We start from the raw sequence: 92456 nt of genomic DNA on the forward strand, positions 1-92456 counted from the left end.
AGAGCAATTGCTCTGTTATCTTTTCGGCGTGCCTCGCCCCCGGATCCACGACCGTGACACGGTCCTGGACGCAGCCGAGTCGCTCGCCGTCCGGACCGGCCCGGCGGGTGTCACCACCCGAGCGGTCGCCGCCACCGCGGGCACGTCCAACGGCGCGATCTACCACAGCTTTCGGTCCAGGGGCGACCTGCTCGCGCAGACCTGGCTCCGCGCCGCCCGCGCCTTCCTCGACGTCCAAAACCAGTTGGTGGAGTCGGCTCTCGCCGAGGACGGCGCCGATCCGGTGTCGGCCGTCGTAGCAGCGGCCGACGCACCCGCGGTGTTCTTCGGTCTCCATCCGCAGTCCTCGCGCCTGCTCCTACGGGTCGACCGCGACCAACTGCTCGGCGACGACCTGCCCGACGACGTGGTCGCCGACCTTGCCGAGTTGGACCGCGCCCTGATCGGGTTGATGATTCGTCTTTCGACGCACCTGTGGAACCGCAAGGACGCCAAGGCCGTCGACGCGATCACGCTGTGCATCGTCGACCTGCCCACCGCGATTCTGCTGTCTCGCAACAGGATCGAAGATCCGTGGGCCCGCAACCAACTCACGTCGGCGGTACGCGCAGTGCTCGCCGACGGCCCGCCGCCCCCACCAACGAGGAGCAATCCATGCCCATCACCGTGACCTACACCGACGCGATCGCCGTCCTCGATCTCGGCGACGACGAGAACCGGTTCTCGCTCGGCGCGCTCGACGACATCGAGGGCCTGCTCGACGACGTCGTCTCCTCCGGGGCCGGCGGCCTGGTCACCACGGGCACCGGCAAGTTCTACTCCAACGGCCTCGACCTCGACTGGCTGCTGTCGCACGGCGACCAGATGCAGTCCTACGTCGGACGCGTGCACGCCCTCTTCGCCCGTGTGCTGACGTGCCCGATGCCGACCGCCGCCGCACTCAACGGGCACGCCTTCGGCGCAGGCGCCATGCTCGCGATGGCCCACGACTTCCGCGTCATGCGCGCCGATCGAGGCTTCTTCTGCTTTCCCGAGGTCGACATCCGCATCCCGTTCACCCCGGGCATGGCCGCGTTGATCCAGGCCAAGCTCACCCCCGCGGCCGCCGTGGCGTCGATGACCACCGGGCGCCGGTTCGGCGGCGGCGACGCACTGCACTTCGGCATCGTCGACGCGACCGCCGCCGAGGGTTCCGTCGTCGACGACGCGGTCGCCTCGCTCGGGCCGCTTGGCGGCAAGGACCCGGGCACCCTCGGCTCCATCAAGCAGACGATGTACGGCCCCGCCATCGCGGCGCTGGCATCCTGAGTTACAGCATCGTCGGCCTGCCGAAGCTCGCCAGCACCCCCGGCGAATACAGCCCGCGTAGACGCTCCCCCGTGGGCTCCACCCCGGCGGCGGCGACCAAGTCGTCGGTCAGCTCGACGATCCTGGCCGAGTGAAGTGGAAACGGCACGTGCTCGTTGGGAACCCACCACGTGCGGCCGCCCTTGCGGGTGTGCGCGCCCCATCGGGCGGTCAACCACGTCTCCAGCGGCGTCGGCTCGACGACGGGCCCCACCTCAATGCCGACCCTGCAGCGCAATCCGCGGTGCGGCAGCAGGCGCACGCTGTCGTAGGTGATGCGGCGACCGTCGCGGGTCAACCGCATCTTCGCCCACGTGTACGGCGTGCCTAGCGCCGTGCGGGTAACCGGCACGACGGCCAGCCGCGCGGTCTCCAATGAACGGAAGAGCACGCCGCGCCTGCCGTTGTCGTCGACGGAGTAGAGCCGCACATTGGTCTCGAGGAAGCGGCCGAAGTACGGAATGGCACGCGGAAAGCCCAGCGACAGTTGGCTCATCGCAAACGGCACCAAACCCACGCACGTCTGCCCGTCGCCGAAGACGTCGGGCCGGGCGCCGTCGGGAAACATGTGCGCGACGGCGCCCGGGTCGACCGGCCAGTGCACGAAGGTCAGGTCACCCCAGAACTGGCGCGTGAACACCGGCCGCGGCAGAGCGGGCGCGGTGACGGCGAATCCCTCGGGCAACGATTCCGGCACACTGCCAATCGTGTCACTAACTGCTGGCGCCGCGGCCGGTCTGTTGCTGCAGTTCGTCGATCATGTCCGACGCGGCCGCCTTGGTCAGGTCGTCGGGCACCTCCCGCCCGGCTTCCTGGGCCAACGTGTTCAGATAACTGCGCTGCGGACCGGTCATCGGCTCGTCACCGGTAACCCATTCCGACGTGTCCTTCTCAGCGGTTTCGTTCGGCGCCTGTTGCGCATCGTCGCTCACTGACATCACCTCCACGCTGGGAATATCCGTCGCACGTCTGTTCGAAACCTGCCGCGAGCAGTTTCCCGTGCCTCGCACAGGGGCATCCCCGAACAGTGCCGACCGACGAGGAACCCGCCACCCCCGACAAGGACGTCAGGCTCGTCCGCCTGACGGCGGGCGGTCCCATGATGGTGCAGGGTCCGGTACGCGTCGAGACGCCCGACGGGTCGGCCGTCGAATCCGATCGGTTCATGGTGGCGATCTGCACCTGTCGACGCAGCAAGACCTATCCGCTGTGCGACACCAGTCACCGCAAGAAACGCCGTCCGACCCCCTGAGACCTGGCCCACAATGCCGCGTCGAGGCGATTACCAGATCGTGCGACGGGTACGCAACTTGGGTAGGTGCACCCCGCGCCGAGACACATCAACGCCGAAGGGGCGAACCCAATATGACCATCACCACCAATACCTTGATCGCACAGTTGCGTGCGCTGCTCGACCTGACCAACACCGAGATTCAGGTTGCCGAGACCCGCGTTGCCCAGGCCCGCACCGAGGCCGTCCGACGCGAACTGACTCAGAATGCCCAGAACGGTCGCGACCGCGCCGAGGCCATCGAGAAGGCGATCCGCCAGCTTGGCGGCCGTCCCGACGTCATCGGTCCGTTCCTGGGCCGTGCCGCCGCCGCCGTCAAGGCCCTCACCGAGCAGGCGCAGCCGTTCGACGAGGCGCTGCTCGGCGATCTCGCGCTCGAGCACCAGCTGTTCGATCGCGCGCGCTACGTGAAGGCGCTCGCCGTCGCCGCCCAGGAGTCCGACGTCGAGGCGCTCGCGTCACGGCTCATCACCGCCCACGCGGCGACCGTCGACTGGCTGACCACCGTTCTCGCCGAAGACGCCCTCGGCGGACCGGCCGCTCTGCGCCGGACCCCGCTGCAGGCCGCCGCCGGAACCGCCATCCAACTGGTGAACGTGCCGGTCAACTGGTCGGTTCGCAGCTTGGACAAGGCCGTGGACACCGTGCGTGCCACGCCGCTGGCCGTCAGCGAATTGATCAACCGCGGCAAGCGCGTTGGCGACGTCGCCAGCAAGACCGTGTCGGCGTCGCGGGACGCCGCACTCGAGACCGCGGAAGCCGTCATCCGCGAGGGCGGCGCGGAGCGTGCCGCCGACGTCCTGCACTCCGCGCGCACCGCCACGGGCTCGCTCGACTCGAGCGAACTGCCGGTCGACGGCTACGACGAGCTGAACGTATCCGAGGCCGTCAGCGAGATCAAGGCGTTGACCAACCCCGCCGACGTCCGCGCGATCCTCGCCTACGAAGAGGCTCACAAGGCCCGTCAGGGTGTCGTGTCGGCAGCCCAGACCCGCATCGCCGGCATCGCTCAGGAAGTCGTCGGCATCAGCTGACCCATGCACGTGCGAAGCCCCGTGGTCCGTCGGATCGCGGGGCTTCGTCGTACGTCATGTGTTGTCCGGCAACCAGTTTCGGATGGCAGGTCGATAGCCTGCCGGCTGGTCGCCGACCTTGACACCCGGACTGATCAGTTGACCCTGGTATTCGGGAGTGAACATCCGGTACACCGACTCGGGCGCCACGGCGCTTGCCTCGTCGAGTTTCGCCCGCAGCTCGGCAGGCAGTTCGAAGTCAAGTGCCGCCATGGTGGACCCGAGCTGATCGGAACTGCTCGCCCCGACGATCGCCGAGGAGATGCCGGGCTGGGTGGCCACCCAGTTGACGGCGACCTGCGCCATCGTCACACCCAACTCGTCGGCCACCGTCTCCAGCGGTTCGAGCAGTTGCCAATCCCTTTCCGTCAGTGGAAGACCCGACCCGCCAGGAGTACTCAACCGGCCGTCGCCGGTGATTCCATGCGTGGAGTCGTGGCGGTACTTGCCGCTGAGGAAGCCACCACCGAGCGGGCTCCACGCCGTGAGTCCTAGGCCGAGCGTCTGCGCCATCGGGACGTGTTCCACCTCGATCTGACGTTCCACCAGCGAGTACGGCAATTGCAAGTTGATCATCGGCGGCGACGATTGCGCCCTCGCCAACGTCTGCGCCTGCGCCGCATACCAACTCGGCACGTCCGACAAGCCGGCGTAGCGAATCTTGCCCGCCCGCACCAGATCGTCGAACGTGCGCAGGACCTCCTCGACCGGTGTCAGCCGATCCCAGGTGTGCAGCAGGAACAGGTCTACGTAGTCAGTTCGCAAGCGGCGCAACGAGTCCTCGAGGGCACGGATCATGTGCTTGCGGCCGTTGCCACCCGCATTCGGGTCACCGGGGGCCACGCTGTTGGTGAACTTGGTGGTCAGCACCACCCGGTCGCGCACCTTGGCCTCGGCGATGAGCGTGCCCAGGATCGTCTCGCTCTCACCGGCGGTGTAGAAGTCCGCGGTGTCGACGAAGTTCCCGCCGTCCTCGAGGTAGCGACGGAAGATGGGCCGACTCTCGTCGAGGGACTTGCCGTAGGCGGCGTGATAGCCGCCGGTGCCGAAGTTCATGGTGCCCAACGCCAGGCGGCTCACGCGAAGGCCCGACGTGCCGAGAAGGTAGTACTGATCGAGTGCCATGACGTCAGCCTGCCCATCCAAAAATGGACCCGCAAGTCCACAATTACCAGGCGTTTTAATGCGTGGCGCCGCGCACGACGCGATCACTAGCATTCCCGACATGTCGGCACGCGATCTCGGGCTCTTGGTGTTCGTCGGACCCACCGGTGACCACAACGACCGCGGCATGGCGGGTGCGCCGATCGTCGGCCAAGAGCTGAGCCGGCGCCTCGGTCTCGAGCCGACCGTAATCGGCGAACCACGACCGGCGACCTCGGCCCCGTGGGAGCAGGCCCTGCCCGCCGCCCTTCCCGGGCTCACCGAGTTACGAGATGCCCACGGCCACATGCTGTCTCGGGGCCACGTGCCGGTGCTGGCGGCGTCGCGATGTGCCGCGTCCCTGGCGACGTTGCCAAACGTCGCCACGCTGCGCCCGGATGCCGTCGTGGTGTGGTTCGACGCCCACGCCGATCTCAACACCCCGGCCGGCTCGACGACCGGTTACCTCGGCGGGCTGGTCCTCAGCGCGGCCGTCGGCTGGTGGGACTCCGGTCTGGGGTCAGGGCTAGTGCCCGACCGCATCGTGCTTGGCGGGACTCGTGATCTGGACCCTCCCGAGCAGGCCCTCGTCGACGAGGGAACCGTCAAGCTCGCCGCAGGCCCGCACCTGATGGACCGGCTCGACCACTACGTCGGCGACGCACCCGTCTACTTCCACCTCGACTGCGACGTCCTCGAACCGGGCACGGTGCCCACCGACTACCGCGTGCCGGGCGGGCTCGACCTCGACGCCCTGGCCGCCGTCGCCCGTCGCCTGGGCCGCAATGACGTCGTCGGCGTCGAGATCGCCGAGTTCGAAGCCGCCGACCCCGACGACCACACCGACTACGTCCGACCACTGGTGGACGCCCTGATGCCGCTATGGGCGCCGGCGAACACGCCCCTCTGATAGAAAGCAGAGATGGCAGTCACCAGCAGGTCCCGCAAGAGACGTCACCGGCTAGTGCTGCCCGCCGTTGCCCTCGCGTGCCTGGCGGCACCGAGCGGCGTCGCGCACGCCTCGCCCGTCTTCGACGTGGACGCCTACGCCCAATGCACCACGACGGCGCCCCCTCCTGACCAGGACGTCGACGGTTTCGTCAGCGCGTGCTGCCTCCAATATGCGGGCGTTCCAGCCCCCACCAGGTTCGGCATGGGCTGCGCCGCACCGATGAGAGCCGACGCGGGCCCCGACGAGCGGCCGCTGATCGTGCTCCCGTCGCGAGCCCTTCCCGACGAGCAGGCCGACGCCGACCTCAACGGTCTGATCGACATGCCCGTCCCCGAGCCGCGGCCCTAACCCGCAGGCGGCGGGGGCGGAGGCGGCAGGATGAGGCCGGGAGGCGGCGTCGGACCGTCCGCCGGGTCCGGCAGGAACTGCACCAATCCCGGTGGGATGACGGTCCCTGGCGGGGGTGCGGTACCCGGCAGCGGCTCACCGAGCTGCTGCTGCGGGGCCTGCCCGAGCCCGCCGTAGGTTCTGCCGTCGCGCTGCAAGTCGATCCACCGGCCAAACCAGATCCCCTTGCGGACGTCAGCGTTCTCGTCGCCCGGCGCGACCCCAAACTGAGTCCCCTGCCCCGGCGCCGACGGCACGTCGTTGAGTTGCTGAGCACCGTAGCCGTTGTTGAACACGTTGAGGTTCGGCACGGCGCCCGTGCCGCCGTTGGGTGCCTCGGGGACCGGGTTCTGGCCCAGCAGGCTGTTCTGGTCGAGGCCCACGACCGACGGGGCGCCGAGTGCACCGGGCACCGCAGGCGCGTTGTTCTGCGCCAGCACGTCGAGCCCCGTCGGACCCAGCGCCCCAAGCCCTGGCACCGTTGGCCCAGGAGGCGGTGGGAGGGCGGGGTCCCCGGGAACCGGAAGCGGTTCGGGGGGAAGGTCGTCGGCCACGGCGGTCGCCGGGAAGGCGACCGCCGCTCCGACGGCAGCCAGGCCACACACCGTGGCGACGATGCGATGTCGGTCAATCATTGCCATGTGCCTCGTCCTTGGTGTGGTAGCCGGAAGGTGTTGCGTCAGACGGACTTCGTGATGCCGTAGTAGGCCACCACGTCGTCGGTGTCCGTCGTCGAGCTCGTCAGCGTGGCGTAGGACCGCAGGAACGACTGTCCGACACACCCGTCGACCTTGACGTGGGTGTCCTTCAGCGTCACGCGCACCGGGGCTGCCTTGAACGTCTTCTTGTCCACGGCCACCGTCGACACCGTGCCCGGCTTGGGGTGGATCTCGATGGTGCCCGACAGCGGGAACGACACGCTACCGAGGCCGACGCCGTTGAGGGCGCCGCCTGCGGTGTTGAGTCCCACGCCGACGTTGATGCCGGCCTGGCCGATGAGGCGGACCTGGCCCAGCTCGATGCCGCAGCCGATCTGGTAGCCCGCCTCCAGCGTGCCACCGGCCAGCGTGGTCTTGCCCTTGCCGGTGACGGTGCCGGTGAACGTGCCGCCAACCAGGTATTCACGGGACGACAGCGCCGTGGTCAGCGGTGCGACGGGAAGTTCGGACTCGTTGGTCGCGGCGACGGTCAGGGTCCAGCCGTCCGGGGTGGTGACGACACCAGGCTCGGACGAGCCGACGATCCCGTTGTCCGGCAACGGACCTGGGTCACCGACCGGGGCGACGGCGGGGTCCGGCGGTGGCGGGTCGGCCAGGGCGACGGGCGCGGCGCCCATCGAGAACAGCATGCAAGCCGTAGCCAGCAGGGCAACACGATTCAACATGGCAAAGCCTTTCGAGTTCGGGGAGGGCGGCTGGCTGCTAGACGGACTTGGTGACGCCGAGGTAGGTGATGACGTCGTCGGTGTTGTCGGTCGAGCTGGTCAGCGTGGCGTAGGAGCGGATGAACGACTGTCCCGCGCACTGGTCGGTCTTGACGCGCACCCCGGTGAGGGTGATGCGGGTCGAGGTTCCCTTGAAGGACTTCTTGTCCAGCGCCACGGTGGTGACGGTGCCCGGCTTCAGATACACCTTGCCCTGCAGGCTGATTCCCGCGCTGAACGAGGGGGCACCCAATGCTCCGAAACCGGGCGTGATGCTCGCGCCCGGGTTGATCTCGGTCTCGTCGGAGATGATGCCGCAGCCGATCTGCTCGCCGGCTTCCATCGTGCCGCCGGCCAGCTTCGTCTTGCCGCCACCGGTGATCGTTCCGGTGAACGTTCCCGAGATGAGGTACTCGCGAGACGAGATGGCGGTAGTCAGCGGGGCCACCGGCAGCTGCGTCTCGTTGCTTCCGACGACGTTGAGCGTCCAGCCGTCGGGGGTGGTCAGGATTCCCGGGGCTGCCGACGGAACGCCGCCGTTGTCCGGTGGGGGGACGGGGGCGCCAACGGGCTGCACGGCGGGGTCCGGTGCCGGCGGATCGGCGAGCGCTACGGGCGCCGTCCCGACCGGGATGGCAATGCAAATAGCTGCCAGCGTCGCAAAACGGTTCAACATGAGTGAATCGGCGCCTCTCGTGGTCGAAATCTCAAGCAGATAACGGATCTGTCGCGGCGAAGCATCCAATGGTCGGGTTTCCACGCGGTGAACGGAAGGCCAACGGTTGCCGCCGCGTTTCCGTCCAGCGTGCGCCGTCACGAAGGCCCCGAAAGCGTTGAGTCACAGGCAATTACGTTCCCGGGAATCTCACAGCCCGGGTTGGTCGGATGGATCGGCGTTGGACGGCGGGCGTTGGTCGGCCGTTCACCAGCTGGACGCTTGACTGGCCAACGGTGGCCGTTGGCACCCGAAAGACGGGATCGTCGGCCTTCCCTGGTTCGACTGCGACACCGACCACCTTGGAGGAAGCCTTGACGTCATCCAGCGCATGGACGCGAGCCGCAGCGGCATCGGCGATCTGCCTCGGCATGGGATTCGCCCCTGCACCAACCGCTTTCGCCGACGACACCGCGCCTCCGGACCCCGGAGTGCAGGTCGACGCCGCTCCGGTGTCGGACGACGCCGCCCCGGCCGCCGTCGTGGCATGCGGGAACTTCGCTCAGGCACTCGACGGCGCGGCTACCTACTACGGCGAGTTCTCCGACTCGTTCGAGGGCTCCAACTACAACGACCCGGCCGTGCAGAGCAGCAACGAGGTCGGCAGGACCGCCCTGCGCCAAGCCGCCGGTGTCGCGATGGACTCAGCGGGCACGCCCGGACTGGACCCCAACGTGGCCAACCCGATGCGCGCCTGGTCAGCCGACGCCACCAAGCTCCTCCTCAAGATGGCACTGCGCATTCCCGGCGACAGCTTGAACACGACGGCGACCGAGATGAACAACGACGCCACCGCCGCCCAGGAGGCCTGCGCTGCGGCAGGCACACATGCCTGACGTCCGTTGATGCGTTTCATCGCAACGGTTTTCGCATTCGCCACGACATTGACCCTAGCGGCGTGCGCGAATCAGACCACGTCGCCACCCAAGCTGCCGGAACTGGTACCCGCCAACGCACTCGACGCGGCGTTGCTCACCGTCGGCGAGGTCGACTCCGCAATGGGGACAACGGGAATGGTCGCGCACCCACGCGTCGACGCGATGAGCGACCACCGCAATCTGCTCCCCAATTTGAATTGCCTTGGCATCTGGCAGGTCAACGAAGCCGGTGTCTACGGCAAGGACGGCTGGATCGCTCTGCGCCAGGAGCTGTTGCGATCACCGGACACCGACAACTGGCAGAACCTGGTCGTGCAGTCGGTCGTCAACTACCCCTCCACCGACGCCGCCCGCGACTTCTTCACCCAGTCGGCGGACCGCTGGTCGAAGTGCACCGACCACAACGTCAACATCACCCTCAACGACCAGCCGTTGCCCAGGTGGCGAAGCGGTGCGCTCACCAAGACCGACACCGAACTCGCCATCCCGTTCACCAGGGGTGACGCCATCGGGGTCGCGTCTTGCCAGCGCGTGCTGAAGGTCGAGAACAACGTGATCGTCGACGTCCAGGCGTGCACCAGAGACGCCTCCACCGGTTCCAAGGCCGCCACCGTGGCCGACCAGATCGCGGCGAAGCTGCCCCGGTAGGCGACTAGCCGAGCCCCGCCCCGAACCTGAATCCACCGTCGTCCCCGTTGGGGCACGCGACGTCGACGTAGACGGTGGTGAAGGTGCCGTCGGTCGGTGCGATGTCACCGGGGTTGTTCACCCCCGTCACCCGGCAGTCCGACAACGGCTTGGTGTCGAACCCGGTGACCCAGTTGATCGACACGTTGTACCCCTGAGCCTGCAAGTCGGCGACGACGGTGTCGGCGGCACGACCACTGTATGACGACGGGTCGGCGGCCGCGGCCGGCGCACAGCCGAGCGCCCCCGCCACAGCAAAGGCCGCCCACACGCCGTACCGCGGCAAATCGACCATGTTTCGACGGTACGCCGCGCACCTGGATACGCGCAGCTCAAGCATCCAGGTGCGCCGACAAGGCGAGTTGTATAAGATTCCTAAGAGCCGCGTGGCGCTGTCGGATCCAATCCCAGCCCGGCGTGCCGCGGAGCATTCCGCAGGTCCAGCAGAGGGCCAGCCACTCGTGTACTTCATCGTGGGGGTCTCTCTCGTGTCGACGTCAGTCAACTCGTCCCAAGTCGCCGGTCTGAGCACCGGAAACGGTCTTCCAAACGTCGTCGTCACCGGTATCGCCATGACGACCTCGGTCGCCGCAGGCGCCGACGACACCTGGAAGGCCCTGCTCGACGGGCAGAGCGGCATCCGCCTGCTCGACGACCCCTACGTGGAGGAGTTCAACCTTCCCGTTCGCATCGGCGGTCACCTCCACGAGGACTTCGAGGCCGATCTGACCCGGATCGAGAAGCGGCGTCTGGGATACGTCCAGCGGATGTCCACCGTGCTGGGCCGACGGGTGTGGGAGAACGCCGGCAACCCCGAGGTCGACACCAACCGCCTGGCGGTGTCCATCGGAACGGGCATGGGTGCCACCGAGGCGCTGGTCTTCGCCTGGGACGACATGCGCGAGCGCGGCATGGCCGCCGTCTCGCCGCTGGCGGTCCAGATGTACATGCCCAACGGTCCCGCGGCCGCCGTCGGCCTGGACCGCCACGCCAAGGCGGGCGTCATCACGCCGGTGTCGGCGTGCGCGTCCGGCTCCGAGGGCATCGCCCAGGCGTGGCGGCAGATCGTCCTCGGTGAGGCCGACATCGCGGTGTGCGGTGGCGTCGAGAACCGGATCGAGGCGGTGCCGATCGCCGCGTTCGCGCAGATGCGCATCGTGTTGTCGAACACCAATGACGACCCTGCCGGCGCCTGCCGCCCCTTCGACGTCGACCGCAACGGCTTCGTCTTCGGCGAGGGCGGTGCCCTGATGGTCATCGAGACCGAGGAGCACGCGAAAGCCCGCGGCGCCAACATCATTGGCCGGCTGATGGGCGCCAGCATCACCTCCGACGGCTTCCACATCGTGGCGCCGGACCCCAACGGCGAACGCGCCGCCCACGCGATGACCCGCGCCGTCCAGCTGGCCGGACTCACACCGGGCGACATCGACCACGTCAACGCCCACGCCACCGGCACCAAGGTCGGCGACGTGGCCGAGGCGGCTGCCATCAACCGCGCCATCGGCAACTCCGCGGCGATCTATGCCCCCAAGTCGGCGCTAGGCCACTCGGTCGGTGCCGCGGGTGCCGTCGAATCGGTCCTCACCGTGATGGCACTGCGCGACGGCGTCGTCCCGCCCACCCTGAACCTTCAGAACCTGGACCCCGAGATCGACCTCGACGTCGTCGCGGGCGAACCCCGCCCCGGCAACTACGAGTACGCCATCAGCAACTCGTTCGGCTTCGGCGGACACAACGTGGCGCTCGCCTTCGGAAAGTACTGACCACCCCGGACGACCCAGAACCCCGTCGCGAGAGGCAGATTCGTAGTTCATGGCATTGAAGACCGACATCCGCGGGATGCATTACGAATACCCCGACTACTTCGAGGTGGGCCGCGAGAAGATCCGTGAGTTCGCCGCCGCCATCAAGTGCGACGATCCCGTCAGCCTCGACGAGAAGGCCGCCGCCGAACTGGGGTATCCCGGGCTGGTGGCTCCGGCGACGTTCATGACGCTGTTCGCCATCCTCGCGCAGAAGGGCTTCTTCCGGACCGTCGACGTGGGCCTGGAGTCGATGCAGATCGTGCAGGTCGACCAAAAGTTCGTCTACAAGCGGCCGGTGGTGGCGGGCGACCGGCTGTGGTGTCACTTCGACATCGTGTCCGTGCAGGAGCGGTTCGGCGCCGACATCGTCGTCAGCAAGAACACCTGCATCCACGACGACGGTGAGATCGTGATGGAGGCCTACACCACCCTGATGGGCCAACAGGGCGAGAACTCCGCGAAGATCGACTTCCTCTAAGCGGCGTTCGGGTTCTCCAGCACCAGTGCGACACCCTGGCCGGACCCGATGCAGACGCCGACGACGCCGTACCTCGCGTTGCGCTCGCGCAGTTCGGTGGCCAACGTCAAGACGTAACGCGTCCCGGTCGCCCCGAACGGATGTCCGATGGCGACCGCTCCCCCGTTGGGAGTCAGCTTCTCGTCGGGAACGACGAAGCCGTCCAACTGATTCGGCAGTTCCCGCAGTACGCCAAGCGCCTGGGCGCTGAACGCCTCGTGCACCTCCCACACGTCGATCTGATCGGGCGTCAGCCCGGCCCTCTTGATCGCGAGCGGAATCGCCCAGGCCGGCGCCAACCCCATGACGAGGGGGTCGATGCCGTACACGGCCGAGGAGACCACGCGCGCAAGCGGTTCCACGCCGAGTTCCGCGGCACGTTCCCCTGACGCGATCACGATCGCGCTGGCACCGTCGGTCAGCGGCGTCGAATTGGCTGCGGTCATCTGGGTGGTGCCCGGCTGAGCGGGCAGCTTCGCCAACGACTCGGCGGTGGTGTCGTCGCGGATGAACTCGTCGTGGGAGAAGACCACTTCCGGCGTCTTGCGGGTCGCCGCGATCGTCACCGGCATGATCTCCTTGGCCAACCGACCGGAATCACGGGCCGCCTTGGCATTTCGTTGCGACCGCAACGCGAACGCGTCGATCTCCTCGCGGGTCAACCCGTACCGGTCGGCGACGTTCTGGGCGGTCTCGATCATCGCGATGTAGGCGTTGCGGGCGAGCAGCGCGGGGTTGGGTGGCCCACCGGCGCCTGCCCACATCGTGTCCAGCATGAAGACCGGTCCCCTCGGGCTGAAGGCGGCGTCCCCCTTCATCAACGCCCACCCGGAGCGCGACATCGACTCGACGCCGCACGCCATGCCGACACCGAGATCACCCGCCTTGATCGCGTGGCTGACGTTGACCGTGGCGCTCAGCGACGACCCGCAGAAGCGGTTGATCGTCGACCCGGCGACGCTGTCGGGAAAGCCGGCCGCCAACGCCGCCCACCGGCCGACGTCGCCCATCCCCTCGTGGGCCGGGTTCACACACCCGGCGACGACGTCCTCGATCGCTCCCAGTTCGACACCCACCCGCTCGCAGGCGCCCTTCATCGTCATCCCGAGAAGGTCGTCGGTGCGGATGTGCGACAACGAACTTCCATAGCGCGCGAAGGGCGTCCGCACGCCACCGAGGATGAATGCGTCAGCCATTGGTTTAGCCTGGACCGATCTCGCGGCGGTGTCAACGGCGTCGACGCTCTCCCCAACCGCTACGGAAGGCTACCCATGACCGACGGTCAAAGCACCACGCACGCACAGCTTTTCGACCTCACCGGCAAGCGGGCCCTAGTGACGGGTGGCACCAGGGGAATCGGACTGATGATCGCCCGCGGCCTGCTGCAGGCGGGAGCCCGCGTCGTCGTCAGCTCACGCAAGCCCGACGCCTGCGCCCAGGCAACCGAGGAACTCTCGGAGTTCGGGGACGTGGCGGCCATTCCCGCCGACCTCTCCACCCACGACGAATGTCGGCGCCTGGCCAGCCTGGTCACCGCTGATCTCGGCGGCCTCGACATCCTCGTCAACAACGCGGGGGCGACGTGGGGCGAGCCGCTGGAGACGTTCCCGGACGCCGCGTGGGACAAGGTGCTCGACCTCAACCTCAAGTCTCCCTTCTGGCTCGTCCAAGCGCTGCTGCCGGCACTCCGGGAGGCCGGGACCGCCGACGATCCCGCGCGCATCGTCAACGTCGGAAGCATCGACGGCATCCGCGTCAGCCAACTGCCCGTGTACTCCTACGCCAGCAGCAAGGCCGCGCTGCACCAGCTGACGCGCGTGCTCGCTCGCGAGCTCGGACCGCAACACATCACCGTCAACGCCGTGGCGCCAGGGCCGTTTCCGTCCAAGATGATGGCGGCGACGCTCGACGCGTTCGGCGACGCGATCGCGGCGTCGGCCCCACTCCGCCGCATCGGCAGGGCCGACGACATGGCCGGCGTCGCGGTGTTCCTGGCCAGCCGGGCCGGGTCGTATCTGACCGGGACGGTCATCCCAGTCGACGGCGGAATCGCGACGACGGCGTAGACACTCTTCCGCCCACTGCACGCATGTTTGCGGGGCTACTCGCGATTCGTGTTCGACATGCGTGCGGTCGACGACTCGCGGGGCTTCTTCTGCCACGGCCACCGACCGGTGATCTCGAGTTCGAGCGAGAAGCTGAGGAACGTCCGGATCGCCACGATGCCGGCGAGAACGGCCACGCTCTGCGCGTTCGGCGTGACTGCCACGGTGCGGATGATGTCGGCGGCGACCAGGAATTCCAGGCCAAGCAGGATCGTCCGCCCGAGCGTCTCCCGGAAGAAGCGGTAGGTGTCCGGCGACCTGCGGACGAGCCGGCCGACGGCAATGCCGCCCGCCACCACCGCACCGATGGCGATGATCGCCACCCCGACACCGTCGATGACCTTGCCGACCAGTTCGACGCTTTCGATGAACTCCACGACACCGACGCTAACCCTCGGGCAGCATGGCGGAGGTGGGAACCAGTGAGCAGCGCGACGGCGTGGACCTGACCAACCTCGACCAACCGCTGACCCCCGAAGCCAACGCCACCAAGCGCGACCTGGTCGACTACCTCGACGCCGTCGCGGACCGGCTGCTGCCCGGGCTGGTCGACCGCCCGCTCACCGTGTTGCGGGTGCTACGCGGCCGCGCACCGTTCATGCAGAAGAACGTGCCCAAGTACACCCCGGACTGGGTACGGACCACGTCGATCTGGGCGGAGGCGTCCCACCGCGAAGTGCACTACGCGCTGTGCGACGACCGCCGAACCCTGCTGTGGCTGGCCAACCAGCGCGCCGTCGAATATCACCCGACGCTGGGTCTCGCCGAGAACATCTACCGCCCAACACATTTGATCCTCGACCTCGACCCGCCGGCTGACGACGACTTCCCGGCGGTGGTCGCCGTGGCGCACTTGGTGCGCCAGGCGCTGGCCGACAGCGGGCTCTCCGGAGCGGTGAAGACCAGCGGCGCCAAGGGCATTCACGTCTTCGTCCCGGTCGACGACACCGCCCCGGTCGAGGACGTCGCCGCCGCGACCCGCGCCCTGGCCGCTCGCGCGGAGGCCCTCGACCCGACCATCGCCACCACCGCGTTCATCGTCGAGGACCGCGCAGGCAAGGTGTTCGTGGACTCGACGAGGGCCGGCGGCGCAACCGTCGCGGCGGCCTACAGCCCGCGCCTGCGGCCGGGGACACCGGTGTCGTTCCCGCTGGCCTGGTCCGACCTTGACCGCGTCTCTCCCACCGACTTCACCGTCCACACCGCGCTGGCCGCTCTCGACGGTAACGACCCGTGGGCCGAGTCGATGCCTGCGCCGCAACGACTTCCAACCGATCTCGTCGAGCAGGGGCGGACCATCCCCGTCGCGCGGGTCGCCGCCATGCACGAGGGCAAGCGCCGCGCGAAGGCCCGCCGCACCACGGCCGACTAGGAACGCCGCTCACAGGCCCCTGCCGTTGGCACCCGTAGCGCCAGGCTGACCGGCCGTTCCGGTGTCGCCCGTCTGCCCGGGGTTGCCAGCGGGACCGTCGGGTCCCGGCGTTCCGGTCTTGCCGTTGGAACCGTTCGCGCCCGCCGAACCGGCGTTCCCCGTCGTTCCGTTGGCGCCGGTCTTCCCGTCAGCGCCCGCCGAGCCGTTGGCGCCAGCCGTGCCGTTGCCTCCATGGGTTCCGGTATGACCGGGGACGCTGAACAGTCCACCCGCCCCTCCTGCGCCAGCCGCGCCACCGTCGCCAGCCGCGCCACCACTACCGGCCGCCCCACCCTGGCCGCCAGTGCCTCCCGCACCGCCACCGCCCGGTTGTCCTGCGGCCCCGCCACGGCTGCCGACGCCTGCGTCGCCAGCCACTCCGCCCGGGCCGCCCGTCCCGGCCAACCCCCCGGAGCCGCCGGCACCCCCTGCCCCCGCCAGGCCCGCCGCTCCGCCGTGCCCGCCGTGGCCGTCGGTGATCGCGAGATCGCGTCCGTCTCCGCCAGCGCCACCGTTTCCGCCGTTGCCACCGTCGGCTCCGGTACCGCCCTTGCCGCCGTTGCCACCCGCTCCCCCTGCGCCGCCATCGCCTGCGTCTCCCCCGTTGGCTCCGTTGCCACCGTTGCCCGCGTTGCCACCCGCGCCGCCGGTTCCGCCGTCCCCACCGCTGCCGCCGTTTCCACCGGTACCTCCGTCGGCGCCCACTCCACCGCTGCCGCCGCGACCTCCCACCCCGAAGCCCAGCCAGCTGGCCACGCCGCCCCGTCCGCCTGCTCCCGCCGCGATGCCAGGCGTGCCCGCGACGCCCGCCATGCCCGCGGTGCCCGCCTGTCCCGCGGTCCCTGACATGCCGTCGGTGCCCGAACCGGCAGGCGTCGCGTTCGTTCCGTCGCCGCCCCTCCCACCGGGGCCACCCGTGAGTCCGGCACCGCCCGGCCCTCCCGACACACCGGTGCTGCCGCGACCACCGTCGCCGCCGTCGCCTCCGGTGGCACGGAACGCAACTCCTGGCGCGGTGGCGTCACCGCCGTCACCACCATTTCCGCCGTTGCCGCCACCGGTACCGATGCCACCGCGACCACCGTTGCCGCCGTGCGCATTTCCGTTGCCGAAGCTGATGTCGAGGAATCCGTCGCCGCCGTCACCACCGGGGTTTCCGTCGAAGCCGTCCTGCCCGTTGAGGTGCCCGGGAATCACGACGCCCGGCGGGGTCGGGAAACCGGGCAGACCGTCCCAGCCCGCATCACCACCCTCGTTCACGCCGTTGGGACCATCGGGGCCGTTGCCGCCAGGACCACCCTGAACACCGTCGTCGCCGTTGCGGCCGGGGTTGCCGTCCGACCCGTTCCGACCGTCGGCTCCCTTCACGCCATCCGTCCCCTTCACGCCGTCGACGCCGTCGTCACCGTCGACGCCGCGGATCCCGTCGCCACCTCTTCCGCCTGCGCCACCGTTGCCGACCAACGCGAACGTTCCCGCGGCACCGCCGTCGCCTCCGCTGGCGCCCGCGCCGCCGTTGCCACCCGCACCACCGGTGCCGAAGAACAACCCCGCATTCCCGCCGACGCCGCCGGCAACACCCAATGTGGTTGAGTCACCGCCCCTTCCGCCGTCGCCCCACAGGCCTGCGTGGCCGCCACGGCCACCGTTCGCGCCGTCGCCACCGCTGCCGAACAGGATGCCGCCGTTGCCGCCGTTGCACTCATCACCGATGCAATCGGCCGCCGCGTCGGCACCGTTGCTGATGAAGACGCCGATGATCGACAGGATCGGATCGAATGGAGACATGCCGGCTCGCAGCGTCGCCACGCCGGGTCCTACGAGCGACCTCGACCGCTTGTTGGACGGAACGTCCTTGTCGGCCAACGTCTTCGAGACCGTGCCGATGCGACCTGATGCCGTGCGGACGACGATGATCTGGGTACGCACGGAGCCGACGCGAACCCGGGGAAGTGAGCTCGGGCCTCGCAGCCCGAGCGCTGGCGAAGACAGGCGACCAGTCAACGGCGACACCACGGCGGTCAGAACCGTGCCGCGGTCCGCGACGGGCTCGGGAATCAGAGCAGGGGGTACGCCGCCGAGCTCGACCGACTCTCGTTCCCCGACGATCTCGATCTCGATCCCGGTGCCGCCTGCCGCACTGGCGATGATCGCGCTCGCGGCGACGGCGGCCGCCAGCAGGGTGCGCCGGGTGTCCTTGCCACCGTGGGTGGTCTGGTGCCGAATGCTCATGTAACTGCCTCTGTTCGACGATCGCCGTGATTGGGTCACGACGATCGTCGAACGGGCACTAACCGCTCACTAGAGTGGCGGACTACTCGATTGGCCGGGGGGGACTACGCGTGCCCGGGCACGCGCACCGTCACTCGGCGACGAAGTACATCCGCTTGTTGACGAATTCGTCCATGCCGAGCGGACCGAGCTCGCGGCCGAAACCGCTGCGCTTCACCCCGCCGAACGGAACCTCCTGGCCCTCGTTGGCCGGCGTGTTGACGTTGGCCATGCCCGACTCGAGGCGCTGGGCGATCTTCTCCGCACGCTCGGTGTCGGTGCTGAACACCGCGCCACCGAGGCCGTAGTCGGAGTCGTTGGCCAGCTTGAGGGCCTCGTCGTCGCTGGACACCGAGTACACCACCGCCACGGGGCCGAACAGTTCCTCACGGTAGGCGCGCATCTCCGGGGTGATGCCGGTGAGCACCGCCGGGGAGTAGTAGGCCGCGGGGCCCTCGCCGAGCACGCCGCCGGCATGCAGCGTCGCCCCCTTGGAGACGGCGTCCCGTACCTGCTCGTCCAGGATCTCGGCGGCCTTGCGCGAGGACAGTGGGGCAAAGGTGCCGTCCGCCGACTCGGCCGGATCGCCGGGCTTGAGGTCCTTGGCCCGCTCGACGAGCTGCGCGACGAAGGGTTCGAAGATGTCCTCGGTGACGATCATGCGCTTGTTGGAGTTACAGGCCTGGCCGGTGTTGCCAATCCTGGTGTCCCACGCGAGGTCTGCCGACGCCTTGACGTCGTCGGAGTCCAGCACGACGTAGGCGTCGGAGCCACCGAGTTCGAGGACGCACTTCTTCAGATTCTTGCCGGCGATCGCCGCGACGACCGAGCCGGCACGCTCCGAGCCGGTGAGCGAGACGCCGACGACGCGACGGTCGCCGATGATCTTCTCGATCTGGTCGTAGGACGCAAAGATGTTGGTGTACACCCCCTTCGGGATTCCTGCTTCATCCATGATCTCCTGCACGGCGAGCGCCGACTTGGGCACCGACTCGGCGTGCTTGAGGATGATCGTGTTGCCCAGCACCAGGTTTGGGGCTGCGAACCGGGCGATCTGATAGAACGGGTAGTTCCACGGCATGATGCCCAGCAATGGCCCGATGGGCAGCCGCTGCACGTACGCCTTGCCCTTGGCGAAGGTCTTGATCTCCTGGTCGGCGGCCAGGTTCGGCCCCTCCGATGCGAAGTACTCGAAGATGTCGCCGCAGAAGTCGGCCTCGTCGACCGATTCCTGCAGTGGCTTGCCCATCTCCTCGGTGGCGATGGCGCCGAGGCGCGCGGAGTGCTCCTTGAACAGCTCGGCAACCCGGGTCACGATGCGGGCTCGCTCGGTGATCGGCAGGTCGCGCCAGGAGCGGAACGCCGCGTCGGACGCCGCCAGTGTGGACTCGATCTCGGCCTCGGTGGCGAAGTCGAACGACTCACCAACGTCGCCGGTGGCGGGATTGACCACCCGGTAGGTGGGCTGAGTCGAAACGGTCGCGGTCATGGTGGGAACTCCCTTGGTCGTGAGTAACTACACCAATCTAGTCACCGCGGCAGTGCGGTGCCGTCGGATCCGCTACACGCGTCTGGCCGACGCCGGTCCCGCCCCAACATGAATGCGAGGCAGGCGATCGAGACGGCGACCAGCATCACCGCGGCCAGCGGCGCGGCGGTGTGTTCACCGCCGATCCCCACCAACGGCGACACCAGTGCGCCGAGGCCGAACTGCAGCGCCCCCAGCACCGCGGAGGCCGATCCGGCGGCCCCGGCGACGCCGCCCAGGGCCAACGCGGTGGCGTTGCCGAACACCAGGCCCAGGCTCGCCACCGCAACCCAGAGCGGAAAGACCAGCAACCACACCGGCGCTCCAATGGCCACGATGCCGACGATGGCGATCACGGCGGCCAGACACAGCGCGAGACCGGTTCCCGCCAGTCTGCGGACGGGGTGGGTAGCGACCAGTCGCGCCGAAACGGCGCTGACCACCGCGAGCCCAATCGCGTTGGTGCCGAATGCGATTCCGTACTGCACTTCGCTGAATCCCATCATCACCTGGTAGACGAACGGCGACGCGGAGATGTAGGCCATCATGGTCGCGAAGGCGAAGGCGAAGGCCAGGGCATTGCCGAGGTAGACGCGCGAGCCCAGCGCGCGCAGCGCCGAAGGCGACCCGGCACGGTCGGTCCGCACCTTCGCGCGACGCTCGGCGGTGTGGGTTTCCCTGACCACGGCGACGACGCCGACGAACATCGCCGCGACGATGGCGAAGACCACCCACAGCACCCCTCGCCACCCGAGGGGGTCGACGAGGACGCTGCCCAGCACCGGCGCCACGACGGGCGCGATGCCGCCGACGAGCATCATCAGACTGAAGGCCCTCGCGGCGGCCGCCCCGACGGCGAGGTCGGAGATGATCGCCCTGCCGATCACCATGCCAGCCGCGCCGGTGACGCCCTGGGCGAACCTGGCCGCCACCAGCGCCTCCACCGTCGGCGCCAGCGCCGTCGCGGCACTGGCGGCGAGGCACAGCAGCGACCCGACGACGAGGGGCGCCATCCGGCCGAATCGGTCCGACAGGGGCCCGAAGACCAACTGGCCCAGCGCAATTCCGATGAGGAACGCGGTCAGGGTCAACTGGACCGATGTCGCGGTGGTGCCCAGGTCGGCCGTCATCGACGGAAACGCCGAGAGGTACAGGTCGGTGGCGAACGGGGCCACCGCCGACAGCAACGCCAGCACGAGGAGAAGCGGCCCGGGGATCGGGCGAGACTTCTCGGGTGCGAGCAGTCGTTCCATCTGTTCGGCGTTGCCTGCCGTCGTCGTCATGTCACGTCCTCAAAGTAGCTATGTTGGCGTAACTATACATACATAGCTTTCTGTGCGTAAAGTCGGCCTCATGAGCCGCGCCGTAGCCCCAGCTCCCGCCACTGATCACGAGTCGGCCCTCGCCGATCTGGCCGACGCGATCATGCACGCAGCCCGCCTCATCCGGTCTTGGGATCAGTCCGCCGAGACCGTCGTCCCGTTGTCGACCGTCGAGGCGGCGGTCCTGGAGTACGTCGACCGCCACCCGGGCTGCCGGCCCAGCGACGTGGCTCGCGAACTCCGGATGCGCACCAGCAACTTCAGCGCGGCGCTGCGCGTCCTGGAGAAGCAGGGATTCGTCGAGCGGCGTGACGACCCGTCCGACGGACGCACCGCCAATCTCGCCGTCACCGCGCTCGCCAAACGCAACATCGACGTCATCCGATCCCGGCGGGCCGCGTTGCTCGCCGCCGCGCTCGGCGACGACCGGTCTCGGATCGACGGTGCCCGCGAGCTCCTCGACCAACTGCGAATCCGCGAGTGAACCGACGTCAGTCCGGCATGGCCGCGACGATCCGCTCTGCGGTGAACGGCATGCTGCGCACCCGGACACCGATCGCGTCATGGATCGCGTTGGCGATGGCGGCGCCGGTGGGACCCTGCGCGGTCTCGCCGACCCCCAACGACGGATTGCCGTTGTCGGGCAACAACTCCACGTCGACCGCCGGAACCTCGGAGAACGTCAGGATCGGGTAGGTCTCCCACGTGTCGCTGGTGACGGACCGGTCGTCGAAGCGGACCCGCTCCCGCAGCGCCCAACTGGTCGCCTGGATGGCGCCACCCTCGATCTGGTTCTCCGCCCCGTCGGGGTTGACCACCAGCCCGGCGTCCACCGCCAGAGTCAGTCGACGGACCCGCACCTCGCTGGTGGCCTCCACCTCGGCGACCACCGCGCAGTAGGCGCTGGTGTTCTTGTACCGGGCATAGGCGACGCCGTGACCGAGCGACTCCGTAGGCGTCCAGTCTGCCCAGTCCGACCGTCGGACGACCGCCTCCACCACCGCGCGTCCGCGCGGATCGGCCAGCTGGGCCAGGCGGTACTCGACCGGATCGCGCCCGGCGGCGATGGCAAGCTCGTCCATGAACGACTCGATCGCGAAGACGTTGACGAAAGCGCCAAGCGCACGCAGCGCCGAGGTACGCAACGGCATCACCGACAGCAGGTGGTTGACCACTCTTTGATGGGGAAAGTCGTAGCCGGGCACGGCGTTTCGGGCAGCGCCACCCCCGTTCGCCAGCGGCGGCTCGTCTGCCGCGCCGATCGGCACACCACCCTCGCGGTGGCTCGCCGCCAGCAGACCGACAGTCCGGACGAAGCCCGGCCGGGTCACGTGCCCGTTGCCCCAGACGTCGTGCCGCCACGTCCGCACGGCCCCGTCGCCGTCGACCTCGGCGGCGATCCGCACGACCGCCGCCGGACCGAAGGGCGCCCAACCGAGTTCATCCGGACGCGACCACACCACCTGCACGGGACGACCGGGCACGGAGAGCGCCAGCAGTGCCGCATCCAGCGCGACGTCGTCGGCGCCGTTGTGCCCGTAGCACCCCGCCCCCGCGACGTGTTGCACCCGGATCTGCTCCTCGGTCAGGGCCAGCGCCCTGGCGAGTTCCCGGCGCAGGAGGTAGACGCCCTGACTGTGCGTCCACACCTCGAGGATCTGCTCGTCACCGTCGTCGGTGACCCGCGCGGTGGCGGTGGACGGTCCCATCGACGCGTGGGCCAGATAGGGTCGGTCGTAGCGAGCTTCGTGAAAGACGTTGCCCCGAGCGGGATTCGGATCTCGGCCACCTGTGTCGGCCACGACCGTGCTGACCGCGGGCGCCGCCGTCAGGAACGTCGGCAGATCCGATTCGTCGGGCAGCGTCGCCCGTTCCTCCCACGTCGCGTCGGCGCGGAGTCGGTCCGCCGCCGCCAGCGCGACCTCCTCCCGTTCGGCGACCACACCGAGGAAGTCGCCGTCGCGGACGACGGTCACCACACCCGGCAACGCCAACGTCCTCGTGGCGTCGACCGATTGCAGCGCGGCGGCCCGCGAGGGCGGTCTGACGACGCGGCCGTAGACCAACCCCGGCAGCGCCAGGTCGTGGGCGAACCGCGGCCGCCCGACCAGCTTGTCGGGCAGGTCGAGCCGGGGGACCCGAGTCCCCACGATCCGGCGGTCGGCCGCCGCCTTGGTCGGCGCCGCGCCGGTCACCCGGCGGTGCAGCAGGCCCTCACACGTCAGCTCCCAGTAGGTCGCCGACCGACCGTCGGGTGCGGTGACGACGCCGTCGGTCACCGTCAGCAGATCGGCGGACACCTGCCACCGCTGCGCCGCGGCGTCGAGATGGACGGCCCTGGCCTCGGCCGCGGCCATCCGCAGCGCGGCACCCGAGTGCTGAATGGACAGGCTGCCTGCGGTGTACCCCTCGTTGGGGCTGACCCCCGTCGCCGCCGCCGTCATGCGCACCCTCGCCAGGTCGACGTCCAACTCCTCGGCCACGATCTGCGCCAGCGCGGTCAGCACGCCCTGCCCGAGTTCGACCTTGCCGGAACGCACCTCGACGACTCCGCCGGGCAGGAGACGCACCCAGTCGTCGACCATCGGGTTGGCCAGGATCGACGCCGGGAGGTCAGCGGCCGCGACGTCGGTCACCGGTCCCCCGCCCGCAGTTCGGCGGCTGCGGCCAGCACCGCGCGCACGATCCGGTTGTGGACGCCACACCGACACAGGTTGCCGTCCAGCGCCAGGCGCACGTCGTCGGCCGACGGGTCGGCCGTGCGCTCGAGAAGGGCGACGGCGGAGATCACGATCCCGGAGATGCAGTAGCCGCACTGCGCGGCCTGTCCGTCGATCATCGCCGTGACAACCGGGTGCGGATTCTCGGGTGTGCTCAGCCCCTCGACGGTGGTGATCTCGCGACCCTCGAGGCTCCCGACGGGGACGTCACAGGAGTAGCTGGGCCGGCCGTCGACCAGGACCATGCACGACCCGCACAGCGCCAGACCGCAGCCGAATCGGGTTCCCTTCAATCCCAAGTGGTTCCGCAGGACGTACAGCAGCGCGGTGTCGGGCTCGGTCGTGACGTGCTCGAGCTTGCCGTTGACCGACACCGAGGTCATGGTTGCCTCCACATCGCTCCATGGTCCTCCCGTTGGGCGTTGTCGGCGAACGCCCAGACTCGCGCCCCTCGCTCACCGACTGGGAGACTGACGGGATGGTCGACACCCTTCACGACACCGGCTACCGGGGCTTCGCGAGCGACAACTACGCAGGCGTCCACCCCGAGGTGCTGGAAGCCCTCGCCAAGGCCAACGGCGGTCATCAGGCCGCCTACGGCGGAGACGCGTACACGCAGCGTTTGCAAGAGGTGGTGCGGGCCGAGTTCGGCGGCGCCGCCGAAGTCTTCCCCGTCTTCAACGGCACCGGTGCGAACGTCGTCGGACTCACGGCCATGATGCCGCGCTGGGGCGCCGTCGTCTCCAGCGCGACCGCGCACATCAACACCGACGAGGGCGGCGCCCCCGAACGTGTCAGCGGCCTCAAGCTGCTCACCGTGCCGACGCCCGACGGCAAGCTGACGCCCGAGCTGATCGCCACCGAAGCCTGGGGCTGGGGCGACGAACACCGCGCGCAACCACTCGCCGTCAGCATCACCCAAACCACCGAGTTGGGAACGCTGTACACGCCCGACGAGGTGCACGCGATCGCCGAGTTAGCGCACGGTCACGGCATGGCCCTGCACATGGACGGGGCCCGAATCTGGAACGCGGCCGCCGCACTCGGCGTGCCGTTCCGGGAGTTCACCACCGACGCGGGCGTGGACGTCGTCAGCCTCGGGGGAACCAAGAACGGACTGCTCGGGGCCGAGGCGGTCGTCGTCGTCGACCCGGCCCGCGTCGAGGGCATGCCGTATCTGCGGAAGCTGAGCATGCAGCTGGCCAGCAAGATGCGCTTCACCAGCGCGCAGCTGCTCGCACTGTTCGACGACGAGCTTGGGTTGCGGTCGGCCGCGCATGCCAACGCCATGGCCGCCCGGCTCCGCGATGCGCTCGACGACGATCCGGTCGCAGGCCTGTCCTTCAGCCAGGCGACCGACGCCAACGCGGTCTTCGCGGTGCTGCCCAACGACGCGGCCGACCGCATCCGCGAGCGCGTGCGGTTCTACGACTGGGATCGCGCCGCGGGGCAGGTGCGCTGGATGTGCTCGTGGGACACCACCGAGGCCGACGTCGACGGCTTCGTTGCCGCCATCCGCGAAGAGCTCGGCGGTTAAGTTGAAGACATGACGGTCAAGACGGTGTTGTGCTTCGGAGATTCCCTGACGTGGGGCTGGGTGCCTGCAGACGAGACCGCGCCCACCACGCGGTTCCCCCGCGACGTGCGCTGGACGGGGGTGCTCGCCGAGACCCTTGGCGACGACTACGCGGTGATCGAGGAAGGCCTCAGTGCGCGCACCACCAACGTCGACGACCCAACCGACCCACGGCTCAACGGCGCTGCGCACCTTCCCATTACGCTCGCCAGCCACCTGCCGCTTGATCTGGTCATCCTGATGCTGGGCACCAACGACACCAAGGCGTACTTCCACCGCACCCCGTTCGACATCGCGACCGGCATGTCGCTGCTCGCGGCGCAGGTACTCGGCTCCGCGGGCGGAGTCGGCACCGTCTATCCGGCGCCGAAGGTTCTGGTCGTCGCTCCGCCGCCGCTTGCCCCGATGCCCGACCCATGGTTCCAGATGACCTTCGACGGCGGGCACGAGAAGTCCGAACAGCTGGCCGAGGCCTACCGCGCGCTGTGTGCGTTCATGAAGATTCCGTTCGTCGACGCGGGTTCGGTGATCAGCACCGACGGCAGCGACGGCGTGCACTTCACCGAGGGCAACAACCGCGACCTCGGCACCGCGCTAGCCGACGAGGTACGTCGAATCTTGCAGTGAGGCAACGGGTGACGGCCCGGACTCAACGCCCCGCGGCAGGGACACGGTGAACGTGGTCCCTTGGCCCAGCCCCTGGCTGTCGGCCTTGATGCTGCCGCCGTGACCGTCGACGAGCGCCTTGGCGATGGCCAGGCCGATGCCTGCACCGCCGTGCACCCGGTCGCGGGCCGCGTCCACCCGGTAGAAGCGGTCGAAGAGATGGGGCAGGTGCTCGGGTAGGACGCCGTCGCCGGTGTCCGACACCACGACCGTCACGCCGTTGTGGGTCGCCCGGGCGCCGATCACGACGGTGCCTCCGCTCGGAGTGTGTCGCAGGCCGTTCTCCAGCAGGTTGGCGAGCACCTGCCCGAGACGTTCCGGATCCGCCCACACGTCGGGAAGGTCGGCGGCCGCCGTCGAGGTGAGCGTCACGCCCTTGGCGCGGTAGCGCGGTTCCCACACCGTCGTCGCCGTGGCGACCAGACGCGCAATCGAGGTCCAACGCGCGTCGATCGTGCGCGCCCGATGCTCGGCGTCGGACAACGCGGCGACGTCCTTGCTGAGTCGCGTCAGTCGGCGTGACTGGTCACGCAGAACGGCGATGGCGTCGTCGTCGAGCGACTTCACGCCGTCTTCGAGCGCCTCCAGATAGGCCTCGACGATCGCGACCGGGGTTCGCATCTCGTGGGCGAGGTCCGCGAGCATCTGACGGCGGCTGTGCTCGACGCGCCCGAGACTGTCCGCCATGGTGTTGAAGGCGAGGGCGATTTCGTCGAACTCCCTGCCCAATCTCGGTGCGCTGACCCGAAAGTCGTAGTGGCCGTCGGCGATCACGGTGGCGGCGTGCGCGAGTTCGGTCGCAGAGTGGTAGACCCGCCGACTGAGGTACCAGCTCAAAGCGAGGGCCGCGACGATTGACACCAGCAGAGCCGTTACCAGCGACGCGGCGGTGGCCTTCTCGAATGCCCGCTGGTAGGGATGGTCACCGGAGGCGCCCGGTTGCACTGCGGCATCCATCAAACGCTGGAACATGGGCGGGCCGACGAGGGCGGCGACCAGCGTGGCGGTGACGAAGCTCGCCACGATCACCACCGAGTTGACCGCCAGCAGACGCGTCCTGATGCCAAATCGGGAAGCGTTGTGTAAAGACGACTCTGACGCCATGGTCAGCCCCTGCCCATTCGGTAGCCCACTCCGCGCACCGTCGTGACGTACCGGGTCGGGTCGTCACCGAGTTTGCGACGCAGATGTCCGACGTGGACGTCCACGATGTTGTCACTGCCCACCCAGGTGTCACCCCAGACGATTTCGATGAGCTGCCGCCTGCCCAGAACCTTCCCCGGCCGCGACGAAAGCGCTTCGAGAAGGTCGAATTCCGTTCGCGTCAGCACGATCTCGGCGTTGTCGATGCGCACCTCCCGGCCCTCGACGTCGATGCTCAGGTCGCCGATCCGACGAGGCGGCTTGCCCGCCTCCACGAATTCCGCATCCTCGCGCGAGGTTCGGCGGGGGCGTCGCAGCATCGCCTGGATGCGGGCCACCAGCTCTCGCGGACTGAACGGCTTGGTGATGTAGTCGTCGGCGCCGACGGACAAGCCGACGACGGTGTCGACCTCGGTGTCGCGGGCCGTCAGCATGAGGACGTAGGCGTCGGAGAAGATCCGCAGACGGCGGCACACCTCGAAACCGTCGATGCCGGGCAGCCCGACGTCGAGGACCACCACGTCGGGGTCGACGCTGCGCGCCAGGGAGAGCGCCTGGCCGCCGTCGTGGGCGGCGTGCACCTCGAAGCCCTCGCGCCGGAGATAGCTGCCGACCACCTCGGTGAGGGCCACTTCGTCGTCGACGATCAAGGCACGACGAGTCGCTACTCCGGTGGGGTCGTTCACGTGTCCATGATGCACCGCGCGAAATCGGCAGGTCGCGATCGTTAACGAATCTTCAGAAACGAACCAACAAACCGTCGTCTCGGTGCCCGAGGGTGAAGGCATCCCGGCAGAGACCGGGCCCACTTACGAGGAGAGCCGACATGAGAATCACCGCCAAGCGCATCGCTCCCGGATTGGCCGTGGGCTTCATCGCCGCCGCAATGACCCTGGCGCCGGTCGCCGGCGCCGACACCAGCCCGCTGCTGCCCTTCGAAACCACTCCGCAGGTGAAGACGACGCTGAACCTGCAGACCTCGAACCACGACGAACTCGACACCACCGACGGTTCGCTGGACCTGCCGTTCTGATGCCGGGTCCACGGCTCAATCGTCGCGACGCCCTGGTCGGCCTCGCCGCCGCCGGCACCGTGCTGGCGGTCGGCGCAGGCGGCCTGGCGGAGGTGTCGGGCTGGTTGAACACGCGCCGGTTGACCTCGTCGCGATTCGCCGACCGATTCGAACAGGTCTACGGGCGGCACAACGGTTTTCGGCGCAATCACGCCAAGGGGCTCGCCGCGAACGGCACCTTCACCAGCAACGGTGCGGGCGCCGAGCTGTCGTCGGCGTCGGTCTTCGCCCCGGGAACCTTCCCGGTGACCGCCCGCTTCTCACTCGGCGGAACCGTGCCCGACGCGGCCGACCAACCTGGAGCGGTGCGCGGCCTCGGACTGATGGTCCAGCTGCCGAACGGCGAGCAGTGGCGCACCGCGATGATCAACCTGCCGGTATTCCCCGACAGCACGCCGCAGGGCTTCTACGACCGCTTGCTGGCCGGCAAGCCCGACCCGGCCACCGGTCAGCCCGTCCCCAGCGTGATGAAGGCCTTCCTGGCGGAGCACCCCGAGACCGCCGCGGCGATGAAGATCATCAAGGCGTCCCCGCCCAGTTCTGGTTTCGCGGACAGCACCTTTCACGGACTCAACGCCTTCATCGCGACCAACGGTGCCGGGACGTCGGTGCCCATCCGGTGGTCCGCTGTGCCGATGGATGCGCCCGGAGTGTCCTCCCCCGGCGGACGCGACTACCTGTTCGACAACCTCGTCGACCGGATGCACCGCGGCCCGGCGAGCTGGCGGCTGGTGCTGACGGTGGCCGACCCTGGCGACCCCACGCACGACGCCACCCTCCCCTGGCCGCCAGGACGGCGCACCGTCGACGCCGGGGTGATCACCCTCGACGCCGTCCTCACCGAGGCCGCAGGCAACGCCCGTGACGTCAACTTCGACCCCATGGTGCTGCCCGACGGACTGCGCCCGTCGGACGACCCGCTGCCCCCGGCGCGGTCGGCCGTCTACGCCCGCTCGTTCGAACGGCGAACCCGAGAACCCAAGTCCCCCAGCGAAGTCGACGTCGAGAAGGTGAACAGTGACCACTGAGGCTCCAGCCGCCGCGCCACCGAAGTTCACGCTGGTGTCCCGGCTGCTGCACTGGTCGATGGCCGCGATGGTGATCAGCCAGTTCTTCCTCGGCGCCACGATGGTCGCCGCGCTGGCCTACTACCCGCTGCTGCTGGCGATCCATCGGGTGATCGGCATCGTCATCCTGGTCTTCGCGGTCGTCCGGCTGGTCAACCGGCTGCGCCACCACCCGCCGGCGTTCCTGACGACGATGAGTCCGCTGGAACGGAAGGTGGCGACGTGGTCCGAGCGCATGATGTACGCCCTGCTGGTGCTCCAACCGCTGGTCGGCTGGGCGCTGGTCTCGGCGTCGGACGTGCCCGTCACCCTGGTGGGGCCGGTGCACCTGCCCGGCATCGCACCGCACGGCATCGCGCTCTACGCCGCGCTGCGCACCGCGCATACCGTGCTGGCGTACCTGCTGTTCGCGTCGTTCACCGCGCATATCTGTGCGGTCGTGTTCCACACCGTCGGCCTGCGCGACGGGTTGCTGCGGCGCATGACCATTCGCCCCTGGCGGTGACCCCTACGCCGTGCCCAGTGCGCGTGGCATGAAGTCGCGGATGTAGCCGCTGATCTCCTCGCCGTGGGTCTCCAGCGCGAAGTGGCCGGTGTCGAGGAGGTGGAACTCCCCGTTGGGGAAGTCGCGGCGGAACGCCTCCGCCCCGGCGACACCGAAGATCTCGTCGTTCTTCCCCCACGCGACCAACAACGGCGGCTGCTGGGTCCGGAAGTACTCCTGAAACGCCGGATACCCGTCCAGGTTGAACTGGTAGTCCCAGAACAGCTGCAGCTGAATGGCGTCGTTGTCCTTGCGGTCCAAACCCAATTGATCCAACAGCCACGCCTCCGGCGCGATGCGGTCCAACCTGTCCGCCGGCACCCCGTGGGTGTACTGCCAGCGGGTGGTCTCCAAGGTGAACTTCTCCCGCACCCCCTCCTCGTTGGCGGCGCGGTCCTTGGCGTGGGCGAACAGGATGTCCCAGAACGGGGTGAACCCCTCCAGATACGCATTGCCGCTCTGGGAGATGAGCGCGGTGATCCGCTCCGGGCGGCGGCTGGCGATGCGCAGCCCGATCGGGGCGCCGTAGTCGTGGATGTAGAGCGCGAACATCTCCAACCCGAGATGCTCGATCAGGCCCTCGGTGATCTCGGTCAACCGGTCGAAGCTGTAGGTGAACTGCGTCGTCGTCGGCATCGCCGAACGACCGAACCCGATGTGGTCCGGGGCCACCAGGTGATACTCGTCGGCGAGGGAGTTGATCAGATTGCGGAACATGTGCGAACTCGACGGAAACCCATGTAGCAAAAGCAATGTCGGCTTCGCCGGATCCCCCGCCTCACGGTAGAACACCTCGAGGCCGTCGATCGTCGCCGTCTGGTACCGGGTGGCAAATGGACTCGTCGATCTAGCCAAGCATGGACGCGGCGCCTTTTGTTCGAGAACGTCAATTTGGCGACGTTGCCGTCACAGCGCGGGGGTGGTGGGCTGCAGGACGGCGGTCGCGACGGCCTCGGTGCGGAGGTGTTCGAACTCCAGGTAGTCCGGGTCGTCGACCATGTCGACGAAGTGCTGCCGGCTGGGATAGCTCACCAGGGCGACCATGTCCCAGTCACCACCGTCTGCGGCCAAGGACGGATGCCCCACCCCCGCGTAGGCGATCGTCACGCCGTAGCGCTCGTTGACCCCCGAGCTGCTGAAACGCTCGATGTATTGCATGTACTTGGCTTGCCCGCCGGGCGCGAACCGGATGAGGTTCAGCATGACGACGGGGCCGTTCGGGTCGGCGGCCAGGAACCGATCGAGACGAGATGCATCCAAGGTAGACATGTGCGGATTCCCTTCGAGATACTTACTTGCTGTACATCACGCAACATACATGCGGCCTCCGACAATCGCACGACGCGAAGGGGATGATGACCCGATGACCGAAGCGCGCTCCGTTCGGCGCACGCAAGCCGAACGCCGCGCCGAGACCAGGCGCCGAGTGCTCGACGCCGCAACGTCCCTGGTGGCCACGCACGGATCGCGCGCCGTATCACTGGCCGCCGTCGGCGAGGCCGCGGGCTACAGCCGTGGCATCGTCAACCACCACTTCGGCAGCAAGGCGCGCCTCCTCGAGGAGCTCATCAAGCACACTCAGCAGTTCGACGTGCCGACCGACGCCCCCACCGGACTGGGCCGCCTCACTCAGTTCGTCGAGGCCTACCTGATCGGGATGCAGCAGCGGCCGGCCCGCTCGGAGGCGTTCCTGAAGCTGTGGGCCGAATCTGCCGGTGCCGAACCGGCACTCGCCCCGCTGTTCGCCGAACGCGACGCCTGGTTCCGGGACTTCCTTGCCCAGCAGATCCGCGACGGACTGGGCGACGGCTCGATCGGTCGGCACGTGGACCCGCAGTTCGCCGCCGTGACCCTGATCGGCCAGTTGCGGGGCACGGCGATGATGCTGTTCTCCACCGCGCGGGACGTCCCCGTCGCCGAATTCTCCGCCGACGTCGCCAGGAGCGTGGCCCGCAGCATGGCGGCACCGCCAACGCAGGAACCGCCCTTACCTGCGTGAACAGGAGGGCGGTTCATGGCGGTGGCGGAGGGATTTGAACCCTATCCGCCCTGCACGTCAACAGCCCGAAACGGCCTCTAGCTGTGAAAACACATAGTGGTTGGTCACCCATGATTCGCCCAATTCGTGGGCAGATGTGGGCAGAATGTGGGCACGCGGGCGAGAACGCCGGTCCGACTCAGCGCGCAGGTCCAGCAAAGCTGCGACACCGCCGCGCAACTGGCGCGCGGGGAGGGCTCGCCGGCCGGCTTACGCTCGGGGTGTGCGGGACCCCGACGTGATCGACTCCGAACTGAGGTTGGTCGCCGCGGTACGCCGAAGCTGCGCGGAGTTAGGCGGAGGGATGCCGACGACGGCCGTGCTCGACGGACTGCTTGACGAGCGAATCCGGGTTGTCCGCGAACGCGGAAGGACCGTCGAGTTTCGAATGTCTCGCGGGAAGGCGCCGTGTTCGACGCCGATTCGGGCATGTGGTCCGACCTGGCCGCTACGCTGACCGCCTATGGCGGCGTGGTTGTTCACATCAGTTGCCGGAGAACGCAGTTACGGCGGCAGTGACCCCTACGGGGACGTACTCGGGTCCTCCTACGCCTACGACCAGTCAGTGTCCTATCACAAACAAGTGCTCAACGATCACGTCATCGTCCTTCGCGAAGGCGACGCCATCCTAGGCGTGTCGCGAGTGGACGAGATTAGATTGAGCCCAGGCGTCTGGCCTCGTCGGCGGTGCGAGAAGTGCAAGCTCGCGGGCGTGGAGTTTCGGAAGCGAACCAACGATTACGCCTGCCCCCACAAAGGTTGTAAGCACCGCTCTCCTACAGTCCTACAGACCGACGACCCAGTCACTCGTTACGTCGCTACGTCGCTACGTACGACACCCGATGGCAAGCCCTCGACGGTGCGCTGACAATGACTCAGGTCCAGGAACGCCTTCTCGACCAGAGCGCTCAAAATTCGATCCGACCCATCGACGAGGTCGGGCTTGAAGGCCTTCTCGGGGACCTCAGCGTCTCAATTCCAGGCGAGCAGAAAACTGTCCACGGTCCAATAGACGGGGGACGCCGGCAGGCGCAAGTTCTTGTGCGCATCAATCAGGGACACTTTCGCACCGGCCTATTGCGCGCCTACGGTCTTTCATGCGCCGTAACGGGACCATGTCCTGCCGAGGCGCTTGAAGCGGCGCACGTTCTTCCCTACGCGACGCATGAGTCGCACAAGATCGACGAGGGCCTTCTTCTGCGGACTGATATTCACCGCCTGTTCGACGCAGGACATATCGCGATCAATCCCGACACTCTGATCGTGGAGGTAGATCCGAACCTGGCGCGATACCCGCTGTACGCATCTCTTCAGGGTCAGAAAATAAGCCAGCAGCCGAGCGTCGAGGCACTGCGCAAACGCTATGGTTCCGTCGCTGCTTCGTGAGAAGTGGGCATTGCGTTGGTGCGCTGAACGATTCCAATCCCGTGTTCAAGGGGACTTCTTCCTCAGCTAAGCCTCAGATGTTCTTTTCAGATGATGGATCGAGCCACGCTACATCAGCGGAGGGGCACGCCAAGCTACGTGCCATCTGGTTCGTGAGCGTAGCCCGGGTCGGAGTCAAAGTAGACAGCCGCATCAAGGATCGCAGCTCGTACGTCGCTCCACTCAGGCCTCGGGAGCCCTGGCGATTTTGTTCGCAAAAGCGCATGGGCTTTACCTAATTCGGCGTCTTCGTCGTCGAGAGAAGGCACCACGCCTCCCTTACCTCTGCGGACGTCGGCGGCCTGAAATCGACCCACACCGTGCGTCTCCCAGTTGGCTACCTTGCTTGTCGGGATTTCGTGATCAAACAGCAGACGGTCGAGGTGGACGCTACAGCCCGCAGGCGGAGCGTAGTCGGGACCATTCAGGCTCAGAGCGCCTTTGCCTAGCCGCGTCTGGCCGCTCATTCGGTCGACGGTAAGCGACCCTTTGTCACCTTTGGCCACTCGCCTGAAAATGTAAAGATCATGACCCAGCGATAGATCATCGCTAACCCACTCGTCTGATTCCGACACGTCTTCTAGATGGTCTGCCGACGCCAGTTCGGATTCTCACGATCGACATCCTTTGAGAACCAGTTGAGGCTGTACTTGAGACGTTCAATCGGGAGGTCGGTGCTGTGGTCTGTATAGCTCTCAGCAGCAACATTCTGAACGCGCCACCAGTAGCCCTCGCCGAGATAAATGTCAATCTCAACCGACATTTCACCGGCACGCCAGTAGAAGGTCACCCCTCCGTCGTCCGGCGCAATCGACGCATAGATTGTATTGGGAGTGAACAGCACGTCGATGAGCTTCATAGCTCGCTCGAAAGACCCGCTTTCAATCAGCCCCTCGCCCTTTAGCTCATGCAGCGCCGAGCGAGCGCGCTTCGTAGCGGAGTTCCGCAGAAGCGTCTGACGGAGCCCCTCTGTCACCGCGAGAGACGCATAGTTCTGAACTGCCGTTCGCATCTGTTCAAGCTCGGTCGGAGCTATAGCTACGGTTCGAACGCGCTCTGCCCACGATTCGACCGCGGCCGTCGTAAGGGCCTCCATCGCCACCCAAGACTTTGACCGCTCGGCTATTGCTTCGGCCGCGGCCCTTGCCGCGGCTTCTATTGCTGGCACAGATCGAGACCGCTCAGACCACGCTTCGGCCACAAGTTCCCACGCTGGCAGAGACTTTGACCGCTCGGCTATCGCGTCGACCGCACCTCTCATCGCGGCTTCTATCGCCGGCAAAGACCGTGATTCGGCGAGTGCATTGATGTGCGCCGTCGCTGATGCGGCCACTTCACGTGAACGTCGCTCAATCTCGAATTTCGGGTCGGTCATGGCTGCACCCCCCAAGATGCCCGCATCGCATTGTCCGCGCTCGTTTGGAAAGTCTCGATCAACACAGTATGTGCATCGTTCAATAGAATCCGCGCCGCCTCAGTGGGTCCCATCGTATTGATTTTTGACTGCGGCAAAGGAAGCGACACGACGTCGATATCAAGCTGGGTTGTGGGCGTATCAGCCCCCGAATCGAGTTCAGACAGTGCGGTTCTGCGCGTACCCAGGACGGGGTTCTCGGTCGTCTTTCTCAAGCGGAAGCCGATGTAGTCCGCGCGGCTGTACCGTTCTTTCGCGGCCACTCCCTCCCAGCCTGATAGAGCATTAGCTAGCCAATCCACCCCTTCTATATCTTCGAATCGATTCACATAGAAGCAGCGGCAGCCCTGGACCTTGAGCGGCGTGTCACCAAGGCGTTCGATTACATCTGCGAAGTGCTGAAAATAGGTGGAAAGCTCCACGGACAGATTCTCAAACCCCGGATAAGAGCTGTCGGGAGCCTCAGGGTCGAACGACCATGCAAGCGAAAATTGGTCGTGCTGGTAGCTAATCGACCGACTAAGCGAGCTAGCCACTTGTTCGACGGACGGCAAAGGCCATCCTGCTCCGCTGAAGAAGTTGACGCTGGGCAGGCCAGACGGTCGCGGCGAAGGGGGCGACTGCTGAAGCGCAGGAAAACGCTCGGCCCAGCGCTGCACCAATTTATTGATGATCGATAGGTCGAAGTTCTCGACGGGTTCGAAGAAGACAGTCAGCGTCGTACCTCGGACCGGTGGACGTTCGTAGCGGGGACCCCCATCCGTCATCGGTACATGATTACACACAGCCATATAACGATCCCGTCGTCGGCAATGTTCCACCTACCTGCACAAATGCGATCAGGCACATAGTCCGGCGGACCAACTGCCCGCCCGCGTCGTCATTCAGGCCGTTCCGCGGCAGCGCGCGCGGCAAGGTACGTCTGCATGGCTGGCCCGGTCTCGATCCGGACCTGCATCATCCGCATGTAGCCGCGAAGCCACAGCTTCGGCAGCACAAGCGACTCGCTGTCGGCGTACGGGTTGCGGTCTCCCGGCTCGGCGAGCGAACCCGAGTAGAGCGCGAACATGTACTCAGCGCGCTTCGACATAGGGGCAAGCATGCAGGCAGCGAGCAGGGGTCTACGGTCACCACGCCGTACACGATTGCCAGAGCGGCGGAGGCCGGACACTGACTAGCCTTCCAGGACTGCGCACATAGGGGACAACATGAGGTCAGCACTTTGGATAGCGGCCGTCGCGGTAGCGGTCGCCGGCTGCTCGGGTTCGGAAAGCGCCGACGTCGCGACGACTGCCACGCCGGCTTCGGAGCGCGCCGACGTCGCGACGAGTGCCTCACCGGACCCGCGTTCGAAAGAAGCGCTCGAATCCGTCGGCCACGCCCTCGACGTCCTCGCGGCTGAGCGGCAGGATGCAAGAGCCTGGGAGCATTACTCGGCGCGCTGCCAGGCCATGATCGGAGACCTCGCCCAGTTCTCCGCTGTGCTCGACCAGTTCTTTCGCGGGCGCACGCCGAACTATGAGAGTGCTACCGCCGTCGTCAACGGCTCATCGGGCAAAGTCGTTTCGGTGGACACCGACCCGAGCGCGCCCGCTAGCGCTTCGCTGCCGCGCACCTGGACCTTTATCGACGGCCGTTGGCAATTCGACAACTGTTGACCGTTCGGATCATCCATTCGTCGGGCTTGTGGCGAATCGGTAGCCGCGGAACCGACCTCGTCGGCCCGGGTTGCCGCGCCCCTCGGTCGTACCGTGCGCGCAAGCCGCTGCCGGTCCGAGCGCGGTACTCAGCCCTGTATCGCCGAGCCGCCGCCGCCGCGGCCCACCCGCGGCACTCGTCGCACGTACAACCCTCGCGCCGGTAACCCGTCCGGGTGCCGTGCTCCCACCGCTCGGCCACGGCCTTGACGCACCGCCCGCAACGCCGCCGATCCGCCGGCGCACTGTCCGGATACGTCGGCAACAACCGACCACAAACGGTGCACGGCACGTCAGCTTTGCGCGGCACGGGCTCGCTCCAATGGGGGCATTTTTTTCAAAATATGGCCAGGGGGAGCAGCGCGTATGCCTAAGAGGGGCGGCACGGGACCGGGGTGGGGGTCACCCGGGGCGGGTAGGTCGAGCGCGTAGACGGGTCCTGCTGAGGCTGTGAGGGCCGGAAGGACATCGGGCGGGTCGACGTGGGTTTCAGGTGTGGTCGACGAGCGGAGCGTCGAGCACGCGGCCACGCGCTGCAGTGTCGACGGTTCGCGCGGGGATCGCGACGACGTTGCGATGGTCGATGCCGAGTGGATTGGTTATGTCGCGGATCCGGTCGTGGTTGGCGGCGACGACGCCGATCATCGCGACGTCCTGGTCTTGGTCCTCGACGTAGACCGACGGCCTGGTCCTCGTCGTCGTGGTGCAGTTGCAGATTCCGCCGAGCGGACCGGCGGGGCAGGTGTCGGCGTGGGTGCCGGTGCTCATGTCATGGTCCTCGTCGTGGTGGTGGGCCTGACGGCCGGCGCGCCAGGAAGGTAACCGGGACTTCCGTCCCGCGCCGGCCGTCAGGTGTTCGTGGTGCTACCGGTTGAAACCGGCGGCGTTCGCGCATGCGGCGTGTTTGCGCGCCACGTCTTCGGTGTCCAATCGGTACTGCTCGGCGCGCTTCTTGAACTCGTCGAGCGTGGCGAGCTTGAGCGGAAGGTTGCAACGCGCCAGTACCCACGCGCTGACCTCGCGTGCCCTCTCTTCGCGGGCCATGTCGATGGCGGGTTCGTAGTCGGCGAGACGTGCCGGCGTCAGCACGACGATCGGGTCGGCGCTGATCCTGACGCCGGCGACGGCTGCGAGCGCGTAGAACCCGTTCGCGGCTGTCGCCCATGCCCTCACGGCAATCTGCGCGTTGTGCAGGTGGGTCATGGTCGCCACGCCGCGTGCGACGGCGCCGGTGGCGTCCTTGAGGTTCACGCCGGCTTTCGCGGCGGCGGCGAGGTTCGCCGCGTGGTCGTCGAGCGCGTCGACCCAGCTGTCGAGAATGTCGTCCGCGTGGTCCTTGAGTGCCGCCAACATCAGCTGCTCGGCGCGGGCGCGCGCGTCGGCGAGGATATTCCCGTCGGTGAGTTGCGCGTTGAGCGCCATCATTCGAATGACCGGGTCGGTGACGTAGTTGCGACCCTCCTCGATGGCGTCGAGGACGGCGCGGTGCAGATCCTCCTTCTTGCAAATGGTTTGGTTGGCTGCTGCGAGGAACGCTTCCGCGTCGGCGACCTGCTCGAAGTATTCGGGGGGCAGCCGAACGTCGAGAGTGTCGGCAGCATTGGTGACGGCTTGGGCGCGGGTGTGAGCCGAGATTCCGGGCATGTTGGGTGTCCTTTTCCGGTTGTGGGTTGTGAGGGTCAGCTGTAACGGAAGTCGCTGTGCGAACTGGGCTCTCGCCGATCTGGTGTCGTGCGGCCGACGGTTCGTCCGCCCGGAAGTCCGGGCAGGATGTCGCTTTCGTCGTCGAGGGTGGCGAACAGCTCCTTCGCCCATTGCCGCTGTTCGTCGGTGTACTCGCCGGGATCGTCGGCGTCGTCCTGGTCGTCGCCGTCGTCGGATCCGCTGAAGAGGTTGCTTGCGAAGCGCCGGTCGGCGGCGCCGTGTGCGTCGGGGTCTTTCAGGCGTCCGCGGAGCTGACGAAGCTCGTCGTCGGTCAGGCTCGCGATAAGGCGGGCGCGCTCTTGGTTGTTCATTTCTTCCCTTCCAGGTGTTGGCGTATCGCCAGTTCGTCGACGAACCAGGAGCCGGCGATCTTCTGGCCCCCGAGCTTCGGAGCCAGTCGTCGGGCGTGCCGTTCCGAGATGCCCAGGCGGACAGCTACTTCGGCGATCGTCACGTTTGGTCGGTCCACGTCGGCAGCCTTGCTGATGGCGGGTGAACGCGTGTCCGACGGTCCGCCGTAGGACATAACTTCGTGAAGTTTGCAGGCCAGGGCTTCGTAGGTCTGGTAAGGAACGCCGGACATTTTGCGGTGTTTGACGGCGATCAGCGCACTGTCCCGCGCCGCTCGCAGCGCCGGCCCGGAGAGGACCACGAACCCGACGCCTTGCATCAGGCCGGACTCTGCGGCGGTCATGATCCCGTCCCGGAGGCGCCGAGCGTGGCCGGCGTCGCGGTCTTCGACGGCGTCCCGGCAGTTGTGATCACCACGCCGGCGACAACGCCGCGCGGCCGACGTGACTTCGGCAACGCGTCGAGCCACGCTCGGCACTGCATCTGGGCCTCGCAGCCGGCGCAGAGCCGCAGGGCTTCGCGGCGGGCGTCGTCGAGTTCGGTCTTGGTGAGCCGGCCGGCCGCGTGGTGCTCGCTGATGGTCCGCTCGTAGAGGTCGCAGTGGGCCTTGCACGCGGCACCCGGCAACGCCGGGATTTCAGCGGCGAGCGCCGCCATGTGCGTCCAGTTCGTCATTACAGCCGCACCAGGTGTGCCCGAAGTTCCTGCGCGACGGGGTCGATCGTCACTTCGAAGAAGCCGCTCGACCGCCCATATGGGTCGTCCCGCAGATCGGTTACCGACGACTGCAGTTGCTCGGCGGTGGGATCCGGATGCCAGACGCAATGTGCGGTCCCGTTGCCTGCCGGAACGATCTCGACTGTCGTTTCGACGAGACGCCCGTCGGAGTAACGGCCGTCGGAGTGGCGTCCCCCGTCGCCAAACTGCGCGGCCAAGCCGAGGACAACGCGTTGCGACTCGGCCGGGAACTCACTGGTGCCCGATTTGAGCACCGCAGCGGCGTATTTCAGTGCGTCGTCGGCCCGGACGGGGGTCGGGTTGCGTCGTTCTTGGTCTGGCATCAGGGTCACTCCGGGGTGTCGTCGGGTTGATAAATGGGCTCGCTGAATGAGCGGGTGGGGTAAGCCGGCGCGTCCTGGTGCTCGACCTCGGGTGGACTCGGTGTGCAGCATCGGGTGGCGCCGGCGGGCGGGGCAGCGAGGCGCATACGGGCAACGCACGGAATTGGCCGGGGCGCGCCGTTGGGGCGCTTGCACCACCTGTGCGGCGGCGCTTGGCAGTTCGGGCATTCCCGGTCCATTGCCGCGTCGGCATAGACCTCTTCGAACACTCGCGACCTCACGACGCGGCCACCTCATTCCACGCGCGCGCGGTCTGTGGGTCACCGAGAAGTCCCCGGTTTGCGTAACCCCGTACGGAGATTCGGCAGGGGGATTCGAGCGGTCGTGCACGCCAGTGCATGACCGGATGGAGTATCCCTAAGTACGTGGGTATTCCTATGTTGCACGTACGGGGGTGCACCTTAGGTGCACGGAAACCGTGCAGCGTCGGAAAGTGTTGAGGTGCACCCCTAGTCGTGCACCTCTGTAGGTTTCGTGGTGCACGGATGCCGTGCACCACCACGGCTCTCGTAGGTGCACGGTTTCCGTGCACCACCACGACTCTGTTAGGTGCACGGTTTTCGTGCACCACGACGGCGGGTCTCATTGGTCCGTTCTCCGTCTGGAGGGCAGCACGATCGGCTCCTTGGCGACGACCAGTTCTTCGTCGGTGAAGCGGCGCCCGCCGGCACAGATCGCGTAGGCGCACCGTTGCTTGACTACCTGCCCGTCGCGGGTGAACCCGCGCCGCACAAGTCGCCCGTCGTCTTCGGCTCGCTGTATGGCGGCGGTGGCGCGATCCCGGTTGAGTCCCCATCCGAGTTCAACAGAGATCTGCGTGGCCGACGTTTCCCAAGCCTTCTGGCCGGCCTTGGTGGACGCGCGAGACAGCATCAGCAGGATCACGGCCAGGCCGTCGGAGCCGAGCGCGCGGTGGTGCGCACCGACGCGAATCAGTTCGTCGGAGACGACAGTGTAGCCCTTGCGTACGGGGTCGCCGAAGACCTGAATTGGGTTGCGGTGTCCCATCGCGTCACACCACCTCGCCACGGCGCTGCGCGGGGGTCATGGCGCGCTCGCCTTATCCCGGTGGTGCCGGCTCCGCTCGTCCGCACGCGTGCCAGGGACCGAATGGCCGGCGCTCCGTGCCCAGTCGACCAGGACGAACCCGTCCCTATCGTCGCCTGCCATCACGCACCCTTCGCTTCATCGTTTGTAGAAACTGACTCCCGAGGCCGTGGCGCCTACGGGCTCTTGGCGACCTGTTGGATGACGGCCCGGTATTCGCGTCTGGCGCGGCCGAGGTGTTCGGTCACGGCGATGGTGAGGACGTCGCCTTCGGCGCTCACGTATGCGCGGGCATCCCAACCGTCCGCCTGCGCGATGGGGAACACTTCGCTTGCGGCCGCGAGGCGTGCCGCGATCTGGTGCGCTTCGGTGGTCACGCGCTGATTCCGCGCGGAGCGTCGGTGCGCTGAGCCATGTTTCGTTCGAGGTAGTTGAGGACTGCCGTCCGGGCGTAGAGCACACGCTTGCCGTTCTTGATGAACGGCACTCCGCGGCCGAGGTAGCGGTCCTGCGCGAGGCTGTTCGTGGTCGTGCGCATCAGGTCAGCGAGTTCGGCGGGCGTCAGCAGTGGCGGCAGGGCGTCTAACTCGATCATTCGGTGCTCCATTTTTGATCGCTTCTGCGATTCGTTCGATCGCATGCGCTTTATCTCTATCAGTTGGAGAACGAACAATCAAGGATCAACCTTGCTACCTCATTTTTGATCGCATACAGTCGCCGAATGGCAGGGAAGAAGTCAGATCTCGGACCCATTGGCGAGAACGTCGCGCAGACGGTGCGACGGTTCCGCGAGTTGCGGCGGTTCGGCTACGCGGATCTGAGCCGAAAGCTGGCAAAGTACGGGCGCGAAATCCCCCCACTCGGATTGCGCCGGATCGAGTCTGGCGAGCGCCGGGTCGACGCCGACGACCTGGCCGCGCTCGCGGTTGCGCTCAACGTGTCGCCGCTCGCGTTGCTTCTGCCGATGGAAGATAGTCGCGTTCTGCCGGCCGACGAGGATGCCCACCCGTCCGAAGAGATTTGGCGATGGGGTCGCGGCTTCTCCCCGCTGGGAATCCTTCCGGGCGAGGGGCTTTCGAGTAGCGACGCCCCGATATTCGCGTTCGTCGAGGCATCGAACCCGAACCCATCCGAATACCTCGGAGTGGACATCGAAGAACTCAAGTCGCTCAGCGAGGCGATGAGCAAGTTCGTGAAGAAGGTCGGTCCTAGTGGCGACGATAAGTAAGTACCAAACAGCGAGCGGCACAACGCTTTACCGTGTTCGGTACCGTACGCCAGAGCACAAACAGACAGACAAACGCGGGTTTAAGACGAAGCGCGCCGCCGAGGCTTTCGCCGCCGAGGTCGAGGTCTCGAAGATGCGCGGCGAGTACATCGCACCGGCCCTCGGGAAGGTCACAGTCGCCGAACTGTCGAGCGTGTGGCTCGGCCGCAAAGAGCAAGCCACGGCGCCGAGCAACTACCGAATGATCGAGTCCGCATGGCGGGTCCACGTCCGACCCCGATGGGGCGCGGTCAGCGTTGTCGACGTGGACGTCCTTGCCGTCGAAGCGTGGGTTACCAAGATGGTCAGCAAGGGCGCCGGCGCCACGACGGTGCTACGAGCACACGGCGTCCTGTCGGGCATCTTGACCGATGCGGTCAAAGCGAGACGCCTCGCCGTCAACCCGGCGAAGGGCATCGAAGGGCTACCGCGAAAGTCGGCCAAGCGCCATGTCTACCTGTCGTCGACCGACGTCGCGCGCCTGGCCGATGAAGCCGGCGAGCACCGCGCCCTCGTCTTGACGCTGGCCTACTGCGGCATCCGATGGGGTGAAGCAGTAGCGCTGCGGGTGCGCGACGTCGAGTTCCTGCGGCGGCGACTGTCCATCCATGAGAACGCCGTACAACTCGGCGTGGACCACGCCGTCGGCGCGACCAAGGGTCGCAAGGCGCGATCGGTCCCCGTCCCCACGTTCGTGCTCGACGAGCTTGCAGCGCTGTGCACCGGCAAGGCCTGCGACGCGCTGGTGTTCACCGGCAGGGCCGGCGGTGGGTACCTCCCACGCCCCAAGTCGGCGGGCGGATGGTTCGCCGCCGCGGTGAAGCGCGCCGGCGTTCAGGCCATCACCCCGCACGACCTCCGCCACACCTGCGCGTCCCTCTCGGTGAGCGCCGGCGTCAACGTCCTGGCGCTACAGCGGATGCTCGGACACACCTCCGCGAAGGTCACGCTCGACACCTACAGCGACCTATTCGATGACGACCTCGATGCCGTCGCGGTCACGCTCCATAGCCGGTACTCGGACTCAAGTGTGGGCAGAGTGTGGGCACAGGATGGGGACGCCGCTGCGCAGCGGGCATAAAAACAGCCCCTCACCTGCGTGAGCAGGATCGGGGCTGTGGCGGTGGCGGAGGGATTTGAACCCTCGGACGGGGGTTACCCGTCACACGCTTTCGAGGCGTGCTCCTTAGGCCGCTCGGACACGCCACCGTGGGGCAGCTTACCGGGAAGGCGGCGCGGCCCCTAATTGCCGCCGAAGCTCACCGCTGCCGGGCGAAGAACGCCGTCAGCGGCGCCGCGCACTCCTCGGCGAGCACGCCGCCCCGCACCTCGGGCCGATGCGTCAACCGCCGGTCGCGCACCACGTCCCACAGGGAACCCACCGCACCCGTCTTCGGCTCCCACGCCCCGAACACCACCCGGGCGACGCGCGCCATCACCAGCGCACCGGCGCACATCGTGCACGGCTCGACGGTGACCGCGAGCGTCGCACCCTCCAGTCGCCAGCCGTCGCCGAGCACTGAAGCCGCCTCACGCAACGCCAGGATCTCGGCGTGCGCGGTCGGGTCGCCGAGCGCTTCGCGGGCGTTGGCCGCCCGTGCCAGCTCGACGCCGTCGGGGCCGAACACCACGGCACCGATCGGCACGTCGCGGGGGCCGACCGCCGATGCGGCGTCGAGCGCCGCCCTGATCAGATCGGCATCGGTCAACGGTTCAGCGATCGAGTTTGTCCAGGAATGCCGACATTTCGTCGCCGAAGCCCATTTCCTGGGCGATCCGCGAGAGCTGTTCGTCGGCGTAGTCGTCGTCGGAAATGATGATGCTCAGGACGCCCTCGGACAAGCCGATGTCGGAGAGCACCCCGAGGTCACCCTCTTCGAAGGGATCCTCGTCCTCGAGATCGTCGGGGTCCGTCTCCGAATCGAGCTTCTCGAGCACCTGCCTGGCGATGTCGTAGTCCACCGCCGCGGTGGCGTCTGACAGGAACAACCGAGCACCACCCGGCGCGGGTCGCACGATGACGAAGAACTCGTCGTCCACGTCGAGCAACCCGAAGACCGCCCCGGCACATCGCAGTTCCCGCAATTCGGTTTCGGCGTCGGTCAGGCTCGTCAAGGCACTGCTGCGCAACGCCGAACAACGCCACTTGCCGTCCTCGCGGACCACCGCGACGCCGAATCCGTCCGGGAGATCTGCGGCTTGGTTCTGCGCCTGCGCTCGCTGTACTCCCATGGAAGGCAACGCTAGTCCCAGCTCAGGCTTTTTGACCAGCCATCACGATCAATGTCAACCTTGCAGGGTGAGCAGACCAGCGGTGTGCGTGTTGGGCCTCGGACTGATCGGCGGATCGTTGATGCGGGCGGCTACCGCCGCCGGCCGCGAAGCCTTCGGATACAACCGCTCCGCCGACGGCGTTCGGGCCGCCAAGGCCGACGGCTTCGACGCCTCCACTAGCGTCGTCGAGACGCTGGAGCGGGCCGCGGCCACCCACGCGTTGATCGTGCTGGCCGTTCCGATGCCCGCCTTGCCCAGCATGCTCGACCACGTCCGCATGACGGCCCCGGACTGCCCACTCACCGACGTCACCAGCGTGAAAGTGGCCGTCCTGCAAGCGGTTCGAGAACACGGACTGCTCGACCGCTTCGTCGGCGGACATCCGATGACCGGTACCGCCCACTCCGGCTGGACGGCAGGCGACGTCGGCCTCTTCACCGGCGCACCGTGGGTCGTCACCGTCGACGACCACGTCGACCCGCAGGTCTGGGCCGAGGTCATGCACCTGGCGCTGGACTGCGGAAGCGTCGTCGTCCCCGCCAAATCCGACCAGCACGACGCGGCGGCCGCGGCCATCTCACACCTGCCGCACCTGCTGGCCGAGGCGCTCGCGGCCACGGCAGCCGACGTCCCACTGGCGTTCTCGCTGGCCGCGGGCTCGTTCCGGGACGGCACCAGGGTCGCCGCCACCGCCCCCGATCTGGTGCGAGCGATGTGCGAGGCGAACTCCGGCCCGTTGGGCTCGTCGCTCGACGCGGCCATCGAGTTGCTCAGCCGCGCCCGCGACCAGCTGGCCACCCGAGGTTCGGTCGCGGAACTGGTCGAGTCGGGGCACGCGGCACGGACGCTCTCCGACGACTTCGACCGCCCTCAGATCCTGGAAATCTCCGTCGGCGAGGACGGTTGGCGCGAGGAACTCGCCGCCGCCGGTCGCGCCGGCGGCGTGATCAGATCCGCTCTGCCAGTCCTGGGTAGTCGCGGATGAACCCCTCGTCGTCGACCGTGATCGTGGTCTCGGCGACGGGTGACTTCAGCTTGATGCCGGCGTTCGGCCCGTCGCTCGCGTAGTCGACGACCACCGTCTCCACGGTCAGTTCCGGGATGCGGACGTAGACCACCGGCAGGGAGAGCGACTCGGCCCGCTGGTGGATCCCGGTGCGGCGGATCGGCAGCGCGTTGAAGAACGGGCTGTAGACCACGTCGACGTCGAGGGCGCCGTCGTGCGGCTCACGCGTGGCCTGGTTCTGCTTGTCCTGCACAAGCCACATGTTCTCTTCGTCGCGGGCGATGTTGAGCTGACGCTCGCGCTCGGCCATCGTCACCGTCAGCGACAGTCGCTTGGTGGCGCCGCTGTCGTCGGTGACCAGGTCATAGGATGCGCTGAAGGCCGGGTGCACCTCCGTCGCGGCGGCAACGATGCGCCCGTATGCCTTGATGCGATTCCCCGACAGTTGCACCCGAACGGATTCCATCCGGGGTACGTCGTGGGCGCGCCACGTCAGTATTGCCGGCCAATTGTCCTCTGACTCAGAGCGGACTACTTCACTCATGCCTACACCGTAGGCGACGGTCCCCGTGCTTCGTGGTTTCCTGAGGAAAGCCCGCCAGATCGTGACGTCGACGCACTTTCCAGCGCGACCTCGTCACCGAGGAACGGCTGCGGCATCTTCCGGAATCTGTCGGTTCCCGGCTCCGAGAGCCAGACCGCGAACGCCAGCGCGGCGTCGAGGATCAGCGCCAGGGCGGTGACGACCAGCGCACCCACCAGGGCCAGGTAGAACTCGCGGACCTTGATGCCGTCGATCAGGTAGCGACCCAACCCGCCGAGACTGGCGTAGGCGGCGACGGTGGCCGTGGCGACGATCTGCAGCGTCGCGGTGCGGACCCCGCCGAGAATCAAGGGCAAGGCGTTGGGCACCTCGACCCGAAGCAACACCCGGGACTCGGTCATTCCCATCGACCGGGCGGCGTCCACCACCGCCCGGTCGACGTTGGCGATGCCCGAGTAGGTGCCGGCCAGCATCGGCGGGATGCCGAGCAGCATCAGCGCGACCGTGGGCGGGATGAGGCCGAGACCCCACAGCAGCACGCCCAGCAGCAGCACGCCCAGCGTCGGAAGCGCCCGAAGTGCGTTCACTCCGCCCACGACGAGGAAGGTGCCGCGGCCGCTGTGCCCGATGAGCATGCCGAGCGGAATCGCGATCAGCGCGGAGAAGAGGAGCGCCACCGCGGTGTACTGCAGATGTTCGAGGATGCGCACCGTCAGGCCAGCGGGTCCACCCCAGTTGGCGGCGGTGAAGATGAAGGACAGGGCCTGCTGAAGGAAGTTCATCGGGCACCCGCCTTTGTCCTCTTCGCCGACCGCAACCACGGAGTCGCGAACTTCCCGGCGACCATGATGAGCGTGTCGACGACGATTGCGAGGACGAAGATCGCGATGATGCCCGCGATGATCTGGTCACTCTTGTCGGCCTGATATCCCTCGGTGAACCACGTGCCTAGACCGCCGATGCCGATCACCGAGCCCACCGACACCATGGAAATGTTCGTCACCGCGACGACCCGCAGGCTGGCTACGAGCACCGGGATGGCCAGCGGCAGTTCGACTTTCACGATCCTGGTCAGCGGCTTGTAGCCGACGGCCGTCGCGGCGTCGAGCACGGCAGGCGGGACGGCGTCGAGCGCCTCCGGAACGGCGCGCACCAACAACGCCACCGTGTACAGCGTCAGGGCGACGATCACGTTGGCCTGGTCCAGGATTCGAGTCGGGATGACCAGCGGAAGGACCACGAACAGCGCGAGCGACGGGATGGTGAAGATGATGCTGGCCACCACCGTCGTGAACCGCCGCAGCAAGCTCGTCCGCTGCACCAGCGCGCCAAGCGGCACCGCGATGATCAACCCGAGCACCAACGGAACCAACGACAGCCACAGGTGGATCAGCGTCAGATCCCAGGCGTCGTCGAGGTGTGTGAAGAGATACCGCACCTAGCCGAATCCCTTCTTGCCCTTGATCGCCGCGATGACGTCGTCGGCCTTGACCCCGCCGACGACTTGCTGCCGATCGTCGACCACGACGCCGAGCCCGGATGGGGACGACAGTGCGGCGTCGAGCGCCAGGCGCATCGTGCCGTCCGGGACGAGGAGTGATCCGCCGGCAATCGTGCTGTCGTACAAGGACTTTCCTTGGCGATGCAGCCCGACCCCGTTGACGTCGATCCACGCGTACGGCGACCCGTCGGCCCTGGTGACCAGCGCCCACTCGTCCGGTCCGAGGTCGAGGGCGTCGACTCCAGATTCACCTACCGTTCTGAGATCGTGCAGCGGCAGGCCGGTTCCCGGCGTGAACTGCAAGCCTCGGTAACCGCGGTCGGCGCCGATGAATCCCGCGACGAAGTCGTTGGCCGGGTTGGACAGCAGACGTCGTGGTGCGTCGTACTGTTCGAGGACCCCGCCCCGCCCGAACACCGCGACCTTCTCGCCGAGTTTGAGCGCCTCGTCGATGTCGTGGGTGACGAAGACGATGGTCTTGCGCAATTCGCTTTGCAGCCGCAGGATTTCGACCTGAAGCTCCTCCCGGACGACTGGGTCTACGGCGCTGAACGGCTCGTCCATCAGCAGGATCGGGGGGTCGGCAGCCAGGGCGCGGGCCACCCCGACGCGCTGCTGCTGACCGCCAGAAAGCTGGGCCGGGTACCGGTCGGCGAGCTTCGGGTCGAGTCCGACGCGCTCGAGGACCCCGAGTGCCGCCTTGCGCGCGGACCGCCGCGACTCCCCCTTCAACACCGGCACGGTGGCGACGTTGTCGACCACCTTCAGATGTGGCATCAGACCGGCGCTCTGGATGACGTAGCCGATGCCCAACCGCAGTTTCACGGCGTCGACCTTGGTGACGTCGTTGCCGTCGACGGTCAACGTGCCCGACGTCGGATCGATCATCCGGTTGATCATGCGCATCGAAGTGGTCTTGCCACAGCCGGACGGTCCGACGAACACCGCGAGCGTTCCCTCGGGGACGTCGAGTGTCAGGTCGTCGACGGCAACCGTGCCGTCCGGGTACTTCTTGGTGACGCCGTCAAAGGTGATCACGCTTTAGCTCCGCTTCTCGTGGTCTTCGCGCGAGCGCTCATCCGAGGGCCTTGTCGAACCCGTTGTCCTGTACCCACTTGCGCGCCGCCTCGTCCGGATCGATGCCGCCGTTGCCCGACGTCGCGGTGTTCATCTCGATCAGGGCCTCCGTCGTCAGCTTCGCCGACACGGCGTCCAACACCGACTTGAGCTGGTCGGACATCTTCTGTGATGCCACCAGCGGGACGACGTTGGCGGCCAGGAAGTTGTTCTTCGGATCCTCGAGGACCACTAGATTGTTCTGCGGAATCGCCTGCGACGTGCTGAAGATGTCCGCCGCAGTCACGGTGCCGTCCACCAGCGCTCGCACCGTCGCGGGTCCGCCGCCGTCGCTGATCGACACGAAGTTGGCGGGCGCGATGTCGAGGCCGTACTTGGCCTTGAGCCCAGGCAGCCCCTCTGTGCGGGTCTGGAACTCCGACGGCCCACCGAATTTCACCTCGGCCGAGTGGGCGGCCAGATCGCCGATGGTCTTGAGATTCCACTTCCGCGCGGTGTCCGCGGTGACCGCAACGGTGTCCTGATCGTTGGCCGGTGACGGCGTCAGGATGGAGAGATCGCCGGGCAGTGCGCGGTACAGCGCCAGCTCGACCGACTGCGGATCGGTGGCCTTGGTGTTCTTGTCGAAGTACTGCAGCAGGTTGCCGGTGTACTCGGGGATCAGGTCGATCGAGTGATCCTTGACCGCGGGCACGTAGGTCTCGCGGCTGCCGATGCCGAACTGGCGCCGGATGTCGAAACCGTTGGCCTCCAACGATTGTGCGTAGATCTCGGCGATGATCTTGGACTCCGTGAAGTCGGCCGATCCCACCGCAATCGACTTCAGATCGCCCGATATCTCACCCCCGCCCAAGGGGTTCGAGCTGCCGCACGCGGCGGTTACCAGTGCGAGCGTCGCCGCCAGAACGGCGAGAGTGCGTCTGCGCGTGGATCGTCGTACGGGGTTCACGTGAGAAGTCCTTTCGGCGTCACCTGCCTGGAGCGACCATAACGAGCCGACGAGCATGCTGCTTGGGTTTAGCTCGGCACGAATCGCTGGTGACGAACTGGGGACTACCCAGTAACGCCGGTTTCCAACTCGCCCGAAAGGGGCAAGGATGGAGCCATGAGCGTCGACCCGCAGTTTCCGCCCGCCGATCCGAGCCATTCCGGCCCGCTGGACCCGGTCGAGCCCGGACCCGCGGACGCGCCGGCGTCGAGGCCGGTACCCGAGAATGCGGTCCACTTCACCAGGGCCGCAGCGTTGTGGTCGGCGTTGATCGTCGGCTTCCTCGTCCTGATCGTGCTGCTGATCTTCATCGCGCAGAACACCGATCCCGGGACGTTCCACTTCCTCGGGTGGTCGTGGAGCCTGCCGTTGGGCGTCGCCCTGCTGGCCGCAGCCGTGCTCGGTGGCCTGGTGACGACCCTGGCCGGCATCGTCCGCATCGTGCAGTTGCGACGCGCGGCGAAGAAGAACTACAAGGCCGCGCTCAGGTAGCGGCGAGCTCCGAAAGACCGGCCGCCACCAACGGTGCAACGGCCTCCCCCACCTTGTCGCCGTACTCGGTGGTGCCGCCCATCCGATCGCGGTACTGGATTCCCGCCGCGATGATCGCCAGCTTGAAGTACGCCAGCGCCATGTAGAACTCCCAGTGGTCCAGCGGCAGGCCTGCCGCGACCGAATACTTCTGCGCCAGTTGGTCTGCCGAGGGAATCTGCGGGGACGACCACGCCGCGTTCGCGTGCACCATGTCGAACATCGGATGGCGGTACACGCACATCAGCGCGGCGTCACTGAGGGGATCGCCGAGCGTCGACATCTCCCAGTCGAGCACGGCGCGCACCGTGGTGGCGTCCTCGGCGTCGAGCATCGTGTTGTCGATGCGGTAGTCCCCGTGCACGATCGAGCTTCTGGTCTGCGGCGGCAGCGCCTCGCCGAGCGCGGCGTGCAGGCGCTTCACGTCGGCGTCGCGCGGATCGTCGTCGAGCCGCACCAGATCCCACTGCCCACCCCAGCGCCGCACCTGGCGTTCGAGATAGCCGCTTGCCTTCCCGAAGTCGCCGAGGCCGACGGCGTCCGGGTCGAGCGCGTGCAGGTCGGCCAGCACCTTGATCAGCGCGTCGACGCAGGCGTCGATCGCGCTCTGATCGCCAAGTGCGGTCAGCTCCTCGGAGTAGCGCACCACTCGGCCGGGGACGAAGTCGACCATCTGGAACGGAGCCCCGAGCACCGAGTCGTCGTTGCGCATCGTCACGGCATGGGCGACGGGCACCGCGGTGTTCTCCAGGGCAGCCACCACCTTGTATTCGCGCGCCATGTCGTGCGCCGACGGCGTCAGCCCGTGCAGCGGCGGGCGTCGCAGCACCCACTTGGCGGCGTCGTCGAACACCAGGAAGGTGAGGTTGGACCGGCCGCCGGCGATGAGCTCGCCGCGCAGCTCACCGTGGCGTGGGACGCCGATCTCGCGCAGGTGCAGGTCGAGCGCGCCGAGGTCGAGGCCGTCCAGTGGGGAAGCATCCGTTGTCACTGGACTTGTCTACCATCCGACCGGTTGGGCGATACGCGCGAGCACTCACCACCGAAGGTTTCGCGGCAGCAGGTCCCAGACGTGTTCGGTGCCGTTGACCGACGCGACGTTGAGGCCTGCCGTGCGCGACGACAGCAGTCGCGTCACGCCCGCGTAGTCCACCTGGACGCACAACAGCCGCTCGGTCTTCATGACGGTGTGCACGATCGCGTTGACGACGCCGCCGTGGCTGAACACCGCCACCGTCTCGTCGTGCCCGGCGGTCGCGACGACGTCGTCGATCCCGGCCCTCACCCTGGCGATGAACGCGTCCTGGTCGACCTCACCGGGCAACTGCCCGCTCATCAGGCGCTTGAGGTCTTCCTCAGAGGCTTCCTCGATCGGCGTGTAATGCGACTGGCCGTAGTCGTATTCGGCGAGCCGCTCGTCCACCTCGATCGGAAGACCCAACGCGTCGGCCACCGGTTGGCCGGTCTGCAGGGCACGCCGCTGTGGGCTGCTCACCAGTCGGGTGATGGGGAACCGCTTCAGCGCGTCGGGCAGCCGCTTGGCCTGTTCGACGCCTTCGGGGGACAGGTCGGGGTCCGAACCCTGACCGGCCTCGCTGCGGAGGGGTAGCGCATGTCGAACCAATAGCAGTTGCACCGTGACACCATATGGCTGCCGAGCGGGGGGAGACGCGCCATGGGGTGTGCCGACGAGTTGTTCGACCTGACCGACAGGGTGGTGCTCGTCACCGGCGGCAGCCGCGGCCTGGGACGCGAGATGGCCTTCGGCGCAGCCCAATGCGGCGCCGACGTCGTCATCGCCAGCCGGAACCTCGAATCGTGCGTCGTCACGGCCGAGGAGATCTCGGCGTCGACCGGCCGGACCGCCTTCCCCTACCAGGTGCACGTCGGGCGGTGGGATCAGCTCGACGGACTGGTCGACGCCGTCTACGACCGGTTCGGCAAGGTCGACGTCCTGGTCAACAACGCCGGTATGTCCCCGCTGTACGAGTCGCTGACGTCGGTCAGCGAGAAGCTCTTCGACGCGGTTCTCAACCTGAATCTCAAGGGCCCGTTTCGGCTCTCGGCGCTGATCGGCGAGCGGATGGTCGCCGCGGGCGGCGGCTCGATCGTCAACGTCAGCTCGGTGGGCTCCATCCGGCCGACGCCCGACCTGCTGCCCTACGCCGCAGCCAAGGCGGGTTTGAACGCCATGACCGAGGGCCTCGCGAAGGCCTTCGGCCCGACCGTGCGGGTCAACACGTTGATGGCGGGGCCGTTCCTCACCGACGTGAGCAAGGCCTGGGATCTCGACGGCGCATCGCCCTTCGACCATCTGGGTCTCCGGCGCGCCGGGCAGCCCAGCGAGATCGTCGGCGCCGCACTGTTTCTCGCCTCCGACGCGTCGAGCTTCACGACCGGTTCGATCCTGCGGGTCGACGGCGGCCTCCCCTAAGCGGCGATTTCGGCGCGCTGACCCGCGCTCACCGCGGATGAACGCGCCGAAATCGCGAAGGGGGTGGGCTCAGGGGGTGACGATCGCGAAGTTGGGGTCCGGCCGGTCAAGCACGCCGAGGAGCGTCGCCAACGCGCCCGCGTCGCCCGTCATCCGCACCCCCGGCGAGGCGGTGTCACCGGTGGCGAAGGTCAACAGCCGCAGCTTGTTCGCCACCGTGACCGTCGCCGTTGCGGTCTGCGGATCGGCGGATGCCTTGCGGTACACCAGCACCCCGTTGCGCAGCGTCAAGCGGTAGTTGGCCGCCACGTCCTCGAAGTTCACGTCGAGCGCGAGGTCCAGACCCCAGGCCTTCGGCCCGTTGACGCTGATCGCGAAACTGTCGAACATCTGCTCCGGCGTCAGCTGCGACAACAGCGACATCGACGTCGTCTGCGTCGGGGTGCCGAAGTTGCCGTCCCGCAGTTCGGTGGCACCGGACAGGAAGAAGTTGCGCCACGTCGCGTTCTCGGCGCCGTAAGCCAGTTGCTCCAACGTGTCGGCGTACAGCGCCCTTGCCGCCTCATGGTTCTCGTCGGTGAAGATAGCATGGTCGAGTAGCGTTGCCGCCCAACGAAAGTCACCATCGTCGAACGCAGTCTGGGCGATCTCCACCACCCGGTCGACGCCACCCATCGCCGCCACGTACCGCGGCGCGATCGACTCGGGCGGGTGCTGCCACAGGCGCGCCGGGTTGCCGTCGAACCAGCCCATGTAACGCTGGTAGACCGCCTTCACGTTGTGGCTCACCGACCCGTAGTAGCCGTGGGCGTGCCACGCTTCGTGCAAAGCAGGTGGCATCTGGAAGGTCTCGGCGATCTCGACTCCCGTGTACCCCTGGTTGATCAGCCGCAACGTCTGGTCGTGGAGGTAGGCGTACAAATCCCGTTGCAGCGAAAGGAATTCGACGATCCGCCCCTCCCCCCACGTCGGCCAGTGATGGGAGGCGAACACGACGTCGGTTCGGTCGGCGAACGCGTCGATCGCCTCGGTCAGGTAACCCGACCACGCGTGGGGGTCGCGCACCAGCGCCCCGCGCAACGTCAACAGATTGTGCAGGTTGTGAGTTGCGTTCTCGGCCATGCACAACGCCCGGTACCGCGGAAAGTAGAAGTGCATCTCGGCCGGCGCCTCGGTGCCAGGCGCCATCTGGAATTCGATCTCGACGCCGTCGACGGTGCGCGTCTCACCCGTGGCGGCCACGTCGACCGTCGGGACGATCACGGCCACCTCACCGGTGGACGGCGTCTGCCCGAGCCCGCATCCGACCTGCCCCTGCGGCCCCCTGGCCAGCACGGTGCCGTACATGTATGCCGCGCGGCGCGTCATCGCCGTGCCTGCGTACACGTTCTCCTGCACCGCGTGCTCGATGAACCCGGCTGGGGCGATGACCTCGACCCGACCCGCGTCGACGTCGGCTTGCGTCGTGACCCCGAGGACGCCACCGAAGTGGTCGACGTGGCTGTGGGTGTAGATGACCGCGGTGACCGGACGATCACCCCGGTGAGCGCGGTAGAGCCCCAGTGCGGCGGCGGCGGTCTCGGTGGACACCAGCGGGTCGATCACGATGACGCCGGCGTCCCCCTCGATGAAGCTGACGTTGGACAGGTCCAGCCCGCGAACCTGGTAGACACCCTCGACCACCTCGTAGAGCCCCTGCTTGGCGGCCAGCATCGATTGGCGCCACAGGCTGGGATGCACGGAGGTCGGCGCATCACCGGTGAGGAAGGAGTACACGTCGTTGTCCCAGACCACGCGTCCGTCGGCGGCCTTGACGACGCACGGTTCTAGCGCGGCGATGAAGCCGCGGTCGGCGTCGACGAAGTCGCGGGTGTCCGCGAACGGGAAACCGCTCAGGTGCTCGGCATGGGCTGATTCGATGACCGCGGTGGGCGGCTTCTGATCCATGCCCGTGACCCTGCCACCACCGAATGTCGGCCGGGGCAGAATTTCACACGCGGTGCAGAGTGACGTCCGACAGCACGGAATCGCGAACGGTTGCGGTCATGTACGTACAGAAGGGCTGCCGACGCCGGTCCGTCGGGGAGCCGGGATTCAGCAGCCGAAGGCCGGATTCGGTGGTGGTGTCCCACGGGATGTGGCTGTGCCCGAACACCAGCACGTCGACGTCGGGATAGAGCTTCGACATGCGCTGCTCCCGGCCAGTCGACGCGCCCGTCTCGTGCACCACGGCGAAGCGCACGCCCTCGAGTTCCACGTCGGCCCTCTCGGGCAACCGTTGCCGCAATTCGCCACCGTCGTTGTTGCCCCAGCAACCCACCAACCGCGTAGCCCTGGCCTCCAGCTCGTCGAGAAGGGCGGGCACCACCCAGTCACCGGCGTGAAACACCACGTCCACGGTGCTCACGAGGTCCCATACCGACTTCGGCAGGTCCTTGGCACGCTTCGGCAGGTGGGTGTCGGCGATCAGCAGCAGCTCCACGCTGCCCACCGTAACCGCAGTACGGCAGACGCACTCACTGCGTTGCTGGGCCTTCGTTTGCCGGACGACGTAGGCTAGGCCGCGAGGTGGTCCACAGGACCATTACCACCACACATCGGCGACCTGAGGGCGGTCAATGACGGCACGGCCTCGTAACGCCGCGATAGCGGCGGCGGCAGTGATCCTCGCCGTCTTTGCCAGCTGGCTCGCCTTTGGTTGGGGTGGGCCCGCCGTCGTGACGATGGTCGGCGAGCTGGGCTCCATCGTCGCCAGCGCATTCGCCGCGTGTTGCGCCGTCGCGGCCGCCCACGTCACCCGAGGACGCCAACGGATGGGGTGGACATGCCTGTCGGTGGGGCTGTTTGGCTGGGTGACCAGCAACGTGTTGTGGTCCTTCTTTTACCACTTCGCGGCCGATGCGCCGCCGTCGCCTGGCGTTGTCGACCTGGGCTACCTGCTGCTCCCCGCCAGCGCATGCGTGGCGGCTCTCTTCGTCCCGTTCGGCGGCCTGCGCTCAACCATTCGCATCGTCCTCGATGGCGCGCTCGTCGCCACCGCGCTGTTCGCCATCGCTTGGACCTTGTTCCTGCGTGAACTCTTCGAACTCGGGAACGTCTCGAGCGTGGCGTTCGCCGTGTCGGTCGCCTATCCGGTCGGCGACGTCGCCATGATGACCTTCGCACTGGTCATCGTCGCGCAAACCCCGCCGGGCCTTCGGCAGTCCCCAGCCCTGCTGGCCGCCGGAGCGACGCTTCTGGCAATCTCCGACAGCGCCTACGTCTTCGCCGCCGTTCAAGGCGCGATCCCGAGCAGCACCATCGTAATCGGTTGGATGACAGGTCTTTACGCCATCGGACTGGCCGGCCTCACCGTCCGGCGCGTCCCCGCCATGTCGCTCCGTGCAACGCCCCCCGCAGTCTTCTGGGTACCCTACGTCCCGGTGCCCTTCGCACTGGTCCTCGGCGCGCGCGAGCTGTTCGCCGGCGAGAGCGTCCCGATTCTGGTCGCCGGGCTCGTCCTGATCGCCGTCGCGTTTACCCGACAGTTCGTGCTGCTCGACGAGAACCGTCGACTGCTCGCCGCGGTCGTCGACATGGCGCTGCGCGACCCGCTGACCGATCTCGCCAACCGGGCCCTGTTCAACGACAGACTGGCCCACGCCATCGAACTGCGGGCCCGCACGGGCGCACCGGTCGGCGTGCTCGTCGCCGACCTTGACGACTTCAAGCTCGTCAACGACAGCCTCGGCCATCCAATCGGCGACGAACTGCTCCGCAGCGTGGGTGACCGCATTCAGTCCGCCATCCGACCCGGTGACACCGTCGCCCGGCTCGGCGGGGACGAGTTCGCCATCCTCGTCGAGGACGCTCCCGAGATAGCCGAGCAGATCGCCGACCGCGTGGTCAAGGCCTTCGAGGAACCGTTCACGGTCGACGGCCGCTCCGTCGACGTGCGGCTGAGCATCGGGCTGGCGACCGCCGTGGGCGACGCGGAGGTCTCGGCCGAGGAACTGTTCACACGCGCAGATCTGGCGATGTACTCGGCCAAGCGGGCGCATGCCGGATCGCGCAGCTTCACCCCCGACATGCGGAGAAACGCCACCGAGCTGAACCTGCCCAGTCAGCAGGACCGGACGGGCGATCACGGCGGTGTCGCGCGCATCGAATTCCTCGGTGACCTGCGACGGGCCATCGACGAACACCAGCTCGAGCTGGTCTACCAGCCGAAGGTCAGCCTGCGAACGTGGAAGGCCGTCGGGGTCGAGGCTCTGATCCGTTGGCCGCATCCAGAATTCGGGCTGCTCGAACCGGCCGACTTCCTCTCACTTGCCCGCGAGAACGGGTTGATGGAGGCGCTCACCGACTTCGTCATCCAGCGCGCGCTCGAAGACGCCGCCGGTTGGCGGAAGGCTGGGGTCGACATGCCGGTAGCGATCAACCTCTCGGCGCCGTCGTTGAACGACGAGGCACTGCCAGGCACGGTGCTGTCGGCGCTCGCCGAGCACCGCCTACCACCGGCCATCCTCACCGTCGAGATCACCGAAGACGTGTTGGTGTCCAGCGTCGCCCGGGCCAGGTCCGTTCTGGAGGAACTACGGTCCTCCGGCGTACGAGTGGCCATCGACGACTTCGGAAGTGGTTACGCCGCAATGACGTACCTCCACGAGTTTCCGGTCGACGAACTGAAGCTCGACCGGCAATTCATCGGCCCGATCGTGCACGACGAGCGCGCCGCCTCCATCGTTCTCTCAGTAATCAACCTGGCGAACGAGTTCGGGCTGACCTGCGTGGCGGAGGGCGTCGAAGACAGGGCCACCGCGGAAATGCTGAAGACCCTTGGCTGCGAACTCGCCCAAGGCCACTACTTCAGCAAGGCCGTGACCGCAGCGGCAATCGGGCGCTGCTGTGCGCCGACCGACACGACTCTCAGCTCTGCTGAAGCAACTCGGCCATCTTGGGCATGATGGCCTGAAGACCCTTGAACGGCCGCATCATCACCTTGAACGACACGATGCGGCCGTCGTCGTTCCAGGTGATCAGGTCGACGCCGTTGACGTAGACCCCGTCGAGGTTGGCGGCGAACTCGAGTACCGCCGAACGGTCGCCCACCCACTCCTCCACGTAGTGGAAGTCCTTGTCGCCGAACATCTTTGCCGCCGCCATCAGGTAGGCCGCCGTCTTTTGGCGGCCCTCCTGCGGGGTGAATACCGCCGGTGAGTAGAACACCGCGTCGTCGTCGAGAAGGGCATCAAGCACGGCCGGGTCGTGGCCGCCGCCGATGAACTGGTGCCAACGCTCGATCACAGACGATGTCATGGCGTCATCTTCGCAGGGCCCGGGCTGGCGGCGTCGGGCAGCAGCGGCGGACAGGCGCCAAACGCGTCGGCGGCGAGCTCGAAGTGCCAGATCTCGTTGGCGTAGATGCGACACAACCCGTAGCGGGACCCATTGGTGACGAGCCACTGATCGGCGCCAACGCCTCCGACGTCGACGGCCTGTCCCACGACGTGCTTGGACAGCTCAGGGGTCTGGACGAATTGCCGGGCGGCAGCGAGGCTGCCGTAGGTCTGGACGGCGTCGTCGAGGAGCTGCTGCTGAAACTCCGGCGAGCGCCAGCCCGAGGTGATGGTCATGCTCACGCCGTCTGCCGCGGCGGCGACCGCGGCGTTCTGGATGGCGGTCAGCAAGGCCGGGTCGAGTCGGCCGATCGCCGGGTCGGCGACGTCGAACGCAGGGGGGCCAGGGTCAGCGTGTGCGAGCCGGGGGCTCGGCCAGACGAGGACGAGGGCCGCCACCGCAACGAAGACCAACCGCATTCGCACACCCCTCCACCACCCGAAGCCACCCCGACCGTACTGAGACGTGCAACCGGTCGTCAGGTCGGGCGTGTGACCCATACGTGCTGGGCCATGTTCGGAATTTGCCGTAGTGTCGCCGTCCTGAAGTTTTGCCAGCAAGGTCGATTCTTTTGACAAGGGTGGAGCGTTACGGATGAGCCTGTCGACCGAGGACGAATCGACCGTCGACCCCCAGTTTCACTGGCTCCCCTTCACCGTGGGTTACTGGGTCATAGCGGTGATCGCGTCCATCGCCTTCCGGGACGCCTGGGTGCTGTTCGGCTTCTGGCTGGCCAACCCGGTGGCCTTGGCCGCGTTCTGGCTGCTGCGGGTGCGGGTGATCCCGCACTTGCGTCGGCACCGGCGCTGAGCGACGTCGGGATCGTCCGACTCGTTCGTCGGATCCACCGCAGGGCGAATACGGCAGTGCGCGAGCGCGATTCGCTCGGCAGTGCCTAGAGGAGCACGCTGGGCACCACGACGGTGTACCCGAGGTCCCGCATGATGCCCTGCTCGATCGGGCTGAGGACCCGGACGCCCAGGCCAACGTCGGTGATGGCGTTCATCAACTGCTGGTTCGATCCGGTGAAGGTGGCGTCGTCAAGATGAGACGCCGAGCTGCCTTCCTGCCACGGGTTCGGCGTGAAGAGCGGCACCGGCCCGCCATGGGCGGCCACTGCGTTGGCGCCGTCGAAATACAGGCCACCGCCCGCACCCGTCAGGTTCGGGTCGTACGCGGTGTGCCAGACGCCGCGTGAATTGATCACCCGCGTGCCGGTGGAGGTCGTGATGAAACCGGCGAAGAGCGTCCACTCCAGGTTGGTGTTCGACCCCGGCGGTCCCACGTAGGACAGGAAACCGAAGGAATGCATCAGCTCGTGCATCGCCGTCGAGACGAAGTCGAACTGGTTGGCGGCGACCGCATCGCCGTACGCCCAGGATTCGCCGAAGTTCCAGTTGATCGCGCCGTCGGCCGCCGCGCCGTTCGAGTCGACGCCGCTGAGGAGCTCGTTCTGCACCACCGTCCGCCAAAAGCCAGGTGCGTTGCTGATCAGATCGCTGCCCGCCGAGGCGAGCGTGCTGGTCGTCGTGTCGTTCTCACCCGTGACGTCGTATTCCAGGGTGACCGGTTTGGTGACCAGGAAATAGGCCGCCAGCCGGACCGCCGACGATTCGAGCGCGCTCTTGGCATCGGTCGACCAATAATTCGCGCCGGTGGTGTAGGTGAAAGCGAACTTGATCGCGCCCTCGTTGAACAGTGCCCCGGCCGAGGTGCCCGCACCGCGGAACGGGTCGAGCAGGTTGACGTGCAGGCCAAGATCTTGAGCCATCACGACGAACGAGTCGACGCCGTCGAATCCCTGACCTGGGCTGTAGGTGAAGGAGCCGTCGGCGTTGAGGGTCAGGTTGCCCGCGGTGGGGCCCTTTACCAGCCGGTAGGAGATGGGGTCACCCTCGGCGTCGACGGCACTGACCTGCCCGGCAACCGGGGCATCGGACGCCCCGGTCAGCGTCAGCGGGGCCACCGTCGGAGCCTGGTTCAGCAAGGTGCGTCGCACCGTGTACGCCGTACCGGCGAGCATGCCCTTGAGTGGATCGGCCAGCGGCAGCTGCGCGATTAGCGCGTGCATCGCCATGAAGGCCCCGCCAAGGTGGTAGGACAACGCTTGCTCGTAGGGGTTGGCAGAAGACACCACCCGCAGCGCCCACGGAGTCGCGGGTGCCGCGGCGGCCGTCACGACGGGTGTCGGAACCGCTGCGGCGACAACGGGTTCCGTCGTCGCGGGTGCGGTGGTCAGGGATGCGACCTGGGCGCTGCTGGCCGCCGACACCTTGGAGTGCGCCGCGGACGTCGAGGACGTCGACGACACGTGCCCACTCGAACCGGTGTTGGTCTGGGCCGAGACCGTCGTCTTGTCGTCGGCAGCTTCGCTCGTCGTCGTCGCCGATGACGATGACGACGATGACGATGACGATGAGGACGACGAGGCCGAGGCCGAGGCCGTCGCGGTTGAGGTAGAGGTAGTGGTGGAGGGCGACGTCGTTTCGTCGGTGGCCTGTTCGGTCGAGGGGCTGGACCCAGCCGACCCAGCAGCAGACGATCCGCTCTCGCCGGCTGACGTTCCGTCGGAGGCCGAACCGGTCGAGGACGAGGCGGAGTCGTCGGCGAGGGCGACACCCACCAGCGGGGCTGCCAGTGACGCCCCGAACAGCGCGGCGCTCATGCCCGCCGAGGCCGCACCGATCTGCAGCCACCGCCGGACACCGAAGTTCTCGGATCGCCGAGCGCGCTGCCCACCCCGGTTTGCTGCCGCGCCACCCGCCATCTCTTGACCCCTCCGTCAATTGCTGCGAGCTAAGTTATACAGCTCCCATCCAACCGGCGCAGCAATTGTTCGACGAGGGGTCACGTGGACAGCCCACTTGATGCGGGCACTGCCGGAGGATTGGCGTTCAAAGTGAACCGGTAACGGCATGCCGCCTGACGTAGATCCGCCAGAGACGTGGTGCGCCCGAAGGGATTCGAACCCCTAACCTTCTGATCCGTAGTCAGATGCTCTATCCGTTGAGCTACGGGCGCGTGCTATTCAGTTGTACGGCTGACGCGAGTCAGCCGCGGCGGAGGCGAGAGGATTTGAACCTCCGGTCCGCTTTAAGACGGACAACTCATTAGCAGTGAGTCCCATTCGGCCGCTCTGGCACGCCTCCTGACCGATCCCGAGGGTACCGGACCTAAAAGCAATCCCCAGAACCGCCGAGGAGGAAGCGTACACAGGGGTGACGGTGGAAGGCAAAGCGCCCACTCGGACACCCCTAGACTGATCGCGTGACCGCCCGTCTCCGCCCCGAACTGGCCGACCTTCCCGCCTACACACCCGGCAAGACGGTGCCCGGCGCAATCAAGATCGCCAGCAACGAGACCGTCGACGGTCCGCTGCCCAGCGTGCGGGCCGCGATCCTGGCCGCGACCGACGGCATCAACCGCTACCCCGACAACGGCTACGTCGAACTCAAGGAGCGCCTCGCCAAGCATCTGGACGGCGGCGCCTTCGCCCCCGAACACATCTCGGTGGGCTGCGGCTCGGTGAGCCTGTGCCAGCAGCTCATCCAGATCACCTCCACCGTCGGCGACGAGGTGCTCTACGGCTGGCGCAGCTTCGAGATCTACCCGCTGCAGGTTCGCACGGCCGGCGCCACCCCGGTGCAGGTGCCGCTGACCGACCACACCTTCGACCTGGACGCGATGCTGGCCGCGATCACCGATCGCACCCGGCTGATCTTCATCTGCAACCCCAACAACCCGACGTCGACCGTCGTCGACCCCGACGCACTCGCACGCTTCGTCGCCGCGGTGCCCAGCGACATCCTCATCGTCCTCGACGAGGCGTACGTCGAGTACATCCGCGACGGCATGCTGCCCGACAGCTTCGGCCTGGTGCGCAACCACCGCAACGTCGTTGTGCTGCGGACGTTTTCGAAGGCCTACGGGCTGGCCGGGCTGCGCATCGGCTACGCCGTCGGCGACCCGGACGTCATCTCAGCGCTCAGCAAGGTCTACGTACCCTTCACGGCGACCAGCGTCTCCCAGGCCGCCGCCATCGCCTCGATCGACGCCGCCGACGAACTCCTGGCCCGTACCGACGCCGTCGTCGAGGAGCGGGCCCGCGTCACCTCGACGCTGCGCGACGCCGGATTCACCGTGCCGCCGTCGCAGGCGAACTTCGTCTGGCTGCCGCTGGCCGAGGACACCAACGCCTTCGTCAACAGCGCCGCCGACAACCGGATACTGGTGCGGCCCTATGGTCTAGACGGTGTGCGCGTCACCGTCGCCGCGCCGCACGAGAACGACGCCTTCCTCGAGTTCGCCACCAGCTGGATGGGACAAAGATGAGCACCGCGCGAAAGACGTTCGCCGCGTTGATGGAACGCACCGAGTTGATTCCCGACGCCGAATTGGACGCATTCTGGGACACCCTGCAGCCCGCCACCATCGACTTCATGATCGGGGAGTGGAAGGGCGGTGAGTTCGACACGGGCCACCGCGCCAACGGCTTCATGAAGCGGCTCAACTGGTTCGGCAAGACCTTCGTCTCCGCCTCCGACGCCAAGCCGCTGGTGTGCCTGGACGCCGAGGGAAACAAATTCTCCAACACCGAGGCCATGAAGGGCGAGGCGAGCCTGTGGCTCGAGGAGTTCCGCGGCGAGGTGACGGCGTCCATGGTCTACGACGGCGCCCCGGTGCACGACCACTTCAAGAAGGTCGACGACAACGCCGTCGTTGGCATCATGAACGGCAAGGGCGCGCTGGACGACAGCGCCGGTTCACCACGACACCTGTACTTCTACCTGGAACGCGTCTAGCCCCTATCGTCAGTCAGATGAGGACGCGCGTTCTGGGCGCCGCCGCGGTGTTCGTCGTCGCAGCCGCACTTGCCGGCTGTGATCGCACCACCGAGGGCACCGTGGCGATGACCACCGAGGCCGGTCCCCCGCTGCGAAGCTCGACCTCGGCGCGACCCACCCCGTCCTCACCTCGGACCTCGACACCGCGGACGTAGTCCAACACTCCGCCGCCGGGCGATCCTTTCGCAGTGACGTGCCAGGAGTACGTCGACCTCGACGAAGCGAACCGGACCGCCGTGGTCGAAGAAATCCTCAAGGACGAGACGGCGGTCCTCAGTCCCGGCGACTCCGAGATCGCGAAGACTCTGGCCGACGCGGTGTGCACGTTCCTGCCCGACAGCACGGTGGCCGAGATCCTGCTCGGCGAGACCCCGCCCTGAGCCCTGCTCCGCCTGGACGTAGCCTTCGTGCCATGGGCGATGCATACGAATCCCTCACCGTCGACGTCGACGATCACGTCGCCACGGTCACGCTGACGGGCCCCGGCAAGGGCAACTCCATGGGGCCGGCGTTCTGGGCCGAACTCCCCGTCGCGTTCACCAAGCTCGACGCCGATCCGGACGTCCGCGCGATCGTGCTCACCGGATCGGGCAAGAACTTCAGCTACGGGCTGGACCTGGCCAGCATGGGCGGCACCCTGGCGCCGGTCCTCGCCGAGGGTGCGATGGCCAAGCCGCGCACCGAGTTCCACACCGAACTCAAGGCCATGCAGGGCACCATCACCGCAGTCGCGGACTGCCGCACACCGGTGATCGCGTCGATCCACGGGTGGTGCATCGGTGGCGGCGTCGACCTGATCTCGGCCGTCGACATCCGCTACGCCAGCGCCGACGCCAAGTTCTCCGTGCGCGAGGTCAAGCTCGCGATGGTCGCCGACGTCGGCAGCCTCGCTCGGCTGCCGCTGATCCTGTCCGACGGCCATCTGCGTGAGCTCGCGTTGACGGGCAAGGACGTCGACGCCGCGCGCGCCGAGAAGATCGGCTTGGTCAACGACGTGTTCCCCGACGCCGAGGCCTCGCTGGCCGCCGCGCACGAGACGGCACGGGAGATCGCCGCCAACCCGCCGCTGGTGGTCCGCGGCATCAAGGACGTCCTCGACGAGCAGCGCACCGCGCAGGTGTCGGCGAGCCTGCGCTACGTGGCGGCGTGGAATTCGGCGTTCCTGGCGTCCAAGGACCTGACCGAGGGCATCACCGCGATGTTCGCGAAGCGGCCGCCGGAGTTCACCGGGGAGTAGTTGGAACCGGAACCGGGCGGCAACATGCGACCACCGAAGTAAGTCGACCCAGCCTCCGCACCACACCGAGGAGCAACTCTGCGCCGCGGCCGCCGCGAGTGAACCCCTGCTTCTGGACGTGGCCAAGCACGGCCTGACCATCGCCGGCACACGGGCTTGGCTGAACTAGCAGTTGCGCCCAACGGGTAAGGCTGCCTCGCCACGGATATCGTGATGACCGGACAACGCGACTGCGACTCCACAGTCACATCGGGGCGGATGGACAAGGCAACGGAGTTCCTCGACCTAGCCGCGTTCGCGGAGGACACCCACCCCACTGCGGCCGCTCACCTGTATGTCGACGCTGGTATCGCCGCTGCGGACGTGATCTGCTGCGTGCGACTCGGCATGCATTCGAATACCGGTAGCCACAGCGAGGCCCGCGCGCTACTGAAGAAGGCGGAGAGCGGGTCCGAGCGGCACCTCGCCACATTGCCAAGCCTCAAGAACAAGGCTGCGTACACGCACGAGCCGATCTCCCCCGCGGAGTGCAAGAAGATGAATCGCGCGGCGGGTCACTTGGTCGAGGCCGCCAAAAGGGCAATGGCTTCCACACGCTGAACAAACGCCGGAAAACGGCAAGCAACCGATCATTTCGACGGGGCCCGGGCTCAAAGAGCGGTGGCGGAGGGATTTGAACCCCCGGACGGTGTTAGCCGTCTCTCGCTTTCAAGGCGAGTGCATTAGGCCGCTCTGCCACGCCACCGCCGACAACTCTAGGCGAGCGGGCCCCGAACCACCCTCGCGGGCGGTAGTAGCGTTGGGCCCATGCGTGCGATCGTTGTCGAACCAGGCCCGACCCTTGCCTGGCAAGAGGTCCCGGACGTCACCGCCGCCGACGGCGAGGTGGTCGTCGACGTCGTCACCGCGGGGGTCAACCGCGCCGACCTGCTGCAGGCCGCCGGCCACTATCCGCCCCCGCCAGGGGCCAGCACGACGATCGGCCTCGAAGTCTCCGGCCATATCTCGGAGGTGGGCGCCGGGGTCACCGCGTGGACGGTCGGTCAGCCCGTGTGCGCCCTGCTCGCCGGGGGCGGCTACGCCGAGCGCGTGGCGGTGCCCGCCGGTCAGGTGATGCCCATTCCCGACGGCGTTGGTCTGCACGAGGCCGCCGCGCTGCCCGAGGTCGCGTGCACGGTGTGGTCGAACCTCGGCATGACGGCGCATCTGGCCGCCGGGCAGACGGTCCTCTTCCACGGCGGCGCAAGCGGTATCGGCACCCACGGCATCCAGGTGGCCCGCGCGCTGGGATGCCGCGTCGCCGTCACGGCGGGCTCGGCCAAGAAGCTCGAGGTGTGCCGCGCGCTCGGTGCCGACATCACCGTCAACTACCGCGACGAGGACTTCGTCGAGCGGATCAAGGCCGAGACCGACGGAGTCGGCGCCGACGTCATCCTCGACCTCCTCGGCGCGTCGTACCTGGACCGCAACATCGACGCCGTGGCACCGGACGGCCGGATCATCGTCATCGGCTTCCAAGGGGGCCTGAAGGCCGAGTTGAACTTCGGCAAGCTCATGGCCAAGCGTGCGGGCGTCATCTCCACGGCGCTGCGCTCGCGTCCCGTCGACGGGCCCTCGGGCAAGAGCGCCATCGTCGCCTCGGTGGTGGAGAACGTGTGGCCGATGGTCGCCGACGGACGGGTGCGGCCCATCATCGGCGCCGAACTGCCCGTCGAGCAGGCGTCCGACGCTCATCGACTACTGGAGTCAGGCGACGCCCACGGGAAAGTGCTTCTGCGCGTTCGGGATTGAGCTAGCCGAGCGAGGCGAGCGCGCGGACCAACTGGTCGACCTCGGCCATCGTCGTGTAGTGCGCCAGACCGATCGTGACGGCGCCGCCGATGTCGTTGACCCCGATCAGGTCGAGCACCCTGGACGTGGTGTTCAGCGACGCCAGCACCCCGTTGTCGGCAAGCCTCTGCACGACCCGCGCGGCAGGCACCCCGTGAAGGGCGAAGCTCAGCACGGGAATGCGCTCCTCGGGCTGCCCGATCACCATCACCAGCGGCAGCGACCGCAAAGACGTCAGCAGGTACTCGAACAGCCGGTCCATGTAGGCGGACGCCGATTGCATTGAGACGGTGAGTCTTTCACGCCGGGTACCGGTCGCCGACTCGTCGAGGTTCGCCAAGTATTCGACGCTGGCCACCACACCGGCGAGCATGCCGAACTGGTGTGTTCCCATCTCGAGCCGCTCGACACCGGCCGCCAGCGGATCCAGCGACACCGAGCTGAACGACTCGATCGTCGACGGATCGCGGAACACCAGCGCACCGATGGGCGGGCCACCCCACGCCACGGTGTTCAGCGCGAGAATGTCGGCCTCGATCTCGTTGACGTCGACCAACCGGTACGGCGCCGCCGCCGAATGGTCGACGACCATCGTCCCGCCGCTCTCGTGGAGCAGCTTGGTGACCGGACGCAGATCGGTAACCGCTCCGATGGCCGACGAGGCCGACGTGATGGCGACCAACTTGGTCGGCTTGTCGATCAGCGATTCCCACTGATAGGCGGGCAGCTCACCCGTCTCGATGTCGACCTCGGCCCACTTGACCTTGGCGCCATAGCGATTCGCGGCACGCAGCCAGGGGGCGATGTTCGCCTCGTCGTCGAGCCGCGTGACGACGAGTTCGTGGCCAAGCCCCACCCGCGACGCCGAGGCGTCGGCGAGCGACGTGAGGAGAATGGCCCGGTCGGCGCCGAGCACGACCCCGCGCGGGTCGGCTCCGACGAGGTCCGCCACCGCCTGCCGGGCCGCCTGCAGCACCGCGGCGCTGCGCAGCGCAGCGGGGTGGGGACCCTGCCCCGTGGTCATCGAGCCGCGGAAGGCCGTCGAGACGGTGGTCGCCACCGAGTCGGGCAGCAACATGCCGTTCTGCGCGTCGAAGTGGACCCAGCCGTCGCCCAGTGACGGGTGCAAACCACGCACCCGGGCGACGTCGTATGCCATGCCTGCCACCTTCGAGCCCTGTGAATAACGCGACCGAACAGATTGCCGATGGTGCCCGTCGAGTACGCCGTGACGGACCAAGTTCACCTGCGTGGTCATACTAGTGCAGTGAGCTTGGCGTCCGGAGTGCTAGTCGCGTGGACGTTGCTCATCATCCCAGGAGCAACCATCGCCAGGGCTGCACAGCTAACGTGGCCAACCGCTGTCGCGGTGGCCCCGGCGCTGACCTACGGCACCGTGGCGCTGGCAATTCTTCCCATGGGCGCGGTCGGCGTCCCGTGGAATCTGTGGACCGCACTTCTCGCCCTGCTCGTCGTCGTGGCCGTCGTCGCGGGTTTGCAGGCAGCACGGGCGCGGTGGCGCGAACGCCCCCCGGACGGGGAGCCGATGGCGTCGGGACCCGCGTTGGTCGTCGCCGCGGGCGTCGCCCTCGGTGCGATGTTGATCACACTCGCAGCTATCCGCGGCATGCCGAACTGGCAATCGATACCGAGCACTTGGGATTCGGTCTGGCACGCCAACACGGTCCGGTTCATCCTCGAGACCGGGCAGGCGTCACCCACCCACATGGGCGAGCTTCGCAACGTCGAAACCCACGACGCGCTTTACTACCCGTCGGCGTTCCACGCGCTGGCCGCAATCCAGTGCCAGCTCACCGGCGTCGCCGCGACCACCGCGTACACCTTGAACTCGCTGGCCGTCTCGGTCTGGTTGTTCCCGGCCAGCGCGGCGGCGCTCGCGTGGCACCTGCTGCGTGGCCGCGAGGTCGGCCAATGGCAGGCAGCGGGCTCGGCGGCTGCCGCCGCGGCGTTGGCCGCCTCGTTCACCGCGGTCCCCTACGTCGAGTTCGACACGGCGTCCATGCCCAACCTGGCGGCGTACGGGCTGGCCGTGCCAACCGCGCTGCTGACCATCTCGGCGTTGCGGCACCGCGACCGGATACCGCTGGCAGTGCTCGCGCTGCTCGGGGTGTTCTCGGTGCACATCACCGGTGGCGTGGTGACGGTCCTCTTCATCACGGGATGGTGGCTGGCCGAGGGGCTCTGGCGCCCGGTCCGCGGTCGGCTCGCCGACTTCGGCACGCTGGTCGCGGTCGCCGCGCCTGCGGTGGTGCTGCTACTTCCCCAGTTCGTCGGCGTTCTGCAGCAAGCCGAGATCATCGCCGGGCACGAGTTCGACACCCACGAGGGCAAGAAGAAGGCGTTGTTCGACGCCGTCGTCCAGCACACCAGGCACCTCAACGACTATCCGATCCAGAACGCGCTCATCGCGCTGGCCGCGATCGGCTTCGTCATCCTGCTGATCCGGCGGATCTGGTGGCCTGCTGCGATCTGGCTGGTGCTGGTGTACTCGATCGTGCACTCGTCGGCCCCGTTCGGCGGAGCGCTCGGCAAGGTCACGGCGCTGTTCACCGACCTGTTCTACAGCGATCCGCGCCGTCTGTCGGCGGTGGTGACGATGCTGCTGGCCCCCATGGCAGGCATCGCGCTGTTCAGCATCACCACGGCCGCGCTGGCGGGGCTGCGTCGAATCGTCCCGCGGCTGAACACCCGCATCGTCCACGCCGTCACCGCGGCCGTCCTGGTGACCGTCTCCATCGGCATGGCCTGGCACTACTTCCCCCGACATCGGCACCTGATCGGGGAGAAGTATGACCAGGTGATCATCGACGACAAGGACATCGAGGCCTTCGCCTACCTCTCGACCCTGCCGGGAGCCCGCGACACCCTCATCGGAAACGCCAACACCGACGGCACGGCCTGGATGTACGCCGTCGCCGGGCTCCATCCGCTGTGGACGCACTACGACTACCCGCAGCAGCAGGGCCCCGGGTACAACCGCTTCATCTTCTGGGCCTACGCCGACGACGCGGACACCGATCCCCGGGTCGCCGAGGCCGTGCGCGCACTCGACATCAGGTACGTCATCACCAGCACACCGGTGGTCCGCGGGTTCGTCATGCCCGACGGACTAGTCTCGCTAGGCAAGTCGAAGTCGTGGAGGCTCATCTACGACAACGGCGAGGACCACATCTATGAGTGGCAGGGAAGTTAGATCCAAGGGAGTGTCAGACGTGACGAGTAACGCCGACGAGAACGACATCGAGATCATCGGGGACGTCTCCGCGATGGGCGACGACGCCGACGGCAAGTCCCTGAGCGATCTGGTCGAACAACCGGCCAAGGTCATGCGCATCGGCACCATGATCAAGCAGCTGCTCGAGGAAGTCCGGGCAGCACCGCTCGACGACGCCAGCCGGAGCCGGCTCCGCGACATCCACGCCCGCAGCGTCCGGGAGCTCGAAGAGGGCCTCGCACCAGAACTGCGCGAGGAACTCGAGCGGCTCGCCCTGCCCTTCGGCGAGGACACGCTGCCCTCGGACGCCGAGCTGCGGATCGCCCAGGCCCAGCTCGTCGGCTGGCTCGAGGGACTGTTCCACGGCATTCAGACGGCACTCTTCGCCCAGCAGATGGCGGCGCGCGCTCAGCTCGAGCAGATGCGCCAACTGCCGCCGGGCGCCGGGGGCGCGCCAGGTCCGCGCGGCCCGGGCAGCTCTGGCACCGGGCAGTACCTCTAGCGGTGTCCGATCCCCACATCGAGACCCAGAACGCGTGGGTCGAGTTTCCGATCTTCGACGCCAAGTCGCGATCACTGAAGAAGGCGTTCCTTGGCAAGGCGGGCGGCACGATCGGCCGCAACGAGTCGAACGTCGTCGTCATCGAGGCCCTCCGCGACATCACCCTGTCGTTGAAGATGGGCGACCGCGTCGGCCTCGTCGGTCACAACGGCGCAGGCAAGTCGACGCTGCTGCGATTGCTGTCCGGCATCTACGAACCGACCCGCGGGTCGGCGACCGTCCGGGGCCGGGTGGCACCTGTGTTCGACCTGGGCGTCGGCATGGACCCCGAGATATCCGGATTCGAGAACATCGTCATCCGTGGAATGTTCCTGGGGCAAACCCGCAAACAAATGGCGGCCAAGGTCGACGAGATCGCCGAGTTCACCGAACTCGGCGACTACCTGTCGATGCCGCTGCGCACCTACTCGACGGGAATGCGGGTGCGCCTGGCCATGGGCGTCGTCACCAGTATCGACCCGGAGATCCTGCTGCTCGACGAGGGCATCGGCGCGGTGGACGCCGAGTTCATGAAGAAGGCCCGCACCCGGCTGCAGGATCTGGTGGCCCGGTCCGGAATCTTGGTGTTCGCAAGCCATTCCAACGAGTTCCTGGCCCAGCTTTGTGACACCGCCATGTGGGTGGACCACGGCACCATCAGGTTGACCGGCGGAATCGAGGACGTCGTACGCGCCTACGAGGGCGACGACGCAGCCCACCACGTCCGCGAAGTCATCGAGGAGAACAAGCGCTCGGACGTCCGGCGTGAATGATCGTGTGATCGCCGTCGTGGTCACCCACCGGCGCGTGGCGGAACTCACCCTGTCACTGGACGTCGTGTCTGGGCAGACCAGGGCCCCCGACCACCTGATCGTCGTCGACAACGACGACGACGACCGCGTCCGGGAACTGGTTGCGGCCCAGCCCGTTCCGACCACCTACATCGGCTCTCGTCGCAATCTCGGCGGGGCGGGCGGCTTCGCCCTCGGGGTGCTCACGGCGCTGTCGCTTGGCGCGGACTGGGTGTGGCTGGCCGACGACGACGGAAGGCCCGCCGACGCCGACGTCCTCGGCACGCTGCTCGAGTGTGCGACCAGACATTCGCTGGCCGAAGTCTCACCGATGGTGTGCGACCTCGCCGATCCGACCCGGTTGGCGTTCCCGTTGCGCCGCGGATTGGTGTGGCGCAGGTGGGTTCACGAACTGCGCATCGACGGTTCCGGGGATCTGCTGCCTGGCATCGCATCGTTGTTCAACGGCGCACTCTTTCGCGCGACCACACTGGAAGCCGTTGGCGTGCCCGACATTCGGTTGTTCATCCGCGGCGACGAGGTCGAGGTTCACCGTCGACTGGCGCGCTCCGGGTTGCCGTTCGGAACCTGCCTCGACGCGGTGTACCTGCACCCGCAGGGCTCCGACGAGTTCAAGCCAATCCTCGGCGGCCGGATGCACACCCAATATCCGGACGACGCCACCAAGCGCTACTTCACCTATCGCAATCGCGGTTACGTCCAGTCCCAGCCCGGCATGCGTCGGCTGATCCCCCAGGAGTGGGTGCGGTTTGGCTGGTTCTTCCTGGTGACCAGGCGCGATCCCGCCGGGCTGCGGGAGTGGATTCGGTTGCGGCGATTGGGCAGACGAGAGAGGTTCGGCAAGCAATGACCTTCATCGACGCGGCTGCGCAGTCGAAGACCTTCACTCGAGCTTGGCGCGATCTGGCCGAGGGATTCGGCAAGCGGGAGCTGTGGTTGCACCTCGGCTGGCAGGACATCAAGCAGCGCTACCGCCGCTCGGTGCTGGGCCCGATCTGGATCACCATCGCCACCGGCACCATGGCCGTCGCCCTCGGCGGGCTGTACTCGACGCTGTTCCATCTGCCGCTGGCCGAGCACCTGCCCTACGTCACGCTCGGGCTGATCATCTGGAACCTGATCAACGCCTCGATCCTCGAGGGCGCCGACGTGTTCGTCGCGAACGAGGGCCTCATCAAACAACTTCCGACGCCGCTGTCGGTACACGTCTACCGGCTGGTGTGGCGCCAGATCATCCTGTTCGCGCACAACATCATCATCTTCGTCATCATCGCGATCATCTTCCCGCAGCCGTGGAAGTGGACCGATCTGGCGTTCATCCCTGCGCTTGCGCTGATCGCGTTGAACTGCGTGTGGGTGGCGCTGTGCTTCGGCATCCTGGCCACCCGCTACCGCGACATCAGCCCACTGTTGTTCAGCCTGGTGCAGCTGCTGTTCTACGTCACGCCGATCATCTGGAACGACGAGACGCTGCGGCAGCAGGGCGCCGGCACATGGGCCAAGGTCATCGAGTTCAACCCGCTGCTGCACTACGTCGACATCGTGCGGGCGCCACTGCTGGGCGCGGACCAGGAGCCGAGGCACTGGGTGGTGGTCATCGTTCTGACCATCGTGGGCTGGACCGTCACGGCGTTCGCCATGCGGCAGTACCGCTCCCGAGTGCCCTACTGGGTCTAACGGGCCACTACTGACCGTTGCCGACCTGGATGCCCAGGTTGACTTCGTTGATGGCCTGGTTGACAAGGTTGATGGCGTTCTGCATGTGGGGCTGGTCAGCGATGGCGATCCCGGCGCCTACTCCGGCTGCAGTGTTCGAACTGGACGGCAAGCACTGTGTGGACCCGGATGTGAAGTCGTGTCCGAGTTTCGAGGGAAACGTCGCACACGACTTCACGCTCGGCGCAGACATCAGCGGCGCGGAGCCTTCATCCGCGTCGCGACGTTGAATCGGTTCCACGCGTTGATGGTCACCGCCATCGCGATCACCTGGGCGAGCTCCTTGTCGGTGAACACCGCGGCGGCCTTGGCGTAGACCTCGTCTGAGACGTGCCCGTGGTGTAGCTCGGTGATCGCCTCGGTCAGCTCAAGCGCGGCCCGCTCACGATCGGTGAACAGCGTCCCCGCCTCGTCCCACGCCGCGACGAGCGCCAGCCGCTGTTCGGTCTCCCCACGTTTGCGGGCGTCGGCGACGTGCATGTCGAGGCAGAACGCGCAGTGGTTGATCTGGCTCGCACGGATCTTGATCAGCTCGCCGATGGTCGGGTCGACGTCCTTCGCCGAGGCGGTGCTGAGCCGCATCATCGCGTCGTACAACTCGGGCGAGACCTCGTAGATCGAGAGACGGTCCATGGCGGTGGGGTGTTCGAGTGTCTGTGTCATGACCACCACGCTAACCGCGAAAGAACCACCCACATGGTTCAATTTGCCAGTGACTTCATGGGCCAATTCGGGCACTCGGGACCTACACCTCGACCTCCGTCAGGCCATCGTCCCCGGCGCTCGTGGCGCCAGGGAACTGCTGATCACCGCGTTGCGGGACGCCGTACGGTCCGGCCGACTCGCGTCGGGGACGACGCTGCCGCCGTCGCGCACGCTGGCATCGGATCTCGGACTGGCCCGCAACACCGTCGCCGAGGCCTACGCCGACCTGGTCGCCGAGGGTTGGCTGGCATCACGGCAGGGCGCTGGCACCTGGGTGGTCGACGCGGCGGCCACGCCCCTGCCGACCCGTTCGCGCGGCACACCCGTCGTACCCACGCACAACTTCATGCCCGGCTCGCCCGACGTCAGCGCCTTTCCCCGCGCCGCGTGGCTGGCCTCCACCCGTCGCGCACTGTCTGCAGCACCCCACGAAGCACTGCGAATGGGCGACCCCCGCGGCCGGGTGGAACTGCGAGAAGCCCTCGCGGAGTACCTCGGCCGGGTCCGCGGCGTACGCACCTCACCCGAGTCGATCGTCATCTGCGCGGGCACCCGACACGGCGTCGAGATCCTCGCCAGAACACTCGGCGGACCGATCGCGGTCGAGGCATACGGGCTCTACCTGTTTCGAGAGGCGCTCGCCGGCCTGGGTGTCGCATCGACCCCGATCGGCGTCGACGAGCACGGGGCGGTGGTCGACGACCTGGCCGCAACCGCCGCGTCCGCGGTGCTGTTGACCCCCGCTCACCACTTTCCGCACGGCGGCCCGCTGCATCCGGCCCGACGCAAGGCAGTCGTCGAGTGGGCCGACCGGACCGGTGGCTACCTGTTGGAGGACGACTACGACGGCGAATTTCGCTACGACCGCCAACCCGTCGGGGCCGTCCAGGGACTCGACCCGGATCGCGTCGTCTACCTCGGATCGGCGAGCAAGAGTCTGTCTCCGGCGTTGCGGCTGGGATGGATTGTGCTGCCCGACCGGCTGGTCGACAGGGTGGTGGCCGCCTCGGGCGGTCAACAGTTCTACGTCAACGCCATCACCCAGCTGACGATGGCGGACTTCATCTCAAAGGGCAGCTACGACAAGCACATTCGACGGATGCGGCTGAACTACCGGCACCGCCGCGACCGCCTCGTCGAGGCGCTGCGCCCGTTCGACGTCGGCATCAGCGGACTGTCGGCGGGCCTGCACCTGCTGCTGACCCTGCCCACCGGGACGGAGCCCGAAGTCATCAGACGAGCGGGCGAGGCGGGCATCGCGCTCTCTGGGCTGAGCCTGCTGCGGCACCCGGAGGCAGGCTCGGACGTTCCCGCCCCCGACGGCGTGGTGATCAGCTTCGGCACCCCGGCGGAGAGCGCCTTCGCCGCGGCAGTCGACGCCCTGTGCGGGGTACTGGCCAGCCTCCGTCACTGACTAAGCTGCCCCCGTGGCCGAGCCCCCGATGTCGCCGAATCTGAGCCTGACGACCCAGGCCTGGCGCTTCGTCGTCACCGGCGGGTTGTCGGCCGTCGTCGACTTCGGCTTGTACGTGCTGTTCCTGCACCTGGGCCTCAACGTCAACGTGGCCAAGACGCTCAGTTTCATCGCGGGCACCACCACCGCGTACCTGATCAACCGCCGGTGGACGTTCCAGGCGCCGCCCAGCCGGTCCCGGTTCGTCGCGGTGGTGCTGCTGTACGCCGTCACCTACGCCGTCCAAGTCGGGATCAACTACACCTTCTACACACTGTGGGACGACAAGCCGTGGCGAGTACCGGTGGCGTTCGTCATCGCCCAGGGCACCGCGACGGTGATCAACTTCGTGGTGCAGCGCGCGGTTATCTTCAAGCTGAAGTGAGAGCGGTACCCTCGTCACGATGTTCGAAACGACCACCAAGCAGCTGATGGGCTGGGGGCGCACCGCGCCGACCGTCGCCCGCGTGCTGTCGACCCCAGACCCCGAAGCCATCGTCGAAGCCGTCACCAGTGCCGACGGCCGCGGCATCATCGCGCGCGGGCTGGGACGCTCCTACGGCGACAACGCCCAGAACGGCGGCGGCCTCGTCGTCGACGTGTCCGCGTTGCACCAGATCCACTCGATGGACCGCGACACCCACCTCGTCGACGTGGACGGCGGGGTGAACCTCGACCAGCTGATGCGTGCGGCGCTCCCGCTGGGGCTGTGGGTACCGGTGCTGCCCGGCACCCGTCAGGTCACCGTCGGCGGTGCGATCGCCTGCGACATCCACGGCAAGAACCACCACAGCGCGGGCAGCTTCGGCAACCACGTCCGCTCGATGGACCTGCTGACCGCCGACGGCCAGGTGCGCCGCCTCACCCCCGATGGCGAGGACGCCGCCCTGTTTTGGGCGACGGTCGGTGGCAACGGCCTGACGGGCATCATCCTGCGGGCCACCATCGCGATGACGCCGACGGAGACCGCCTACTTCATCGCCGACGGCGACGTCACCTCCGGCCTCGACGAGACCATCGCCTTTCACAGCGACGGCAGCGAGTCCAACTACACCTATTCGTCCGGTTGGTTCGACGCCATCAGTGCGCCTCCGAAGCTCGGCCGCGCCGTCATCTCGCGGGGCTCGCTGGCCACCCTGGACCAGCTGCCGGACAAACTGGCCAAGGACCCGCTGAAGTTCGACGCGCCGCAATTCTTCACGGCGCCCGACGTCTTCCCCAACGGCCTGGCCAACAAGTTCACGTTCGGACCGATGACCGAGGTCTGGTACCGGCTTGGCAAGACCTACCGCGGCAAGACCCAGAATCTGACGCAGTTCTACCACCCACTCGACATGGTCGGCGAGTGGAACCGTGCGTACGGCAAGTCCGGCTTCCTCCAGTACCAGTTCGTGGTGCCGACCGAGGCCGTCGAGGAGTTCAAGCGCATCATCGTCGACGTGCAGCGGTCGGGGCACTACTCGTTCCTCAACGTCTTCAAGCTGTTCGGAGCGGGAAACCAAGCGCCGCTGAGCTTTCCGATTCCCGGCTGGAACGTCTGCGTCGACTTCCCCATCAAGGCCGGACTCAACGAATTCGTCACCGAGCTCGACCGGCGGGTGCTCGAATTCGGCGGCCGCCTCTACACCGCCAAGGACTCGCGGACCACCGCGGAGACCTTCCACGCCATGTATCCGCGAATCGACGAATGGATCGAGGTCCGCCGCAGGGTCGACCCCGCCGGAGTCTTCGCCTCCGACATGGCCCGACGTTTGGAGCTTCTCTAAATGGTGTTTGACGCCGTGGGCAACCCACAGGCCATCCTCGTCCTCGGCGGCACGTCCGAAATCGGGCTGGCCATCGCCGAACGCTTCCTCCGCGACGCCTCGGCACGCGTGATCCTCGCCGACCTGCCCGACCACCCCCGCAAGGCGGACGCCATCGCCGCGATGACCTCGGCGGGAGCCAAGTCGGTCGAGTGGGTCGACTTCGACGGAGTCAACACCGACACACATCCGGCCGTGATCGACCAGGCCTGGGCAGGTGGTGACGTCGACGTGGCCGTCGTGGCGTTCGGCTTGCTCGGCGACGCCGAGGAGCTGTGGCAGAACCAGCGCAAGGCCGTTCAGATCGCCGGAATCAACTACACCGCAGCCGTTTCCGTCGGCGTCCTGCTCGGCGAGAAGATGCGCGCCCAGGGTTCCGGTCGGATCATCGCCATGAGCAGCGCGGCGGGCGAACGGGTGCGACGCTCCAACTTCGTCTACGGCTCCACCAAGGCCGGGCTCGACGGCTTCTACCTCGGACTGGGAGAAGCGCTGCGCGAGTTCGGTGTTCGCGTGCTAGTCATCAGGCCGGGACAGGTTCGCACCAAGACCACCGTCGACTACCTGGCGGCGACCGGCGCGAAGGAAGCCCCGATGACGGTGGACAAGGAGTACGTGGCCGAGCTGGCCGTCACCGCATCCGCGAAGGGCAAGGACCTGGTGTGGGCGCCGGGCGCGTTCCGGTACGTGATGATGGTGCTGCGGCACGTGCCGCGGCCGATCTTCCGCAAGCTGCCGATCTGATCCTCGTGTCTCAGGCGCTGCGGACCGCCGCCCACATGGCGGCCGCCGTCGTCGTGGCGGTCGTCGTCACCGGCATCTCGCTGGTGGCGATCGCGCGGGTCGAATGGCCCGCGTTCAACTCGTCGAACCAGCTGCACGCGCTCACCACCGTCGGCCAATTCGCTTGCCTGGCGGGACTTTTCGCTGCAGGCTGGCTGTGGCGCACCAACCGGCGGCTGATCGCCAGGGCCGTCTCGGTGGTGTTCCTCTCCGCGTTGTCGGCCGTCACGCTGGCGATGCCGTTGGGCGCCACCAAGCTGTACCTCTTCGGCGTCTCCGTCGACCAGCAGTTCCGCACCGAGTACCTGACCCGCTTCGCCGACACCGCCGCGCCGCACGACATGACCTACCTCGGTCTGCCGCCGTACTACCCGAGCGGCTGGTTCTGGCTGGGCGGCAGGCTCGCCGACCTGACCGGCACACCCGCCTGGGAGATGTTCAAGCCGTGGTCGATCGTGTCGATCACCGCAGCGATCGTCGTCGCGCTAGTGCTGTGGACGGCGATGATCCGCTTCGAGCTCGCCCTGGTGGTGTCGACGGCGACCGCCGCGGCCACGCTCGCCTACGCCCCCGCCGAGCCGTACGCCGCGATCATCACGGTGCTGTTGCCGCCGGTGTTCGTGCTGGCGTGGTCGGGGCTGCGGGCCGACCGCGACGGGGGCAACGGCTGGGCGGCCGTCGTCGGCGTCGGCCTCTTCCTCGGATTGGCGGCGCTGTTCTACACGCTTCTCCTCGGGTACGCCGCGTTCACCGTCACGATCATGGCTCTGCTCGCCGCCGTCACCAGGCGCAGCTGGGCACCCGTCCTGCGGGTCGCGGTCATCGCGGTCATCTCCGGTGCGATCGCGCTGATCCACTGGGGGCCGTACTTCCTGGCCGCCTCGAAGGGCGCGCCCGCCGACGCCGGCACCGCCCTGCACTACCTGCCCGCCGACGGCGCCCAGCTGACGTTCCCGATGCTCGACTTCACCCTGCTTGGTGCGCTGTGCATGGTCGGCACGCTGTGGCTGGTGGTCTACGCGCGCAGCTCAACCCGCGCGGGCGCACTCGCCGCCGGCGTCCTCGCCGTCTACGCGTGGTCGCTGTTGTCGATGGTGACCACCCTGCTTGGCACCACGCTGCTGTCCTTCCGGCTGCAACCCACCCTGACGGTGCTGCTGACGGCGGCCGGCACGTTCGGCTTCGTCGAGGCGACGATTGCCATCGCGTCCCGGTACACCCCCCGAACCCGGCAACGGGTCGTCGCCGCAGGCGCGGCCGTCGGCGCGATCGGTGCCATCACGTTCACCCAGGACATCCCCGACGTGCTTCGACCCGACATCGTCGTGGCCTACACCGACACCGACGGCAGCGGTCAACGCGCCGACCGTCGTCCGCCCGGCGCCGAACAGTACTACCGCGCGGTCGACGCAAAGATCGCCGAGGTCACCGGTCGACCCCGGAACGAAACCGTGGTCCTGACCGCCGACTACAGCTTCCTTGCCTACTACCCGTACTACGGGTTTCAGGGCCTGACGTCGCACTACGCCAACCCCCTTGCGCAGTTCAAGGAGCGGTCGACGGCCATCGAGAGTTGGTCGACGATCACCTCGCCCGACCAGTTCGTGACCGCCCTCGACACCCTGCCCTGGCAGGCGCCGACCGTCTTCCTGATGCGGCACGGAGCCAACGACACCTACACGCTGCGACTGGCCAGCGACGTGTACCCGAACCAGCCCAACGTGCGCCGCTACCAGGTGGCACTCGACGCCGCCCTGTTCGACGATCCGCGGTGGGTCGTGTCCGACATCGGACCGTTCGTCCTGGCGATCCGGCGGTAAATGATCATGACCGGTGAGGTCCCCACGAGCGGGGAACTATCATCTAGCCCCGTGACAGGTGCCGGGGCCAACCACAGAACCGCCCGCCTCGTCGCCATCGTCGCCGGTTTGCTGGGGTCACTGCTGGCGATCGCGACGCCGTTCCTGCCGGTCACCCAGACCACCGCCACCATCAACTGGCCGCAAAACGGCGTCATGCAGAGCGTCGACGCTCCGCTGATCGGCTACGTGCCGACCGACATGAACGTGACCATCCCCTGTCGCGCCGTCGCGGGTCTGATGGGCGCCGAGAACGCCAACCGAACCGTGCTGCTGTCCACCGTTCCGAAGCAGGCGCCGAAGGCCGTCGACCGCGGCCTGCTGGTCGAGCGGGTCGGGGGTGACCTGCTGGTCATCGTGCGCAACACCCCCGTGGTCAGCGCGCCGCTGACCGAGGTGCTCAGCCCCGCCTGCCAGCAGCTGACGTTCACCGCGCACGCCGACAAGGTCACCGCCGAGTTCGTCGGACTCGTCGAGGGGCCGGACGCCGACGGCCAGGCCAAGCCCGGTGACCCTCTCCGAGGCGAACGCAGCGGCTACGACTTCCGACCGCAGATAGTCGGCGTCTTCACCGACCTCACCGGGCCTGCCCCGCCCGGCCTGCAGTTCTCGGCCACCGTCGACTCCCGTTACAGCACCTCCCCCACGCTGCTCAAGATGCTGGCCATGATCGTGGGCATCGCGATGACGGTGATCTCGCTCGGTGCCCTGCACGTCCTCGACACCGCCGACGGTGTGCGGCACCGCAGGCTCCTCCCGCCCCGCTGGTGGTCCCTGACCCCGCTGGACGGCCTCGTCACCGCGGTCCTGCTCTGGTGGCACTTCGTCGGCGCGAACACCTCCGACGACGGCTACATCCTGACGATGGCGCGGGTGTCGGAGAACGCCGGCTACATGGCCAACTACTACCGCTGGTTCGGCACGCCGGAAGCGCCGTTCGGGTGGTACTACGACCTGCTCGCATTGTGGGCGCACGTCAGCACAGCCAGCGTGTGGGTGCGACTGCCCACGCTGCTGATGGCCCTGGCGTGCTGGTGGGTGATCAGCCGCGAGGTCATCCCGCGCCTCGGTCACGCCGTCAAGACCAGCCGCGCGGCTGCGTGGACCGCGGCCGGAATGTTTCTGGCGTTCTGGTTGCCGCTCAACAACGGCCTGCGGCCGGAACCGATCATCGCCCTGGGAATCCTTCTCACCTGGTGTTCGGTGGAACGTGGCGTCGCCACCAGCAGGCTCCTCCCGGTCGCGATCGCCATCATCATCGGTGCACTCACCCTGTTCTCCGGGCCCACCGGCATCGCAGCGGTCGGCGCACTACTGGTGGCAATCGGACCCCTGAAGACCATCGTGGCCGCTCATGTTTCGCGGTTCGGTTACTGGGCGCTGCTGGCGCCGATCGCCGCGGCGGGCACCGTCACCATCTTCCTGATCTTCCGCGACCAGACCATGGCCGCCGAACTCCAGGCCAGCGCATTCAAGTCCGACGTCGGCCCGAGCCTCGCCTGGTTCGACGAGCACATCCGGTACGAACGCCTGTTCATGGCCAGCCCCGACGGTTCGGTGGCCCGCCGATTCGCCGTCCTCGCGCTGCTGCTCGCACTGGCCGTGTCGGTCGCAATGTCGTTGCGCAAGGGCCGAATTCCCGGTACCGCCGCGGGACCGGCCAGACGCATCATCGGCATCACGATCATCTCGTTCCTCATGATGATGTTCACGCCGACGAAGTGGACCCACCACTTCGGCGTCTTCGCCGGGCTTGCCGGGTCACTCGGGGCGCTGGCGGCCGTCGCGGTCGCCGCCACGGCGATGAGGTCCCGCCGCAACCGCACCATCTTCGCCGCCATAGTCCTGTTCATGACGGCGTTTTCGTTCGCCAGCGTCAACGGCTGGTGGTACGTGTCGAACTTCGGCGTGCCGTGGTCGAATCAGTTCCCGCAGTACAAGTTCGGCTTCACCACCATCCTGCTGGGCCTCTCCGTCGTCGCACTGCTGGTGGCGGCGTGGCTGCACTTCACCGGCCGCGACTCGTCGCCACCGAGCAAGCCACGGCGCTGGTCAGGGGTGGCCGGGGTGCCGCTGACCATCGTGGTGTGGGCGCTGGTGGTCTTCGAGGTGATGTCGCTGACCGTCGCGATGGTCGAGCAGTACCCCGCCTGGTCCGTCGGCCGGTCCAACCTCGAGGCTCTGACGGGCAAGACCTGCGGGCTGGCCACCGACGTCTTGGTCGAGCAGGACCCCAACGCGGGCATGCTGACGCCGGTCAGCTCGCCGGTGGGCGTCGCCCTTGGCCCGTCGTCACAAGGCTTCGGCCCCAACGGAATTCCGGCGGACCTCTCGGCCGACCCCGTCACCGAACCAGAGGGCAGCAACAACTTCGCCGACTCCGACGGATCGAGTGCCAGCGGCAGCGAGCCGGGCACCGAGGGCGGCACGACGACCGCCGGGGGCGTCAACGGCTCGCGGGCGCGACTCCCCTACAACCTCAACCCCGCCACCACGCCGGTGATGGGCAGCTGGCGCTCGGGCACGCAGCAACCGGCCCAGCTGCGGTCGGCCTGGTACCGCTTGCCGCCGCGCGATCAGGCGGGCCCGCTACTGGTCGTCGCGGCCGCCGGACGGTTCGACCCGGGCGAGGTGACGATCCAATGGGCGACCGACGAGCAGGCGGCCAGCGGACAGCCCGGCGGCAGCGTCGGCTTCGGCGACGTCGGCGCGGTCCCTGCGTGGCGCAACCTTCGCGTCCCCCTGAGCGCGATCCCGTCGCAGGCCACCCAGGTCCGGCTCGTCGCCTCCGACCAGGACCTCGCACCCCAGCACTGGATCGCGGTGACCCCGCCGCGGATCCCGCTGCTGAAGACGCTCCAGGAGGTCGTCGGGTCCACCGACCCCGTGCTCCTCGACTGGCTGGTCGGGCTGGCGTTTCCGTGCCAGCGGCCGTTCGGACACCGGAACGGCGTCACCGAGGTGCCCAAGTGGCGCATCCTGCCGGACCGCTTCGGCGCCGAATCGAACTCCCCCGTCATGGACTACCTCGGCGGCGGCCCGCTGGGCATCACCGAACTCCTGCTCCGAGCCGCACCCGTTCCGACGTATCTGAAGGACGACTGGTTCCGCGACTGGGGCTCCCTGCAGAAGTTGACCCCGTGGTACCCCAACGCCCAGCCCGCGCGGCTGGACCTCGGCACCGCCACACGCAGCGGATTGTGGAGCCCCGGGCCGCTTCGTTTGAGCTGAGGCCCGCATGGCGACGCAGCGCACACGAGTGCGTCGCCTAGCATCGAACCTCGTGCCCGCCAGGACCCTACGACTCGTCGCGATCATCGCGGGGGCCCTGGGACTCCTGCTGTGCGCGCTTACTCCTCTCCTTCCCGTCAAGCAGACGACGGCCGCGATCCTGTGGCCGCAAGGCGTCGGAGCCGACGGTCTGATCACCGACGTCACCGCTCCGCTGGTCTCCGGCGCGCCGCTGGCGCTCGACGCCACCATCCCCTGCCAGGCGATTTCCACGTTGCCCGCCGCGGGCGGCGTCGTCCTGTCGACCATCCCCGACGGTGGCATCGACGCCGGCCGCAACGGTCTGTTCGTCAGGGCCACCATCGACAGCGTCATCGTCGCGTTCCGTGACTCGGTGGCCGCCGTCGCGCCACGGCAGGCCGTCGCCTCCGGCGCCTGCAGTTCACTGCACGTGTGGGCGAACGTCGGCGGCGTCGGCGCGGACTTCGTCGGCATCCCCGGCGCCACCGGCACCCTCGCACCGGAGAAGAAGCCTCAGGTGGCCGGCGTCTTCACCGACCTGAAGGCCGCTCCCCAGCCAGGCCTCGCCGCCCGCGTCGACGTCGACACCCGCTTCATCACCTCGCCGACCGCCCTGAAGACCGCCCTGATGGTCCTCGGCGTGCTGGCCACCATCGCGTCGATCGTGGCGCTGGCCCTGCTGGAACGTGGGCGTCGCGCCACGGGCGCCTGGCGCCGGTTCTGGCGCGCAGGCGTTGCCACCTGGCTCGCCGACGCTGCGGTCGTCGGCACCCTGCTGCTCTGGCACGTCGTCGGGGCGATCTCGTCGGACGACGGCTACAACCTGACCATGGCGCGGGTGTCCGGCGACGCCGGCTACGTCGCCAACTACTACCGCTACTTCGGCGCGACGGAAGCGCCCTTCGACTGGTACCAATCCGTGCTCGCGCACCTGGCCTCCGTCAGTACCGCGGGGGTGTGGATGCGACTGCCGGCCACCCTGGCCGCACTCGCCACCTGGATGCTGTTGAGCCGCTGGGTGCTGCCGCGGCTCGGCAAGCGACTGGCCGACAACCGAGTGGCCGTCTGGACCGGCGCCGCGGTGTTCCTCGCCGCGTGGCTGCCGTTCAACAACGGCCTGCGACCCGAACCTTTGATCGCCTTCGGCGCGCTGTTGACGTGGGTCCTCGTCGAATACGCAATCGGCGCCCGCCGGTCCTGGCCCGCGGCAGTCGCGATCGTCGTCGCGATGTTCAGCGTCACGCTCGCCCCGCAGGGCCTTATCGCGATCGCCCCGCTGCTGGTCGGCGCCCGCGCCATCGCCAGGAACGTCCGCGCCAGGCGCACCGGAGTGCTCGCCCCGATCGCCGCCTTCGCCGCGTCCCTTTCGGTGGTCTTCGTCATCGTCTTCCGCGACCAGACGCTGGCGACCGTCGCGGAGTCCGCCAGGATCAAGTACACCGTCGGCCCGACCATCTCCTGGTACCAGGAGTTCCTTCGCTATTACTTCCTCACCGTCGAGGACAGCGTCGACGGCTCGCTGACCCGCCGCTTCTCGGTGCTGATCCTGCTGCTGTGCCTCTTCGGCCTGCTGGCGGTCATCCTTCGCCGCGGCAGCCTGCCCGGCATGGCGACCCCGCCGGTCTGGCGGCTGCTTGGCACCACCGCGGTAGGCCTGCTGCTGCTGACGTTCACCCCGACGAAGTGGGCCGTCCAGTTCGGCGCGTTCGCCGGGCTGGCAGGCGCGTTGGGCGCCGTCACCGCCTTCACCTTCTCCCGCGTCGGGCTGCACAGCCGCCGAAACCTCGCGCTCTACGTCACGGCCCTGCTCTTCGTCCTGGCCTGGGCCACCTCGGGCATCAACGGCTGGTTCTACGTCGGCAACTACGGCGTCCCCTGGTTCGACAAGCAGCCGGTGATCGCGGGTTCGCCGGTGACATCGATGTTCCTCGGGTTGGCCATCCTCACCGGCCTGCTGGCCGGCTGGCTGCACTTCCGGATGGACTACACCGGGCACGTCGAGGTCGAGAACACCCGACGCAACCGGGTACTGGCCTCCACCCCGCTGCTGGTGGTCGCGACCCTGATGGTGCTGCTCGAGGTCGGCTCGATGGTGAAGGGCGCCGCGGCCCGCTACCCGAACTACACGACCGCCAAGGCCGACGTCGACGCATTGGCCTCGGGCCTCAGCGCGACCAGCTGCGCGATGGCCGACGCCGTCCTGGTCGAGACCGACCCCAATGCCGGTCTGCTGCAACCTGTTTCGGGTCAGCAGTTCGGCCCAGACGGCCCACTCGGCGGCACCGACCCTCAGGGCTTCACGCCCAACGGCGTCAGCGACAGCCTGCTGCCACCCGAGCCCGTCACCGCCAACCCCGGCACCGTCAACTCCCCAGGCTCACCCGACAAGCCGAACGTCGGCATCGGATTCTCCGCGGGCACCGGCGGCGGGTACGGCCCAGAGGGCGTCAACGGCTCGCGGGGGTTCCTGCCCTTCGGGCTCGACCCCGCGCGCACCCCCGTGATGGGCAGCTACGACGAGAACACCGCCGCCGCCAAGGCGACGTCGGCCTGGTACGAGCTTCCGCCCCGCACGCCCGACCGGCCGCTGGTCACCGTCGCCGCCGCAGGCGCGATCTGGTCGGTCGACGAAGAGGGCGACTTCAACTACGGCCAGTCGCTGAAACTCCAATGGGGGGTTCGCAATCCGGACGGCAGCTTCCGCGCGCTCGCCGCGGTCGAGCCGATCGACCCGCTGGTGCCGCAGCGGGCGTGGCGCAACCTGCGCTTCCCGTTGGCGTCGGCGCCACCGGAGGCCAACGTCGCCCGCATCGTCGCCGACGACCCGAACCTGTCCACCGACCAGTGGTTCGCGTTCACCCCCCCGCGCGTCCCGACTTTGGAGTCCGCGCAACAGTTCCTGGGGTCGACGACACCGGTGCTGATGGACATCGCCACCGCCGCGAACTTCCCGTGCCAGCGACCGGCGTCCCAGCACCTCGGCATCGCCGAGCTGCCGGACTACCGGATCCTGCCCAACGCCAAGCAGGTCGTGGTGTCGTCGAACCAGTGGCAGTCGGCCGACGACGGCGGACCCTTCCTCTACATCCAGGCGCTGCTGCGCACGTCGACGGTTCCGACGTACCTCAGCGGTGACTGGTACCGCGACTGGGGAACGATCGAGCGCTACGACCGCATCGTGCCCGCGGAGACCGCTCCCGACGTGACCGTCGACCAGGGCGCCGAAACGGTCCTCGGTTGGACCCGCCGCGGACCCATCCGAGCCCTGCCACTGGAGACGGACAAGTGAGGACTACCCGCTGGGTGGCGATGATCTCGGGGCTGATCGGCTTCGTGCTGTCAGTGCTGACCCCCCTGCTACCGGTGGTGCAGACCACGGCGACGGTGAACTGGCCGCAGGGCGGGCAGGTCGGCAACGTCACCGCGCCGCTCATCACGCTCACACCCGTGACCATGACGGCGACCGTGCCGTGTGACGTGTTGCGCGACATGGCCAATCGCGGCGGTGGCACGGTGCTGGGCACCGCCCCACCCAACACCAAGGACGCCGCGCTCAACTCGCTGTTCGTCAACGTCAGCGGAAAGCTCAACGACCAGCGGGTCACCGTCACCGACCGCAACGTCGTCGTGGCCACGATGCCGATGTACCGGGTCCTCGGTCCCGAATGCACGCGCCTGGAGATCACCTCGTCGGAGGCTGGCACGTTCGCCACGTTCCCGGGGATGAGCGATCCGACCGACCCGCAGAAGGACTTCCGCTCCGGATTCGCCGACCCCAACCTGCGGCCCAACTTCGTCGGCGTCTTCACCGACCTCACCGGACCTGCGCCGCAAGGACTCTCGGTGTCGGCGACGGTCGACACCCGGTTCACCACGAAGCCGACCGCCGTGAAGCTCGCGGCGATGCTGCTCGCCATCGTGGCCACCGTCGTCTCCCTCGTCGCCCTGTGGCGCCTCGATCAGCTCGACGGCCGCCGCATGCAACGCATCATCCCGTCGCGGTGGCGCACCTTCTCGGCGACCGACGTCGCCGTGGTGCTCGGATTCCTGACGTGGCACGTCATCGGCGCCAACTCCTCTGACGACGGCTACATCCTGCAGATGGCGCGCGTCGCCGACCGGGCCGGCTACATGTCCAACTACTTCCGGTGGTTCGGCAGCCCCGAGGACCCCTTCGGGTGGTTCTACAACGTGCTCGCGTTGATGACCCACGTCAGCGACGCCAGCATCTGGATGCGCCTGCCCGACTTGATCTGTGCGCTGCTGTGCTGGCTGCTGCTGTCCCGCGAGGTACTGCCCCGGCTCGGCCCGTCGGTGGCCTCGAGCCGTTCGGCGACGTGGGCCGCGGGACTGGTCCTGATGGCCGCGTGGATGCCGTTCAACAACGGGCTGCGGCCCGAGGGGCAGATCGCCACCGGCGCGCTGATCACCTACGTGCTGATCGAGCGGGCCATCATCTCCGGTCGGCTCACCCCGGCCGCGCTGGCCATCGTCTCGGCCGCGTTCACCCTCGGCATCCAGCCGACCGGCCTGATCGCCGTCGCGGCGCTGTTGGCCGGCGGTCGCCCACTGCTGCGCATCCTGGTGCGACGTCACCGCGTCGTCGGCACGTGGCCGCTGGTGCTGCCGCTGCTGGCGGCGGGCACCGTCATCCTCGCGGTCGTGTTCGCCGACCAGACGTTGGCAACCGTGTTGGAGGCCACCAAGATTCGCACGGCGATCGGCCCCAGCCAGGCGTGGTACACCGAGAACCTGCGCTACTACTACCTGTTCCTGCCGACGGTCGACGGCTCGCTGTCGCGGCGGTTCGGGTTCTTCATCACCGCGCTGAGCCTGTTCGCCTCGCTGTTCATCATGCTGCGTCGCGGCCGGGTCCCCGGCGTCGCCCGCGGTCCGGTGTGGCGCCTCGTCGGCATCATCTTCGGCACCATGTTCTTCCTGATGTTCACGCCCACCAAGTGGGTGCACCACTTCGGCCTGTTCGCCGCGGTCGGTGCGGCCGTGGCCGCCGTCGCGACGGTGCTGGTGTCCCGCGCGGTACTGCGCTCGGCGCGCAACCGGATGGCGTTCACCGCCGCGGTGCTGTTCGTCATCGCACTGACCTTCTCCAGCACCAACGGCTGGTGGTACGTCTCCAGTTACGGCGTGCCGTTCAACAACGCGCTGCCGAAGATCGGCGAGGTGACGGTCAGCTCGATCTTCTTCGCGCTCTTCGGGATCGCCGCGCTGTGGGCCTTCTGGCTGCACCTGGCGCGCGATCGCACCGAGAGCAAGCTGGTGCGGTTGGTGACCGCGGCGCCGATTCCGGTCACCGCGGGCCTCATGGTCGTAGTGTTCGTCGGCTCGATGCTCGTCGGCGTGGTGCGGCAGTACCCGACGTATTCGAATGCGTCCTCGAACCTCAAGGCGCTGACCGGTGGCTGCGGCCTGGCCGACGACGTGCTCGTCGAGCCGGACGCCAACGCCGGTTTCCTGGCGGCCCTGCCGGGCAGTTACGGCCCCCTCGGCCCGCTGGGTGGTGTTGGCGCCGTGGGGTTCACCCCGAATGGCGTGCCCCAGCACATCGTCGCCGAGGCGATCCGCAACGACCTGCCGACCCCTGGCACCGACTACGACTGGGACGCACCGGTCAAGCTGTCGAGCCCAGGGGTGAACGGGTCGACGGTTCCGCTGCCGTACGGCCTGGACCCCCGGCGCGTCCCGCTCGCGGGCACGTACGTCAACGGGCCTGCGCAACAACAGAGTCGACTGACGTCGGCGTGGTACCAGTTGCCCGCCGCAGACGCCGCGCACCCACTGGTCGTGGTCACGGCCGCAGGCAGCATCACCGGCAACAGCATCTTCAACGGTCGCACCGAGGGCCAGCGCGTCGAATTGGAGTACGCCACAACGGGTCCCGACGGCACCCCGCAAGCCGCGGGTCGCGTGACGCCGTACGACATCGGCCCCATCCCGTCGTGGCGCAACCTACGCTTCGACCGCTCACAGATCCCCGCCGACGCCACGTCGGTGCGGATCGTGGCCGAGGACCTGTCCCTGACGCCCGGCGACTGGATCGCCGTCACCCCGCCGCGCGTTCCCGAGCTGAAGACCGTGCAGCAGTACGTTGGTTCGACTCAGCCGGTGCTGTTGGACTGGGCCGTCGGCCTGGCGTTCCCGTGCCAGCAGCCGATGCTGCACGCCAACGGGGTCACCGAGATCCCGAACTTCCGCATCACGCCGGACTACAACGCCAAGCGCAAGGACACCGACACCTGGCAGGACGGCCTCAACGGCGGCCTGCTCGGAATCACCGACCTGCTGTTGCGGCAGAACCTGATGGCGACCTACCTGAACCACGACTGGGGTCGGGACTGGGGCTCGCTGCGCAAGTTCGACACCGTCGTGGAAGCACAGCCGGCTCAGGTCGAGCTGGGCTCCGCGACCCACAGCGGGTTGTATTCGCCGGGCAAGATCCGGATCAAGCCCTAAGGCCTGACACGACGACCCGCACCATGCGGCGGGCGTCGTAGCCCGGATCGCCGTCGGCGCCGATGCAGATGTTGCCGACGCCGCGCATCAGCCACAGGGCGTCGACGTCGGGGATGATCTCGGCGGCCGCGGCGGCGAGTAGCTCGTCACACACCGGGACGAGGCGACTCAGGAAATAAGCGTGCAGGCTCTCGTAGCCCGCGGAGTCCGACTGCCAGGCGTGCGCCAGGCCGTGCTTGGTGACAAGGAAGTCCACGAACAGGTCGATCCACTTCGCAAGGGCGTCGTAGGGAGAGTCGTTCGTGCTCAACAGGGTTGGGCCCGCCTCTGCACAGGCCTCGACCTGATGGCGGTAGACGGCGACGATGAGGTCGGCCCGCGTCGGGAAGTGCCGGTATATGGTGCCGACGCCGACGCCTGCCGCGGCCGCGATGTCACGCACGGGTACGTCGACCCCGGACTCGACGAACGCGGCGGCGGCCGCGGCGAGCAGGGCTTCCTCGTTGCGGCGGGCGTCTGAGCGCTTTCGCGGCGCCGTCATGAACCACTCCTAGCGAAACGGAACACGGTTCCGTATAGTCCGACATCAGGAACGTTGTTCCGTTTCAGCAGTCTATCGGCCTCGAGGAGGCGTTCGCATGACAGAGACATCCCCGGTGCGGTTCGGCATCATGACGGCGCCACAGCAGGTCACGTACGCCGACGTGCTGCGCGTGTGGCAGGAGGCCGACGCACTCCCCGAGCTCGAGCACGCCTGGTTGTTCGACCACCTCATGCCGATCGGCGGCGATCCCGACGGTCCGATCTTCGAGGGGTGGACGCTGCTCTCCGCACTCGCCGGCCAGACGCGCCGACTCCGAGTGGGATTGCTGGTGACCAGCAACCGCTTTCGGCCGCCGGCACTGCTGGCCAAGATCGCCACCACGGTCGACGTCGTCTCCGGAGGGCGCCTCGACTTCGGCATCGGCGCCGGATCGCGACCCAGCCATCCGCTGGCACGACGCGAGTACGAGGCGCACGGGCTGCCCTACGACGACTTCACCGACTCCGTCGACAGCCTCGCCGAAGCGCTGGTGGTGATCAAGAAGTCGTGGACCGAGACCCAGCCCTTCGACTTCACCGGCAACCACGTCACGGTCACGGGCGCGTTCGGCAATCCGAAGCCACTTCAGCGGCCGCATCCACCGATCGTCATCGGTGGGCGCTCCGCCATGCTGCTGCGCGTCGTCGCCGAGCACGCCGACGTCTGGAACATCCCCGGCGGAGACGTCGACGACGCCGTCGAACGCAGTGCCCGGCTGGACCGCTACTGCCAAGAGATTGGGCGCGACCCCGCCGCGATCGTGCGGTCGATGCACGTGCCGGTCTCCTACGACCAGCCCCACGTCACCCGTGCTGCGATCGGCCAGGCCGTCGACGCCGGCTTCGGGCATCTGATCCTCGGGCTGCCGGATCCCTACCCCGCGGGCGTCGCCCGGTGGGTCGTCGACGAGCTCGTCGCGCCTTCGTCCTGAAACTCAGTGCGGCGTACCAAGATACGGGAATGCAGCGAGGGTGTCGGTGTGCGGACTCAGCCCCGTCGGCGGGATGTCACCCTTGGACAGGAAACGTAGTCGGTAGTCGATCACGTCGTCGGTGAACACCCGGCCGTTCGGGTACTTCGCCGGCTTCGACTGGTCGAAGGTCAGCATGTCGGGCAGCGTGCCCTCCTCGTCGATCGCCGCAATGGCCTCCTCGTCGGAGTAGCCGCCGGTGTGACCCATCAGGTGGATGAACTGACCGATCCACCGTTCGCGGTCGTGAACGGGTTCGCTGGCGTTGTACTCCTCCTTGGTGTCGTCGGTGTTGAAGAAGCTGCTCACCGACGGGTGCCCGGCCCGGTCGACGTGCACGAGTTCACCGTTGCGTCGCAGACTGCAGCGGCCCCAGATCCTGATGTCGGGGTCGGCTCCCAGAAGGGCGGTCGGCATCTCGATCGCGATGGAGAACACGTTGGCCGTCGCGTTGGAGTCGACGCCGGTCCACGGTGCGTCGCCAGCGGCGTGCAGGGCGGTGAAGTTTCGTCCGCCCCTGATGTCGAACAGATTCTTGATGCCGTCGTAGTCGAAGAAGAACGCATCGCTTCGGGTGCCCGCGAAGAAGGTGAAGTCATCGGAGGTCGCGATGGTGGGCGTCTTCCCGAACGAGACGTCGACACCCGCAAAGATCTTCTCCCCAACCGCTTCCGGCTCCTCGGCCTCGTCGCCGAAGGCCAGGTAGACGTCGGCCGTCTGACGACCGTCCTGCGGGGTGGAGAACACGTAGCTGAACGCGATGTCGTTGCGAAGATCGCCATCGTTGTCGACCGCCAGGCGGTAGATGGCATCGGGATGCAGGGCGTCGGCGTTCGGGTTGGCGTTGAGGATCAGCACCGTGCGAGCGGGATCCGCCGGGGACTGAAAGGCATACAGATCGCAAAGGTCGAGGCGCTGATCACCAAGGGGCGGCCCAAGGCTCAATCCAGTGAAGTGATTCGACATGTCCCAGATCAAACCCCTAAACGGGCCGCACGTACACCACCCGTGTTCGCAGTACGACGTCCTGCACCGACCGGCGCTGCTTGTCGACGGCGACGAGCGCCAGCCCGATCGGGAACACCACGCACGCGATGGCGCGCAGCACGGCCACCGATGCCGGCACCCGGCTCGACCGTCGGCCCACGACGCGCAGCCCCATCACCACCGCGCCCGCCGTACAGCCCGACGTGACCCAACACCCGGCGAGATACAGCACCGCCACCGTGAAGGTCACCGCCGTCGAGAAGAAGGCGTTGGGCGCCGGGAAGTGAAAGGCCGAGGGCTGCAACACGAATCGTGTCAAGGCCACCCCGAGGTAGAGGATGCCCACGATGGCGCCCGCCACGACCAGGTCGATCAGTGCGGCGACGCCTCGGCTGACGATTCCGGCGACCTCGACGTCGGCGGAAGCGGCTCGCTGCCTTGTCACAGCGGCCCCCGACTGCGCCCGAGCATGCGGTCGACGAAGCCGGACACCGCGTCGTCGGCACGCTGCCCCTGGGTGCGGACGTCGGTCATGACCTCGGCCGTCACCGAGTTCGTCGACTCGCGGATGATGCGCGGCAGGTCGACCCCGTCGATGATCAGGTTCGCCAACCCGATGAGGTCGATGCGGGCGATGATCGCGTCGACGTCGACGTCGGCGGCGATCGCGTCGACGTCCACCCGCTCGCGTACGAGGGCGGTCAGGTCGATCTCGTCGAGGACGAGGCCAACCACCTGAGAGCCCACCGCAGACACCGTCGCCCGTAGCTGCCTGAGCAGCTCTTCCCGGCCGCGCCGCACGTGCTCGCCGACCAACGGCACACCGTCGAAGAGTGCGAGCAGGTCGGGCACCCTCGCATCGTAGTGTCGACGAATGACCGACCGCATGAAGCTGGGAAACGCGACCGTGACGCGCGTCGTGGAGTGGGAGTGCGACATCGGCGCCGGGCTGTTCGGCCAGACGCCGCCGTCCGCGTGGGAGGACGACGCCGACCTCCTCGTCCCCACGTTCTTCGACCCGGCCGCCCGACGGTGGCGGGTCGTCATGCAGAGCTGGGTGGTCGACGTCGACGGGCTGACCGTCGTCGTCGACACGGGCGTTGGCAACGACCGCGACCGCCCGCACATGCCTCCGCTGGCGGGCCTGAGCACCGATTTCCTCGGCGCCTTGGAGCGCGCCGGGGTGGCGGCTGACGAGGTCGACGTGGTGGTCAACACGCATCTGCACACCGACCACGTCGGCTGGAACACCACTCTCGTCGACGGTGGCTGGGTGCCGACATTCCCCAACGCGCGCTACCTGATGCCAGAGGCTGATTACCGATTCCTCGCCCCGGACGGGCCCGGCGCGTCCGACGGTTCACGGATCGTATTCCAGGACAGCATCTTTCCGGTGGCCGACCAGACGGAGCTCTGGAGCGACGGCCTCCAGATCAGCGAGTCACTGCGACTGCGCCCCGCCCCCGGCCACACCCCTGGATCGTCGGTGCTGTGGCTCGACGCGGGTACGCCCGCGGTGTTCGTCGGCGACCTGACCCACTGCCCCATCCAGATCCCCCGACCCGACGACCCCTGCGCGTTCGACGTTGATCCAGCTGCCGCAGCCGCGACACGGAAGCGGGTCTTCACCGAGGCTGCGCGGTCGCGGGCCGCCGTGATTCCCGCGCACTACCCGGGCCACGGCGGTGCGACATTGGTGGCCCGCGGCGACCGGTTCGAGGTCGACGACTGGCTGGAACTGCCGGGGATTTAGGGATACTCGCGCTCACGTTCGCGTTGGATGCGGCGGGTGCGGTCTTGGGCGCGGGTGGTCGTGCGGCGTGGCATGGTCAGTCCGGCGGTGTGCGCCGCAGGCACCCGGCTCGCCTGAACGGTCTTGGTTGGCTTGCTGAGTTCGGGGAACAGCAAGCGGCTGCCCGGGGTGGTGAT

The 92456-nt window shown here is 67.7% G+C and carries 102 protein-coding genes, 4 tRNA genes and 1 pseudogene; 51 read left to right on the forward strand and 56 right to left on the reverse strand.

Going from position 1 to position 92456, the window contains the following annotated elements; genetic code table 11:
- Nucleotides 1-28 precede the first annotated feature (28 nt).
- Complete coding sequence (locus B1790_RS29370; protein ID WP_079926898.1) at nt 29-670, forward strand: TetR/AcrR family transcriptional regulator; 642 nt, start codon at nt 29-31, stop codon at nt 668-670.
- A complete protein-coding gene (locus B1790_RS29375; protein WP_079926816.1) occupies nt 655-1308 on the forward strand; it encodes an enoyl-CoA hydratase-related protein in 654 nt (217 codons plus the stop codon). The genes B1790_RS29370 and B1790_RS29375 overlap by 16 nt, the downstream gene beginning before the upstream one ends.
- A gap of 1 nt (nt 1309) precedes the next feature.
- Here B1790_RS29375 and B1790_RS29380 read toward each other — a convergent pair whose 3' ends face one another.
- On the reverse strand, nt 1310-2044 hold the full coding sequence (locus B1790_RS29380) for a YqjF family protein (protein ID WP_233165374.1): 735 nt from the start codon (nt 2042-2044) through the stop codon (nt 1310-1312).
- A 16-nt stretch (nt 2045-2060) separates the two neighbouring features.
- Nucleotides 2061-2279 carry a DUF3072 domain-containing protein gene (locus B1790_RS29385; protein ID WP_079926899.1) on the reverse strand — a complete coding sequence of 73 codons (219 nt, stop codon included), beginning with the start codon at nt 2277-2279 and terminating at the stop codon, nt 2061-2063.
- A gap of 167 nt (nt 2280-2446) precedes the next feature.
- Between B1790_RS29385 and B1790_RS29390 the strand changes: the two genes are divergently transcribed.
- Complete coding sequence (locus B1790_RS29390) at nt 2447-2599, forward strand: CDGSH iron-sulfur domain-containing protein (RefSeq protein ID WP_079926900.1); 153 nt, start codon at nt 2447-2449, stop codon at nt 2597-2599.
- Nucleotides 2600-2712: 113 nt separating this feature from the next.
- Nucleotides 2713-3672 (forward strand): ferritin-like domain-containing protein, encoded by a 960-nt coding sequence (locus B1790_RS29395; RefSeq protein ID WP_079926818.1) that lies wholly within the window; start codon nt 2713-2715, stop codon nt 3670-3672.
- 54 nt (nt 3673-3726) lie between these two features.
- On the opposite strand, the gene B1790_RS29400 is transcribed toward B1790_RS29395, so the two are convergent.
- The gene (locus B1790_RS29400; protein WP_079926819.1) at nt 3727-4836 is read right to left on the reverse strand and encodes an aldo/keto reductase; all 1110 of its coding nucleotides are present in this window, start codon (nt 4834-4836) and stop codon (nt 3727-3729) included.
- Between the two features lie 100 nt (nt 4837-4936).
- Here B1790_RS29400 and B1790_RS29405 point away from each other — a divergent pair, with 100 nt between their 5' ends.
- Nucleotides 4937-5764 carry an arginase family protein gene (locus tag B1790_RS29405; protein ID WP_079926901.1) on the forward strand — a complete coding sequence of 276 codons (828 nt, stop codon included), beginning with the start codon at nt 4937-4939 and terminating at the stop codon, nt 5762-5764.
- 12 nt (nt 5765-5776) lie between these two features.
- Nucleotides 5777-6154 carry a hypothetical protein gene (locus B1790_RS29410; RefSeq protein WP_142271565.1) on the forward strand — a complete coding sequence of 126 codons (378 nt, stop codon included), beginning with the start codon at nt 5777-5779 and terminating at the stop codon, nt 6152-6154.
- Here B1790_RS29410 and B1790_RS29415 read toward each other — a convergent pair.
- The 3 genes from B1790_RS29415 to B1790_RS29425 are packed head-to-tail and all read right to left on the reverse strand — an operon-like array spanning nt 6151 to nt 8292.
- A complete protein-coding gene (locus B1790_RS29415) occupies nt 6151-6834 on the reverse strand; it encodes a hypothetical protein (RefSeq protein WP_056552344.1) in 684 nt (227 codons plus the stop codon). The genes B1790_RS29410 and B1790_RS29415 overlap by 4 nt on opposite strands.
- Nucleotides 6835-6872: 38 nt before the next feature.
- Entirely contained in the window at nt 6873-7577 is a 705-nt protein-coding gene (locus tag B1790_RS29420; RefSeq protein WP_056552341.1) for an MspA family porin, read from the reverse strand.
- A 37-nt stretch (nt 7578-7614) separates the two neighbouring features.
- Nucleotides 7615-8292: an MspA family porin gene (locus B1790_RS29425; RefSeq protein ID WP_079926821.1), complete on the reverse strand. Its 678-nt coding sequence runs from the start codon at nt 8290-8292 to the stop codon at nt 7615-7617.
- Between the two features lie 353 nt (nt 8293-8645).
- Here B1790_RS29425 and B1790_RS29430 point away from each other — a divergent pair, with 353 nt between their 5' ends.
- Nucleotides 8646-9167, forward strand: a complete 522-nt coding sequence (locus B1790_RS29430) for a hypothetical protein (RefSeq protein WP_233165375.1) — start codon at nt 8646-8648, stop codon at nt 9165-9167.
- Nucleotides 9168-9176: 9 nt separating this feature from the next.
- Nucleotides 9177-9857 carry a sensor domain-containing protein gene (locus tag B1790_RS29435; protein ID WP_079926823.1) on the forward strand — a complete coding sequence of 227 codons (681 nt, stop codon included), beginning with the start codon at nt 9177-9179 and terminating at the stop codon, nt 9855-9857.
- 4 nt (nt 9858-9861) lie between these two features.
- Here the strand turns inward: B1790_RS29435 and B1790_RS29440 are convergent, their stop codons facing one another.
- Nucleotides 9862-10191: a hypothetical protein gene (locus B1790_RS29440; RefSeq protein ID WP_079926824.1), complete on the reverse strand. Its 330-nt coding sequence runs from the start codon at nt 10189-10191 to the stop codon at nt 9862-9864.
- 193 nt (nt 10192-10384) lie between these two features.
- On the opposite strand from B1790_RS29440, the gene kasB reads away from it, so the two are divergent.
- Together kasB and hadC are read left to right on the forward strand one after the other, a co-directional pair.
- The gene (kasB, locus tag B1790_RS29445) at nt 10385-11662 is read left to right on the forward strand and encodes a 3-oxoacyl-ACP synthase KasB (protein WP_079926903.1); all 1278 of its coding nucleotides are present in this window, start codon (nt 10385-10387) and stop codon (nt 11660-11662) included.
- A 49-nt stretch (nt 11663-11711) separates the two neighbouring features.
- Complete coding sequence (gene hadC / locus B1790_RS29450; protein WP_079926825.1) at nt 11712-12182, forward strand: (3R)-hydroxyacyl-ACP dehydratase subunit HadC; 471 nt, start codon at nt 11712-11714, stop codon at nt 12180-12182.
- Here the strand turns inward: hadC and B1790_RS29455 are convergent.
- On the reverse strand, nt 12179-13417 hold the full coding sequence (locus tag B1790_RS29455) for a thiolase family protein (RefSeq protein WP_079926826.1): 1239 nt from the start codon (nt 13415-13417) through the stop codon (nt 12179-12181). The genes hadC and B1790_RS29455 overlap by 4 nt on opposite strands.
- Nucleotides 13418-13492: 75 nt before the next feature.
- Here B1790_RS29455 and B1790_RS29460 point away from each other — a divergent pair, with 75 nt between their 5' ends.
- Nucleotides 13493-14287, forward strand: a complete 795-nt coding sequence (locus B1790_RS29460; RefSeq protein WP_079926827.1) for an SDR family oxidoreductase — start codon at nt 13493-13495, stop codon at nt 14285-14287.
- A 35-nt stretch (nt 14288-14322) separates the two neighbouring features.
- On the opposite strand, the gene B1790_RS29465 is transcribed toward B1790_RS29460, so the two are convergent.
- A complete protein-coding gene (locus B1790_RS29465; protein ID WP_079926828.1) occupies nt 14323-14703 on the reverse strand; it encodes a DUF1622 domain-containing protein in 381 nt (126 codons plus the stop codon).
- 35 nt (nt 14704-14738) lie between these two features.
- Between B1790_RS29465 and B1790_RS29470 the strand changes: the two genes are divergently transcribed.
- Complete coding sequence (locus B1790_RS29470) at nt 14739-15698, forward strand: DNA polymerase domain-containing protein (RefSeq protein WP_079926904.1); 960 nt, start codon at nt 14739-14741, stop codon at nt 15696-15698.
- Between the two features lie 9 nt (nt 15699-15707).
- On the opposite strand, the gene B1790_RS29475 is transcribed toward B1790_RS29470, so the two are convergent.
- From B1790_RS29475 to B1790_RS29485, 3 genes are all read right to left on the reverse strand, one after another.
- On the reverse strand, nt 15708-17969 hold the full coding sequence (locus tag B1790_RS29475; protein ID WP_079926829.1) for a PGRS repeat-containing protein: 2262 nt from the start codon (nt 17967-17969) through the stop codon (nt 15708-15710).
- A gap of 130 nt (nt 17970-18099) precedes the next feature.
- On the reverse strand, nt 18100-19497 hold the full coding sequence (locus B1790_RS29480) for an NAD-dependent succinate-semialdehyde dehydrogenase (protein ID WP_079926830.1): 1398 nt from the start codon (nt 19495-19497) through the stop codon (nt 18100-18102).
- 41 nt (nt 19498-19538) lie between these two features.
- Entirely contained in the window at nt 19539-20819 is a 1281-nt protein-coding gene (locus B1790_RS29485) for a multidrug effflux MFS transporter (RefSeq protein ID WP_079926831.1), read from the reverse strand.
- Nucleotides 20820-20889: 70 nt separating this feature from the next.
- Here B1790_RS29485 and B1790_RS29490 point away from each other — a divergent pair, with 70 nt between their 5' ends.
- Nucleotides 20890-21342, forward strand: a complete 453-nt coding sequence (locus tag B1790_RS29490) for a MarR family winged helix-turn-helix transcriptional regulator (RefSeq protein ID WP_079926832.1) — start codon at nt 20890-20892, stop codon at nt 21340-21342.
- 7 nt (nt 21343-21349) lie between these two features.
- Here the strand turns inward: B1790_RS29490 and B1790_RS29495 are convergent, their stop codons facing one another.
- Complete coding sequence (locus B1790_RS29495; RefSeq protein ID WP_198952154.1) at nt 21350-23494, reverse strand: xanthine dehydrogenase family protein molybdopterin-binding subunit; 2145 nt, start codon at nt 23492-23494, stop codon at nt 21350-21352.
- On the reverse strand, nt 23491-23961 hold the full coding sequence (locus B1790_RS29500; protein ID WP_079926906.1) for a (2Fe-2S)-binding protein: 471 nt from the start codon (nt 23959-23961) through the stop codon (nt 23491-23493). Before B1790_RS29500 ends, B1790_RS29495 begins: the two co-directional genes overlap by 4 nt.
- Nucleotides 23962-24056: 95 nt before the next feature.
- Here B1790_RS29500 and B1790_RS29505 point away from each other — a divergent pair, with 95 nt between their 5' ends.
- Nucleotides 24057-25115 carry a low specificity L-threonine aldolase gene (locus B1790_RS29505; protein WP_079926907.1) on the forward strand — a complete coding sequence of 353 codons (1059 nt, stop codon included), beginning with the start codon at nt 24057-24059 and terminating at the stop codon, nt 25113-25115.
- Between the two features lie 9 nt (nt 25116-25124).
- Nucleotides 25125-25781, forward strand: coding sequence for an SGNH/GDSL hydrolase family protein (locus B1790_RS29510; protein ID WP_079926833.1), 657 nt, complete (start codon nt 25125-25127; stop codon nt 25779-25781).
- Here B1790_RS29510 and B1790_RS29515 read toward each other — a convergent pair.
- Entirely contained in the window at nt 25749-26924 is a 1176-nt protein-coding gene (locus tag B1790_RS29515; protein WP_079926834.1) for a cell wall metabolism sensor histidine kinase WalK, read from the reverse strand. The two genes, B1790_RS29510 and B1790_RS29515, sit on opposite strands and share 33 nt — an antisense overlap.
- A 2-nt stretch (nt 26925-26926) precedes the next feature.
- Nucleotides 26927-27649, reverse strand: coding sequence for a response regulator transcription factor (locus B1790_RS29520; protein ID WP_233165376.1), 723 nt, complete (start codon nt 27647-27649; stop codon nt 26927-26929).
- 140 nt (nt 27650-27789) lie between these two features.
- Between B1790_RS29520 and B1790_RS29525 the strand changes: the two genes are divergently transcribed.
- From B1790_RS29525 to B1790_RS29535, 3 genes are read left to right on the forward strand one after another with little or no spacing between them, the layout of a single operon-like run.
- Nucleotides 27790-27996 (forward strand): hypothetical protein, encoded by a 207-nt coding sequence (locus tag B1790_RS29525; RefSeq protein WP_079926836.1) that lies wholly within the window; start codon nt 27790-27792, stop codon nt 27994-27996.
- Nucleotides 27996-29063, forward strand: a complete 1068-nt coding sequence (locus B1790_RS29530) for a catalase family peroxidase (RefSeq protein WP_079926837.1) — start codon at nt 27996-27998, stop codon at nt 29061-29063. The genes B1790_RS29525 and B1790_RS29530 overlap by 1 nt, the downstream gene beginning before the upstream one ends.
- 58 nt (nt 29064-29121) lie before the next feature.
- Nucleotides 29122-29607, forward strand: a complete 486-nt coding sequence (locus B1790_RS29535) for a cytochrome b/b6 domain-containing protein (RefSeq protein WP_142271575.1) — start codon at nt 29122-29124, stop codon at nt 29605-29607.
- A 3-nt stretch (nt 29608-29610) separates the two neighbouring features.
- Here the strand turns inward: B1790_RS29535 and B1790_RS29540 are convergent, their stop codons facing one another.
- Together B1790_RS29540 and B1790_RS29545 are read right to left on the reverse strand one after the other, a co-directional pair.
- The gene (locus tag B1790_RS29540; protein ID WP_233165377.1) at nt 29611-30363 is read right to left on the reverse strand and encodes an alpha/beta hydrolase; all 753 of its coding nucleotides are present in this window, start codon (nt 30361-30363) and stop codon (nt 29611-29613) included.
- A gap of 189 nt (nt 30364-30552) precedes the next feature.
- Nucleotides 30553-30915, reverse strand: coding sequence for a hypothetical protein (locus B1790_RS29545; RefSeq protein WP_079926840.1), 363 nt, complete (start codon nt 30913-30915; stop codon nt 30553-30555).
- A 94-nt stretch (nt 30916-31009) separates the two neighbouring features.
- On the opposite strand from B1790_RS29545, the gene B1790_RS29550 reads away from it, so the two are divergent.
- Nucleotides 31010-31645, forward strand: a complete 636-nt coding sequence (locus B1790_RS29550; RefSeq protein ID WP_079926841.1) for a TetR/AcrR family transcriptional regulator — start codon at nt 31010-31012, stop codon at nt 31643-31645.
- 909 nt (nt 31646-32554) lie between these two features.
- Nucleotides 32555-33070 (forward strand): HNH endonuclease, encoded by a 516-nt coding sequence (locus B1790_RS29555; RefSeq protein ID WP_079926842.1) that lies wholly within the window; start codon nt 32555-32557, stop codon nt 33068-33070.
- Between the two features lie 619 nt (nt 33071-33689).
- Here B1790_RS29555 and B1790_RS29560 read toward each other — a convergent pair.
- The 3 genes from B1790_RS29560 to B1790_RS29570 all read right to left on the reverse strand — a co-directional run bounded on the left by B1790_RS29560 (nt 33690) and on the right by B1790_RS29570 (nt 35613).
- Entirely contained in the window at nt 33690-34484 is a 795-nt protein-coding gene (locus tag B1790_RS29560; protein ID WP_142271567.1) for a hypothetical protein, read from the reverse strand.
- The gene (locus B1790_RS29565; RefSeq protein WP_158083893.1) at nt 34481-35290 is read right to left on the reverse strand and encodes a TIGR04255 family protein; all 810 of its coding nucleotides are present in this window, start codon (nt 35288-35290) and stop codon (nt 34481-34483) included. Before B1790_RS29565 ends, B1790_RS29560 begins: the two co-directional genes overlap by 4 nt.
- Before the next feature lie 113 nt (nt 35291-35403).
- On the reverse strand, nt 35404-35613 hold the full coding sequence (locus tag B1790_RS29570) for a hypothetical protein (RefSeq protein ID WP_079926845.1): 210 nt from the start codon (nt 35611-35613) through the stop codon (nt 35404-35406).
- 118 nt (nt 35614-35731) lie between these two features.
- Here B1790_RS29570 and B1790_RS29575 point away from each other — a divergent pair, with 118 nt between their 5' ends.
- Entirely contained in the window at nt 35732-36181 is a 450-nt protein-coding gene (locus tag B1790_RS29575; RefSeq protein WP_079926846.1) for a hypothetical protein, read from the forward strand.
- 528 nt (nt 36182-36709) lie between these two features.
- Here B1790_RS29575 and B1790_RS29580 read toward each other — a convergent pair.
- The 9 genes from B1790_RS29580 to B1790_RS29620 all read right to left on the reverse strand — a co-directional run bounded on the left by B1790_RS29580 (nt 36710) and on the right by B1790_RS29620 (nt 41038).
- Complete coding sequence (locus B1790_RS29580; RefSeq protein WP_079926847.1) at nt 36710-36988, reverse strand: hypothetical protein; 279 nt, start codon at nt 36986-36988, stop codon at nt 36710-36712.
- 96 nt (nt 36989-37084) lie between these two features.
- Nucleotides 37085-37864, reverse strand: coding sequence for a hypothetical protein (locus B1790_RS29585; protein WP_079926848.1), 780 nt, complete (start codon nt 37862-37864; stop codon nt 37085-37087).
- A gap of 35 nt (nt 37865-37899) precedes the next feature.
- Entirely contained in the window at nt 37900-38235 is a 336-nt protein-coding gene (locus tag B1790_RS29590) for a hypothetical protein (protein ID WP_079926849.1), read from the reverse strand.
- Complete coding sequence (locus B1790_RS29595; RefSeq protein WP_079926850.1) at nt 38232-38618, reverse strand: helix-turn-helix domain-containing protein; 387 nt, start codon at nt 38616-38618, stop codon at nt 38232-38234. The genes B1790_RS29590 and B1790_RS29595 overlap by 4 nt, the downstream gene beginning before the upstream one ends.
- A complete protein-coding gene (locus B1790_RS29600) occupies nt 38615-38950 on the reverse strand; it encodes a hypothetical protein (RefSeq protein ID WP_079926851.1) in 336 nt (111 codons plus the stop codon). Before B1790_RS29600 ends, B1790_RS29595 begins: the two co-directional genes overlap by 4 nt.
- Nucleotides 38950-39336: a hypothetical protein gene (locus tag B1790_RS29605; protein WP_142271568.1), complete on the reverse strand. Its 387-nt coding sequence runs from the start codon at nt 39334-39336 to the stop codon at nt 38950-38952. The genes B1790_RS29600 and B1790_RS29605 overlap by 1 nt, the downstream gene beginning before the upstream one ends.
- A gap of 642 nt (nt 39337-39978) precedes the next feature.
- Nucleotides 39979-40404 (reverse strand): hypothetical protein, encoded by a 426-nt coding sequence (locus B1790_RS29610; protein ID WP_079926853.1) that lies wholly within the window; start codon nt 40402-40404, stop codon nt 39979-39981.
- A 215-nt stretch (nt 40405-40619) separates the two neighbouring features.
- Nucleotides 40620-40820 (reverse strand): hypothetical protein, encoded by a 201-nt coding sequence (locus B1790_RS29615; protein WP_079926854.1) that lies wholly within the window; start codon nt 40818-40820, stop codon nt 40620-40622.
- On the reverse strand, nt 40817-41038 hold the full coding sequence (locus tag B1790_RS29620; RefSeq protein WP_079926908.1) for a DNA-binding protein: 222 nt from the start codon (nt 41036-41038) through the stop codon (nt 40817-40819). Before B1790_RS29620 ends, B1790_RS29615 begins: the two co-directional genes overlap by 4 nt.
- A gap of 126 nt (nt 41039-41164) precedes the next feature.
- Between B1790_RS29620 and B1790_RS29625 the strand changes: the two genes are divergently transcribed.
- Together B1790_RS29625 and B1790_RS29630 are read left to right on the forward strand one after the other, a co-directional pair.
- Complete coding sequence (locus B1790_RS29625) at nt 41165-41671, forward strand: helix-turn-helix domain-containing protein (RefSeq protein WP_079926855.1); 507 nt, start codon at nt 41165-41167, stop codon at nt 41669-41671.
- Complete coding sequence (locus tag B1790_RS29630; RefSeq protein ID WP_079926856.1) at nt 41655-42791, forward strand: site-specific integrase; 1137 nt, start codon at nt 41655-41657, stop codon at nt 42789-42791. The genes B1790_RS29625 and B1790_RS29630 overlap by 17 nt, the downstream gene beginning before the upstream one ends.
- 37 nt (nt 42792-42828) lie before the next feature.
- Here the strand turns inward: B1790_RS29630 and B1790_RS29635 are convergent.
- The 3 genes from B1790_RS29635 to B1790_RS29645 form a co-directional block, all read right to left on the reverse strand.
- Nucleotides 42829-42919: transfer RNA gene (locus B1790_RS29635), tRNA-Ser, on the reverse strand.
- 50 nt (nt 42920-42969) lie between these two features.
- A complete protein-coding gene (locus B1790_RS29640; protein ID WP_369832454.1) occupies nt 42970-43431 on the reverse strand; it encodes a nucleoside deaminase in 462 nt (153 codons plus the stop codon).
- Complete coding sequence (locus B1790_RS29645) at nt 43424-43942, reverse strand: tRNA adenosine deaminase-associated protein (RefSeq protein ID WP_056552272.1); 519 nt, start codon at nt 43940-43942, stop codon at nt 43424-43426. Before B1790_RS29645 ends, B1790_RS29640 begins: the two co-directional genes overlap by 8 nt.
- A gap of 82 nt (nt 43943-44024) precedes the next feature.
- Between B1790_RS29645 and B1790_RS29650 the strand changes: the two genes are divergently transcribed.
- The gene (locus B1790_RS29650; RefSeq protein ID WP_079926858.1) at nt 44025-44969 is read left to right on the forward strand and encodes a prephenate dehydrogenase; all 945 of its coding nucleotides are present in this window, start codon (nt 44025-44027) and stop codon (nt 44967-44969) included.
- Here the strand turns inward: B1790_RS29650 and B1790_RS29655 are convergent.
- Genes B1790_RS29655 through B1790_RS29675 form a run of 5 tightly spaced genes read right to left on the reverse strand, consistent with a single transcriptional unit; the run spans nt 44932 to nt 49061 of the window.
- Nucleotides 44932-45534, reverse strand: a complete 603-nt coding sequence (locus B1790_RS29655; RefSeq protein WP_079926859.1) for a putative glycolipid-binding domain-containing protein — start codon at nt 45532-45534, stop codon at nt 44932-44934. The genes B1790_RS29650 and B1790_RS29655 overlap by 38 nt on opposite strands.
- 2 nt (nt 45535-45536) lie before the next feature.
- On the reverse strand, nt 45537-46316 hold the full coding sequence (locus B1790_RS29660) for an ABC transporter permease (protein WP_079926860.1): 780 nt from the start codon (nt 46314-46316) through the stop codon (nt 45537-45539).
- A complete protein-coding gene (locus B1790_RS29665) occupies nt 46313-46972 on the reverse strand; it encodes an ABC transporter permease (protein ID WP_079926861.1) in 660 nt (219 codons plus the stop codon). The genes B1790_RS29660 and B1790_RS29665 overlap by 4 nt, the downstream gene beginning before the upstream one ends.
- Nucleotides 46973-48073 (reverse strand): ABC transporter ATP-binding protein, encoded by a 1101-nt coding sequence (locus tag B1790_RS29670; RefSeq protein WP_079926862.1) that lies wholly within the window; start codon nt 48071-48073, stop codon nt 46973-46975. It lies immediately after the preceding gene.
- A 37-nt stretch (nt 48074-48110) separates the two neighbouring features.
- Nucleotides 48111-49061 carry an ABC transporter substrate-binding protein gene (locus B1790_RS29675; RefSeq protein WP_304528841.1) on the reverse strand — a complete coding sequence of 317 codons (951 nt, stop codon included), beginning with the start codon at nt 49059-49061 and terminating at the stop codon, nt 48111-48113.
- A gap of 156 nt (nt 49062-49217) precedes the next feature.
- On the opposite strand from B1790_RS29675, the gene B1790_RS29680 reads away from it, so the two are divergent.
- Complete coding sequence (locus B1790_RS29680; protein WP_079926864.1) at nt 49218-49592, forward strand: lipopolysaccharide assembly LapA domain-containing protein; 375 nt, start codon at nt 49218-49220, stop codon at nt 49590-49592.
- Here the strand turns inward: B1790_RS29680 and B1790_RS29685 are convergent.
- Both B1790_RS29685 and B1790_RS29690 read right to left on the reverse strand, forming a co-directional pair.
- The gene (locus B1790_RS29685; protein WP_079926865.1) at nt 49585-50622 is read right to left on the reverse strand and encodes a phosphotransferase family protein; all 1038 of its coding nucleotides are present in this window, start codon (nt 50620-50622) and stop codon (nt 49585-49587) included. The genes B1790_RS29680 and B1790_RS29685 overlap by 8 nt on opposite strands.
- Before the next feature lie 45 nt (nt 50623-50667).
- On the reverse strand, nt 50668-51267 hold the full coding sequence (locus B1790_RS29690) for a histidine phosphatase family protein (protein ID WP_079926866.1): 600 nt from the start codon (nt 51265-51267) through the stop codon (nt 50668-50670).
- 39 nt (nt 51268-51306) lie between these two features.
- Here B1790_RS29690 and B1790_RS29695 point away from each other — a divergent pair, with 39 nt between their 5' ends.
- A complete protein-coding gene (locus tag B1790_RS29695; protein ID WP_079926867.1) occupies nt 51307-52065 on the forward strand; it encodes an SDR family NAD(P)-dependent oxidoreductase in 759 nt (252 codons plus the stop codon).
- A 69-nt stretch (nt 52066-52134) separates the two neighbouring features.
- On the opposite strand, the gene B1790_RS29700 is transcribed toward B1790_RS29695, so the two are convergent.
- Together B1790_RS29700 and B1790_RS29705 are read right to left on the reverse strand one after the other, a co-directional pair.
- Nucleotides 52135-54012, reverse strand: a complete 1878-nt coding sequence (locus B1790_RS29700) for an alkyl/aryl-sulfatase (protein WP_079926868.1) — start codon at nt 54010-54012, stop codon at nt 52135-52137.
- A gap of 43 nt (nt 54013-54055) precedes the next feature.
- Entirely contained in the window at nt 54056-54547 is a 492-nt protein-coding gene (locus B1790_RS29705; RefSeq protein ID WP_079926909.1) for a metallophosphoesterase, read from the reverse strand.
- Nucleotides 54548-54683: 136 nt separating this feature from the next.
- On the opposite strand from B1790_RS29705, the gene B1790_RS29710 reads away from it, so the two are divergent.
- Nucleotides 54684-57011, forward strand: a complete 2328-nt coding sequence (locus tag B1790_RS29710) for a bifunctional diguanylate cyclase/phosphodiesterase (RefSeq protein ID WP_079926869.1) — start codon at nt 54684-54686, stop codon at nt 57009-57011.
- Here B1790_RS29710 and B1790_RS29715 read toward each other — a convergent pair.
- Together B1790_RS29715 and B1790_RS29720 are read right to left on the reverse strand one after the other, a co-directional pair.
- The gene (locus tag B1790_RS29715) at nt 56974-57363 is read right to left on the reverse strand and encodes a nuclear transport factor 2 family protein (RefSeq protein ID WP_079926870.1); all 390 of its coding nucleotides are present in this window, start codon (nt 57361-57363) and stop codon (nt 56974-56976) included. The genes B1790_RS29710 and B1790_RS29715 overlap by 38 nt on opposite strands.
- Entirely contained in the window at nt 57360-57863 is a 504-nt protein-coding gene (locus B1790_RS29720; RefSeq protein ID WP_079926871.1) for a M15 family metallopeptidase, read from the reverse strand. Before B1790_RS29720 ends, B1790_RS29715 begins: the two co-directional genes overlap by 4 nt.
- A 175-nt stretch (nt 57864-58038) precedes the next feature.
- On the opposite strand from B1790_RS29720, the gene B1790_RS29725 reads away from it, so the two are divergent.
- On the forward strand, nt 58039-58254 hold the full coding sequence (locus B1790_RS29725; RefSeq protein WP_079926872.1) for a hypothetical protein: 216 nt from the start codon (nt 58039-58041) through the stop codon (nt 58252-58254).
- 85 nt (nt 58255-58339) lie between these two features.
- Here B1790_RS29725 and B1790_RS29730 read toward each other — a convergent pair whose 3' ends face one another.
- The gene (locus tag B1790_RS29730; protein WP_142271569.1) at nt 58340-59581 is read right to left on the reverse strand and encodes an Ig-like domain-containing protein; all 1242 of its coding nucleotides are present in this window, start codon (nt 59579-59581) and stop codon (nt 58340-58342) included.
- On the opposite strand from B1790_RS29730, the gene B1790_RS29735 reads away from it, so the two are divergent.
- A complete protein-coding gene (locus B1790_RS29735; RefSeq protein WP_142271570.1) occupies nt 59565-60218 on the forward strand; it encodes a hypothetical protein in 654 nt (217 codons plus the stop codon). The two genes, B1790_RS29730 and B1790_RS29735, sit on opposite strands and share 17 nt — an antisense overlap.
- Before the next feature lie 171 nt (nt 60219-60389).
- On the opposite strand, the gene B1790_RS29740 is transcribed toward B1790_RS29735, so the two are convergent.
- Both B1790_RS29740 and B1790_RS29745 read right to left on the reverse strand, forming a co-directional pair.
- Nucleotides 60390-60465 (reverse strand) — tRNA-Arg (locus B1790_RS29740).
- 39 nt (nt 60466-60504) lie between these two features.
- A tRNA-Ser gene (locus B1790_RS29745) sits at nt 60505-60593 on the reverse strand.
- A 118-nt stretch (nt 60594-60711) separates the two neighbouring features.
- On the opposite strand from B1790_RS29745, the gene B1790_RS29750 reads away from it, so the two are divergent.
- The 6 genes from B1790_RS29750 to B1790_RS29775 all read left to right on the forward strand — a co-directional run bounded on the left by B1790_RS29750 (nt 60712) and on the right by B1790_RS29775 (nt 64125).
- Nucleotides 60712-61776 carry a pyridoxal phosphate-dependent aminotransferase gene (locus B1790_RS29750; RefSeq protein WP_079926875.1) on the forward strand — a complete coding sequence of 355 codons (1065 nt, stop codon included), beginning with the start codon at nt 60712-60714 and terminating at the stop codon, nt 61774-61776.
- Nucleotides 61773-62246: a DUF4334 domain-containing protein gene (locus B1790_RS29755; protein ID WP_079926876.1), complete on the forward strand. Its 474-nt coding sequence runs from the start codon at nt 61773-61775 to the stop codon at nt 62244-62246. Before B1790_RS29750 ends, B1790_RS29755 begins: the two co-directional genes overlap by 4 nt.
- 17 nt (nt 62247-62263) lie before the next feature.
- On the forward strand, nt 62264-62443 hold the full coding sequence (locus B1790_RS34465; protein ID WP_142271571.1) for a hypothetical protein: 180 nt from the start codon (nt 62264-62266) through the stop codon (nt 62441-62443).
- Between the two features lie 33 nt (nt 62444-62476).
- Nucleotides 62477-62668, forward strand: a complete 192-nt coding sequence (locus B1790_RS29765) for a hypothetical protein (protein WP_079926878.1) — start codon at nt 62477-62479, stop codon at nt 62666-62668.
- 32 nt (nt 62669-62700) lie between these two features.
- On the forward strand, nt 62701-63525 hold the full coding sequence (locus B1790_RS29770) for a crotonase/enoyl-CoA hydratase family protein (RefSeq protein WP_056552214.1): 825 nt from the start codon (nt 62701-62703) through the stop codon (nt 63523-63525).
- Nucleotides 63526-63738: 213 nt separating this feature from the next.
- The gene (locus tag B1790_RS29775; RefSeq protein ID WP_079926879.1) at nt 63739-64125 is read left to right on the forward strand and encodes a hypothetical protein; all 387 of its coding nucleotides are present in this window, start codon (nt 63739-63741) and stop codon (nt 64123-64125) included.
- 58 nt (nt 64126-64183) lie between these two features.
- Here B1790_RS29775 and B1790_RS29780 read toward each other — a convergent pair.
- Nucleotides 64184-64270, reverse strand: a tRNA-Ser gene (locus B1790_RS29780).
- Between the two features lie 62 nt (nt 64271-64332).
- Between B1790_RS29780 and B1790_RS29785 the strand changes: the two genes are divergently transcribed.
- Entirely contained in the window at nt 64333-65316 is a 984-nt protein-coding gene (locus B1790_RS29785) for an NAD(P)H-quinone oxidoreductase (protein ID WP_079926880.1), read from the forward strand.
- 1 nt (nt 65317) lies between these two features.
- Here the strand turns inward: B1790_RS29785 and B1790_RS29790 are convergent, their stop codons facing one another.
- On the reverse strand, nt 65318-66514 hold the full coding sequence (locus B1790_RS29790; RefSeq protein ID WP_079926881.1) for a cysteine desulfurase-like protein: 1197 nt from the start codon (nt 66512-66514) through the stop codon (nt 65318-65320).
- A gap of 108 nt (nt 66515-66622) precedes the next feature.
- Between B1790_RS29790 and B1790_RS29795 the strand changes: the two genes are divergently transcribed.
- Genes B1790_RS29795 through B1790_RS29815 form a run of 5 tightly spaced genes read left to right on the forward strand, consistent with a single transcriptional unit; the run spans nt 66623 to nt 71620 of the window.
- Nucleotides 66623-68569: a DUF6541 family protein gene (locus tag B1790_RS29795; RefSeq protein WP_079926911.1), complete on the forward strand. Its 1947-nt coding sequence runs from the start codon at nt 66623-66625 to the stop codon at nt 68567-68569.
- Nucleotides 68550-69092 (forward strand): bacterial proteasome activator family protein, encoded by a 543-nt coding sequence (locus B1790_RS29800; protein ID WP_142271572.1) that lies wholly within the window; start codon nt 68550-68552, stop codon nt 69090-69092. The genes B1790_RS29795 and B1790_RS29800 overlap by 20 nt, the downstream gene beginning before the upstream one ends.
- Nucleotides 69093-69094: 2 nt before the next feature.
- The gene (locus B1790_RS29805) at nt 69095-69904 is read left to right on the forward strand and encodes an ABC transporter ATP-binding protein (RefSeq protein WP_079926882.1); all 810 of its coding nucleotides are present in this window, start codon (nt 69095-69097) and stop codon (nt 69902-69904) included.
- Nucleotides 69897-70793, forward strand: coding sequence for a glycosyltransferase (locus B1790_RS29810; protein WP_079926883.1), 897 nt, complete (start codon nt 69897-69899; stop codon nt 70791-70793). The genes B1790_RS29805 and B1790_RS29810 overlap by 8 nt, the downstream gene beginning before the upstream one ends.
- The gene (locus B1790_RS29815) at nt 70790-71620 is read left to right on the forward strand and encodes an ABC transporter permease (RefSeq protein ID WP_079926884.1); all 831 of its coding nucleotides are present in this window, start codon (nt 70790-70792) and stop codon (nt 71618-71620) included. The genes B1790_RS29810 and B1790_RS29815 overlap by 4 nt, the downstream gene beginning before the upstream one ends.
- Nucleotides 71621-71627: 7 nt before the next feature.
- On the opposite strand, the gene B1790_RS34830 is transcribed toward B1790_RS29815, so the two are convergent.
- Together B1790_RS34830 and B1790_RS29825 are read right to left on the reverse strand one after the other, a co-directional pair.
- Nucleotides 71628-71771: a hypothetical protein gene (locus B1790_RS34830; RefSeq protein WP_158083894.1), complete on the reverse strand. Its 144-nt coding sequence runs from the start codon at nt 71769-71771 to the stop codon at nt 71628-71630.
- Nucleotides 71772-71851: 80 nt separating this feature from the next.
- Nucleotides 71852-72322, reverse strand: coding sequence for a carboxymuconolactone decarboxylase family protein (locus B1790_RS29825; protein ID WP_079926912.1), 471 nt, complete (start codon nt 72320-72322; stop codon nt 71852-71854).
- 49 nt (nt 72323-72371) lie between these two features.
- Here B1790_RS29825 and B1790_RS29830 point away from each other — a divergent pair, with 49 nt between their 5' ends.
- Genes B1790_RS29830 through B1790_RS29865 form a run of 8 tightly spaced genes read left to right on the forward strand, consistent with a single transcriptional unit; the run spans nt 72372 to nt 87987 of the window.
- Nucleotides 72372-73778 carry a PLP-dependent aminotransferase family protein gene (locus tag B1790_RS29830; RefSeq protein WP_198952155.1) on the forward strand — a complete coding sequence of 469 codons (1407 nt, stop codon included), beginning with the start codon at nt 72372-72374 and terminating at the stop codon, nt 73776-73778.
- Nucleotides 73779-73806: 28 nt separating this feature from the next.
- Entirely contained in the window at nt 73807-74202 is a 396-nt protein-coding gene (locus tag B1790_RS29835; RefSeq protein ID WP_079926913.1) for a GtrA family protein, read from the forward strand.
- 19 nt (nt 74203-74221) lie between these two features.
- Nucleotides 74222-75583, forward strand: a complete 1362-nt coding sequence (locus B1790_RS29840) for an FAD-binding oxidoreductase (protein ID WP_079926887.1) — start codon at nt 74222-74224, stop codon at nt 75581-75583.
- Complete coding sequence (locus tag B1790_RS29845; protein WP_079926888.1) at nt 75584-76366, forward strand: decaprenylphospho-beta-D-erythro-pentofuranosid-2-ulose 2-reductase; 783 nt, start codon at nt 75584-75586, stop codon at nt 76364-76366. It abuts the gene before it with no gap.
- Nucleotides 76367-76401: 35 nt separating this feature from the next.
- Nucleotides 76402-78225, forward strand: a complete 1824-nt coding sequence (locus B1790_RS29850) for a galactan 5-O-arabinofuranosyltransferase (protein ID WP_079926914.1) — start codon at nt 76402-76404, stop codon at nt 78223-78225.
- 6 nt (nt 78226-78231) lie between these two features.
- Entirely contained in the window at nt 78232-81495 is a 3264-nt protein-coding gene (locus tag B1790_RS29855) for an arabinosyltransferase domain-containing protein (protein WP_142271573.1), read from the forward strand.
- 52 nt (nt 81496-81547) lie between these two features.
- The gene (locus tag B1790_RS29860) at nt 81548-84805 is read left to right on the forward strand and encodes an arabinosyltransferase domain-containing protein (protein WP_233165378.1); all 3258 of its coding nucleotides are present in this window, start codon (nt 81548-81550) and stop codon (nt 84803-84805) included.
- A gap of 20 nt (nt 84806-84825) precedes the next feature.
- The gene (locus tag B1790_RS29865) at nt 84826-87987 is read left to right on the forward strand and encodes an arabinosyltransferase domain-containing protein (RefSeq protein ID WP_079926891.1); all 3162 of its coding nucleotides are present in this window, start codon (nt 84826-84828) and stop codon (nt 87985-87987) included.
- Here B1790_RS29865 and B1790_RS29870 read toward each other — a convergent pair.
- Complete coding sequence (locus B1790_RS29870; RefSeq protein ID WP_079926892.1) at nt 87977-88528, reverse strand: TetR/AcrR family transcriptional regulator; 552 nt, start codon at nt 88526-88528, stop codon at nt 87977-87979. The genes B1790_RS29865 and B1790_RS29870 overlap by 11 nt on opposite strands.
- A 97-nt stretch (nt 88529-88625) precedes the next feature.
- On the opposite strand from B1790_RS29870, the gene B1790_RS29875 reads away from it, so the two are divergent.
- Nucleotides 88626-89501: an LLM class flavin-dependent oxidoreductase gene (locus B1790_RS29875; protein ID WP_079926893.1), complete on the forward strand. Its 876-nt coding sequence runs from the start codon at nt 88626-88628 to the stop codon at nt 89499-89501.
- A 3-nt stretch (nt 89502-89504) separates the two neighbouring features.
- Here B1790_RS29875 and B1790_RS29880 read toward each other — a convergent pair whose 3' ends face one another.
- Genes B1790_RS29880 through B1790_RS29890 form a run of 3 tightly spaced genes read right to left on the reverse strand, consistent with a single transcriptional unit; the run spans nt 89505 to nt 91379 of the window.
- A complete protein-coding gene (locus tag B1790_RS29880) occupies nt 89505-90506 on the reverse strand; it encodes a DUF4331 family protein (protein ID WP_079926894.1) in 1002 nt (333 codons plus the stop codon).
- Between the two features lie 16 nt (nt 90507-90522).
- A complete protein-coding gene (locus tag B1790_RS29885) occupies nt 90523-90972 on the reverse strand; it encodes an RDD family protein (RefSeq protein WP_079926895.1) in 450 nt (149 codons plus the stop codon).
- Nucleotides 90969-91379, reverse strand: a complete 411-nt coding sequence (locus tag B1790_RS29890) for a hypothetical protein (protein ID WP_233165379.1) — start codon at nt 91377-91379, stop codon at nt 90969-90971. Before B1790_RS29890 ends, B1790_RS29885 begins: the two co-directional genes overlap by 4 nt.
- 22 nt (nt 91380-91401) lie before the next feature.
- Between B1790_RS29890 and B1790_RS29895 the strand changes: the two genes are divergently transcribed.
- Nucleotides 91402-92280: an MBL fold metallo-hydrolase gene (locus tag B1790_RS29895; protein WP_079926897.1), complete on the forward strand. Its 879-nt coding sequence runs from the start codon at nt 91402-91404 to the stop codon at nt 92278-92280.
- Here B1790_RS29895 and B1790_RS34835 read toward each other — a convergent pair.
- Nucleotides 92277-92456 (reverse strand): annotated as a pseudogene (locus B1790_RS34835) (HNH endonuclease); the annotation flags it as partial. The gene B1790_RS29895 and the pseudogene B1790_RS34835 overlap by 4 nt on opposite strands.

This window comes from Mycobacterium sp. AT1, assembly GCF_002043095.1.
Taxonomy (GTDB): domain Bacteria; phylum Actinomycetota; class Actinomycetes; order Mycobacteriales; family Mycobacteriaceae; genus Mycobacterium.

What these genes read in the sequence shown, in the direction of transcription:
- B1790_RS29870 (WP_079926892.1), bottom strand. Translation starts at nt 88,528, where the DNA reads ATGACGGCGCCGCGAAAGCGCTCAGACGCCCGCCGCAACGAGGAAGCC.
- B1790_RS29620 (WP_079926908.1), bottom strand. Translation starts at nt 41,038, where the DNA reads ATGATCGAGTTAGACGCCCTGCCGCCACTGCTGACGCCCGCCGAACTC.
- B1790_RS29880 (WP_079926894.1), bottom strand. Translation starts at nt 90,506, where the DNA reads ATGTCGAATCACTTCACTGGATTGAGCCTTGGGCCGCCCCTTGGTGAT.
- B1790_RS29390 (WP_079926900.1), top strand. Translation starts at nt 2,447, where the DNA reads ATGATGGTGCAGGGTCCGGTACGCGTCGAGACGCCCGACGGGTCGGCC.
- B1790_RS29800 (WP_142271572.1), top strand. Translation starts at nt 68,550, where the DNA reads ATGAGTGGCAGGGAAGTTAGATCCAAGGGAGTGTCAGACGTGACGAGT.
- B1790_RS29725 (WP_079926872.1), top strand. Translation starts at nt 58,039, where the DNA reads ATGAGCCTGTCGACCGAGGACGAATCGACCGTCGACCCCCAGTTTCAC.
- B1790_RS29625 (WP_079926855.1), top strand. Translation starts at nt 41,165, where the DNA reads ATGGCAGGGAAGAAGTCAGATCTCGGACCCATTGGCGAGAACGTCGCG.
- hadC (WP_079926825.1), top strand. Translation starts at nt 11,712, where the DNA reads ATGGCATTGAAGACCGACATCCGCGGGATGCATTACGAATACCCCGAC.
- B1790_RS29840 (WP_079926887.1), top strand. Translation starts at nt 74,222, where the DNA reads ATGTTCGAAACGACCACCAAGCAGCTGATGGGCTGGGGGCGCACCGCG.
- B1790_RS29590 (WP_079926849.1), bottom strand. Translation starts at nt 38,235, where the DNA reads ATGAACAACCAAGAGCGCGCCCGCCTTATCGCGAGCCTGACCGACGAC.
- B1790_RS29510 (WP_079926833.1), top strand. Translation starts at nt 25,125, where the DNA reads ATGACGGTCAAGACGGTGTTGTGCTTCGGAGATTCCCTGACGTGGGGC.
- B1790_RS29645 (WP_056552272.1), bottom strand. Translation starts at nt 43,942, where the DNA reads ATGGGAGTACAGCGAGCGCAGGCGCAGAACCAAGCCGCAGATCTCCCG.
- B1790_RS29785 (WP_079926880.1), top strand. Translation starts at nt 64,333, where the DNA reads ATGCGTGCGATCGTTGTCGAACCAGGCCCGACCCTTGCCTGGCAAGAG.
- B1790_RS29485 (WP_079926831.1), bottom strand. Translation starts at nt 20,819, where the DNA reads ATGACGACGACGGCAGGCAACGCCGAACAGATGGAACGACTGCTCGCA.
- B1790_RS29530 (WP_079926837.1), top strand. Translation starts at nt 27,996, where the DNA reads ATGCCGGGTCCACGGCTCAATCGTCGCGACGCCCTGGTCGGCCTCGCC.
- B1790_RS29425 (WP_079926821.1), bottom strand. Translation starts at nt 8,292, where the DNA reads ATGTTGAACCGTTTTGCGACGCTGGCAGCTATTTGCATTGCCATCCCG.
- B1790_RS29440 (WP_079926824.1), bottom strand. Translation starts at nt 10,191, where the DNA reads ATGGTCGATTTGCCGCGGTACGGCGTGTGGGCGGCCTTTGCTGTGGCG.
- B1790_RS29790 (WP_079926881.1), bottom strand. Translation starts at nt 66,514, where the DNA reads ATGGCATACGACGTCGCCCGGGTGCGTGGTTTGCACCCGTCACTGGGC.
- B1790_RS29395 (WP_079926818.1), top strand. Translation starts at nt 2,713, where the DNA reads ATGACCATCACCACCAATACCTTGATCGCACAGTTGCGTGCGCTGCTC.
- B1790_RS29555 (WP_079926842.1), top strand. Translation starts at nt 32,555, where the DNA reads ATGACTCAGGTCCAGGAACGCCTTCTCGACCAGAGCGCTCAAAATTCG.
- B1790_RS29435 (WP_079926823.1), top strand. Translation starts at nt 9,177, where the DNA reads ATGCGTTTCATCGCAACGGTTTTCGCATTCGCCACGACATTGACCCTA.
- B1790_RS29855 (WP_142271573.1), top strand. Translation starts at nt 78,232, where the DNA reads ATGACCGGTGAGGTCCCCACGAGCGGGGAACTATCATCTAGCCCCGTG.
- B1790_RS29835 (WP_079926913.1), top strand. Translation starts at nt 73,807, where the DNA reads ATGTCGCCGAATCTGAGCCTGACGACCCAGGCCTGGCGCTTCGTCGTC.
- B1790_RS29845 (WP_079926888.1), top strand. Translation starts at nt 75,584, where the DNA reads ATGGTGTTTGACGCCGTGGGCAACCCACAGGCCATCCTCGTCCTCGGC.
- B1790_RS29490 (WP_079926832.1), top strand. Translation starts at nt 20,890, where the DNA reads ATGAGCCGCGCCGTAGCCCCAGCTCCCGCCACTGATCACGAGTCGGCC.
- B1790_RS29480 (WP_079926830.1), bottom strand. Translation starts at nt 19,497, where the DNA reads ATGACCGCGACCGTTTCGACTCAGCCCACCTACCGGGTGGTCAATCCC.
- B1790_RS29500 (WP_079926906.1), bottom strand. Translation starts at nt 23,961, where the DNA reads ATGACCTCGGTGTCGGTCAACGGCAAGCTCGAGCACGTCACGACCGAG.
- B1790_RS29680 (WP_079926864.1), top strand. Translation starts at nt 49,218, where the DNA reads ATGAGCGTCGACCCGCAGTTTCCGCCCGCCGATCCGAGCCATTCCGGC.
- B1790_RS29565 (WP_158083893.1), bottom strand. Translation starts at nt 35,290, where the DNA reads ATGACGGATGGGGGTCCCCGCTACGAACGTCCACCGGTCCGAGGTACG.
- B1790_RS29660 (WP_079926860.1), bottom strand. Translation starts at nt 46,316, where the DNA reads ATGAACTTCCTTCAGCAGGCCCTGTCCTTCATCTTCACCGCCGCCAAC.
- B1790_RS29605 (WP_142271568.1), bottom strand. Translation starts at nt 39,336, where the DNA reads ATGCCAGACCAAGAACGACGCAACCCGACCCCCGTCCGGGCCGACGAC.
- B1790_RS29595 (WP_079926850.1), bottom strand. Translation starts at nt 38,618, where the DNA reads ATGACCGCCGCAGAGTCCGGCCTGATGCAAGGCGTCGGGTTCGTGGTC.
- B1790_RS29700 (WP_079926868.1), bottom strand. Translation starts at nt 54,012, where the DNA reads ATGGATCAGAAGCCGCCCACCGCGGTCATCGAATCAGCCCATGCCGAG.
- B1790_RS29875 (WP_079926893.1), top strand. Translation starts at nt 88,626, where the DNA reads ATGACAGAGACATCCCCGGTGCGGTTCGGCATCATGACGGCGCCACAG.
- B1790_RS29415 (WP_056552344.1), bottom strand. Translation starts at nt 6,834, where the DNA reads ATGGCAATGATTGACCGACATCGCATCGTCGCCACGGTGTGTGGCCTG.
- B1790_RS29575 (WP_079926846.1), top strand. Translation starts at nt 35,732, where the DNA reads ATGAGGTCAGCACTTTGGATAGCGGCCGTCGCGGTAGCGGTCGCCGGC.
- B1790_RS29540 (WP_233165377.1), bottom strand. Translation starts at nt 30,363, where the DNA reads ATGTTCCGCAATCTGATCAACTCCCTCGCCGACGAGTATCACCTGGTG.
- B1790_RS29400 (WP_079926819.1), bottom strand. Translation starts at nt 4,836, where the DNA reads ATGGCACTCGATCAGTACTACCTTCTCGGCACGTCGGGCCTTCGCGTG.
- B1790_RS29600 (WP_079926851.1), bottom strand. Translation starts at nt 38,950, where the DNA reads ATGACGAACTGGACGCACATGGCGGCGCTCGCCGCTGAAATCCCGGCG.
- B1790_RS29695 (WP_079926867.1), top strand. Translation starts at nt 51,307, where the DNA reads ATGGGGTGTGCCGACGAGTTGTTCGACCTGACCGACAGGGTGGTGCTC.
- B1790_RS29610 (WP_079926853.1), bottom strand. Translation starts at nt 40,404, where the DNA reads ATGGGACACCGCAACCCAATTCAGGTCTTCGGCGACCCCGTACGCAAG.
- B1790_RS29410 (WP_142271565.1), top strand. Translation starts at nt 5,777, where the DNA reads ATGGCAGTCACCAGCAGGTCCCGCAAGAGACGTCACCGGCTAGTGCTG.
- B1790_RS29580 (WP_079926847.1), bottom strand. Translation starts at nt 36,988, where the DNA reads ATGAGCACCGGCACCCACGCCGACACCTGCCCCGCCGGTCCGCTCGGC.
- B1790_RS29545 (WP_079926840.1), bottom strand. Translation starts at nt 30,915, where the DNA reads ATGTCTACCTTGGATGCATCTCGTCTCGATCGGTTCCTGGCCGCCGAC.
- B1790_RS29895 (WP_079926897.1), top strand. Translation starts at nt 91,402, where the DNA reads ATGACCGACCGCATGAAGCTGGGAAACGCGACCGTGACGCGCGTCGTG.
- B1790_RS29710 (WP_079926869.1), top strand. Translation starts at nt 54,684, where the DNA reads ATGACGGCACGGCCTCGTAACGCCGCGATAGCGGCGGCGGCAGTGATC.
- B1790_RS29405 (WP_079926901.1), top strand. Translation starts at nt 4,937, where the DNA reads ATGTCGGCACGCGATCTCGGGCTCTTGGTGTTCGTCGGACCCACCGGT.
- B1790_RS29850 (WP_079926914.1), top strand. Translation starts at nt 76,402, where the DNA reads ATGGCGGCCGCCGTCGTCGTGGCGGTCGTCGTCACCGGCATCTCGCTG.
- B1790_RS29505 (WP_079926907.1), top strand. Translation starts at nt 24,057, where the DNA reads ATGGTCGACACCCTTCACGACACCGGCTACCGGGGCTTCGCGAGCGAC.
- B1790_RS29420 (WP_056552341.1), bottom strand. Translation starts at nt 7,577, where the DNA reads ATGTTGAATCGTGTTGCCCTGCTGGCTACGGCTTGCATGCTGTTCTCG.
- B1790_RS29535 (WP_142271575.1), top strand. Translation starts at nt 29,122, where the DNA reads ATGGCCGCGATGGTGATCAGCCAGTTCTTCCTCGGCGCCACGATGGTC.
- B1790_RS29865 (WP_079926891.1), top strand. Translation starts at nt 84,826, where the DNA reads ATGATCTCGGGGCTGATCGGCTTCGTGCTGTCAGTGCTGACCCCCCTG.
- B1790_RS29550 (WP_079926841.1), top strand. Translation starts at nt 31,010, where the DNA reads ATGACCGAAGCGCGCTCCGTTCGGCGCACGCAAGCCGAACGCCGCGCC.
- B1790_RS29515 (WP_079926834.1), bottom strand. Translation starts at nt 26,924, where the DNA reads ATGGCGTCAGAGTCGTCTTTACACAACGCTTCCCGATTTGGCATCAGG.
- B1790_RS29460 (WP_079926827.1), top strand. Translation starts at nt 13,493, where the DNA reads ATGACCGACGGTCAAAGCACCACGCACGCACAGCTTTTCGACCTCACC.
- B1790_RS29815 (WP_079926884.1), top strand. Translation starts at nt 70,790, where the DNA reads ATGACCTTCATCGACGCGGCTGCGCAGTCGAAGACCTTCACTCGAGCT.
- B1790_RS29475 (WP_079926829.1), bottom strand. Translation starts at nt 17,969, where the DNA reads ATGAGCATTCGGCACCAGACCACCCACGGTGGCAAGGACACCCGGCGC.
- B1790_RS29775 (WP_079926879.1), top strand. Translation starts at nt 63,739, where the DNA reads ATGACCGGACAACGCGACTGCGACTCCACAGTCACATCGGGGCGGATG.
- B1790_RS29770 (WP_056552214.1), top strand. Translation starts at nt 62,701, where the DNA reads ATGGGCGATGCATACGAATCCCTCACCGTCGACGTCGACGATCACGTC.
- B1790_RS29570 (WP_079926845.1), bottom strand. Translation starts at nt 35,613, where the DNA reads ATGTCGAAGCGCGCTGAGTACATGTTCGCGCTCTACTCGGGTTCGCTC.
- B1790_RS29720 (WP_079926871.1), bottom strand. Translation starts at nt 57,863, where the DNA reads ATGCGGTTGGTCTTCGTTGCGGTGGCGGCCCTCGTCCTCGTCTGGCCG.
- B1790_RS29655 (WP_079926859.1), bottom strand. Translation starts at nt 45,534, where the DNA reads ATGAGTGAAGTAGTCCGCTCTGAGTCAGAGGACAATTGGCCGGCAATA.
- B1790_RS29755 (WP_079926876.1), top strand. Translation starts at nt 61,773, where the DNA reads ATGAGCACCGCGCGAAAGACGTTCGCCGCGTTGATGGAACGCACCGAG.
- B1790_RS29525 (WP_079926836.1), top strand. Translation starts at nt 27,790, where the DNA reads ATGAGAATCACCGCCAAGCGCATCGCTCCCGGATTGGCCGTGGGCTTC.
- B1790_RS29585 (WP_079926848.1), bottom strand. Translation starts at nt 37,864, where the DNA reads ATGCCCGGAATCTCGGCTCACACCCGCGCCCAAGCCGTCACCAATGCT.
- B1790_RS29455 (WP_079926826.1), bottom strand. Translation starts at nt 13,417, where the DNA reads ATGGCTGACGCATTCATCCTCGGTGGCGTGCGGACGCCCTTCGCGCGC.
- B1790_RS29825 (WP_079926912.1), bottom strand. Translation starts at nt 72,322, where the DNA reads ATGACACAGACACTCGAACACCCCACCGCCATGGACCGTCTCTCGATC.
- B1790_RS29375 (WP_079926816.1), top strand. Translation starts at nt 655, where the DNA reads ATGCCCATCACCGTGACCTACACCGACGCGATCGCCGTCCTCGATCTC.
- B1790_RS34465 (WP_142271571.1), top strand. Translation starts at nt 62,264, where the DNA reads ATGAGGACGCGCGTTCTGGGCGCCGCCGCGGTGTTCGTCGTCGCAGCC.
- B1790_RS29560 (WP_142271567.1), bottom strand. Translation starts at nt 34,484, where the DNA reads ATGACCGACCCGAAATTCGAGATTGAGCGACGTTCACGTGAAGTGGCC.
- B1790_RS29715 (WP_079926870.1), bottom strand. Translation starts at nt 57,363, where the DNA reads ATGACATCGTCTGTGATCGAGCGTTGGCACCAGTTCATCGGCGGCGGC.